This is a genomic window from Escherichia fergusonii ATCC 35469 (assembly GCF_000026225.1).
GTDB classification, from domain to species: Bacteria; Pseudomonadota; Gammaproteobacteria; order Enterobacterales; family Enterobacteriaceae; genus Escherichia; species Escherichia fergusonii.
Window position 1 is genome coordinate 4,090,492 of record NC_011740.1, and the last position, 115,343, is coordinate 4,205,834.

At 49.7% G+C, this 115,343-nt stretch carries 105 protein-coding genes, 1 tRNA gene, 3 rRNA genes and 2 pseudogenes (2 of these 111 only partly in view); 44 read left to right on the forward strand and 67 right to left on the reverse strand.

Annotation, left to right across the window (positions count from 1 at the left end; genetic code table 11):
• The 5 genes from EFER_RS19925 to dgoR all read right to left on the reverse strand — a co-directional run.
• Nucleotides 1–1,188 carry the 5' portion of an MFS transporter gene (locus tag EFER_RS19925; RefSeq protein WP_000253447.1) on the reverse strand. Its footprint begins 150 nt before the window's first position, so only the first 1,188 of its 1,338 coding nucleotides appear in the window; the start codon lies at nucleotides 1,186–1,188; its stop codon lies off the left edge, out of view.
• Between the two features lie 74 nt (nucleotides 1,189–1,262).
• Nucleotides 1,263–2,411 (reverse strand): galactonate dehydratase, encoded by a 1,149-nt coding sequence (gene dgoD, locus EFER_RS19930; RefSeq protein WP_000705010.1) that lies wholly within the window; start codon nucleotides 2,409–2,411, stop codon nucleotides 1,263–1,265.
• Nucleotides 2,408–3,025 (reverse strand): 2-dehydro-3-deoxy-6-phosphogalactonate aldolase, encoded by a 618-nt coding sequence (gene dgoA, locus EFER_RS19935; protein ID WP_001198703.1) that lies wholly within the window; start codon nucleotides 3,023–3,025, stop codon nucleotides 2,408–2,410. Before dgoA ends, dgoD begins: the two co-directional genes overlap by 4 nt.
• Nucleotides 3,009–3,887 (reverse strand): 2-dehydro-3-deoxygalactonokinase, encoded by an 879-nt coding sequence (gene dgoK / locus EFER_RS19940; RefSeq protein ID WP_000127066.1) that lies wholly within the window; start codon nucleotides 3,885–3,887, stop codon nucleotides 3,009–3,011. Before dgoK ends, dgoA begins: the two co-directional genes overlap by 17 nt.
• On the reverse strand, nucleotides 3,884–4,573 hold the full coding sequence (gene dgoR, locus EFER_RS19945) for a D-galactonate utilization transcriptional regulator DgoR (RefSeq protein ID WP_000174305.1): 690 nt from the start codon (nucleotides 4,571–4,573) through the stop codon (nucleotides 3,884–3,886). The genes dgoK and dgoR overlap by 4 nt, the downstream gene beginning before the upstream one ends.
• Nucleotides 4,574–4,850: 277 nt before the next feature.
• Here dgoR and EFER_RS19950 point away from each other — a divergent pair, with 277 nt between their 5' ends.
• Nucleotides 4,851–5,507: a YidX family protein gene (locus tag EFER_RS19950; protein WP_000772954.1), complete on the forward strand. Its 657-nt coding sequence runs from the start codon at nucleotides 4,851–4,853 to the stop codon at nucleotides 5,505–5,507.
• Between the two features lie 45 nt (nucleotides 5,508–5,552).
• On the opposite strand, the gene yidA is transcribed toward EFER_RS19950, so the two are convergent.
• The 6 genes from yidA to dnaA all read right to left on the reverse strand — a co-directional run bounded on the left by yidA (nucleotide 5,553) and on the right by dnaA (nucleotide 13,065).
• Nucleotides 5,553–6,365: a sugar-phosphatase gene (gene yidA / locus EFER_RS19955; protein WP_000985562.1), complete on the reverse strand. Its 813-nt coding sequence runs from the start codon at nucleotides 6,363–6,365 to the stop codon at nucleotides 5,553–5,555.
• Nucleotides 6,366–6,479: 114 nt separating this feature from the next.
• Nucleotides 6,480–6,878, reverse strand: a complete 399-nt coding sequence (locus tag EFER_RS19960; protein ID WP_002431834.1) for a YidB family protein — start codon at nucleotides 6,876–6,878, stop codon at nucleotides 6,480–6,482.
• A gap of 165 nt (nucleotides 6,879–7,043) precedes the next feature.
• The gene (gene gyrB / locus EFER_RS19970) at nucleotides 7,044–9,458 is read right to left on the reverse strand and encodes a DNA topoisomerase (ATP-hydrolyzing) subunit B (RefSeq protein ID WP_001353554.1); all 2,415 of its coding nucleotides are present in this window, start codon (nucleotides 9,456–9,458) and stop codon (nucleotides 7,044–7,046) included.
• A gap of 28 nt (nucleotides 9,459–9,486) precedes the next feature.
• The gene (gene recF, locus EFER_RS19975) at nucleotides 9,487–10,560 is read right to left on the reverse strand and encodes a DNA replication/repair protein RecF (protein ID WP_000060098.1); all 1,074 of its coding nucleotides are present in this window, start codon (nucleotides 10,558–10,560) and stop codon (nucleotides 9,487–9,489) included.
• Nucleotides 10,560–11,660 (reverse strand): DNA polymerase III subunit beta, encoded by a 1,101-nt coding sequence (gene dnaN, locus EFER_RS19980; protein WP_000673464.1) that lies wholly within the window; start codon nucleotides 11,658–11,660, stop codon nucleotides 10,560–10,562. The genes recF and dnaN overlap by 1 nt, the downstream gene beginning before the upstream one ends.
• A gap of 4 nt (nucleotides 11,661–11,664) precedes the next feature.
• A complete protein-coding gene (gene dnaA / locus EFER_RS19985; protein ID WP_000059097.1) occupies nucleotides 11,665–13,065 on the reverse strand; it encodes a chromosomal replication initiator protein DnaA in 1,401 nt (466 codons plus the stop codon).
• A 296-nt stretch (nucleotides 13,066–13,361) separates the two neighbouring features.
• Between dnaA and EFER_RS24325 the strand changes: the two genes are divergently transcribed.
• From EFER_RS24325 to EFER_RS20045, 13 genes are all read left to right on the forward strand, one after another.
• Entirely contained in the window at nucleotides 13,362–13,442 is an 81-nt protein-coding gene (locus tag EFER_RS24325) for a hypothetical protein (RefSeq protein WP_123057255.1), read from the forward strand.
• A 229-nt stretch (nucleotides 13,443–13,671) separates the two neighbouring features.
• On the forward strand, nucleotides 13,672–13,812 hold the full coding sequence (gene rpmH, locus EFER_RS19990; RefSeq protein ID WP_000831330.1) for a 50S ribosomal protein L34: 141 nt from the start codon (nucleotides 13,672–13,674) through the stop codon (nucleotides 13,810–13,812).
• A 16-nt stretch (nucleotides 13,813–13,828) separates the two neighbouring features.
• Nucleotides 13,829–14,188 (forward strand): ribonuclease P protein component, encoded by a 360-nt coding sequence (gene rnpA / locus EFER_RS19995; RefSeq protein ID WP_000239730.1) that lies wholly within the window; start codon nucleotides 13,829–13,831, stop codon nucleotides 14,186–14,188.
• The gene (yidD, locus tag EFER_RS20000; RefSeq protein ID WP_001307474.1) at nucleotides 14,152–14,409 is read left to right on the forward strand and encodes a membrane protein insertion efficiency factor YidD; all 258 of its coding nucleotides are present in this window, start codon (nucleotides 14,152–14,154) and stop codon (nucleotides 14,407–14,409) included. Before rnpA ends, yidD begins: the two co-directional genes overlap by 37 nt.
• Before the next feature lie 2 nt (nucleotides 14,410–14,411).
• Complete coding sequence (gene yidC, locus EFER_RS20005) at nucleotides 14,412–16,058, forward strand: membrane protein insertase YidC (protein ID WP_000378248.1); 1,647 nt, start codon at nucleotides 14,412–14,414, stop codon at nucleotides 16,056–16,058.
• Nucleotides 16,059–16,163: 105 nt separating this feature from the next.
• Complete coding sequence (mnmE, locus tag EFER_RS20010; protein ID WP_001282361.1) at nucleotides 16,164–17,528, forward strand: tRNA uridine-5-carboxymethylaminomethyl(34) synthesis GTPase MnmE; 1,365 nt, start codon at nucleotides 16,164–16,166, stop codon at nucleotides 17,526–17,528.
• A gap of 242 nt (nucleotides 17,529–17,770) precedes the next feature.
• Nucleotides 17,771–17,845: a tryptophanase leader peptide gene (gene tnaC, locus EFER_RS20015; protein ID WP_001364348.1), complete on the forward strand. Its 75-nt coding sequence runs from the start codon at nucleotides 17,771–17,773 to the stop codon at nucleotides 17,843–17,845.
• A 220-nt stretch (nucleotides 17,846–18,065) separates the two neighbouring features.
• Nucleotides 18,066–19,481 (forward strand): tryptophanase, encoded by a 1,416-nt coding sequence (tnaA, locus tag EFER_RS20020; protein WP_015953902.1) that lies wholly within the window; start codon nucleotides 18,066–18,068, stop codon nucleotides 19,479–19,481.
• 91 nt (nucleotides 19,482–19,572) lie between these two features.
• On the forward strand, nucleotides 19,573–20,820 hold the full coding sequence (gene tnaB, locus EFER_RS20025; RefSeq protein WP_000131908.1) for a low affinity tryptophan permease TnaB: 1,248 nt from the start codon (nucleotides 19,573–19,575) through the stop codon (nucleotides 20,818–20,820).
• Between the two features lie 132 nt (nucleotides 20,821–20,952).
• Entirely contained in the window at nucleotides 20,953–22,128 is a 1,176-nt protein-coding gene (gene mdtL / locus EFER_RS20030; protein ID WP_000085992.1) for a multidrug efflux MFS transporter MdtL, read from the forward strand.
• Entirely contained in the window at nucleotides 22,103–23,062 is a 960-nt protein-coding gene (yidZ, locus tag EFER_RS20035) for an HTH-type transcriptional regulator YidZ (RefSeq protein WP_024256566.1), read from the forward strand. Before mdtL ends, yidZ begins: the two co-directional genes overlap by 26 nt.
• A 147-nt stretch (nucleotides 23,063–23,209) precedes the next feature.
• Nucleotides 23,210–23,959: a 4'-phosphopantetheinyl transferase family protein gene (locus EFER_RS20040; RefSeq protein ID WP_000190671.1), complete on the forward strand. Its 750-nt coding sequence runs from the start codon at nucleotides 23,210–23,212 to the stop codon at nucleotides 23,957–23,959.
• Between the two features lie 10 nt (nucleotides 23,960–23,969).
• Nucleotides 23,970–24,536: an NADPH-dependent FMN reductase gene (locus tag EFER_RS20045; protein ID WP_000005222.1), complete on the forward strand. Its 567-nt coding sequence runs from the start codon at nucleotides 23,970–23,972 to the stop codon at nucleotides 24,534–24,536.
• A gap of 240 nt (nucleotides 24,537–24,776) precedes the next feature.
• On the opposite strand, the gene EFER_RS24670 is transcribed toward EFER_RS20045, so the two are convergent.
• Together EFER_RS24670 and adeP are read right to left on the reverse strand one after the other, a co-directional pair.
• Nucleotides 24,777–24,968, reverse strand: a complete 192-nt coding sequence (locus EFER_RS24670) for a hypothetical protein (RefSeq protein WP_000343339.1) — start codon at nucleotides 24,966–24,968, stop codon at nucleotides 24,777–24,779.
• 45 nt (nucleotides 24,969–25,013) lie between these two features.
• The gene (gene adeP / locus EFER_RS20055) at nucleotides 25,014–26,351 is read right to left on the reverse strand and encodes an adenine permease AdeP (protein WP_000019344.1); all 1,338 of its coding nucleotides are present in this window, start codon (nucleotides 26,349–26,351) and stop codon (nucleotides 25,014–25,016) included.
• A 165-nt stretch (nucleotides 26,352–26,516) separates the two neighbouring features.
• Here adeP and yieH point away from each other — a divergent pair, with 165 nt between their 5' ends.
• From yieH to cbrC, 3 genes are all read left to right on the forward strand, one after another.
• The gene (gene yieH / locus EFER_RS20060; protein WP_000086485.1) at nucleotides 26,517–27,182 is read left to right on the forward strand and encodes a 6-phosphogluconate phosphatase; all 666 of its coding nucleotides are present in this window, start codon (nucleotides 26,517–26,519) and stop codon (nucleotides 27,180–27,182) included.
• Nucleotides 27,183–27,248: 66 nt separating this feature from the next.
• On the forward strand, nucleotides 27,249–27,722 hold the full coding sequence (locus EFER_RS20065; protein WP_000116782.1) for a hypothetical protein: 474 nt from the start codon (nucleotides 27,249–27,251) through the stop codon (nucleotides 27,720–27,722).
• 48 nt (nucleotides 27,723–27,770) lie between these two features.
• Nucleotides 27,771–28,352, forward strand: coding sequence for a PF03691 family colicin E2 tolerance protein CbrC (gene cbrC, locus EFER_RS20070; protein ID WP_000193059.1), 582 nt, complete (start codon nucleotides 27,771–27,773; stop codon nucleotides 28,350–28,352).
• Between the two features lie 55 nt (nucleotides 28,353–28,407).
• Here cbrC and EFER_RS20075 read toward each other — a convergent pair whose 3' ends face one another.
• The 27 genes from EFER_RS20075 to asnC form a co-directional block, all read right to left on the reverse strand.
• A complete protein-coding gene (locus EFER_RS20075) occupies nucleotides 28,408–29,124 on the reverse strand; it encodes a glucosamine-6-phosphate deaminase (protein WP_000766880.1) in 717 nt (238 codons plus the stop codon).
• A gap of 14 nt (nucleotides 29,125–29,138) precedes the next feature.
• Complete coding sequence (locus tag EFER_RS20080; protein WP_002431838.1) at nucleotides 29,139–30,308, reverse strand: esterase; 1,170 nt, start codon at nucleotides 30,306–30,308, stop codon at nucleotides 29,139–29,141.
• A gap of 26 nt (nucleotides 30,309–30,334) precedes the next feature.
• Nucleotides 30,335–31,951 (reverse strand): carbohydrate-specific porin BglH, encoded by a 1,617-nt coding sequence (gene bglH / locus EFER_RS20085; RefSeq protein ID WP_000489857.1) that lies wholly within the window; start codon nucleotides 31,949–31,951, stop codon nucleotides 30,335–30,337.
• 84 nt (nucleotides 31,952–32,035) lie between these two features.
• Nucleotides 32,036–33,430, reverse strand: coding sequence for a 6-phospho-beta-glucosidase BglB (gene bglB / locus EFER_RS20090; protein WP_000643266.1), 1,395 nt, complete (start codon nucleotides 33,428–33,430; stop codon nucleotides 32,036–32,038).
• A gap of 18 nt (nucleotides 33,431–33,448) precedes the next feature.
• Nucleotides 33,449–35,323: a PTS beta-glucoside transporter subunit IIABC gene (gene bglF / locus EFER_RS20095; protein WP_002431839.1), complete on the reverse strand. Its 1,875-nt coding sequence runs from the start codon at nucleotides 35,321–35,323 to the stop codon at nucleotides 33,449–33,451.
• A 133-nt stretch (nucleotides 35,324–35,456) separates the two neighbouring features.
• Complete coding sequence (gene bglG, locus EFER_RS20100) at nucleotides 35,457–36,293, reverse strand: transcriptional antiterminator BglG (protein ID WP_002433015.1); 837 nt, start codon at nucleotides 36,291–36,293, stop codon at nucleotides 35,457–35,459.
• Between the two features lie 285 nt (nucleotides 36,294–36,578).
• Nucleotides 36,579–37,304, reverse strand: a complete 726-nt coding sequence (phoU, locus tag EFER_RS20105; protein WP_000377784.1) for a phosphate signaling complex protein PhoU — start codon at nucleotides 37,302–37,304, stop codon at nucleotides 36,579–36,581.
• A 14-nt stretch (nucleotides 37,305–37,318) separates the two neighbouring features.
• The gene (gene pstB / locus EFER_RS20110) at nucleotides 37,319–38,092 is read right to left on the reverse strand and encodes a phosphate ABC transporter ATP-binding protein PstB (protein ID WP_000063126.1); all 774 of its coding nucleotides are present in this window, start codon (nucleotides 38,090–38,092) and stop codon (nucleotides 37,319–37,321) included.
• Between the two features lie 91 nt (nucleotides 38,093–38,183).
• On the reverse strand, nucleotides 38,184–39,074 hold the full coding sequence (gene pstA, locus EFER_RS20115) for a phosphate ABC transporter permease PstA (RefSeq protein ID WP_001251991.1): 891 nt from the start codon (nucleotides 39,072–39,074) through the stop codon (nucleotides 38,184–38,186).
• Entirely contained in the window at nucleotides 39,074–40,033 is a 960-nt protein-coding gene (gene pstC / locus EFER_RS20120) for a phosphate ABC transporter permease PstC (protein WP_000741620.1), read from the reverse strand. The genes pstA and pstC overlap by 1 nt, the downstream gene beginning before the upstream one ends.
• Nucleotides 40,034–40,118: 85 nt before the next feature.
• A complete protein-coding gene (gene pstS / locus EFER_RS20125) occupies nucleotides 40,119–41,159 on the reverse strand; it encodes a phosphate ABC transporter substrate-binding protein PstS (RefSeq protein WP_000867120.1) in 1,041 nt (346 codons plus the stop codon).
• Between the two features lie 270 nt (nucleotides 41,160–41,429).
• Nucleotides 41,430–43,259 (reverse strand): glutamine--fructose-6-phosphate transaminase (isomerizing), encoded by a 1,830-nt coding sequence (glmS, locus tag EFER_RS20130; protein WP_000334088.1) that lies wholly within the window; start codon nucleotides 43,257–43,259, stop codon nucleotides 41,430–41,432.
• A 161-nt stretch (nucleotides 43,260–43,420) separates the two neighbouring features.
• Nucleotides 43,421–44,791, reverse strand: coding sequence for a bifunctional UDP-N-acetylglucosamine diphosphorylase/glucosamine-1-phosphate N-acetyltransferase GlmU (glmU, locus tag EFER_RS20135; RefSeq protein ID WP_000933732.1), 1,371 nt, complete (start codon nucleotides 44,789–44,791; stop codon nucleotides 43,421–43,423).
• 275 nt (nucleotides 44,792–45,066) lie between these two features.
• On the reverse strand, nucleotides 45,067–45,765 hold the full coding sequence (locus tag EFER_RS20140; protein WP_000008703.1) for a Bax inhibitor-1/YccA family protein: 699 nt from the start codon (nucleotides 45,763–45,765) through the stop codon (nucleotides 45,067–45,069).
• Nucleotides 45,766–45,961: 196 nt separating this feature from the next.
• Nucleotides 45,962–46,381, reverse strand: a complete 420-nt coding sequence (locus tag EFER_RS20145; RefSeq protein WP_001251965.1) for a F0F1 ATP synthase subunit epsilon — start codon at nucleotides 46,379–46,381, stop codon at nucleotides 45,962–45,964.
• Nucleotides 46,382–46,401: 20 nt separating this feature from the next.
• Entirely contained in the window at nucleotides 46,402–47,784 is a 1,383-nt protein-coding gene (gene atpD / locus EFER_RS20150; protein WP_000190506.1) for a F0F1 ATP synthase subunit beta, read from the reverse strand.
• 26 nt (nucleotides 47,785–47,810) lie between these two features.
• Nucleotides 47,811–48,674: a F0F1 ATP synthase subunit gamma gene (atpG, locus tag EFER_RS20155; protein ID WP_000896498.1), complete on the reverse strand. Its 864-nt coding sequence runs from the start codon at nucleotides 48,672–48,674 to the stop codon at nucleotides 47,811–47,813.
• A 50-nt stretch (nucleotides 48,675–48,724) separates the two neighbouring features.
• Entirely contained in the window at nucleotides 48,725–50,266 is a 1,542-nt protein-coding gene (atpA, locus tag EFER_RS20160; RefSeq protein ID WP_001176745.1) for a F0F1 ATP synthase subunit alpha, read from the reverse strand.
• A 12-nt stretch (nucleotides 50,267–50,278) separates the two neighbouring features.
• Nucleotides 50,279–50,812, reverse strand: a complete 534-nt coding sequence (gene atpH / locus EFER_RS20165; protein ID WP_001288587.1) for a F0F1 ATP synthase subunit delta — start codon at nucleotides 50,810–50,812, stop codon at nucleotides 50,279–50,281.
• Nucleotides 50,813–50,826: 14 nt separating this feature from the next.
• Nucleotides 50,827–51,297 (reverse strand): F0F1 ATP synthase subunit B, encoded by a 471-nt coding sequence (gene atpF, locus EFER_RS20170; RefSeq protein ID WP_001052219.1) that lies wholly within the window; start codon nucleotides 51,295–51,297, stop codon nucleotides 50,827–50,829.
• Between the two features lie 61 nt (nucleotides 51,298–51,358).
• Nucleotides 51,359–51,598, reverse strand: coding sequence for a F0F1 ATP synthase subunit C (atpE, locus tag EFER_RS20175; protein WP_000429386.1), 240 nt, complete (start codon nucleotides 51,596–51,598; stop codon nucleotides 51,359–51,361).
• 46 nt (nucleotides 51,599–51,644) lie between these two features.
• The gene (gene atpB / locus EFER_RS20180) at nucleotides 51,645–52,460 is read right to left on the reverse strand and encodes a F0F1 ATP synthase subunit A (RefSeq protein WP_000135618.1); all 816 of its coding nucleotides are present in this window, start codon (nucleotides 52,458–52,460) and stop codon (nucleotides 51,645–51,647) included.
• Nucleotides 52,461–52,468: 8 nt separating this feature from the next.
• Nucleotides 52,469–52,849, reverse strand: coding sequence for a F0F1 ATP synthase subunit I (atpI, locus tag EFER_RS20185; protein WP_000116699.1), 381 nt, complete (start codon nucleotides 52,847–52,849; stop codon nucleotides 52,469–52,471).
• Nucleotides 52,850–53,463: 614 nt separating this feature from the next.
• Nucleotides 53,464–54,087 (reverse strand): 16S rRNA (guanine(527)-N(7))-methyltransferase RsmG, encoded by a 624-nt coding sequence (rsmG, locus tag EFER_RS20190; protein ID WP_000932854.1) that lies wholly within the window; start codon nucleotides 54,085–54,087, stop codon nucleotides 53,464–53,466.
• 63 nt (nucleotides 54,088–54,150) lie between these two features.
• On the reverse strand, nucleotides 54,151–56,040 hold the full coding sequence (mnmG, locus tag EFER_RS20195) for a tRNA uridine-5-carboxymethylaminomethyl(34) synthesis enzyme MnmG (RefSeq protein WP_000499772.1): 1,890 nt from the start codon (nucleotides 56,038–56,040) through the stop codon (nucleotides 54,151–54,153).
• Between the two features lie 378 nt (nucleotides 56,041–56,418).
• Nucleotides 56,419–56,862 carry an FMN-binding protein MioC gene (gene mioC / locus EFER_RS20200; protein WP_000763745.1) on the reverse strand — a complete coding sequence of 148 codons (444 nt, stop codon included), beginning with the start codon at nucleotides 56,860–56,862 and terminating at the stop codon, nucleotides 56,419–56,421.
• An 89-nt stretch (nucleotides 56,863–56,951) separates the two neighbouring features.
• On the reverse strand, nucleotides 56,952–57,410 hold the full coding sequence (asnC, locus tag EFER_RS20205; protein WP_000432970.1) for a transcriptional regulator AsnC: 459 nt from the start codon (nucleotides 57,408–57,410) through the stop codon (nucleotides 56,952–56,954).
• Nucleotides 57,411–57,561: 151 nt separating this feature from the next.
• On the opposite strand from asnC, the gene asnA reads away from it, so the two are divergent.
• Nucleotides 57,562–58,554 carry an aspartate--ammonia ligase gene (gene asnA, locus EFER_RS20210; protein ID WP_000845109.1) on the forward strand — a complete coding sequence of 331 codons (993 nt, stop codon included), beginning with the start codon at nucleotides 57,562–57,564 and terminating at the stop codon, nucleotides 58,552–58,554.
• Between the two features lie 4 nt (nucleotides 58,555–58,558).
• Here asnA and viaA read toward each other — a convergent pair whose 3' ends face one another.
• Nucleotides 58,559–60,010 (reverse strand): ATPase RavA stimulator ViaA, encoded by a 1,452-nt coding sequence (viaA, locus tag EFER_RS20215; protein WP_000956659.1) that lies wholly within the window; start codon nucleotides 60,008–60,010, stop codon nucleotides 58,559–58,561.
• Nucleotides 60,004–61,500, reverse strand: a complete 1,497-nt coding sequence (gene ravA, locus EFER_RS20220; protein ID WP_000940971.1) for an ATPase RavA — start codon at nucleotides 61,498–61,500, stop codon at nucleotides 60,004–60,006. Before ravA ends, viaA begins: the two co-directional genes overlap by 7 nt.
• A gap of 221 nt (nucleotides 61,501–61,721) precedes the next feature.
• Here ravA and kup point away from each other — a divergent pair, with 221 nt between their 5' ends.
• The 7 genes from kup (at nucleotide 61,722) to rbsR (ending at nucleotide 69,625) form a co-directional block, all read left to right on the forward strand.
• Nucleotides 61,722–63,590 (forward strand): low affinity potassium transporter Kup, encoded by a 1,869-nt coding sequence (gene kup / locus EFER_RS20225; RefSeq protein WP_000102682.1) that lies wholly within the window; start codon nucleotides 61,722–61,724, stop codon nucleotides 63,588–63,590.
• Nucleotides 63,591–63,756: 166 nt separating this feature from the next.
• Complete coding sequence (rbsD, locus tag EFER_RS20230; protein WP_000715936.1) at nucleotides 63,757–64,176, forward strand: D-ribose pyranase; 420 nt, start codon at nucleotides 63,757–63,759, stop codon at nucleotides 64,174–64,176.
• A 7-nt stretch (nucleotides 64,177–64,183) separates the two neighbouring features.
• The gene (gene rbsA, locus EFER_RS20235; RefSeq protein ID WP_000387771.1) at nucleotides 64,184–65,689 is read left to right on the forward strand and encodes a ribose ABC transporter ATP-binding protein RbsA; all 1,506 of its coding nucleotides are present in this window, start codon (nucleotides 64,184–64,186) and stop codon (nucleotides 65,687–65,689) included.
• A gap of 4 nt (nucleotides 65,690–65,693) precedes the next feature.
• Nucleotides 65,694–66,659 carry a ribose ABC transporter permease gene (gene rbsC / locus EFER_RS20240; protein WP_000211851.1) on the forward strand — a complete coding sequence of 322 codons (966 nt, stop codon included), beginning with the start codon at nucleotides 65,694–65,696 and terminating at the stop codon, nucleotides 66,657–66,659.
• 24 nt (nucleotides 66,660–66,683) lie between these two features.
• Nucleotides 66,684–67,574 carry a ribose ABC transporter substrate-binding protein RbsB gene (gene rbsB / locus EFER_RS20245; RefSeq protein ID WP_001056273.1) on the forward strand — a complete coding sequence of 297 codons (891 nt, stop codon included), beginning with the start codon at nucleotides 66,684–66,686 and terminating at the stop codon, nucleotides 67,572–67,574.
• A gap of 125 nt (nucleotides 67,575–67,699) precedes the next feature.
• The gene (gene rbsK, locus EFER_RS20250) at nucleotides 67,700–68,629 is read left to right on the forward strand and encodes a ribokinase (protein WP_001361088.1); all 930 of its coding nucleotides are present in this window, start codon (nucleotides 67,700–67,702) and stop codon (nucleotides 68,627–68,629) included.
• Nucleotides 68,630–68,632: 3 nt separating this feature from the next.
• Nucleotides 68,633–69,625 carry a ribose operon transcriptional repressor RbsR gene (gene rbsR, locus EFER_RS20255; protein WP_015953906.1) on the forward strand — a complete coding sequence of 331 codons (993 nt, stop codon included), beginning with the start codon at nucleotides 68,633–68,635 and terminating at the stop codon, nucleotides 69,623–69,625.
• Between the two features lie 40 nt (nucleotides 69,626–69,665).
• Here the strand turns inward: rbsR and EFER_RS20260 are convergent, their stop codons facing one another.
• Nucleotides 69,666–70,370, reverse strand: a complete 705-nt coding sequence (locus EFER_RS20260; RefSeq protein ID WP_001131158.1) for a FadR/GntR family transcriptional regulator — start codon at nucleotides 70,368–70,370, stop codon at nucleotides 69,666–69,668.
• Nucleotides 70,371–70,849: 479 nt separating this feature from the next.
• Here EFER_RS20260 and EFER_RS20265 point away from each other — a divergent pair.
• The 4 genes from EFER_RS20265 (at nucleotide 70,850) to rrf (ending at nucleotide 75,866) form a co-directional block, all read left to right on the forward strand.
• Nucleotides 70,850–72,391: ribosomal RNA gene (locus EFER_RS20265) — 16S ribosomal RNA — on the forward strand.
• An 85-nt stretch (nucleotides 72,392–72,476) separates the two neighbouring features.
• Nucleotides 72,477–72,552 (forward strand) — tRNA-Glu (locus tag EFER_RS20270).
• A 194-nt stretch (nucleotides 72,553–72,746) separates the two neighbouring features.
• A 23S ribosomal RNA gene (locus EFER_RS20275) occupies nucleotides 72,747–75,650 on the forward strand.
• 100 nt (nucleotides 75,651–75,750) lie between these two features.
• Nucleotides 75,751–75,866, forward strand: a 5S ribosomal RNA gene (gene rrf, locus EFER_RS20280).
• Together the 16S, 23S and 5S rRNA genes with 1 tRNA gene alongside form the textbook arrangement of a ribosomal RNA operon.
• Before the next feature lie 119 nt (nucleotides 75,867–75,985).
• On the opposite strand, the gene EFER_RS20285 is transcribed toward rrf, so the two are convergent.
• On the reverse strand, nucleotides 75,986–76,429 hold the full coding sequence (locus EFER_RS20285) for an acetyltransferase (protein ID WP_000237010.1): 444 nt from the start codon (nucleotides 76,427–76,429) through the stop codon (nucleotides 75,986–75,988).
• Nucleotides 76,430–76,585: 156 nt separating this feature from the next.
• On the opposite strand from EFER_RS20285, the gene metA reads away from it, so the two are divergent.
• From metA to EFER_RS20310, 5 genes are all read left to right on the forward strand, one after another.
• Nucleotides 76,586–77,515 (forward strand): homoserine O-acetyltransferase MetA, encoded by a 930-nt coding sequence (gene metA / locus EFER_RS20290; RefSeq protein ID WP_001122791.1) that lies wholly within the window; start codon nucleotides 76,586–76,588, stop codon nucleotides 77,513–77,515.
• Between the two features lie 268 nt (nucleotides 77,516–77,783).
• On the forward strand, nucleotides 77,784–79,385 hold the full coding sequence (gene aceB / locus EFER_RS20295; RefSeq protein WP_001075631.1) for a malate synthase A: 1,602 nt from the start codon (nucleotides 77,784–77,786) through the stop codon (nucleotides 79,383–79,385).
• Nucleotides 79,386–79,414: 29 nt separating this feature from the next.
• A complete protein-coding gene (gene aceA / locus EFER_RS20300) occupies nucleotides 79,415–80,719 on the forward strand; it encodes an isocitrate lyase (RefSeq protein ID WP_000857847.1) in 1,305 nt (434 codons plus the stop codon).
• Between the two features lie 48 nt (nucleotides 80,720–80,767).
• Nucleotides 80,768–82,501: a bifunctional isocitrate dehydrogenase kinase/phosphatase gene (gene aceK / locus EFER_RS20305; RefSeq protein WP_001137284.1), complete on the forward strand. Its 1,734-nt coding sequence runs from the start codon at nucleotides 80,768–80,770 to the stop codon at nucleotides 82,499–82,501.
• A gap of 60 nt (nucleotides 82,502–82,561) precedes the next feature.
• On the forward strand, nucleotides 82,562–83,983 hold the full coding sequence (locus EFER_RS20310) for a DNA cytosine methyltransferase (RefSeq protein WP_000134229.1): 1,422 nt from the start codon (nucleotides 82,562–82,564) through the stop codon (nucleotides 83,981–83,983).
• 47 nt (nucleotides 83,984–84,030) lie between these two features.
• Here EFER_RS20310 and iclR read toward each other — a convergent pair whose 3' ends face one another.
• On the reverse strand, nucleotides 84,031–84,855 hold the full coding sequence (gene iclR, locus EFER_RS20315) for a glyoxylate bypass operon transcriptional repressor IclR (RefSeq protein ID WP_000226428.1): 825 nt from the start codon (nucleotides 84,853–84,855) through the stop codon (nucleotides 84,031–84,033).
• A 199-nt stretch (nucleotides 84,856–85,054) separates the two neighbouring features.
• Between iclR and metH the strand changes: the two genes are divergently transcribed.
• The 5 genes from metH (at nucleotide 85,055) to EFER_RS20340 (ending at nucleotide 92,053) form a co-directional block, all read left to right on the forward strand.
• Complete coding sequence (gene metH, locus EFER_RS20320) at nucleotides 85,055–88,738, forward strand: methionine synthase (protein WP_000096028.1); 3,684 nt, start codon at nucleotides 85,055–85,057, stop codon at nucleotides 88,736–88,738.
• Nucleotides 88,739–88,797: 59 nt separating this feature from the next.
• Nucleotides 88,798–89,118: a hypothetical protein gene (locus tag EFER_RS20325; RefSeq protein ID WP_000590029.1), complete on the forward strand. Its 321-nt coding sequence runs from the start codon at nucleotides 88,798–88,800 to the stop codon at nucleotides 89,116–89,118.
• 42 nt (nucleotides 89,119–89,160) lie between these two features.
• Nucleotides 89,161–89,610: a hypothetical protein gene (locus tag EFER_RS20330; RefSeq protein WP_001189568.1), complete on the forward strand. Its 450-nt coding sequence runs from the start codon at nucleotides 89,161–89,163 to the stop codon at nucleotides 89,608–89,610.
• A gap of 170 nt (nucleotides 89,611–89,780) precedes the next feature.
• Complete coding sequence (locus tag EFER_RS20335; RefSeq protein WP_000956838.1) at nucleotides 89,781–91,412, forward strand: Na/Pi cotransporter family protein; 1,632 nt, start codon at nucleotides 89,781–89,783, stop codon at nucleotides 91,410–91,412.
• A gap of 101 nt (nucleotides 91,413–91,513) precedes the next feature.
• On the forward strand, nucleotides 91,514–92,053 hold the full coding sequence (locus tag EFER_RS20340) for a DUF2058 domain-containing protein (RefSeq protein ID WP_000164234.1): 540 nt from the start codon (nucleotides 91,514–91,516) through the stop codon (nucleotides 92,051–92,053).
• A gap of 152 nt (nucleotides 92,054–92,205) precedes the next feature.
• Here EFER_RS20340 and sorE read toward each other — a convergent pair whose 3' ends face one another.
• The 7 genes from sorE to EFER_RS20375 all read right to left on the reverse strand — a co-directional run bounded on the left by sorE (nucleotide 92,206) and on the right by EFER_RS20375 (nucleotide 97,905).
• Nucleotides 92,206–93,426: an L-sorbose 1-phosphate reductase gene (gene sorE / locus EFER_RS20345; RefSeq protein ID WP_001195085.1), complete on the reverse strand. Its 1,221-nt coding sequence runs from the start codon at nucleotides 93,424–93,426 to the stop codon at nucleotides 92,206–92,208.
• A gap of 53 nt (nucleotides 93,427–93,479) precedes the next feature.
• Nucleotides 93,480–94,304 carry a PTS system mannose/fructose/sorbose family transporter subunit IID gene (locus EFER_RS20350; protein ID WP_000437889.1) on the reverse strand — a complete coding sequence of 275 codons (825 nt, stop codon included), beginning with the start codon at nucleotides 94,302–94,304 and terminating at the stop codon, nucleotides 93,480–93,482.
• Between the two features lie 10 nt (nucleotides 94,305–94,314).
• Nucleotides 94,315–95,112: a PTS mannose/fructose/sorbose transporter subunit IIC gene (locus EFER_RS20355; RefSeq protein WP_000406329.1), complete on the reverse strand. Its 798-nt coding sequence runs from the start codon at nucleotides 95,110–95,112 to the stop codon at nucleotides 94,315–94,317.
• Nucleotides 95,113–95,179: 67 nt separating this feature from the next.
• Nucleotides 95,180–95,671, reverse strand: coding sequence for a mannose/fructose/sorbose PTS transporter subunit IIB (locus EFER_RS20360; protein WP_001027841.1), 492 nt, complete (start codon nucleotides 95,669–95,671; stop codon nucleotides 95,180–95,182).
• Nucleotides 95,671–96,078 (reverse strand): mannose/fructose/sorbose PTS transporter subunit IIA, encoded by a 408-nt coding sequence (locus EFER_RS20365; protein ID WP_000245619.1) that lies wholly within the window; start codon nucleotides 96,076–96,078, stop codon nucleotides 95,671–95,673. The genes EFER_RS20360 and EFER_RS20365 overlap by 1 nt, the downstream gene beginning before the upstream one ends.
• Nucleotides 96,079–96,087: 9 nt before the next feature.
• Complete coding sequence (locus EFER_RS20370; protein ID WP_001192383.1) at nucleotides 96,088–96,882, reverse strand: SDR family oxidoreductase; 795 nt, start codon at nucleotides 96,880–96,882, stop codon at nucleotides 96,088–96,090.
• Nucleotides 96,883–96,951: 69 nt separating this feature from the next.
• Nucleotides 96,952–97,905 (reverse strand): sugar-binding transcriptional regulator, encoded by a 954-nt coding sequence (locus EFER_RS20375; protein ID WP_000257635.1) that lies wholly within the window; start codon nucleotides 97,903–97,905, stop codon nucleotides 96,952–96,954.
• A gap of 348 nt (nucleotides 97,906–98,253) precedes the next feature.
• Between EFER_RS20375 and rluF (EFER_RS20380) the strand changes: the two genes are divergently transcribed.
• Nucleotides 98,254–99,126 (forward strand): 23S rRNA pseudouridine(2604) synthase RluF, encoded by an 873-nt coding sequence (gene rluF, locus EFER_RS20380; protein WP_000936340.1) that lies wholly within the window; start codon nucleotides 98,254–98,256, stop codon nucleotides 99,124–99,126.
• Here rluF (EFER_RS20380) and EFER_RS20385 read toward each other — a convergent pair whose 3' ends face one another.
• Both EFER_RS20385 and EFER_RS20390 read right to left on the reverse strand, forming a co-directional pair.
• Complete coding sequence (locus tag EFER_RS20385) at nucleotides 99,127–99,351, reverse strand: YjbD family protein (RefSeq protein WP_001201929.1); 225 nt, start codon at nucleotides 99,349–99,351, stop codon at nucleotides 99,127–99,129. It abuts the gene before it with no gap.
• Nucleotides 99,352–99,401: 50 nt separating this feature from the next.
• Nucleotides 99,402–100,544, reverse strand: coding sequence for a lipopolysaccharide N-acetylglucosaminyltransferase (locus tag EFER_RS20390; protein WP_000227796.1), 1,143 nt, complete (start codon nucleotides 100,542–100,544; stop codon nucleotides 99,402–99,404).
• 525 nt (nucleotides 100,545–101,069) lie between these two features.
• On the opposite strand from EFER_RS20390, the pseudogene EFER_RS24675 reads away from it, so the two are divergent.
• Nucleotides 101,070–101,156 (forward strand): annotated as a pseudogene (locus EFER_RS24675) (IS200/IS605 family transposase); the annotation flags it as partial.
• A gap of 46 nt (nucleotides 101,157–101,202) precedes the next feature.
• Nucleotides 101,203–101,718: pseudogene (gene rluF, locus EFER_RS20395) on the forward strand (23S rRNA pseudouridine(2604) synthase RluF); the annotation flags it as partial.
• Here rluF (EFER_RS20395) and EFER_RS20400 read toward each other — a convergent pair.
• A complete protein-coding gene (locus tag EFER_RS20400; RefSeq protein WP_001207638.1) occupies nucleotides 101,719–101,991 on the reverse strand; it encodes a YjbD family protein in 273 nt (90 codons plus the stop codon).
• 529 nt (nucleotides 101,992–102,520) lie between these two features.
• Between EFER_RS20400 and EFER_RS20405 the strand changes: the two genes are divergently transcribed.
• Both EFER_RS20405 and EFER_RS20410 read left to right on the forward strand, forming a co-directional pair.
• Nucleotides 102,521–103,648: a slipin family protein gene (locus tag EFER_RS20405; protein ID WP_000592038.1), complete on the forward strand. Its 1,128-nt coding sequence runs from the start codon at nucleotides 102,521–102,523 to the stop codon at nucleotides 103,646–103,648.
• Nucleotides 103,649–103,653: 5 nt separating this feature from the next.
• Nucleotides 103,654–104,445: a nucleotidyltransferase domain-containing protein gene (locus EFER_RS20410; protein WP_001122142.1), complete on the forward strand. Its 792-nt coding sequence runs from the start codon at nucleotides 103,654–103,656 to the stop codon at nucleotides 104,443–104,445.
• A gap of 29 nt (nucleotides 104,446–104,474) precedes the next feature.
• Here the strand turns inward: EFER_RS20410 and EFER_RS20415 are convergent, their stop codons facing one another.
• From EFER_RS20415 to EFER_RS20470, 12 genes are all read right to left on the reverse strand, one after another.
• Nucleotides 104,475–105,203, reverse strand: coding sequence for a hypothetical protein (locus EFER_RS20415; protein WP_000471230.1), 729 nt, complete (start codon nucleotides 105,201–105,203; stop codon nucleotides 104,475–104,477).
• A gap of 213 nt (nucleotides 105,204–105,416) precedes the next feature.
• Complete coding sequence (locus EFER_RS20420) at nucleotides 105,417–105,872, reverse strand: hypothetical protein (protein ID WP_002431754.1); 456 nt, start codon at nucleotides 105,870–105,872, stop codon at nucleotides 105,417–105,419.
• Nucleotides 105,869–106,576 carry a DUF4376 domain-containing protein gene (locus EFER_RS20425; protein ID WP_001091606.1) on the reverse strand — a complete coding sequence of 236 codons (708 nt, stop codon included), beginning with the start codon at nucleotides 106,574–106,576 and terminating at the stop codon, nucleotides 105,869–105,871. The genes EFER_RS20420 and EFER_RS20425 overlap by 4 nt, the downstream gene beginning before the upstream one ends.
• A complete protein-coding gene (locus tag EFER_RS20430) occupies nucleotides 106,573–108,153 on the reverse strand; it encodes a phage tail protein (protein ID WP_000135571.1) in 1,581 nt (526 codons plus the stop codon). Before EFER_RS20430 ends, EFER_RS20425 begins: the two co-directional genes overlap by 4 nt.
• Nucleotides 108,153–108,872 (reverse strand): phage tail protein I, encoded by a 720-nt coding sequence (locus EFER_RS20435; RefSeq protein WP_000359521.1) that lies wholly within the window; start codon nucleotides 108,870–108,872, stop codon nucleotides 108,153–108,155. Before EFER_RS20435 ends, EFER_RS20430 begins: the two co-directional genes overlap by 1 nt.
• Nucleotides 108,865–109,980: a baseplate assembly protein gene (locus tag EFER_RS20440; protein WP_000951748.1), complete on the reverse strand. Its 1,116-nt coding sequence runs from the start codon at nucleotides 109,978–109,980 to the stop codon at nucleotides 108,865–108,867. Before EFER_RS20440 ends, EFER_RS20435 begins: the two co-directional genes overlap by 8 nt.
• On the reverse strand, nucleotides 109,971–110,330 hold the full coding sequence (locus EFER_RS20445) for a GPW/gp25 family protein (RefSeq protein WP_001093497.1): 360 nt from the start codon (nucleotides 110,328–110,330) through the stop codon (nucleotides 109,971–109,973). Before EFER_RS20445 ends, EFER_RS20440 begins: the two co-directional genes overlap by 10 nt.
• A 98-nt stretch (nucleotides 110,331–110,428) precedes the next feature.
• Complete coding sequence (locus tag EFER_RS20450) at nucleotides 110,429–111,130, reverse strand: phage baseplate assembly protein V (RefSeq protein ID WP_000679386.1); 702 nt, start codon at nucleotides 111,128–111,130, stop codon at nucleotides 110,429–110,431.
• A gap of 9 nt (nucleotides 111,131–111,139) precedes the next feature.
• Nucleotides 111,140–112,180 (reverse strand): phage late control D family protein, encoded by a 1,041-nt coding sequence (locus tag EFER_RS20455; protein ID WP_000808051.1) that lies wholly within the window; start codon nucleotides 112,178–112,180, stop codon nucleotides 111,140–111,142.
• Nucleotides 112,168–112,377 carry a tail protein X gene (locus EFER_RS20460; protein WP_001269713.1) on the reverse strand — a complete coding sequence of 70 codons (210 nt, stop codon included), beginning with the start codon at nucleotides 112,375–112,377 and terminating at the stop codon, nucleotides 112,168–112,170. The genes EFER_RS20455 and EFER_RS20460 overlap by 13 nt, the downstream gene beginning before the upstream one ends.
• Nucleotides 112,377–113,330, reverse strand: coding sequence for a phage tail protein (locus tag EFER_RS20465; RefSeq protein WP_000271437.1), 954 nt, complete (start codon nucleotides 113,328–113,330; stop codon nucleotides 112,377–112,379). The genes EFER_RS20460 and EFER_RS20465 overlap by 1 nt, the downstream gene beginning before the upstream one ends.
• Nucleotides 113,330–115,343, reverse strand: partial view of a phage tail tape measure protein gene (locus EFER_RS20470; protein WP_001262475.1) — the 3' portion only. Its footprint extends 362 nt past the window's final position; 2,014 of the gene's 2,376 nt are visible here — the last part of the coding sequence; its start codon lies beyond the right edge, outside the window; the stop codon is at nucleotides 113,330–113,332. Before EFER_RS20470 ends, EFER_RS20465 begins: the two co-directional genes overlap by 1 nt.

Consider the following 115,343-nt stretch of genomic DNA (forward strand, 5'->3'; position numbering starts at 1 on the left):
ACCGGCAAAGTTAAACACGCCGCCGGTTAAACCAATCAGCCGCATCGGTGCCAGAGAAGAGACTAACGACCAGGTAATCGAAGCAAAACCGTTGCCGAAGAATGCCAGCGCCATCAGGCACATAATCATCATCGGATCGTTGGTGTAGTTAGCGCCCATAATGCAGGTGGAGATCAGCAAACCGCAGATAATCGGCGTTTTACGCGCAAAGCCCAGTGAAAAGCCCTTACGTACCAGCAGATCCGCGACCCAGCCTGAGAGCAGGACGCCAACAAACGCCGCAAGGAATGGCACCGTGGTCATAAAGCCCGCTTTCAGCGCTGTGATTCCTTTTTCCTGGGTTAAATAGTTCGGGAACCAGGTTAAGAAGAACCACAGTGTAGAAGCCACCGCAAATTGCCCAAGATAGACGCCGATCAGTTTACGATGGAACACCAGTTTCCAGTCTTTGGCGGTTAGCGGCTGACGCGCCTCTTTTTTCACTGGCGCATCGCCATCCACCAGACCGCCGCCGTCACGAATGTAATCCAATTCAGCTTTGCTAATGCCTTTGGTCAGGCGCGGCAGCTGATAAACCTTAAACCAAATCAACGACCAGATAATGCCGATACCGCCGGTGACAATGAACACCCAGTGCCAGCTCAACATTTCCTGAATCCAGATCAGCAGCGGAGTCAGAAACGCCAGACCGACAAACTGACCAGACGTATAAAAACCCACAGCAGAAGCGCGTTCATGTTCCGGGAACCAGCTGGTCACCATTCGGTTATTGGTCGGGAACGCGGGCGCTTCGAAAATACCGGTTATCGCGCGCAGACCAATTAATGACATTAAGCCCGTGGCAAAGCCCTGGAATAACGTCGCCACTGACCAGCCAAATATCGCAATAAAATAAGTCACGCGTGAACCTACGCGATCTAAAAACCAACCGCCGGGGATCTGGCATAAGGTATATAGCCAGGCGAAGGCCGAAAATACATAGCCCATTTCCGCTTTGGTAATGCCGAACTCTTCCTGAATATGGGCGGAAGCCACGGCAAGGTTAGCGCGGTCGACATAACAAATGACCACCGTAATAAAGATCATCACCAGCGTCAGATAACGCCGACGCCCCGGTTTTGCTGCATTAACGGGAATATCCATAGCGAGCTTTCTCCAGATTTTGGGCATAGCGAAGCCGCTCACCATGCCCTGTAATTTACAGAGGGTTATATTTTTGTATTGCTGTTTTAGTGCCCGATGAGGGGCTTACGTGGCAGGAATTACCACTCTGCTACGCTGTTATCTTCATGACGCCAGAGCGGATTACGCCAGTCCGGGGCATTTTTACTGAACTCAATAACTTTGGCTTCGTCGATTTCCACGCCTAAGCCCGGTTTCATTAACGGTTTAAAGAAGCCGCCGACCATGCTGAAGTCTTCTTTGTTTTTCACAAAGTCGAGTAACTCCGCGCCTTTGTTGTAGTGAATGCCCATACTTTGTTCCTGAAGTACCGCGTTATAGGAAACAAAGTCGATATGCAGGCAAGCCGCCAGTGCAATCGGGCCGAGCGGACAGTGCGGCGCAAGGGTCACGTCATAGGCTTCCGCCATTCCGGCAATTTTGTAGCATTCGGTAATACCGCCTGCGTGGGAGAGATCCGGTTGCAGAATCGAAATACCGCCAGCTTCCAGCACACGTTTAAAATCGAAACGTGAGAACATGCGCTCACCCGCCGCCAGTGGGATGTGAGTTTGTGCCGCCAGTTTCGGGTAGTATTCGGCTTGTTCCGCCAGCACCGGTTCTTCAATAAACAGCGGGCGATACGGTTCCAGTTCTTTAATCAACACTTTCGCCATCGGCGCGCTGACGCGACCGTGGAAATCAAGACCAAACTCAATCTGATTGCCAAAAGCTTCACGAATTTGTGCCACGGTGTTGACCGCCGCATCTACCGCGCGGGAGTTATCAATCAATCCCAGTTCTTCACAACCGTTCAGTTTGAAGGTATCGAAGCCGATTTCACGTAGCGTTTTAATGCCGTCGATAACATCCGCCGGACGATCGCCGCCGACCCAACTGTAGGCTTTAATTTTGTCGCGAACCAGGCCACCCATCAATTGCCAGACCGGCGCATTCAGCACTTTACCTTTGATATCCCATAACGCCTGGTCGATCCCGGCGATGGCGCTCATCAGAATCGGACCGCCACGATAAAATCCGGCGCGATACATCACTTGCCATAAGTCATTGATGCGCGATGGATCCTGACCAATCAAATAGTCACTCAGCTCGTGAACTGCCGCTTCCACCGTACGAGCGCGGCCTTCGATCACGGGCTCGCCCCAACCGACCACGCCTTCATCAGTTTCAATTTTCAGGAACATCCAGCGGGGAGGTAAACGATACGTAGTAATTTTGGTGATTTTCATTGCACTGCCTCTCGATACGCCTTAACAAATGCTGCTGCCTGCTGCGCGGTGCGTTCTACGGACTGCCCGGCGCGATAGAGATCGCTGCCTAAGCCCGCCCCTGCACAACCTGCGTCTATCCACTGCGCCAGGTTTTCTGGCGTCACACCGCCTACGGCAAAGACCGGGATGTCCTGCGGTAATACCGCTTTTAACGCTTTGATGTATTGCGGCCCAAAAGCCGATGACGGGAATATTTTCAGCGCCTGCGCGCCCGCGTCGATCGCGCTAAAGGCTTCAGTCGCCGTCGCGCAGCCGGGGCAAACGGTCATGCCATAGCCCACCGCGCGGCGGATCACTTCACTATGGATATTGGGCGTAACGATGAGCTGACAGCCCATCCTGGCGAGCGCATCGACCTGTTCAGGTTTCAGTACCGTACCTGCGCCAATCAACGCTTTATCGCCATACGCATCAACGATGGCGGGAATGCTTTGTTCCCATAGTGGAGAGTTCAGCGGGATTTCTACCGCGTCGAACCCAGCGTCAATCACCGCGCCAACATGCGCCAGCGCCTCGTCGGGCGTAATGCCGCGCAAAATGGCGATCAGCGGGAGTTTAGTTTGCCACTGCATGAGCGATGCTCCTTATACCAGCCTGAAATGCCGTGTCGCCCGCCACCGCCGTCACGTCGCAACCCATCACCTGAAAGGCTTGCTGGTAGCGTGCAGTCAGCGATGTTCCGGCGACAAGGGTGATGGCGTGTTGATGGACCACGTAGTCGCGCATACTGGCGACCTCTGCGCCAATCAACAAACCTGAGAGAAATTCGCTGACCTGTTCACGGGGAAGTGTTCCCAGCACATGCGAGGCACGAACTTCAAAAAGCTGCGGCAATATGGCGGGCGCATTGAGACCACGCTCAAGGCCAGCCGCGAAGGCATCGGCAGAGTTTTCCTGCGGTGGTAAACCTGCGCCAATCAATGAATGATTTAACAGTAAATGATGTAATTCACCGGTCATCACGGTGCGAAAATCGTTGATTTGCTGGCTATCGGCCTGCACCCATTTGCAATGCGTACCGGGCATGACATAAAGAGAGGAAGGAGCCAAAGCACGCGCGCCGATCAATTGTGTTTCTTCGCCGCGCATCACATTGTGGTTATCATCATGAGAAACGCATAATCCGGGAATAATCCAGATATTGTCGCCAACAGACGTTAATTGTTCGCCAATAGATGAAAAACGGGCAGGAACAGATAAATACGGCGCAACTTTCCAGCCGACATTGCTGCCGACCATTCCTGCCATCACCACTGGCGTATTCTCTTCACGCCAGTCGGTCGTCACTTCCGCTAGCACCGCAGCCGGAGATTTTCCGTTCAGACGCGTGACGCCTGCTTCTGATTGCCTGCTATCCAGGCAGTGGTCGCCCTGATAAAGCCAGGCGCGCAGATTGGTCGATCCCCAGTCAATTGCGATGTAGCGAGCTGTCATGTGATTTCCTTTAACCTTCGTGTCGAGCTGGCGATCATAGTAAGCGCCGCCTGCTCTGCCGCATCGCCGTCCTGATGCCGTATCGCATCAAACAGCGCCTTATGTTCCTGGAGCGTTTGCGGCATGTTGGCCTCATCGCCCATCCAGGTTCGTTCAAAAACCGCCCGCTGTAATGAACTAATCGCAATGCTAAGTTGCTGTAACACCGGGTTATGCACTGATTGCAGTACCGCCTCGTGATAGCGAATATCCGCTTCGTTAAACGCTTCGCGGTCCTGATTGTTGGCGATCATCTCGTTCAGCGCTGATTCAATCTGCGCCAGATCGCTGGAAGTCGCGCGCTCTGCCGCCCAACGGGCAATCGCCGGTTCCACCAGATTTCGCACTTCGCTCATTGCACTGATAAGCCGTGGGTCGTAGTCGTTTTCCAGCACCCATTGCAGCACGTCAGTATCGAGGTAATTCCACTGATTACGCGGTGCCACAAACGCCCCGCGATAACGTTTCATTTCAATCAGCCGCTTCGCCATCAGCGAACGAAAAACCTCACGGATGATGTTGCGCGAGGTTGCAAACTCCTCACAAAGTTCCGCTTCGGCCGGAAGCGGCGAGCCTGGCACGTATTTGCCGTGAACGATCTGTTTACCCAGCGTAATGACGATGCGATCGGTTTTATTGAGAGTCATGGAGAGTCCTTGTGCTCTGTATGTACTTCTCTACTTTACCCCGATCGATGCATAACGCGGCAATTTTGTAGTACCAGCGTGATGACGTTCGCGTTTGCCGTGTGTGTAATGTAGTACAAAGTTATATTGTTGTACTACAATTTAGATCACAAAAAGAACAATGCATAAAAAAATGACATGCGTCGGGCAGAAATCTGAAAAGGGATATCAGGCGCTAAACAGGAGGGAAAGAAGAGTATGCTTTCAACGGCTTAGCTACTCGTTTAAAGGATTAGTCATGAAGTTGAATTTTAAGGGATTTTTTAAGGCTGCCAGTTTATTCCCACTGGCGCTGATGCTTTCAGGCTGTATCTCGTATGCTCTGGTTTCCCATACCGCAAAGGGTACTTCAGGAAAGTATCAATCGCAGTCAGACACCATCACGGGGCTATCGCAGGCAAAAGATAGTAATGGAATAAAAGGCTATGTTTTTGTAGGGGAATCGCTGGATTACCTTATCACTGATGGTGCCGATGACATCGTTAAGATGCTCAATGATCCAGCACTTAACCGGCACAATATTCAGGTTGCCGATGACGCAAGATTTGTTTTAAATGCGGGGAAAAAGAAATTTACCGGCACAATATCGCTTTACTACTACTGGAATAACGAAGAAGAAAAGGCACTGGCAACGCATTATGGTTTTGCCTGTGGTGTTCAACACTGTACCAGGTCACTGGAAAACCTAAAAGGCACAATCCATGAGAAAAATAAAAACATGGATTACTCAAAGGTGATGGCGTTCTACCATCCATTTAAAGTGCGATTTTATGAATACTATTCACCCAGAGGCATTCCGGATGGTGTTTCCGCAGCATTACTGCCAGTGACTGTTACGCTGGACATCATTACTGCACCGCTGCAATTTCTGGTTGTATATGCAGTAAACCAATAATCAGTAAGCGGGCAAACGCGTTTATGCTGTTTGCCCGTCCACTAATTAATTCAGCACATACTTCTCAATAGCAAACGCCACGCCATCTTCCAGGTTGGATTTGGTGACAAAGTTCGCCACTTCTTTCACCGAAGGAATAGCGTTATCCATTGCCACACCAACACCTGCGTATTCAATCATTGCGATGTCGTTTTCCTGATCGCCAATCGCCATGATTTCTTCCGGCTTAATGCCCAACACATCAGCCAGTGATTTCACGCCCGTACCTTTGTTAACGCGTTTATCGAGGATTTCGAGGAAGTACGGCGCACTTTTTAGCACGGTGTATTTTTCTTTCACTTCCTGCGGAATACGCGCAATGGCCTGGTCGAGGATGGTGGGTTCATCAATCATCATCACTTTCAGGAACTGAGTATTGGGGTCCATTTTCTCCGCTTCGCAGAACACCAGCGGAATAGTGGCAACGAAAGATTCATGCACCGTGTAGTAGCTGATATCACGGTTGGCGGTGTACAGCGTGGTGCGGTCCAGGGCGTGGAAATGAGAACCGACTTCGCGAGAGAGTTTTTCCAGGAAACGGTAGTCTTCATAGCTCAGAGCGGTTTGCGCCACGGTGCTACCATCGGCGGCCTTCTGTACCAGCGCGCCGTTATAAGTAATGCAGTAATCGCCCGGCTGTTCCATATGCAGCTCTTTCAGGTAGTTGTGAACACCTGCATAAGGGCGACCCGTCGTTAGCACGACATTCACGCCACGGGCGCGAGCTGCGGCAATCGCATTTTTAACGGCGGGTGAAATGGTGTGATCGGGCAGCAGAAGGGTGCCATCCATATCGATAGCAATGAGTTTGATAGCCATGAGTTCCCCAGGTAGATTGGTTCCTGACCCATGCTAACGCGATTCCGCTCAAAAATCAGTACAACACCCTGGGGAAAAGGGGGATGCAACGCGCGTTGCGTGCTCCCCATTTGCTTAGCGGAAGAGTTTCCCTTTCAGCAGTTCCATGCCTGCGGAAAGCAGATCGTTATTGGCTTGTGGTGACACTTCACCTTGTGGTGAGAGTGCATCAATAATCTTTGGCAGTTGCTCTGCCAGCAAGCTGGAAGCCGTACTGGTATCTACACCCAGTTTTTGCCCGAGATCGGACACCGCATTTGTGCCGAGCGCCGACTCCAGTTGCTCGCCACTCACCGGCTGATTGCCCTGTTGATTACTCAACCAGGTTGAGAGAATGGCACCTAAGCCGCCACTTTGCAGTTTTTCCAACAGCATCTGAATGCCGCCCTGTTCCTCAACCCAACTCAAAATAGCCTGATATTTCCCCGCATCGCCTTTCAGAAAGGCGCCGACAACATCATCAAAAAGCCCCATGATAATCACCTGTAAAGCGTTACGTGTTGACTCAAAAAGTATAGTTCTGCGGGATGATAATTGCGGATTGCAGAAATAAAAAGGGCGGAGATGATCTCCGCCCTTTCTTATAACTTCATGCCTGATAAGCGTAGCGCATCAGGCACGCTCACATTGTTAATGCCATTAAATATCAATATTCGCCGCTTTCAGGGCGTTCTCTTCGATAAACGCACGGCGCGGTTCAACAGCGTCGCCCATCAGCGTGGTGAACAACTGGTCGGCAGCAATCGCATCTTTAACGGTAACGCGCAGCATACGACGGCTTTCCGGGTCCATGGTGGTTTCCCACAGCTGTTCCGGGTTCATCTCACCCAGACCTTTATAACGCTGGATGGAGAGGCCGCGACGGGACTCTTTCACCAGCCAGTCCAGCGCCTGCTCGAAGCTGGCTACCGGCTGACGACGCTCACCACGTTCGATAAACGCATCTTCTTCCAGCAGACCACGCAATTTCTCGCCCAGCGTGCAGATACGACGATATTCGCCGCCGGTGATAAACTCGTGATCCAGCGGATAGTCAGTATCCACACCGTGGGTACGCACGCGAACAATCGGTTCAAACAGGTTTTGATCAGCATTGGTGTGGACATCAAACTTCCACTGGCTGCCGTGCTGTTCTTTGTCGTTCAGTTCGCTGACCAGGGCGTTCACCCAACGGGTAACGGTCTGCTCATCAGAGAGGTCGGCTTCCGTCAGCGTCGGCTGATAGATAAGCTCTTTCAGCATTGCTTTCGGATAACGACGCTCCATGCGGTTGATCATTTTCTGCGTCGCGTTGTACTCAGACACCAGTTTCTCTAACGCTTCGCCAGCCAATGCCGGTGCACTGGCGTTGGTGTGCAGCGTTGCGCCATCCAGCGCAATAGAGATCTGGTACTGATCCATCGCTTCGTCGTCTTTAATGTACTGTTCCTGCTTGCCTTTCTTCACTTTGTACAGCGGCGGCTGAGCGATGTAGACGTGACCGCGTTCAACGATTTCCGGCATCTGACGATAGAAGAAGGTCAACAGCAGCGTACGAATGTGCGAGCCGTCGACGTCCGCATCGGTCATGATGATGATGCTGTGGTAACGCAGTTTGTCCGGGTTGTACTCGTCACGACCGATACCACAACCAAGCGCGGTGATCAGCGTCGCCACTTCCTGGGAAGAGAGCATCTTATCGAAGCGCGCTTTCTCGACGTTGAGGATTTTACCCTTCAGCGGCAGAATCGCCTGGTTCTTGCGGTTACGCCCCTGCTTCGCAGAGCCGCCCGCGGAGTCCCCTTCCACAAGGTACAGTTCAGAGAGCGCCGGGTCGCGTTCCTGACAGTCCGCCAGTTTGCCCGGCAGGCCCGCTAAATCCAGCGCACCTTTACGACGGGTCATTTCACGAGCGCGACGCGCAGCTTCACGGGCACGAGCAGCATCGATAATTTTGCCGACTACGATTTTCGCGTCGGTTGGGTTTTCCAGCAGGTATTCTGCCAGCAGTTCGTTCATCTGCTGTTCAACCGCCGATTTCACCTCAGAAGAAACCAGTTTGTCTTTGGTCTGAGAGGAGAATTTCGGGTCCGGCACTTTTACGGAAACGACGGCAATCAGGCCTTCACGCGCATCGTCACCGGTGGCGCTGACTTTGGCTTTTTTGCTGTAGCCTTCTTTATCCATGTAGGCGTTCAGAGTACGGGTCATCGCCGCACGGAAGCCTGCCAGGTGAGTACCGCCATCACGCTGCGGAATGTTGTTGGTAAAGCAGTAGATGTTTTCCTGGAAGCCATCATTCCACTGCAATGCAACTTCAACGCCGATACCGTCTTTTTCGGTGGAGAAGTAGAAGATGTTCGGGTGGATCGGCGTTTTGTTTTTGTTCAGATATTCAACGAACGCCTTGATACCGCCTTCATAGTGGAAGTGGTCTTCTTTGCCGTCGCGCTTGTCGCGCAGACGAATGGAAACGCCAGAGTTGAGGAACGACAACTCACGCAGGCGTTTCGCCAGAATGTCATATTCGAATTCGGTCACATTGGTGAAGGTTTCGAGGCTTGGCCAGAAACGCACCATGGTGCCGGTTTTTTCAGTCTCGCCGGTAACCGCCAGCGGAGCCTGCGGTACACCGTGTTCGTAGATCTGACGGTGAATTTTACCCTCGCGCTGGATAACCAGCTCCAGTTTTTGCGACAGGGCGTTTACTACCGAAACACCAACGCCGTGCAGACCGCCGGACACTTTATAGGAGTTATCGTCAAATTTACCGCCTGCGTGCAGGACGGTCATGATCACTTCCGCCGCCGATACGCCCTCTTCCGGGTGAATACCGGTCGGAATGCCGCGCCCGTCATCCTGTACAGAGACAGAGTTATCGGCGTGAATGGTGACGATAATTTCTTTACAGTGACCCGCGAGCGCTTCGTCGATAGCGTTATCTACCACCTCGAATACCATGTGGTGCAGACCGGTGCCGTCATCCGTGTCGCCGATATACATACCCGGGCGCTTACGCACCGCATCCAGCCCTTTCAGGACTTTGATACTGGAGGAGTCATAAGAATTCGACATCAACGTTTCTCGCTCATTTATTCTTGGGTTAATCCGTTATTTTACCCTTTTCCACGGTAAACATCTTCGAATTTTCGTCCGACATGTCTATTACGTGTTCAGCACTGATCGCGCTGACAAAGACCTGTGATTGCGTCGCTTTTAAGCGGCTGGCAAGCAGCCCGCGACGCTCATCATCAAGCTCAGAGGCAAAATCATCTATCAGGTAGAGACACCGCCGCCCGCTTTCACGGGTGAGGAACTCTCCTTGCGCCAGACGTAAGGCGCACATCAACAGCTTAAGCTGCCCACGCGATAAGGTATCTTCCACCGGCGCACCGTCGGCGCGAATGCGTAAGTCCGCTTTATGCGGGCCATGCGCGGTGTAGGTTAGCTGGCGATCGCGTTCAAAATTACGTTCCAGCACCTCAGCATATTCTGTCTCTTTCTCCCAGCCGCGCTGGAAAGAGAAAGTCAGAGTAAACTCCGGGAGAAATTGCTTACAGGTATCGGCCATATCAGCGGCGATACCGGCGCTGTACTCGGCGCGCCAGGTACTGATTTGTTCTGCCAGCGGGATCAGTTCTTTGTCCCACGGGCGTAGCTGTTCATAACGAGTCACCTGGCGCAGTGCCGCATTGCGCTGCTTGAGTAATCGCTTGAGATTGCTCCAGGCGGTGAAAAATCCGGGTTCGTTGTGAAAGCATCCCCAGTCGAGGAAGGCTCTTCTGTATTTGGGGCCGCCGTTGAGTAAAGTAAACCCTTCTGGCGTTATCAGTTGCATCGGCATCAGATGCGCCAGCTCGGCGACCTTATGCCCGTCAGTACCGTCGATGCGGACTTTGCTGTCACCCTGTTTGTCTTTGGTTAGGCCAATCGCCGTCTCGCGCTCTTCGCCCTGTAAACGCCCGTGGAGAATAAACGCCTCCTGCTCGTGGCGAATAACACGACCAATCTGCAAACTGCGAAACGCCCGACCGTGGCCGAGCGTATAGATGGCTTCCAGCACGCTGGTTTTGCCACTGCCGTTGGCACCTACCAGAAAGTTAAAGCCGGGAGATAAGGCGAGATCCGCGGTTTCGATATTGCGGAAATCGCGGATCAACAAGCGGGTGAGGGACATTACAGTCTCATTGGCATGACAACATAGGCAGCCGACTGTGATGCGGCATCTTCAATCTGCACGCTGGAAACCGAATCGGTCAGCATCATGCGCACGTTTTCGCATTTCAGCGCGTTCAAAACATCCAGCACATAGCTGACGTTGAAGCCAATTTCCATCTCCGCACCGCTATAGGTAACGTCGAGAATCTCTTCCGCTTCTTCCTGTTCCGGGTTGTTGGCGGTGATCTTCAGTTGGTTTTCGCTGACATACAGACGCACGCCGCGGAATTTCTCGTTGGAGAGGATCGCTGCACGGGCAAACGCCTGCTTGAGCAGATCGCAGCCTGCTTCCAGATGTTTGTCCGGGTTCTTCGGCAGAACGCGGCGATAATCCGGGAAGCGACCATCCACCAGTTTGGAGGTGAAGATAAAGTCGCCAACGTGGGCGCGAATGTTGTTGCTGCCAATCTGCACGCGCAGCGGATTGTCGCCGCCGTCGAGCATACGCATCAGTTCAATCACGCCTTTACGCGGCACGATCACCGAATGGCTTGGTAAAGATTGACCAATTGGCATGGAGCAGACCGCCAGACGGTGACCGTCGGTCGCCACGGTACGCAGTTCTTCACCTTCGGTTTCGAACAGCATACCGTTTAAGTAATAGCGAACATCCTGATGCGCCATCGAAAACTGAGTCGCTTCAATCAGACGCTTCATCGTCGCCTGCGGCAGGGTAAATTCGACTTCGCTCTGCCAGTCATCGAGGTTCGGGAAATCTGCTGCTGGCAGGGTGGAAAGCGAAAAACGGCTACGCCCGGAACGCACCAGCATCCGCTCACCTTCCAGTTGCACGGCGATTTCCGCGCCTTCAGGCAGACCACGGCAGATATCAAAGAATTTGCGCGCCGGAACGGTCGTCGCCCCTGGTTCGTGCGGCTGAACCAGCGCAACACGTGCCACCATTTCCATCTCGAGATCAGTACCGGTCAGCGACAACGTACCGTCAGCAACCTGTAACAGCAGATTACCGAGAATCGGTAGCGTAGGACGACCACCTAACGGACCGCTCACCTGTTGTAGCGGTTTTAATAAATGCTCACGTTCTACGGTAAATTTCATAGGTTTACGATGACAATGTTCTGATTAAATTTGAAAAATCTTCTTTGATATCGTGGCTCTCTTCACGCAACTGCTCGATTTTACGGCAGGCATGAAGCACCGTTGTGTGGTCACGGCCACCAAACGCATCGCCAATCTCCGGCAGACTGTGATTAGTCAGCTCTTTCGCCAGCGCCATCGCCATCTGGCGTGGACGCGCTACCGAACGAGAACGACGCTTGGAAAGGAGATCCGCAACTTTGATCTTGTAGTACTCTGCCACCGTCTTCTGAATATTATCGATGGTGACCAGTTTTTCCTGCAAAGCCAGTAAGTCGCGCAGCGCCTCACGTACGAAGTCGATGGTGATCGCCCGTCCGGTAAAGTTAGCGTTAGCAATGACGCGGTTCAGCGCCCCTTCCAGCTCACGTACGTTAGAGCGTAGACGCTTGGCGATAAAGAACGCCACTTCGCCCGGCAAACGAATGTCGTTTTCGTCGGCCTTTTTCATCAGGATCGCCACGCGGGTTTCTAACTCTGGCGGTTCGATCGCCACAGTTAGTCCCCAACCGAAGCGGGATTTCAGACGATCTTCAACGCCATTGATCTCTTTCGGATAGCGATCCGAGGTGAGAATGATCTGCTGGTTACCTTCCAGCAGGGCGTTGAAGGTGTGGAAAAACTCTTCCTGAGATCGTTCTTTATTAGCAAAAAACTGAATATCGTCGATCAGCAGTGCATCTACGGAACGGTAGTAGCGTTTAAACTCTTCGATCGCGTTGTTTTGCAGGGCTTTAACCATGTCCTGAACAAAGCGCTCGGAGTGCATATAAACCACTTTGGCATTCGGCTTACGCGCCATAATGCCGTTACCCACCGCATGCAGCAGGTGAGTTTTACCCAGCCCCGTGCCGCCATAAAGGAACAACGGGTTATAGGCACCGCCAGGGTTATCTGCCACCTGGCGAGCCGCCGCGCGCGCCAGTTGGTTAGATTTACCTTCAACGAAGTTATCAAACGTGTGTTTGACGTTTACGTTAGAACGATAGGTCGGTTCTGCCGGAGCCGGGACGTTATCCCAACCGGAACGCGTAGAAGGCGCAGCACGTTGCGGCTGCACCTGAGCTGCCTGAGCAGGTGCAACTGTATTGCTGGCTGCAGCTTTCAGTGTTTGTGTTACGGGCTTTGTGCCCACTTCAAAACGCAGCTGTGGGGCATCCGCTCCGCAGAAACTGGTTAGCAGTCCATTGATATTATTAAGGTACTTGTCCCGTACCCAATCGAGGACAAAACGGTTTGGCGCGTACAGGGCCAGCGTGTTATCGCTCAGTTCCGCCTGCAATGGGCGTATCCACATACTGAATTCTGTGGCTGGTAACTCATCCTGCAATCGGGCAAGACACTGCTGCCAAAGCGAAAGTGACACGGCGGACTCCACTCGAACAAAAGTCGATAATGACTAAGGCTGAAACATTCATGATTGTTGACGTACGTCGAAAAGACCCTGCTTGAGGGTGACGCACGAACCGCTGTCTGCGGTTATATGCCCGATCAAGATCCTGCTAAACGATCGGGACCGCGGATCATAGCCTAAACTGCGCAAGAGATCTTCTGTTTCTCACAGATTTTCCCGATTTATCCACAGGATGATCCAGAACTCGCTAAGTGTAAACGATCCTGCCGCGAGGCGGGCACGATTTACGCCGCATATTGGAAAATTTAATGACCATAGACAAAAATTGGCTTAATCGATCTAATAAAGATCCAGTACGATCCTTGCGCTTTACCCGTCAGCCCGTATAATCCTCCACCCGGCGCGCCATGCTGGTTTTCACTGGTGTGAGGCCGTACGTTTTCCCTGCGAAAAGGTGCGGAAAAGCGCGGTAAATAAGGAAAGAGAATTGACTCCGGAGTGTACAATTATTACAATCCGGCCTCTTTAATCACCCATGGCTTCGGTGTCCATCGTTTCATTTTTCGGCGGATATCCAATAAAGCCATTGAATTTATTCAAGTTTAGGTAGAAATCGCCATGAAACGCACTTTTCAACCGTCTGTACTGAAGCGCAACCGTTCTCACGGCTTCCGTGCTCGTATGGCTACTAAAAATGGTCGTCAGGTTCTGGCACGTCGTCGTGCTAAAGGCCGCGCTCGTCTGACCGTTTCTAAGTAATAAAGCTAACCCCTGAGTGGTTAAGCTCGCATTTCCCAGGGAGTTACGCTTGTTAACTCCCAGTCAATTCACATTCGTCTTCCAGCAGCCACAACGGGCTGGCACGCCGCAAATTACTATTCTCGGCCGCCTGAATTCGCTGGGGCATCCCCGTATCGGTCTTACAGTCGCCAAGAAAAACGTTCGACGCGCCCATGAACGCAATCGGATTAAACGTCTGACGCGTGAAAGCTTCCGTCTGCGCCAACATGAACTCCCGGCTATGGATTTCGTGGTGGTGGCGAAAAAAGGGGTTGCCGACCTCGATAACCGTGCTCTCTCGGAAGCGTTGGAAAAATTATGGCGCCGCCACTGTCGCCTGGCTCGCGGGTCCTGATAGCCCTCATTCGGGTCTATCAACGCCTGATTAGTCCGCTACTCGGGCCGCATTGTCGTTTCACTCCAACCTGTTCAAGCTACGGAATTGAGGCATTGCGCAGGTTTGGAGTGATAAAAGGCAGTTGGTTGACGGTGAAACGCGTATTAAAATGCCACCCTTTACACCCTGGTGGTGACGATCCCGTCCCGCCCGGACCATTTGATACCAGAGAACACTAACGATGGATTCGCAACGCAATCTTTTAGTCATCGCTTTGCTGTTCGTGTCTTTCATGATCTGGCAAGCCTGGGAGCAGGATAAAAACCCGCAACCTCAGGCCCAACAGACCACGCAGACAACGACCACCGCAGCGGGTAGCGCCGCCGACCAGGGCGTACCGGCCAGTGGCCAGGGGAAACTGATCTCGGTTAAGACCGACGTGCTTGATCTGACCATCAACACCCGTGGTGGTGATGTTGAGCAAGCTCTGCTGCCTGCTTACCCGAAAGAGCTGAACTCTACCCAGCCGTTCCAGCTGCTGGAAACTTCACCGCAGTTTATTTATCAGGCACAGAGCGGTCTGACCGGTCGTGATGGCCCGGATAACCCGGCTAACGGCCCGCGTCCGCTGTATAACGTTGAAAAAGACGCTTATGTGCTGGCTGAAGGTCAAAACGAACTGCAGGTGCCGATGACGTATACCGACGCGGCAGGCAACACGTTTACCAAAACGTTTATCCTGAAACGTGGTGATTACGCTGTCAACGTCAACTACAACGTGCAGAACGCTGGCGAGAAACCGCTGGAGATCTCCACCTTTGGTCAGTTGAAGCAATCCATTACACTGCCACCGTATCTCGACACCGGAAGCAGCAACTTCGCACTGCACACCTTCCGTGGCGCGGCGTACTCCACGCCTGACGAGAAGTACGAGAAATATAAGTTTGATACCATTGCCGATAACGAAAACCTGAACATCTCTTCGAAAGGTGGTTGGGTGGCGATGCTGCAACAGTATTTCGCGACTGCGTGGATCCCGCATAACGACGGTACCAACAACTTCTACACCGCTAATCTGGGTAACGGCATCGCCGCTATCGGCTATAAATCTCAGCCGGTACTGGTTCAGCCTGGTCAGACTGGCGCAATGAACAGCACCCTGTGGGTTGGCCCGGAAATCCAGGACAAAATGGCAGCAGTTGCTCCGCACCTGGATCTGACCGTTGATTACGGTTGGTTGTGGTTCATCTCTCAGCCGCTGTTCAAACTGCTGAAATGGATCCATAGCTTTGTGGGTAACTGGGGCTTCTCCATTATCATCATCACCTTTATCGTTCGTGGCATCATGTACCCGCTGACCAAAGCGCAGTACACCTCCATGGCGAAGATGCGTATGCTGCAGCCGAAGATTCAGGCGATGCGTGAGCGTCTGGGCGATGACAAACAGCGTATCAGCCAGGAAATGATGGCGCTGTACAAAGCTGAGAAGGTTAACCCGCTGGGCGGCTGCTTCCCGCTGCTGATCCAGATGCCAATCTTCCTGGCGTTGTACTACATGCTGATGGGTTCTGTTGAACTGCGTCAGGCACCGTTTGCACTGTGGATCCACGACCTGTCAGCACAGGACCCGTACTACATCCTGCCGATCCTGATGGGCGTAACGATGTTCTTCATTCAGAAGATGTCGCCGACCACTGTGACCGACCCGATGCAGCAGAAGATCATGACCTTTATGCCGGTCATCTTCACCGTGTTCTTCCTGTGGTTCCCGTCAGGTCTGGTGCTGTACTATATCGTCAGCAACCTGGTTACCATTATTCAGCAGCAGCTGATTTACCGTGGTCTGGAAAAACGTGGCCTGCATAGCCGCGAGAAGAAAAAATCCTGATTCGGTGAGTTTTCGCTAAAATAAGGGCGGTCAGTTGACCGCCTTTTTTCTTTTCGTAGGGCGGATAAGCACCGCGCATCCGCCACACAAAGCAACAGGAACATCATGAGCGATAATGACACTATCGTAGCCCAGGCCACGCCTCCGGGACGTGGCGGCGTTGGCATCCTGCGCATCTCCGGCCTCAAAGCCCGTGAGGTTGCCGAAACCGTGCTGGGTAAACTGCCTAAGCCGCGCTACGCCGATTATCTTCCGTTTAAAGACGCCGATGGCAGCGTGCTCGATCAGGGGATTGCGCTATGGTTCCCTGGCCCGAACTCATTCACCGGCGAAGATGTGCTGGAACTGCAAGGTCACGGCGGTCCGGTGATCCTCGACCTGCTGTTAAAACGCATTCTGACTATTCCCGGCCTGCGGATTGCCCGTCCTGGTGAGTTTTCCGAACGCGCATTTCTGAACGATAAACTCGATTTAGCCCAGGCCGAAGCGATTGCAGACCTTATCGACGCCAGCTCGGAACAGGCGGCGCGCTCAGCGCTAAACTCGCTGCAAGGCGCGTTCTCCGCACGGGTTAACCATCTGGTGGAAGCCCTCACCCACTTGCGCATTTACGTCGAAGCGGCAATTGATTTCCCCGATGAAGAGATCGATTTCCTCTCCGACGGCAAAATTGAAGCCCAGCTCAATGACGTGATTGCCGATCTCGACGCAGTACGCGCCGAGGCTCGTCAGGGCAGCTTGTTACGCGAAGGGATGAAAGTGGTGATTGCCGGACGTCCTAACGCCGGTAAATCGAGCCTGTTAAACGCGCTGGCGGGCCGTGAAGCGGCAATCGTGACTGATATCGCCGGAACCACGCGTGACGTACTGCGTGAGCATATCCACATTGACGGAATGCCGCTGCATATCATCGATACCGCCGGATTACGCGAAGCCAGTGACGAAGTTGAACGTATTGGGATCGAGCGCGCATGGCAGGAAATTGAACAGGCCGACCGCGTGCTGTTTATGGTTGATGGCACTACGACAGACGCTGTTGATCCAGCAGAGATCTGGCCGGAGTTTATCGCCCGTCTGCCAGCGAAACTGCCGATCACCGTGGTACGCAATAAAGCCGATATCACCGGCGAAACGTTGGGGATGAGCGAAGTGAACGGTCACGCGTTAATTCGTCTCTCTGCAAGGACTGGTGAAGGTGTGGACGTGCTGCGTAACCATCTCAAACAGAGCATGGGCTTTGACACCAACATGGAAGGCGGCTTCCTGGCGCGTCGTCGTCACCTACAGGCACTGGAACAGGCGGCAGAGCACCTGCAACAGGGTAAAGCGCAACTGTTAGGAGCCTGGGCAGGCGAGCTGCTGGCGGAAGAACTGCGTCTGGCGCAGCAGAACTTAAGCGAGATCACCGGGGAATTTACTTCTGACGACCTGCTGGGGCGAATTTTCTCCAGCTTCTGTATTGGTAAGTAATCGCACTTACGAAGCCGCATTCTGACTGTCAGATGCGGCTTCGCTTCATTGTTAACACTTCTGTTATGCCTCAACCCTTTTTTTAAACATTAAAATTCTTACGTAATTTATAATCTTTAAAAAAAGCATTTAATATTGCTTCCCGAACGATTGTGATTCGATTCACATTTAAACAATTTCAGAATAGACAAAAATTCTGAGTGTAATAATGTAGCGGCGTGTCTTTCGAGGATAAGTGCATTATGAATATCTTACATATATGTGTGACCTCAAAATGGTTTAATATCGACAATAAGATTGTCGATCACCGCCCTTAATTTACCCTTCTGTAGCCATCACCAGAGCCAAACCGATTAGATTCAATGTGATCGATTCGTTTGCTATATCTTAATTTTGCCTTTTGCAAAGGCTGTCTCTCATTTATTTACTTGTTTTAGTAAATGATGGCCCTTGCATATATATCTGGCGAATTAATGGATATTGCAAATGTAATATTCACAGGGATCATTGTAATTAAAATAAATGAAGGATTATGTAATGGAAAACTTTAAACATCTCCCTGAACCGTTCCGCATTCGTGTTATTGAACCAGTAAAACGTACCACTCGCGCTTATCGTGAAGAAGCAATTATTAAATCCGGTATGAATCCGTTCCTGCTGGATAGCGAAGATGTGTTTATCGATTTACTGACTGACAGCGGCACCGGGGCGGTGACGCAGAGTATGCAGGCCGCGATGATGCGCGGCGATGAAGCTTACAGCGGCAGCCGCAGCTACTATGCGTTAGCCGAATCAGTGAAAAATATCTTTGGTTATCAATACACTATTCCGACTCACCAGGGCCGTGGCGCAGAACAAATCTATATTCCAGTTCTGATTAAAAAACGCGAGCAGGAAAAGGGCCTGGATCGCAGCAAAATGGTGGCGTTCTCTAACTATTTCTTTGATACCACGCAGGGCCATAGCCAGATCAACGGCTGTACCGTGCGTAACGTCTATATCAAAGAAGCCTTCGATACGGGCGTGCGTTACGACTTTAAAGGCAACTTTGACCTTGAGGGATTAGAACGCGGTATTGAAGAAGTTGGCCCGAATAACGTGCCATATATCGTTGCAACCATCACGAGTAACTCTGCAGGTGGTCAGCCGGTTTCACTGGCAAACTTAAAAGCGATGTACAGCATCGCGAAGAAATACGATATTCCGGTGGTCATGGACTCCGCACGCTTTGCCGAAAACGCCTATTTCATCAAGCAACGTGAAGCAGAATACAAAGACTGGACCATCGAGCAGATCACCCGCGAAACCTACAAATATGCCGATATGCTGGCGATGTCCGCCAAGAAAGATGCGATGGTGCCGATGGGCGGTCTGCTGTGCGTGAAAGACGACAGCTTGTTTGATGTGTACACCGAGTGCAGAACCCTTTGCGTGGTACAGGAAGGCTTCCCGACATATGGCGGCCTGGAAGGCGGCGCGATGGAGCGTCTGGCGGTAGGTCTGTATGACGGCATGAATCTGGACTGGCTGGCTTATCGTATTGCGCAGGTGCAGTATCTGGTCGATGGTCTGGAAGAGATTGGCGTTGTCTGCCAGCAGGCAGGCGGTCACGCGGCATTCGTTGATGCAGGTAAACTGTTGCCGCATATCCCGGCAGACCAGTTCCCGGCACAGGCACTGGCCTGCGAGCTGTATAAAGTCGCTGGCATCCGTGCGGTAGAAATTGGCTCTTTCCTGTTAGGCCGCGATCCGAAAACCGGTAAACAACTGCCGTGCCCGGCTGAACTGCTGCGTTTAACCATTCCGCGCGCAACATATACTCAAACACATATGGACTTCATTATTGAAGCCTTCAAACATGTGAAAGAGAACGCGGCGAATATTAAAGGTTTAACCTTTACCTACGAACCGAAAGTATTGCGTCACTTCACCGCAAAACTGAAAGAAGTTTAATTAAAACATTCAGAGTGGCTATAAGGATGTTAGCCACTCTAGCTCCCTACATCTTCAATAACAAAAATAGCCTTCCTCTAAAGGTGGCATCATGACTGATCAAGCTGAAAAAAAGCACTCTGCATTTTGGGGTGTTATGGTTATAGCAGGTACAGTAATCGGTGGAGGTATGTTTGCTTTACCTGTTGATCTTGCCGGCGCCTGGTTTTTCTGGGGTGCCTTTATCCTTATCATTGCCTGGTTTTCAATGCTTCATTCCGGGTTGTTGTTATTAGAAGCAAATTTAAATTATCCCGTCGGCTCCAGTTTTAACACCATCACCAAAGATTTAATCGGTAACACCTGGAACATTATCAGCGGTATTACCGTTGCCTTCGTTCTCTATATCCTCACTTATGCCTATATCTCTGCTAATGGTGCGATCATTAGTGAAACGATATCAATGAATTTGGGTTATCACGCTAATCCACGTATTGTCGGGATCTGCACAGCCATTTTCGTTGCCAGCGTATTGTGGATAAGCTCGTTAGCCGCCAGCCGTATTACCTCGTTGTTCCTCGGGCTGAAGATTATCTCCTTTGTGATCGTGTTTGGTTCTTTCTTCTTCCAGGTCGATTACTCCATTCTGCGCGATGCCACCAGCACCACTGCGGGAACGTCTTACTTCCCGTATATCTTTATGGCTTTGCCGGTGTGTCTGGCGTCATTTGGTTTCCACGGCAATATTCCCAGCCTGATTATTTGCTATGGCAAACGCAAAGATAAGTTAATCAAAAGCGTGGTTTTCGGTTCGCTGTTGGCGCTGGTGATTTATCTCTTCTGGCTCTATTGCACGATGGGGAACATTCCGCGAGAAAGCTTTAAGGCGATTATCTCTTCAGGCGGCAACGTTGATTCGCTGGTGAAATCGTTCCTCGGCACCAAACAGCACGGCATTATCGAGTTTTGCCTGCTGGTGTTCTCTAACTTAGCTGTCGCCAGCTCGTTTTTTGGTGTCACGCTGGGGTTGTTCGATTATCTGGCGGATCTGTTTAAGATTGATAACTCCCACGCCGGGCGTTTCAAAACCGTGCTGTTAACCTTCCTGCCACCCGCATTGTTGTATCTGATCTTCCCGAACGGCTTTATTTACGGGATCGGCGGTGCCGGACTATGCGCCACCATCTGGGCGGTCATTATCCCCGCGGTGCTGGCAATCAAAGCTCGCAAGAAGTTTCCCAATCAGATGTTCACGGTCTGGGGCGGCAATCTTATTCCGGCGATTGTCATTCTCTTTGGTATAACCGTAATTTTATGCTGGTTCGGTAACGTCTTTAATGTGTTACCTAAATTTGGCTAATCCGTTCAAGAAGCCAGCGAAATAGCTGGCTTCTTGCCTGTCAGGAAATCACTTATGTCCAAATCGCAACTCGCCTGATTCTGCTTCACCACGTATGCTTTGCGTCACCTTACTATCAGGACGCTTTAGCCCATGTCCCGCTTTTTGATTTGTAGTTTTGCCCTGGTTTTACTTTATCCCGCCGGGATTGATATGTACCTCGTTGGTTTACCGCGCATCGCCGCCGATCTCAATGCCAGCGAAGCGCAGTTGCATATTGCGTTCTCTGTTTATCTGGCAGGTATGGCAGCAGCGATGTTATTTGCCGGTAAAGTGGCCGATCGTTCAGGGAGAAAGCCTGTCGCCATACCCGGCGCGGCGCTATTTATTATTGCCTCGGTGTTCTGTTCACTGGCTGAAACCAGCACGTTATTTCTTGCAGGACGATTTCTACAGGGGCTGGGCGCAGGCTGTTGTTACGTGGTGGCGTTCGCCATTTTACGTGACACACTGGACGATCGACGTCGGGCAAAAGTGCTGTCGTTACTCAACGGCATTACCTGCATCATTCCGGTGTTAGCCCCGGTACTCGGACACCTGATTATGCTTAAGTTCCCGTGGCAAAGTCTGTTCTGGGCGATGGCAACGATGGGCATCGCAGTACTGATGTTGTCTTTGTTTATTTTGAAAGAAACGCGCCCCGCAGCCCCCGCCGCTTCGGACAAACCACGAGAGAATAGGGAGTCGCTGCTTAACCGGTTTTTCCTCAGCCGTGTGGTAATCACCACCCTCAGCGTTTCGGTAATCCTGACCTTCGTGAATACGTCGCCGGTATTGCTGATGGAAATCATGGGCTTTGAGCGCGGAGAATACGCCACCATAATGGCGTTGACCGCAGGTGTCAGCATGACCGTTTCATTCTCCACGCCATTTGCACTGGGGATTTTTAAGCCACGTACGTTGATGATCACCTCGCAGGTGTTATTTCTGGCGGCGGGTATCACTCTTGCCGTTTCGCCCTCCCATGCGATCTCTTTGTTTGGTATCACGCTGATTTGCGCTGGGTTCTCGATAGGTTTTGGCGTGGCGATGAGTCAGGCGTTAGGGCCGTTTTCATTACGTGCGGGTGTTGCCAGCTCGACCTTAGGTATTGCACAGGTTTGCGGATCGTCACTGTGGATTTGGCTGGCGGCGGTGGTTGGTATCGGCGCATGGAATATGCTGATCGGGATTCTGATTGCCTGTAGCATAGTGAGCCTGTTGCTGATTATGTTCGTCACGCCTGGACGCCCCGTTGCCGCTCATGAAGAAATCCATCACCACGCTTGATCTCAATTTGCTGCTCTGTCTGCAACTGCTGATGCAGGAACGCAGCGTGACTAAAGCGGCGAAGCGGATGAACGTGACCCCTTCGGCGGTGAGTAAGTCGCTGGCAAAGTTAAGAGCGTGGTTTGACGACCCGCTCTTTGTGAACTCACCGCTGGGCCTGTCACCCACACCGCTAATGGTCAGCATGGAGCAAAATCTGGCGGAGTGGATGCAAATGAGCAATTTGCTGCTGGATAAACCACACCACGAAACGCCGCGCGGTCTTAAGTTTGAACTGGCGGCGGAATCGCCGCTGATGATGATCATGTTCAATACGCTGACTAAGCAGATCTACCAGCGTTACCCCCAGGCGACGATCAAATTGCGCAACTGGGATTATGATTCACTGGAGGCGATTACCCGTGGCGAAGTAGATATCGGCTTTACCGGACGCGAAAGTCATCCTCGCTCGCGGGAACTGCTCAGCCAGTTGCCGTTATCTATTGACTATGAAGTGTTATTTACTGACTTGCCTTGTGTCTGGTTGCGAGAAGATCATCCGGCATTGCGCGAAGAGTGGGATCTGGAAACCTTTCTACGTTATCCACATATCAGCATTTGCTGGGAACAGAGTGACACCTGGGCGCTGGACGATGTCCTTCATGAATTGGGGCGCGAACGCACCATTGCGTTGAGTTTACCGGGCTTTGAAGCATCCTTATTTATGGCTGCACAACCGGAACAGCGGCTGATCGCAACTGCTCCCCGCTATTGCCAGCACTATATTGAACAGCATCAATTGCCATTAGTTGCCCTTCCGCTACCTTTCACTATTGCGCAGCTGGAAAAACTTAAAGTCCCCTTCACGTTGCTTTGGCACAAACGCAACAGCCACAACTCAAAAATTCTCTGGTTGCGCAAAACAATAAAAGCGCTCTATGCCCCTCTTTTTTGAGGAAAAACAGCCAACAGAAGATAAAGAGCAGTAGAGATCGGCGGATTAACGCTGTTTACAGTGAACTTACGTATCATTTAACCTGTCCATAAGTCAGGTAAATGTTACTCACGAATTAATAACGGACAATTAAGCACGGAGCGAATCATGGCGACACATTTTGCCAGAGGGATTCTTACGGAGGGGCATCTCATTTCTGTCCGTCTGCCTTCCCGATGTCATCTCGAAGCACAAAATCTTCCCGCCCATCGGCAAACCCGGTTTCTGGCATCTCGAGGCTTGCTCGCCGAATTAATGTTTATGCTGTATGGCATCAGCGAACTACCTGAAATAGTGACTCAGGCGAAGGGAAAACCCGCTTTTCGTGACAAAAATCTCCCCGTATTTTCCATTGCTTATGCGGGAAATATGGTGGGTGTAGCACTCACCACAGAAGGCGAGTGTGGGCTGGATATGGAATTACAGCGTGCCACCAGCGGTTTTCATAGCTCGCAATTAGCGGAAAACACAACATTTACCCGTAATGAAACGCTGTGGATCAGTAAGCAGAACGATCCCAACGAGGCCCGTGCGCAACTGATTACTTTGCGGCAAAGCATACTGAAGTTGACGGGGGATGTGCAGAATGATGATCCGCAAACGCTTCAGTTATTACCCAGTGCGGGCCGCCTGAAATGCGCTCATGTAGAGAATATTGAAGCGGTTTGTGATGCTGAAGATATTCTGGTGTGGTCGGTTGCAGTCACGCCTGCAATAGAAAAACTTAATGTTTGGCAGTTTGAAGGTAAGCACGGGTGGAGAAGTCTGCCCGATATTCCGACTCGCGCTAATGACCCATCTGGCTGTCTGATGCGGTTTAGTCAGATGACTGCAGTGAAGTCATACTCGCTTAACTGATGGAGACATTATGTCTGAAACACTGAATGTTGTTACGTTACTGGGGAGCCTGCGTAAAGGTTCGTTTAATGGCATGGTTGCTCGTACACTCCCGAAAGTCGCCCCCGCAGGTATGAATATTACGCCACTGCCATCGATTGCTGATATCCCATTGTATGATGCCGACCAACAGCAGGAAGTGGGTTTTCCGGCAACAATAGAAGCAATGGCGGAGCAAATTCGCAATGCCGATGGCGTGGTGATCGTCACACCTGAATATAACTACTCAGTACCCGGCGGATTGAAAAACGCCATCGACTGGCTTTCACGTCTGCCGGATCAACCACTGGCGGGCAAACCGGTACTGATTCAAACCAGCTCAATGGGTGTGATTGGCGGCGCGCGCTGTCAGTATCATCTGCGCCAGATTCTGGTCTTCCTTGATGCGATGGTAATGAACAAACCGGAATTTATGGGCGGCGTGATTCAAAACAAAGTCGATCCGCAGACAGGAGAAGTGGTGGATCAGGGAACGCGGGATCATCTGACGGGTCAGTTAACTGCGTTTGGTGAGTTTATTCAGCGGGTGAAAATCTGAGGATTATCAGCGTAGTAAATATGCGTGTTTTTTTAGTAAAGCACGCATATCCGATGTGATGTAAAAAGCATCTTCCAGCTCTTAATCCTCATAGTCAGTACATGACCAATACCACACTGTATAGATATGTCTGGTGATATGTGTATCCAGTAAGTCATAGATTACTGACCAGGAAGGATGCTTATAGTACTGCTCACCAAAGCTATCTATGCATTCAAGAAGTATTATCATTAACACAAATCATTCATCATCGTTACATTCACTATAAGCCGATAAAAACTCATCCAACCGCTGTTTATCCGCAACCTCGATTGGCCAATCTTGCATGGAAGGTTCATTAGGCAGGCTGAAACGCTGAGCCAGGGAATCGATAGCCTGGCCTGTTTCATAACGAATTAAATATTTGGGGAGATGAATAAATATTTCGTCCATGTTTCTATACGTTAATGGGCGATTTGACCGCCCATTTCGTTATTCTTAGTGGCCGTCAATAAATACTATTTTCAGTAAAAACAATAAAGCAACCACAATCACACATGGACTGAGATCACGCAGACGTCCGGTGCCAATCTTCATCACGCAGTAAGAGATAAAGCCCAGCGCAATACCTTCAGTAATCGAGAAGCTGAACGGCATCATCACCGCGGTAATAAACGCCGGAACGGATTCAGTAAGATCCTGCCAATTCACGCGAGCAAGACTTGAGGTCATCAACACGCCAACGTAAATCAGCGCGCCAGCTGCGGCATATCCCGGCACCATTTCCGCCAGCGGCGACAGGAAGATAACCAGCAGGAACAGAAGGCCAACAACCACTGCCGTCAGTCCGGTACGACCGCCAACCGATACACCGGAAGAGGACTCAATATACGCTGTAACCGAAGAAGTACCGATAAACGAACCGGTAACAGAAGAGATACTGTCGACATACAGTGCCTGCTTCATGCGCGGGAATTTACCTTTCTCATCCGCCAGCCCGGCTTTATCGGTCACACCAATCAGCGTACCGGAGGAGTCAAACAGGTTGACCAGCATAAAGGAGAAAATGACGCCAGCCAGCCCAAGGTTAAAAGAACCTGCCAAATCCACCTGACCGACAACACTTGTCACACTCGGCGGTGCGGAAACAATGCCACTATAGTGCACATCACCCAGCATCCAGCCAAGCAGTGTGGTAACCACAATGGAAACCAGAACCGCCGCGTGAATATTGCGTGACGCCAGAATGGCAATAATGAAGAAGCCCAGCATTCCCAGCAGCACGCTATGGGACGTCAAATTACCAATGCTGACTAATGTTTCCGGGTTAGCGACGATGACACCTGCATTTTTCAGCCCCATCATGCCGATAAACAGACCAATACCGCTGGTAATACCCACACGCAGACTTACCGGAATGTTAGCAATCATCCAGTAACGAACGCGGAAAATGGTCAAAAGAAGCAGTCCGACAGCGCCCCAGAAGATTGCGCCCATACCGATCTGCCACGGCAGCCCCATCGCCTGGACAACCACAAAAGCGAAAAAGGCGTTAAGTCCCATCGCAGGAGCCAGCGCCACCGGAAGGTTTGCAAACAATCCCATCATAATGCTACCGAAAGCGGCAATCAGACAGGTTGTTACGAAGACGGCACTGGTGTCCATGCCAGCAACGCCCAGAATTTGTGGGTTAACAAATACGATGTAGACCATCGTCAGGAAGGTGGTGAACCCGGCAATCACTTCAGTTCGTGCCGTAGTACCATGTTCGCGCAGTTTAAAAACGCGTTCCAGCATCCCCTGACCAGAAGTCTGGGTGGTATGTTGATGACTCATTATCTATTTCCGAACAAGGAGGGAAAATCCGTCGCTATCGTATACCAAAATGCGACAATAGGCGCGTTTGTGAGAAACTTTTTTTATTGAATTTACTTATACGGCAACGATTGCGTTGCGCAAATCTGCTCTACGAAAACGTTAAACTGGTTGAAAAGGAAAGGCATGTCCCGGATAGAAGCGGTATTTTTCGACTGCGACGGTACGCTGGTCGACAGTGAAGTCATTTGCTCCCGCGCATATGTGACGATGTTTCAGGAATTTGGTATTACGCTCGATCCTGAAGAGGTATTCAAACGTTTCAAAGGTGTAAAACTGTACGAAATTATCGATATTGTTTCCCTTGAACATGGTGTTACGTTAGCGAAAACAGAAGCTGAACATGTTTACCGTGCAGAAGTCGCTCGACTGTTCGATTCAGAACTGGAAGCCATCGAAGGGGCCGGAGCACTCCTGTCAGCGATCACTGCGCCAATGTGTGTGGTATCTAACGGCCCAAATAACAAAATGCAGCATTCTCTGGGCAAGCTGAATATGTTGCACTACTTCCCGGAAAAACTGTTCAGCGGCTATGACATTCAGCGCTGGAAGCCTGACCCGGCGTTAATGTTCCATGCAGCAAAAGCGATGAATGTAAATGTAGAAAACTGCATTCTGGTTGATGACTCAGTTGCCGGTGCACAATCTGGTATCGATGCAGGTATGGAAGTGTTTTACTTCTGCGCCGATCAGCACAATAAACCGATCGTTCACCCGAAAGTCACCACCTTTACCCATCTTTCGCAGTTACCGGAACTGTGGAAAGCGCGAGGTTGGGATATTACGGCATAGTTCTTCACACTCCCTTCACTTACCCCACTTAAATTGACGCGCAAAGGTAAGTAAAGGGAGTTTGAGATGTCTGTTTCACGTCGGGTAATACTTCACGGACTGTATTTTGCGGTTTTAGGACCGTTAATTGGTGTTCTGTTTCTTGTCCTCTACATATTCTTCGCAAAAGAACCGCTGATTCTTTTGGTAATAATACAGGTACTTCCATTGTTTCTCTTATTGTCGATAACTACGGGAGCTATTCCTGCGTTGTTAACCGGCGTAATGGTCGCCTGTCTACCGGAAAAGATCGGGTCACAGAAACGTTATCGTTGTCTGGCTGGTGGCATAGGTGGAGTCGTTATCACCGAGATCTATTGCGCTGTTATCGTACATATTAAGGGCATGGCTTCCTCAGCGTTGTTTGAAAACATTCTTTCTGGTGACAGTCTCGTTTTCCGCATCATCCCTGCATTGCTGGCAGGCGTAGTGATGAGCAGAATCATTACCCGTCTACCCGGATTGGATATTTCATGTCCTGAAACAGACTCTTTAAGCTAAGCAGGATGCTTTATCTTTGGGCTACTCAAAAGCAGACAGGATGCTTCTATGACTCAAAATATCAGGCCGTTACCCCTATTCAAATATCATCCCAAGCCACTGGAAACAGGCGCATTTGAGCAGGATAAAATCGTAGAGTGCGACTGCTGTGAACAGCCAACATCGGTCTATTACACGGGTCCATTTTTCAGCGTTGATGATATTGAATATCTCTGTCCGTGGTGTATTGCGGATGGTTCTGCGGCTAAAAAGTTTGCAGGTAGTTTTCAGGATAAAGCCTCCATTGAGGGCGTCGGGACAACTTATTACGACAATGATGGAACCGCCACAACGCATTCTCTCTCGAATGATGCCCTTGAAGAATTGCTGACCCGGACACCTGGCTATTGCGGGTGGCAACAGGAGCATTGGCTCACGCATTGTGGGGAACTCTGCGCTTTTGTTGGTTACGTCGGCTGGGATGAAATAAAAGATCGTCTCGATGAATTTGCACATCTTGAAGATGACTGTGATTCATTCATACGTTACGAACACCTGCAAGAATGCCTGAAAAACGGTGGTTATTGTCAGGGTTATCTCTTCCGCTGTCTCCACTGCGGCAAGCTGAGACTGTGGGGGGATTTTTCGTAGTTATTTAAATAAAAAAAACAGGCCGGAGCGTAATTCACACATCCGGCCTTATATTTTAAGCTAATTCTGCGGTAGCGGCTTTATCAGCGATAACCATCAGCGAAGGGTGCAACTGCAACACGGAAGCTGGAACATCTTCGGTAACCGGACCTTGCAGAACATTTCTCAGCGCCTGCGCTTTACCCGCGCCACTGACAATTATCAGCAAGTTTTTCGCTGCCATGATGCTTTTCGGCCCCATCGTCACGTAGCTGTCAGGCACTAACGAAAAGTCACCGCCCAACTCACCATGCGCCACAATATCCACCATCTCTCCCTGGATCGGGAACTCCACGGTTTGCTCATGGAAATGGGTCGTATTTGGCAAATTGCCACAAAAATGACCATCTGCACCTAATCCCAGCACCACCAAATCCAGGCCGCCTTCACGCGCCAGTTTCTGATCATGCTCGCTGTAGTTATCAATACTGAGTTTCTGGATATTCTCTTCTTTGATCCCCGCAGGGGTGAAAAACAGATTACGCAGATTGGTGATCGTTACGCCTTCTCCCTCTTTGCCGCGAAAGGGAATTTCATCGAAATTGTAGAAATAGCAGTTATCGTACCAGGGCTTACCTTTTACCAGAGTGGTGAGATATTCGTACATGCCTTTGGGCGTGCTCCCGGCGGTAATTGCCAGGTTAACACGATGCGTCTTCGACATATAACCAAGCAGATGGTGTGCCGCGACACGGCTCATTTCCTGGTAATCTTCAGTGATGATTAATTTCATCTTAATGCCTTATCTTATTTAAATAGTTTCTGTACGAAGGCTGCATAGGCAGGCCGCCAGACATCCATTTCATGGTTCAGGCCGGGATATTCCTGGTAATCAAACTTAATTTTTTTCTGCTCAAGCTCTGTTTTCAGCCCGGCGATATCCTTGCCGGTTACGACATCTTTATCCCCCACAACCACAGTAAAATTACGTAGTTGCTGGTTGATAGCTGCCGGATCGTTCAGCCGGGCCGCGACCCCTTCATCCGGTACGGTTGTCGTGGTAACACCACTGAAAGTCGCCAGCCAGCCAAAGCTTTCCAGATGATTCATCCCCGATACCAGCACCTGATACCCACCTTGTGAAAGCCCTGCCAGTGCACGACCCTCGGCGTCTTTACGGACATTAAAACGCTTGCTAATCAGCGGGATAATATCGTTCATCAGTTCGCGATCTGCCGCTTTGGCATTCAGCGGATAAAAGACTTTACGTCTTTCCTGAGGCACGAACTCTTCGGGAATAATGCCCTTCGCATCGGTTTCGGTATCCGGGATCACCACCAGCATCGGTTTAATTTTCCCTTCAGCCAGCAGGTTATCCATGATTTGCGGGATACGCCCCTGATCGATAGCAGAACGTCCGGTATCACCAAAGCCATGATAGAAATAGAGCACTGGCAAAGGCTCGCCCATGCCGGTATATCCTGGCGGGGTCCAGACATACATCTGACGTTCGGATTGCAATGCGCTGGAGTGGTAAGTTATGGCGATCAAATCACCATGCGCAACAGAACGCGTATCCAGATAACTGCCTGGTACCAGAATCATACTGGAGTTAACCTGACGCTGAGGTTTAGTCATTGATGTACCTGTATCAATGCTGCGTACACCATCAACATTGAAAAAATACTCGTACAGGTTGCCTTTCATGACAGACGTGCGCCACGACCAGACTCCCGCTTCGTCTTTAGTCATCGGATGAATATTATCCGGAACCGGAACACCGACCACTACGGAGACATTTTTTGCCCCTGGGGCAAAGTAGCGAAAGGTCACGCTGTTATCGGTATTGACCTGAGTAACATACTGTTTAACCGGAATAGTGGGTGCCGGGCTGGCTGGCATATCCGCTGCTATGGCCCACTGAGCAGAAATACCGCTGGCAATAGCCAGTGTTAAAGCAGCAATTTTTATATTCATTGTAATATCCCTTTCATTAAGTTCCATTACCACCAGATTTCAGCCTGAGCACCGACAGCAAACTGGTCGTCTTTATTGTCTTCAAAGGTGAAGCCATCCAGTTCGTTTTCCAGGGCTTTGATATACGTAGCGTAGAAACGAATTTCCGGGCGCGAGGTCAACATACTGGTATTGACTTTAAAGGTATGGAAGAGCGTGGTTTTATAGCCAGACTCATTATATTTATTACTATTCGCATCTTTGTTTTGCTGGGTGAAATAACCCAGTTCAACACCTGTCTGGTTATATTGGTCCCAAATATAGGCCGGGCGAACAACCGCACGAATAGATTCAAAATCAGAGTGTGCGCCTGTTTCGTAGCTATAAATATCGTTACCGAAGGAGTAAACAATCGCGTTAGCTACAATAAAATGATCGCCGATATAGGCTTCGCCCTGCGAAGTCATACGAACTGCTGTTCCGCCGGTGTGATCACCATAATAACGACCATTAAATGTAGTAAATGGACTTGCGCCAGCATAACGACCAAAGTTACTGGCGATAGAGTTATTCGCGACCAGGAAGGAGAATTCGTTGAAGCCACCTTTATCAAATTTCTGCGTTAAAGATGTGCCAAACATCCAGGTATCTTTCCAGTCATAATACCCGTTATTATCCTGATTATCTTTTTCCGATGCGCTTTCGTTTGCCGTGACATAACGACCACTCACCATTAAGGTGGCTTTATCCCATAACGGGATATCTTTATAACGTAAATCAATGGTATTGGTATTAATCTGCTGTTTGTTTTGCAGGCTGCGATCGTAATCGTCGACATCTTCGCGAACCAGCGCGATATCAATTTTACCCGGACCGACTTTCCAGTTTTCCAGACCTACACCTGCGGCAGCATCGGTACGCTGCGTTTTCCAGTCAAGCATCTGGATTTCAATTTTCGGCGCACCGTGTTTACCCACCCAGAAATCAGCCTCTGGCGCAAAGGGCAGGAAACCTTTGGTGGTAACGTACATATCAGAGAACTGCATAAAGTTCTCGCCACCGGCGTTATCGCCAAACCAGCCAGTAGAGTACTGCTGACCAACGTTACCATCCATCATCACGATGGCATCAACCCGTTTGCCGTTTTCGTTGTAGACACGTTGTTTTAACTGCAAATCAAACCAGCCGGAGTATTCGTTACCAAAACGGCCCAGAGAACCAATCGCCCATGATTTAGGTGAACCATGAGAGGCTGTACCCCAACCAGAACGATAGTAGCCGTTGTAACTAAAGCCAATTTCATCTTTCACAAACTTACTGAAATCTTTCAGAGTCATGGAAGAATAAATCGAGCCTGTCTCACTGGCATTTTTCTCTTCATTTTTGACCAGTACAGCATCAGGTTTTGTGGCACTACTGGTTGGGAACGGATTGGCGGCATACCCTTGCTCATTCGAACTTACGCTACGATTCACCGTCGCTGGCGTATACTTTTTCTTCTCTTCATCTTTATATTTTTTGAGTTCGCTTTGCGTTTCTCTTAACGCCTTTTCTAATAACTCAAGGCGTTGTTCCACCGTTAATGATTCAGCTAATGATTGTGCGGAAAAGGCTAACGGTGCCATTAATAAAATGGCAGAAGTAATAAGATTTCGTCTAAACATAATATCCCTTTATGGTGCAAGAAAGAATTAACGCATCGCATCCAGACTGTTCTGAATGCGACGATAATTAAGGTGCTTTATTGGTTATTTTTTTAATGACAGCCCCCGCGTTTTGATCACTTCTGCATACCATCCGAAGCTTTTCTTGCGCGTTCTTGTGAGGCTTCCTTCGCCATTATCATCACGATCCACATAAATAAAGCCGTAGCGCTTAGACATTTGTGAATGAGATGCACTGACTAAATCAATTGGCCCCCAACTGGTGTACCCCATAATATTCACACCATCGGCAATCGCTTCATTTACCTGTACCAGGTGATCGTTTAAATAGGCAATTCGATAATCGTCCTGTATCGAACCATCCGCTTCAACACTGTCTTTTGCGCCTAATCCGTTCTCGACAATAAATAACGGTTTTTGATAACGATCCCAAAGCGTATTTAACAGAACCCGTAATCCAACCGGATCAATTTGCCACCCCCACTCTGAACTTTTCAGATGTGGATTGGGGATCATATTCAGTATGTTGCCCTGCGCATTTTTATTAATGCTTTCGTCGTGGGAAACACAACCGGTCATGTAATAACTAAAAGAGATGAAATCTACGGTATGTTTTAAATCTTCTGCGTCACTTTCAGTCATCTCAATGGTGATATTGTGGTCGCGGAAGAAACGCTGCATATAGCCGGGATACTGACCACGCGCCTGAACATCACCAAAGAACATCCAGCGCCGGTTCTCTTCCATGGCCTGCAACATATCCTGTGGCTGGCAGGTGAGGGGGTAAACCAGCCCACCGAGAAGCATATTGCCGATTTTCGCTTCGGGGATCAGGCTATGACAGGCTTTAACTGCCCGCGCACTGGCAACCAGTTGATGGTGGATCGCCTGATAAACTTCCACCTCGCCACTCTCTTCTGCCAGCCCCACGCCCGTGAATGGCGCGTGTAACGACATGTTGATTTCATTAAACGTCAGCCATAACGCCACTTTATGTTGGTAGCGGGTAAAGACCGTGCGGGCGTAATGCTCGAAGTGATCGATGACCGCCCGATTAGCCCAACCGCCGTAGTTTTTCACCAGTCCATATGGCATTTCGTAATGGGATAACGTTACCAGCGGTTTGATCCCCGCCTGCGCCATTTCATCAAACAGCCGATCGTAAAACGCTAACCCCGCTTCATTCGGTTCGGCTTCGTCGCCCTGAGGAAAAATTCGCGCCCAGGCAATGGAAATACGCAGACAGGTGAAGCCCATCTCGGCAAATAACGCGATATCTTCCGGGTAACGGTGATAAAAATCGATGGCGACATCTTTGATATTTTCTTTCCCCAGGATGCGCGGTTCCATTTTTCCCATTACGCCATGAGGCTGTAAATCTGAGGTCGTGATCCCTTTGCCATCTTTCTGCCAGGCGCCTTCCACCTGATTAGCAGCTGTTGCGCCACCCCAAAGAAATGTTTCTGGAAATGCTTTCATAATTAACTCCTTTTATCGTTAGCGAATGATGGATAACAGCGGCTCACCAGCGCTTATCTGCGCCGTGCCGTGAGGTAATACGTCCGTAAAATCATCGCTATTACTGATTAATACCGGCGTCGTCAGATCAAATCCGGCCTCGCGAATAGCAGGGATATCAAAAGAAATCAGCCGATCGCCTGTATTGACCTTGTCACCCACGTTGACGTGAGCGGAAAAGAATTTGCCGTCCAGTTTTACGGTGTCGATACCGACATGAATCAGGATCTCCACGCCATCATCTGACTCAATGCCGATAGCGTGTAATGTGGCGAACAACGAAGCAATTCGACCCGTAACTGGAGAACGTACTTCACCAACAGAGGGCAGAATGGCAATACCTTTACCCAACAGGCCGCTGGCAAACGTGGTATCAGCGACGTGAATGAGCGGCACAATCTCTCCCGTCATCGGTGAACAGATACCGCCCTGCTCAGGTGTAATAACCTCTGGTGCTTTCTCTTCCGGGGCTACTTGCGCTGGCTGACGTTTAGCAGTGATGAAATGAAGCATCACCGTACCGACAAATGCGCAACCGATGGCAACGACACCGCCAATAACACTGGCCCAGACAGTGAAATCAATCCCCGTTGATGGGATGGTTTGCATGAAGGTGAAAATACTTGGCAAACCAAAGGAGTAGACTTTCGTTTGCGCGTAGCCAATGATGGTGGCCCCTAATGCTCCACTGATGCAGGCGATAAAGAAGGGATACTTACGTGGCAGGTTGACGCCATATACCGCTGGTTCGGTGATACCAAACAGACCCGTCAACGCCGCTGATCCCGCCACCACTTTTTTCTGCGCATCGCGTTCGCAGAGGAAGACGCCGAGCGCCGCCCCGACCTGCGCCATAATGGCAGGCATTAACAGCGGGATCATGGTGTCGTAGCCCAGCACGGTGAAGTTATTGATAATTAAAGGTATCAAACCCCAATGCAGACCGAACATCACAAAGATTTGCCAGAAGCCGCCCATTACCGCACCCGCAAATGCAGGAACCGCCTGATAAAGCCAGAGATAACCGGCGGCAATCAGTTCGCTTATCCAGGTTGATAGCGGCCCCACCAGCAGAAAGGTGACGGGCGTGATAACCATCAGACATAGCAAGGGTGTGAAGAAATTTTTGATTGCCGACGGTAACCACGCATTAAGTCGGCGTTCCAGAATGCTGCACAACCAGGCAGAAAAAATAATGGGAATAACCGATGACGAGTAATTCAACAATGTGACCGGAATACCCAGGAAATCCAGCCCCAGCGCATCCGCTTTTTGCCCATTCTCGAAGGCAGTCAGAATTAATGGATGCACTAACGCTCCACCAATCACCATGGCAGTAAATGGATTACCGCCGAAGCGTTTCCCTGCGGTGTATCCCAGGATTATCGGGAAGAACCAAAACAAGGCATCACTGGCACTGAATAAAATTAAATAAGTACCACTTTGTTCGGTCATCCACTGAAAAGTGAGCGCCAGAGCCAGCATACCTTTCAGGATCCCGGTTGCCGCCATCAAACCGATCAGAGGCGTAAAAATACCTGAAATAACATAAACAAAGCGGTTTAACAGATTACCTTTATCATCATTTTCCGGTGCCTGCTGCGCTTTTTCGCCAAGGCCTGCCACGCTGTTAACCGCCTGGAAGACATCGGCCACATGGTTACCTATGACAACCTGAAACTGGCCACCGCTTTCCACCACCATAATAATACCGGGGGTCTTTTTCAGTACCTCAGCTTGCGCTTTGCTTTCATCCTTTAACTTAAAACGTAATCGCGTTGCGCAATGCATCAGACTCACAATGTTATCTGCGCCCCCGACTCCTGCGACTATTGTTCTGGCTAACTCCGTCATAACTTGCCCTCTACCGCTTTGCGGCAAAACTCCAAAAAAAAACCTGAAAAAAACGGCCTGACGTGAATCAAGCAATTTTTTTCAGGTTTTGCCCGCTTAGTGCGGTAACAATCCTTTACTCAGTAATAATGTTTCAGTGTTCTTTGCGCACGCGCTCTATATTTATGGCTAAAAACATAATCTCTGCAGGTGAGATTTTACGTTGATACTGCAAACCAATAAAAATGGCGATCCGTTCCGCACATTGCCATGCCTGTGGATAATTTTGTTTTACTGCTTGCTGTAATGATTCATCACTATCGTTAATCGATGCATGTTCAAGAATACGCCAGGATAAAAATTTCAGATGCGTAACCAGTCGCTGATAACTCAAGCTTTCTTCCTGGTAATTAAGGCTGAACTGAAATTTTATTAATTGCAGTATTTCTCGCATTAATTGCGTGACACCTGCAACATCCTCCATATTCCCGCTCATTTGGGCACTGACCAGATGCATGGCAATAAAGCCCACTTCATCTTTCGGTAACTGCACGCCCAACCGTTTATCAATAATGGTTAATGCTTCTTCCCCTAGCTGGAACTCTTTCGGGTAAAGCCGCTGGATATCCCACAGCAGCGGGTTGGGCAGTAACACGTTTTGCTGAAAGCGTTTAATCGCAAACTGGCAATGATCAGTTAGCGAGATATAAATACTGTCCTGTAACTTTCCAAGGCGCTCCTGCGCCAGAGAGATAATACGATCACAGGTTGCCATCACCTCAATAGGCATATGACTTAAGAGTTCGCTTAATCGCCCGTTCAGTTCGTGACTGCTCAAGGCATACTCTTTTTCTATTCCACTTGAGTTAATTCTTTCGCCAGGGCGTTTTTGAAAGCCAATTCCGCGCCCCATGACGACTTTTTCCCGCTGTTGATCATCAATAACCACCACAACATTATTGTTGAGAATTTTGGTGATTTGCATGTTCATAGCAAGGACCTTTTTTATAAACAAAAAAACCCGACTTCACCAGTATTCTCTGGTTATGTCAGGTTTTGCCTGCGAATGCAGTAACAATCCAGTCATTTATTAATGGTTTTTATAACGAACATCCAGGTTCGAAAATTAATTTAGTTGCGTGCAGAGAAAATAGCAATGCTCTATTTATAAAAGTATGACCATGCTCGCAGTTATTAATTTTGTGTAATTTTAGGAATTTATAAAGTTATATATAACAAATCCCAATAATTAAATTATTGGGATTTGTTTGGTGAATTATTTATCGCTATCTTTTTCTGCAAGCAGTTTATCGAGCTCGTCACCACCGACGTGACGGAAATCCTGCCCCTTCACGTAGTAGAAGATAAACTCACAAATATTCTGGCAACGGTCGCCGATACGTTCGATTGAACGCGCACAGAACAGCGCGGTAAGGACGCTCGGAATGGTGCGCGAATCTTCCATCATGTAGGTCATCAGTTGACGAACAATACCTTCGTACTCCTGATCGACTTTTTTATCTTCCCGATAAATTCGCACCGCTTCGTCAATATCCATCCGCGCGAACGCGTCCAGCACGTCGTGCAGCATCTGGATGGTATGACGGCCCAGCGACTCCAGACTTACCAGCAACGGCTGATGCTGCTGGGAGAATTTCTCCAGCGCAGTACGGCAGATTTTGTCCGCCACGTCGCCAATACGCTCCAGCTCGGCAATGGTTTTACTGATCACCATCACCAGACGCAGGTCGCTCGCCGTCGGCTGACGTTTGGCGATAATGCGCACGCAGGCTTCATCGATCGCCACTTCCATCATGTTGACGTTCTTGTCGCCTTCGATGACGCGCTTCGCCAGATCGCTGTCCTGGTTATGCATCGCGGTGATTGCATCAGAAAGCTGCTGCTCCACCATGCCGCCCATGGTCATCACCTGCGTGCGGATGCTTTCCAGTTCGGCGTTGAACTGGCCGGAAATATGTTTATTAAGATTGAGACTGTCCATAACGCACTCCTGAATCAACCGTAACGACCGGTGATGTAGTCTTCTGTTTGTTTCTTCGCTGGCTTGGTGAACAGATCGTCCGTGTTGCTGAACTCAATCAATTCGCCCAGGTACATAAACGCCGTGTGGTCGGAACAACGCGCAGCCTGCTGCATGTTGTGGGTGACGATCACTACGGTGTAATCCTGCTTCAGTTCGGTGATCAGCTCTTCAATACGTCCGGTAGAGATAGGGTCGAGCGCCGAACACGGTTCGTCGAGCAGCAGCACTTCCGGGCGAATGGCGATACCACGCGCAATGCACAGACGCTGTTGCTGACCACCAGAGAGAGAGTAACCGCTCTGGTGCAATTTATCTTTGGTTTCGTTCCACAATGCGGCTTTGGTCAATGCCCACTGCACGCGCTCGTCCATATCCGCACGGGAGAGCTTCTCAAACAGACGAACACCAAAGGCGATGTTGTCGTAAATGGACATCGGGAACGGCGTCGGTTTCTGGAACACCATACCCACTTTCGCACGCAGCAGGGCGATATCCTGAGTGTTAGTCAGGATGTTGTCGCCATCGAGCAGAATCTCACCTTCCGCACGCTGCTCCGGATACAGTTCAAACATTTTGTTGAAAGTACGCAGCAGCGTCGATTTACCGCAGCCAGACGGCCCGATAAACGCCGTAACCTGGTTTTTGGCGATATCCAGGTTGATGTTTTTCAGGGCATGGAATTTGCCGTAGTAGAAGTTCAAATTACGAACCTGAATTTTACTCGGGGCAGTTTCAACCATACTCATTGCAATCTTTTCCTCATCGTGCCTGATGCACTTCGCTAATCAGGCTTACCGTAGGCCGGATAAGGCGTTTCACACCGCATCCGGCAAAGTGTTAACCGTGTTTATTCTTCGCAAAAACAACGCGCGCCAGAATGTTCAGCAGCAGGACGCACAGGGTTATAATCAACACCCCGGCCCAGGCCAGTTGCTGCCATTCTGCAAATGGGCTCATCGCAAACTTAAAGATCGTTACCGGCAGGTTGGCGATCGGCTGCATCATGTCCGTGCTCCAGAACTGGTTGGAGAGCGCGGTAAACAGCAGTGGCGCGGTTTCACCAGCAATACGGGCAATCGCCAGCAGGATACCGGTCATAATCCCGGACACCGACGCTTTCAGCGTAATCGCGGAGATCATCTTCCACTTCGGCGTACCCAGCGCATAAGCCGCTTCACGCAGGCTGTCCGGCACCAGTTTCAGCATGTTCTCAGTGGTGCGGATAACAATCGGTACCTGCAACAACGCCAGGGCAATCACGCCCGCCCAGCCGGAGAAGTGCTCCATTTGCGCCACCACGATGGTGTAAACAAACAGACCAACCACAATCGACGGCGCGGAGAGCAGAATGTCGTTAATGAAGCGAATAACTTCTGCCAGCCAGGATTTACGTCCATATTCCGCCAGGTAAATCCCCGCCATAATGCCCAGTGGCGTACCGAATACCGTGGCCCACAAAATTAACAGGCCGCTACCCGCCAGGGCGTTCGCCAGACCACCGCCTTCCGTATTTGGCGGCGGCGTCATTTCGGTGAACAGCGCCAGCGACATACCATCGATACCGCGAGTAATGGTGGACATTAAAATCCAGATCAGCCAAAACAAACCGAAAGCCATCGTCGCCATTGAGAGCGTCAGTGCAATACGGTTTTTGAGGCGGCGACGCGCCTGCATTTTGCGGCGGGATTCTGCCAGTGCCGCAGTGGTTTGCATTTCAACCATAGCCATTAGCGTGCCCCCTCATTCTTAGCCAGGCGCATAATCATAAATTTCGATGCAGCGAGGACGATGAAGGTAATCACAAACAGGATCAGGCCCAGTTCCATCAGTGCAGCCACGTGCAGGCCGGATTCCGCTTCCGCAAATTCGTTGGCCAGCGCAGAGGTGATGCTGTTGCCCGGCATGTACAGCGAGGCGCTGTCGAGCTGGTAGGTGTTACCGATGATAAAGGTCACTGCCATGGTTTCACCGAGCGCGCGCCCCAGACCCAGCATAATGCCGCCGATTACCCCATTTTTGGTGAACGGAAGAACGATACGCCAGATAACTTCCCAGGTGGTGCAGCCGATACCGTAGGCTGACTCTTTCATCATCACCGGGGTTTGTTCGAATACATCGCGCATTACCGCTGCAATGTACGGAATAATCATGATGGCGAGGATCACGCCTGCCGCGAGGATACCGATACCAAAGGCCGGGCCGGAGAACAGCGCGCCAACAATCGGGATATTCGACATGATATTGCCGACCGGCTCCTGGAAGTAAACGGCGAACAGCGGCGCAAAGATAAACAGGCCCCACATGCCGTAAACGATACTTGGAATGGCTGCCAGCAGCTCAATGGCGATACCCAGTGGGCGCTTCAGCCAGCCAGGCGCAAGCTCGGTCAGGAACAGGGCGATACCGAAACTCACCGGGACAGCGATCAGCAGCGCGATAAACGAGGTCACCAGCGTACCGTAGATCGGCACCAGCGCCCCGTAGATATCGTTCGGCGCATCCCACTCTTTGGTCCACAGAAAAGCCAGACCAAATTTCTGAATGCTCGGCCAGGAGGAGATGATCAGAGAGACAATAATGCCACCCAACATCAATAGCACAATCAGCGCCGCCAGTTTTACCAGCACGCTGAAAATTATGTCGCCCTTTTTACCCGGTGGGTTAAAAGCAGGCTTGGTTGCAGCCATAAGTTACTCTTCAGTTAAACGCGTTTACAAAGTCATTTTGTAATGCCGGATAAGCCGTTAATGCCTTATCCGGCCTGGAGTTTTATTAGTACAGCGGCTTGCCGCTACTGTCTTTAATATTGGTCTTCCACGCAGCGCGAACCTGTTCAACTACGCTATCCGGCAGGCTGGCGTAATCCAGGTCGTTCGCCTGTTTAGCCCCGGTTTTATACGCCCAGTCGAAGAATTTCAGCACTTCTGTGCCCTGCTCTGGTTTCTTCTGATCTTTGTGGACAAGAATGAACGTGGTAGAGGTAATAGGCCACGCATCTTCGCCTTTCTGGTTGGTCAGATCCTGAGCGAATGTTTTGCTCCAGTCTGCGCCTTTTGCCGCATTGGCAAAGTTTTCTTCGGTCGGCGAAACAGGTTTACCATCAGCGGAGATCAGTTTGGTGTACGCCAGGTTGTTCTGCTTAGCGTAAGCATATTCAACATAACCAATTGCACCCGGCAGACGCTGAACGAACGCGGCGATACCGTCGTTTCCTTTACCACCCAGACCAATCGGCCATTTTACGGTAGAGCCAGTACCGACGTTGTTTTTCCACTCTTCGTTCACTTTCGCCAGATAGCTGGTGAAGACAAAGGATGTCCCGGAGCCATCTGCACGGCGCACTACAGCAATGTTCTGTGAAGGCAGTTTCAGACCCGGATTCAGTTTGGCGATGGCTTCATCATCCCACTTTTTGATTTTGCCCAGGTAGATGTCGCCAAGGGTTTTACCATCCAGCACCAGTTCGCCAGATTTTAGCCCCGGAATGTTAACCGCCAGCACCACGCCGCCAATTACGGTCGGGAACTGGAACAGACCTTCCTGAGCCAGTTTTTCGTCAGACAGCGGCGCGTCAGAGGCACCAAAATCAACGGTATTGGCGATAATCTGTTTTACGCCGCCGGAAGAACCGATACCCTGGTAGTTAACTTTATTACCGGTTTCTTTCTGGTAAGTGTCAGCCCATTTGGCATACACCGGCGCAGGGAAGGTTGCACCTGCACCTGTCAGGCTTGCTTCTGCAAACACAGAGAAAGCGCTCATCGATAAGGTCGCGGCGACAAAAGTTGCGACGGTGGTACGCATAACTTTCATAATGTCTCCTGGGAGGATTCATAAAGCATTGTTTGTTGGCTACGAGAAGCAAAATAGGACAAACAGGTGACAGTTATATGTAAGGTTTATGACAGTTTTATGACAGAGAAGAAAAGTCTTTTTATATAGCTAAAAATCAATAAGTTAGCAGCGAGAGTGACAGCAATTTGGCAGAAAAATTTTCTTTCTGTGACAGTTAAAAAATAGCTAAAGATGAGACGATAAGTGAGGGAATAGAAAAATGCCCTGCGAAAGCAGGGCATCTGTGTATTACTCAACCGTAACCGATTTTGCCAGGTTACGTGGCTGGTCAACGTCAGTGCCTTTGATCAGCGCGACGTGGTACGCCAGTAACTGCAACGGAACGGTGTAGAAGATCGGTGCAATCACCTCTTCCACATGCGGCATCTCGATGATGTGCATATTATCGCTACCGACAAAACCAGCATCCTGATCGGCAAAGACATACAACTGACCGCCACGCGCACGAACTTCTTCAATGTTGGATTTCAGTTTTTCCAGCAATTCGTTGTTCGGTGCAACGACGATAACTGGCATATCGGCATCAATCAGCGCCAGCGGACCGTGTTTCAGTTCGCCTGCAGCGTAGGCTTCAGCGTGAATGTAAGAGATCTCTTTCAGCTTCAATGCGCCTTCCAGCGCGATTGGGTACTGATCGCCACGGCCCAGGAACAGCGCGTGATGTTTGTCAGAGAAATCTTCTGCCAGTGCTTCAATGCGTTTGTCCTGAGACAGCATCTGCTCAATACGGCTCGGCAGCGCCTGCAGACCATGCACGATGTCATGCTCAATGGAGGCATCCAGACCTTTCAGGCGAGACAGCTTCGCCACCAGCATCAACAGCACAGTTAACTGGGTGGTGAATGCTTTAGTAGACGCCACGCCGATTTCCGTACCGGCGTTGGTCATCAGCGCCAGATCGGATTCGCGTACCAGAGAAGAACCCGGAACGTTACAGATAGCCAGCGAACCAAGGTAACCCAGATCTTTCGACAGACGCAGGCCCGCCAGGGTATCCGCGGTTTCGCCAGACTGCGACAGAGTGATCATCAAGCTATTGCGACGCACAGCAGATTTGCGATAGCGGAATTCAGAGGCGATTTCAACGTCGCACGGAATGCCTGCCAGCGATTCAAACCAGTAACGGGAAACCATACCGGAGTTGTAAGAAGTACCGCAGGCGAGGATCTGAATATGCTCAACCTTCGACAGCAGTTCGTCAGCGTTCGGCCCCAGCTCGCTTAGGTCCACCTGGCCGTGGCTGATACGCCCGGTAAGGGTGTTTTTGATCGCGTTCGGCTGTTCATAAATCTCTTTCTGCATGTAGTGGCGGTAAATACCTTTATCGCCCGCGTCATATTGCAGATTGGATTCGATATCCTGACGTTTTACTTCCGCACCAGTTTTATCGAAGATGGTTACCGAACGGCGAGTCACTTCGGCAATATCGCCCTCTTCGAGGAAGATAAAGCGACGGGTCACTGGCAACAGCGCCAACTGGTCAGAAGCGATAAAGTTTTCGCCCATACCCAGGCCAATCACCAGCGGGCTACCAGAACGTGCCGCCAGCAGAGTATCCGGGTGACGGGTATCCATAATTACCGTGCCATAAGCGCCACGCAGCTGCGGAATAGCGCGCAGAACAGCCTCACGCAGAGTACCGCCTTGTTTCAGCTCCCAGTTCACCAGATGTGCAATCACTTCGGTGTCGGTTTCAGAAACGAAGGTATAGCCACGCGCTTTTAACTCTTCACGCAGCGGTTCATGGTTTTCGATGATGCCGTTATGCACCACCACAATGTGTTCAGAAACATGCGGATGCGCGTTAGCTTCTGAAGGTTCACCGTGGGTCGCCCAGCGAGTGTGAGCAATACCGGTGCCGCCATGCAGAGGATGTTCTTCCGCTGCCTGAGCCAGCATCTGGACTTTACCGAGGCGACGCAGACGGGTCATATGACCTTCTGCATCTACAACCGCCAGACCGGCAGAGTCATATCCGCGGTATTCCAGACGACGTAAACCTTCAAGAAGGATTTCTGCTACATCACGTTGCGCGATCGCGCCAACAATTCCACACATAGTTTTTGATTCCGATTTATATCGTTGTCGGTCAACCTGTATGCCCGTTTTTCGGGCGCCCCGAGCCTTTGTAGAGAGTGGGGTTATTTTTATAGTTACTGCTTGTGGGCGGGAGATTATGTTATCTCCTCACCCCATATGGCCGGATTACCCGGCCAGAATTACTTTTTCTTTACCGGACGACGCCAGCCTTCTTTTTGAGTCTGCGGCACACGGCTGATCGCCAGGGCATTTTCACCGACATTACGCGTCACAGTTGTACCCGCAGCAATGGTCGCGCCTTTGCCTACTGTTACCGGGGCCACCAGCTGAGTGTCGGAACCGACAAACACATCGTCGCCTATAATGGTCTTAAATTTATTCGCACCGTCGTAGTTGCAGGTAATGGTTCCTGCACCAATGTTAACGTTATCGCCAATTTCCGCATCGCCCAGGTAAGTCAGATGACCAGCTTTCGAGCCTTTACCCAGACGCGCTTTTTTCATCTCAACGAAGTTACCGACGTGTGCACCTTCCAGCAACTCAGCACCAGGACGCAGACGGGCAAACGGGCCAATGGTACAGGCCGCTGCCAGATGCGCATCTTCCACAACGGTATACGGGCTAATTTCGCAATCATCGCCAATCACGCTGTTTTTAATCACGCAACCGGTGCCGATTTTCACGCGATGACCGAGAGTTACGTTGCCCTCGATGATAACGTTAGTATCAATTTCAACATCGCGCCCGTGAGTTAGCGTACCGCGTAGATCAAAACGCGCCGGATCGCGCAGCATAACGCCTGCTAAAAGCAGTTTTTCAGCCTGTTCGGACTGGTAAACGCGCTCCAGACGAGAGAGTTGCAGGCGGTTATTCACGCCTTCTACTTCGCTTAAACGTTGCGGATGAACGGCAACGATTTCACGCCCTTCCTGATACGCCAGCGCAATAATGTCGGTGATGTAGTATTCGCCCTGCGCATTATTGTTGGTCAGTTTAGCCAGCCAGCGTTTCATATCTGCGCCGTTGGCGATCAGAATGCCGGTGTTGATCTCCTGAATCTGACGCTGCTCGTCGGTGGCATCTTTATGCTCAACAATGCCAGTAACTTTGCCGTTTTCGCGGGTAATACGACCATAACCGGTGGGATCATCCAGTTTCACTGTCAGCAGGCCAATGCCGCCCTGCGGTTTAGCATCACGCAGGCGCTGGAGTGTTTCGACAGAGATCAGCGGCACGTCGCCGTAGAGCATTAAAATGTCTTCATCATCGGCAAAGAAAGGTGCGGCCTGCTGCATTGCATGACCCGTACCCAGCTGTTCTGCCTGAAGCACCCAGTTCAGGTTGTCGTCTTTCAGCGCCTGTTTAAGCAGATCACCGCCGTGACCGTAAACCAGGTGAACGTGCGCTGCGCCTAATTCATTCGCAGCATCAATGACATGCTGAACCATCGCTTTCCCGGCAAGGGTATGCAGCACTTTCGGAAGATCGGAATACATGCGCGTGCCTTTACCTGCGGCAAGGATCACTACGCTCATAGCATTATTCAACATACGCGTCCTGACTGTAATTTGAGAACGAATTTAAACCGCTTCACCTTGAAAAAACTACATTTTTTTCATCGTGAAATGGACAGAGGATAAATTGTTCAATAACGGATTATCCCCGCTGACGAAAGTGCCATTTTCGACCATCGTCACGCCTTTTGTCTGCAGAAAATTAAGGCAGTACCTTCATTTAAGCGTCAGGTGGATGTTTTTGCTCTTATTTCGATCAATGAATAAACGGGAAAACCAGCGAATAATTTCGCTGGTTTATACAAGCAGGGTTAATCGCGGGACATGAAAATGCGCAGAACATACCAGAACATGGTAGCGATAGAGGCGAAGAGATGTAGCGCCGCGCCTGCCGGACGATCGGTAGGATAATGATGAATAATATTAGACGTGTCGTACAGCACGAAGCCAGCACACAACAGCACCATTGCCGCCGAGAACCAGACGCCCAGTGAGAATCCCATAAAAATGCTCGCGATAATGGCACCGAAAGCGATAAAGCCCGCCATGGTTAAAAACGAACGCATGAAAGAGAAATCTTTTTTGGTCGTGAAGGCCGTGAATGTCAGACCACCCACCAGCAATGCTGTGGTGATGCCCGCCGCGCCAATAATTGCTGGATTAATATACGCTGCCAGTGTCAGTAAAGGCGCAAAAATTAACGCTTCTGCCAGTACATATATCCCCAGTCCAATCAGTTGGGTCTGATTAGATTCCACGTTATCTGCCAGACGAGTCGCCAGCATGCTGACCAGAATAAAAGCACCCAGCACCACCAGCCAACCAAATTGACCACTGTTCATCAGCACCCTAAGCATCATTTTGCCAAGCCCACTAAAGATAAACAGCGCGCTGAGAATGATGAACCCGACAACTGCCCCAGCCAGATGCATATAAGCACGGCGGATAAAGGTGGCGCGATCAGTCATCACAACCGGTTGGACACCTTCAAAAGACGGTTTAAAAGACATAGATATGATCCCTCATATAATTACAGAAATAATAATAACAACAGGGACGATATCACTATGGAGAAACGGAGACAATTAACGACTTAGCAAGATACTAACTTTTTGATGAGTAATAAAATTTATGTATATATCAGCGAAATACATATAAAAAAGCCAGCCTGTTTCCAGACTGGCTTTTGTGCTTTTCAAGCCGGTGTTACATCGCTTTTTTGGTCAACTCGATAACGCGCAGCTGCGCGATCGCTTTGGCCAGTTCCGCAGACGCCTGAGCGTAATCTACGTCGCCGTGAGAGCTGCTAATGTGCTCTTCAGCCTTACGTTTCGCTTCCATGGCTCGCGCTTCGTCGAGATCCTGGCCGCGAATTGCGGTGTCGGCCAGAACGGTCACGTTGCCAGGCTGCACTTCAAGAATGCCGCCAGACAGATAGATAAACTCTTCGTGACCGTGCTGTTTCACGATGCGAATCATACCAGGCTTAATGGCGGTGAGCAGCGGTGCGTGGCCAGGGTAGATCCCCAGTTCACCTTCGCTACCCGTTACCTGGATTTTCTCGACCAGACCAGAGAACATTTGTTGCTCTGCGCTGACGACGTCCAGGTGGTAAGTCATTGCCATATCACCCTCCGATTAAGGCGTTAAAGTTTTTTGGCTTTTTCCACTGCTTCTTCGATGGAACCGACCATGTAGAACGCCTGCTCCGGCAGGTGATCGTATTCGCCTTCCATGATGCCTTTAAAGCCACGGATGGTGTCTTTCAGGGAGACGTATTTACCCGGAGAACCGGTGAATACTTCTGCCACGAAGAACGGCTGGGACAGGAAGCGCTGGATCTTACGAGCGCGCGCTACCACCAGTTTGTCTTCTTCAGACAGTTCATCCATACCCAGGATGGCGATGATGTCTTTCAGTTCCTGATAACGTTGCAGGATGGACTGAACGCCACGCGCGGTGTCGTAGTGTTCCTGACCAACCACCAGCGGGTCCAACTGACGGCTGGTAGAGTCCAGCGGGTCAACGGCCGGGTAGATACCCAGAGACGCGATCTGACGGCTCAGTACCACGGTTGCGTCAAGGTGCGCAAAGGTGGTTGCCGGAGACGGGTCAGTCAAGTCATCCGCAGGTACGTATACCGCCTGTACGGAGGTGATAGAACCAGTTTTGGTGGAGGTGATACGTTCCTGAAGAACGCCCATCTCTTCCGCCAGAGTCGGCTGATAACCTACCGCTGAAGGCATACGGCCCAGCAGTGCGGATACTTCCGTACCGGCCAGGGTGTAACGATAGATGTTGTCAACGAACAGCAGAACGTCACGACCTTCGTCACGGAATTTCTCAGCCATGGTCAGGCCGGTCAGTGCAACGCGCAGACGGTTTCCCGGCGGCTCGTTCATCTGGCCATATACCAGGGATACTTTGTCGATAACGTTGGAGTCAGTCATTTCGTGGTAGAAGTCGTTACCCTCACGAGTACGTTCACCTACGCCCGCAAACACAGAGTAACCGGAGTGCTCGATCGCGATGTTACGAATAAGCTCCATCATGTTTACAGTTTTACCTACACCCGCACCACCGAACAGACCGACTTTACCGCCCTTAGCGAACGGACACATCAGGTCGATAACTTTGATACCGGTTTCCAGCAGTTCCTGAGAGTTTGACAGCTCTTCGTAGGAAGGTGCTGCGCGGTGAATCGCCCAACGCTCTTCTTCACCGATCTCGCCTTTCATGTCGACCGGTTCACCCAGTACGTTCATGATACGGCCCAGAGTCGCTTTACCTACCGGGACTTCGATCGGGTGTTCGAGGTCTTTTACATCCAGACCGCGACGCAGACCGTCGGAGGACCCCATTGCGATGGTACGCACGATACCACCGCCGAGCTGCTGCTGAACTTCCAGCACCAGACGCTCATTACCATTTTGCACCTCAAGAGCATCGTACACGCGCGGTACGGCATCCTGAGGGAATTCGACGTCAACTACGGCGCCGATTACCTGGACAATCTTTCCAGTAGCCATCTTAAATCCTCTACGAAATAACCTGTTTAAACCGCGGCGGCCCCCGAGACGATCTCGGTGAGTTCCTGAGTAATGCTGGCCTGACGAGCTTTGTTGTATACCAACTGCAGCTCTTTAATCAGGCTGCCGCCATTGTCGGTCGCGGCTTTCATCGCCACCATACGGGCGGCCTGCTCGCTGGCCAGGTTTTCAACCACGCCCTGATAAACCTGAGATTCGACATAACGACGCAGCAGGGTATCCAGCAACGCCTTCGGATCGGGTTCGTACAGGTAATCCCAGGATTTATGTTTCAGATCATCATCATCTGATGCCGGTAACGGCAGCAGCTGGCTGATGGTCGGAACCTGAGACATGGTGTTAATAAATTTGTTGCTGACAATGTAAAGCTTGTCCAGACGGCCTTCGTCGTAGGCCTGCAACATCACTTTTACCGGACCGATCAGTTCGGACAGGGAAGGGTTGTCCCCCATGCCGGTGACCTGGGCAACAACATTGCCGCCCACGGAGTTGAAGAACGACACACCTTTTGAGCCGATCATTGCGAGGTCGCATTGAACGCCTTTGTCGGTCCAGGTCTTCATTTCCGCCAGCAGTTTTTTGAACAGGTTAATGTTCAAACCACCGCACAAACCACGGTCGGTCGACACCACCAGGTAGCCTACGCGTTTAACGTCGCGGTCTTCCAGGTATGGGTGCTTATATTCCAGATTACCGTGTGCAAGGTGACCAATCACTTTGCGCATGGTTTCTGCATAAGGACGGCTGGCCGCCATGCGATCCTGCGATTTACGCATTTTGGAAGCGGCGACCATCTCCATCGCTTTAGTGATCTTTTGCGTGTTCTGGACGCTTGCGATCTTACTACGTATCTCTTTTGCGCCGGCCATGAGCTTCTCCTCAATGCCTTGCGGCCTGCCCTAAGGCAAGCCGCCAGACGTTACCAGGATTGGGTTGCTTTGAAGGAATCGAGGATGCCTTTCAGCTTGCCTTCGATTTCGTCGTTGTAGCCACCGGTCTGGTTGATCTCTTGCATCAACGGAGCGTGATCACGGTCGACGTAAGCCAGCAGAGCGGCTTCGAAGCTGCCGATTTTCGACAGTTCAACATCCGCCAGGTAACCACGTTCTGCTGCGAACAGAACCAGAGACTGCTGCGCAACGGACATCGGCGCATACTGTTTCTGTTTCAGCAGTTCGGTCACTTTCTGACCGTGGTCAAGCTGCTTACGAGTTGCATCGTCAAGGTCGGATGCAAACTGAGAGAACGCTGCCAGTTCACGATACTGTGCCAGAGCGGTACGGATACCACCGGACAGTTTTTTCATGATCTTGGTCTGTGCTGCACCACCAACACGGGATACGGAGATACCCGGGTTAACCGCAGGACGAATACCGGCGTTGAACAGGTTGGTTTCCAGGAAGATCTGACCATCGGTAATGGAGATTACGTTGGTCGGAACGAACGCAGAAACGTCACCAGCCTGAGTTTCGATAATCGGCAGCGCAGTCAGAGAACCGGTTTTCCCTTTCACTTCACCTTTGGTGAAGGCTTCAACGTATTCGGCGTTAACACGCGCAGCACGCTCCAGCAGACGAGAGTGGAGGTAGAATACGTCACCCGGGAATGCTTCACGTCCTGGCGGACGACGGAGCAGCAGGGAGATCTGACGGTAAGCAACAGCCTGTTTAGACAGGTCATCGTAAATGATCAGCGCATCTTCACCGCGGTCACGGAAGTATTCGCCCATTGCGCAACCGGCATACGGCGCCAGGTATTGCAGTGCAGCGGATTCAGACGCGGTTGCTACCACGACGATGGTGTTAGCCAGTGCGCCGTGCTCTTCCAGTTTACGTACCACGTTAGAAATAGTGGACGCTTTCTGGCCGATAGCGACATAGATACATTTGATACCGGAATCGCGCTGGTTAATGATGGCATCGATTGCCAGTGCGGTTTTACCGGTCTGACGGTCACCGATGATCAATTCACGCTGACCACGACCGATTGGGATCATGGAGTCAACGGCTTTATAACCGGTCTGTACCGGCTGATCTACGGACTGACGTTCGATAACGCCCGGGGCGATAGCTTCTACAGCAGAGAAGCCGTCGTGATCCAGCGGACCTTTACCGTCGATTGGTGCACCCAGAGTGTTAACCACACGGCCCAGCAGGCCACGGCCAACCGGAACTTCCAGGATACGGCCAGTACACTTAACTTTCATGCCTTCGGCAAGGTCAGCGTACGGACCCATAACAACCGCACCTACAGAGTCACGCTCGAGGTTCAGTGCGATAGCGTAACGGTTACCCGGCAGGGAGATCATTTCACCCTGCATACAATCGGCCAGGCCGTGGATGCGGATAACACCGTCACTTACAGAAACAATAGTACCTTCGTTGTGAGCTTCACTCACAACATTGAACTGAGCAATGCGCTGCTTGATCAGTTCGCTGATTTCGGTGGAATTCAGTTGCATGCTCCAGTCCCCTTAAGACTGCAAGACGTCTGCAAGGCGCTCAAGACGACCGCGTACGCTGCCATCAATGACCATATCACCCGCTCGGATGATAACGCCTGCCATTACAGACTTATCGATTTTGCAATTCAGCTTAACTTTGCGTGACAGACGTTTTTCCATCGCAGCAGAAATTTTCGCGAGCTGTTGTTCACTCAACGCGGCAGCGGAAATGACGTCTACCTCAGCGGTAGCCTCACTCACAGCACGCAGGTGAATAAACTGCTCCAGAACATCCGGGAGCGCGTTAAGACGACCATTTTCAGCCATAACCCGAATCAGGTTCTGACCGTTTTCGTCCAGTTGCTCACCACAAACTGCGATAAACGACTCGGCGAGCGTTTCTGGCGCAAGCGCGCCAGAGAGAAGCTCTGCCATTTGTTCGTTTTTGGTTACCTCGGCGGCAAACGCCAGCATGTCCTGCCAGCGTTCTACACTTTGGTGTTCGACGGCAAAGTCAAAAGCTGCTTTGGCGTAGGGGCGAGCTACCGTAATAAATTCAGACATCAGCCCCTCCCTCCTTACAGTTCAGCGACAAGTTTATCCACGATGTCGCTGTTAGCAGCTTCATCCACGGAACGTTCGATGATCTTCTCGGCGCCAGCAACAGCCAGGATAGCAACTTGCTTACGCAGCTCTTCACGGGCACGTTTACGCTCGGCTTCAATTTCCGCCTGCGCCTGGGCCACGATTTTAGTACGTTCCTGCTCTGCTTCAGCTTTAGCTTCGTCCAGAATCTGCGAGCGGCGTTTGTTCGCCTGCTCGATGATTACCTGGGCTTCCGCTTTCGCTTTTTTCAGCTGGTCGGTCGCGCTGGCCTTTGCAAGGTCAAGGTCCTTATGTGCTCGTTCTGCGGAAGCAAGGCCGTCAGCAATTTCTTTTTGACGTTTTTCGATGGCTGCCATTAATGGCGGCCATACGTACTTCATGCAGAACAGAACGAACAGGACAAACGCGATGGCCTGGCCGAGGATTGTTGCGTTAAGATTCACAGCACAATGCCTCTATTTAGTTAACGTTCTGATATTGCTCTTTAAATAAAAGCAACGCTTACTACGCGACAGCGAACATCACGTACAGACCCAGACCTACAGCGATCATCGGGATAGCATCCACCAGACCCATAACGATAAAGAACTGAGTACGCAGCAGAGGAATCAGATCAGGTTGACGCGCTGCGCCTTCCAGGAATTTACCCCCGAGGATGCCGATACCGATCGCAGCACCGATTGCCGCCAGACCCATCATCACAGCGGCAGCCATGTACAGCAGATCCATATTCAGGTTTTCCATGACAGTCTCCAGTTTGTTTCAGTTAAAACGTAGTAGTGTTGGTAAATTAATGTTCTTCAGACGCCATCGACAGATAGACGATCGTCAGAACCATGAAGATGAAGGCTTGCAGCGTAATGATCAGGATGTGGAAAATGGCCCACGGCACATTCAGAATCCACTGTGACCACCACGGCAACAGACCAGCAATCAGAATGAAAATCAGCTCACCGGCGTACATGTTACCGAACAGTCGCAAACCGAGTGAAACTGGTTTGGACAGCAGGCTTACCCCTTCAAGGATTAAGTTGACAGGAATGAACGCCCAGTGATTGAACGGCTGCAGCGTCAACTCTTTCGTGAAGCCGCCGATGCCTTTCATTTTGATGCTGTAGAACAGAATCAGGATAAATACGCCCAGTGCCATAGACAGCGTTACGTTCACGTCCGCAGACGGAACCACACGCAGTGCCGGCAGACCCAGTACATGTTCAGCGATGTACGGCAGCAGGTCGATAGGCAGTAAGTCCATCAAGTTCATCAGGAATACCCAGACGAAAATCGTCAGGGCCAGCGGAGCAATCAGCTTGCTCTTGCCATGGTACATGTCTTTCACGCTACCATTAACAAAGCCGATCACCAGCTCAATCGCGGTCTGAAACTTACCTGGCACGCCGCTGGTCGCCTTTTTGGCTACACTACGGAATAAAACCAGGAACAACAGACCCAGCACCACCGAGAAGAACATGGAGTCAATATTGATTGTCCAGAAGGTGGCTGGGGGGTTATGCGGATCCACCAGCGAGAATGTACGCAGGTCCAGCTGAAGGTTATTCAGGTGGTGTCCTATGTAATCCTGCGGCGTCATATTTTCTGAAGCCATGATGCCTTTTACCCTTTGTTGTTAATTACAGCCGGTGCCAGTATCTGAACCACCAGCACCAAAACCCACGTAACGATCAGCGGCAAGAATACCGCCTTTAAAACCGCCAACGCCACCACCAGTAACACCAACATCGCCAGAACTTTGAAAGCTTCGCCAAATGCGAATGTCCAGGCCACCCGGCCTTTCGCTGGTGTATGTGCCTGGTGACGCCAGGCAAATATCATAAACAAAACGTTAGGCAGAAAGACTGCCAGGCCTCCACTTAATGCAGAGACGCCCCAGAAGGGGTCTTTGAGGCTGAACAGCAATCCACTTGCTATCACCACCAGTAACTGAACGAGCAGAAGCTTCCGAGCAACGTTTCGACTCACGAGCGACACAGACATCACGTTTTTCACTCCTGCTCCCTTCGAGGTATGCCGCGTGTCGTATAAAACTTTCTTTAAGGCTTAGAGTCAAGCATCAAAAAGCGGTCAAATTATACGGTGCGTCCCCGTGATTTCAAACAATAAGTAGCCAAAACGTGAATAAATGTTTAAATATTTTTCACCAGCCCACATTTCTTAGTTTTTAAGAAACTGTGAGCGATCATGCAAATCTGCAAAAGGTGCGTAAACACTGGTGATAAAGCGTGCTTCAGATCACAATTTACGCATCTTCGTCTTTGTCCTGATTATTTACTTAGCTAATGATGCCTTTTCAACTTTTTGATATTTAACCTTAAAAAAGCATTCAGTTTTAAAAACGACTATTACAACCCAAAAACTAAATATTGACTTTTATAATTAATTTTTAACAAAAAAACTGGTTTTCTTAAATGATTTTTAGCCGTCTGATATTTTCGTTACTGACAGAATAAATCTTTGGCAAAAAAAGCCACGTTGTGTTGTTGCAAACAAACAGTGAACATGGCGTTAAGTGTAACGACTTATATCGTCCTGGTATGGGTGTTTTTTTAACAGTTTTGAAACCTGTTTTTCGTCCATATTTTTGATAAAAATTAAATTCTGTTTGGCTTAATCACCACCAGATGACGTTCTCCCTCCAGCCCAGGAACATGTAATTTAACTACCGATTCGACCTGAAATTCTTTTGGTAATGAAGCAATTTCATCTTCTGGTAATTGCCCTTTCAATGCGTAATAACGACCGGATGGCCCAGGAAGGTGGTGACACCAGTTCAGCATATCATCGAGCGAAGCAAATGCACGGCTGATCACGCCATCAAAAGGAGGTTCAGCTGGAAACACCTCTACCCTACTTTGCACTGGAGTGATGTTATCCAGTTTCAGCTCATGCTGAACCTGACGCAGAAAGCGCACGCGCTTACCGAGGCTATCCAGCAGCGTGAAGTGGGCTTCAGGACGCACGATAGAAAGCGGTATTCCCGGCAGTCCCGGTCCGGTGCCAACATCGATAAAGCGCTCACCTTGCAGATAAGGAGCTACCACGATGCTATCAAGAATATGACGAACCAGCATTTCGTTGGGATCACGAACTGAAGTCAGGTTATAGGCCTTATTCCATTTATGCAGCATATTAACGTAGGCAATAAGCTGATTTTTCTGGTGATCGGTAAGCGAAATTCCTGCATCTTTCAGCAGAGAGGAGAGTTTGTTGAGCACGGTGATTACCTGTTCTGAATGCAGTGGCGGGTAAACAGGTGCTTACCCGCCATTTTTAATGCGTTATGCGCTACGACGGAGCATACCTTGTTTTTTCAACCACACCAGCAGAATGGAGATTGCCGCAGGTGTGACACCAGAAATACGCGAAGCCTGGCCGATAGATGCCGGTTTGTGATCGTTGAGTTTGGCGATCACCTCGTTAGAAAGACCGGATACCTGGCGGTAATCCAGCGTCGCTGGTAGCAGGGTATTCTCGTTACGCTGCTGCTTTTCGATCTCATCTTGCTGACGCGCGATATAACCTTCGTACTTAACCTGAATCTCAACCTGCTCTGCGGCTTGTTCATCAGTCAGCGCTGGTGCGAAAGGTGCCAACGAGGTTAATGTTTCGTAGGTCATTTCCGGGCGACGCAACAGATCCTCACCACTGGCTTCGCGAGAGAGCGGCGAAGTCAGGTGAGCATTCACTTCGGCTACACCTTCTGTCGATGGTGTCACCCATGTTGATTTCAGGCGTTGACGCTCACGTTCGATGTTTTCTAACTTCTCGTTAAAGCGCGCCCAACGTTCGTCATCCACCAGACCCAGCTCACGGCCCATTTCGGTCAAACGCAGGTCAGCGTTATCTTCGCGCAGCATCAGACGATATTCCGCGCGCGAGGTAAACATACGGTACGGTTCTTTGGTACCCAGTGTGCACAGATCGTCGACCAGCACACCGAGATATGCCTGGGAACGCGCCGGTGCCCAGCCTTCTTTGTCGGCGGACAGACGAGCGGCATTCAGGCCTGCCAGCAAACCTTGTGCAGCGGCTTCTTCATAACCGGTAGTGCCGTTAATCTGACCAGCAAAGAACAGCCCCTGAATAAATTTGCTTTCCAGCGTCGGTTTCAGATCGCGCGGATCGAAGAAGTCATACTCAATGGCATAACCCGGACGCACAATTTTCGCGTTTTCCATTCCCTTCATGGAACGGACAATTTGCATCTGTACATCGAACGGTAGGCTGGTGGAGATACCGTTCGGATAAATTTCGTTGGAAGTCAATCCTTCCGGCTCAAGGAAGATCTGATGCTGATTTCTGTCGGCGAAGCGCATGACTTTATCTTCGATCGACGGGCAGTAGCGTGGACCGACACCTTCGATCACACCAGCATACATCGGACTACGATCGAGGTTACTGCGGATCACGTCATGGGTTTTTTCATTGGTATAAGTGAGATAACACGGTACTTGTTGCGGGTGTTGTGCCGCATTGCCCATAAACGAGAATACCGGCATCGGATTATCACCATGCTGTTGCGCCAGCACGCTGAAGTCGATGGTTCGAGCATCAATACGCGGCGGAGTCCCGGTTTTCAAACGACCAACTCGCAGCGGCAGTTCACGCAAACGGCGAGAAAGCGGAATAGACGGCGGATCACCAGCACGACCACCGCTGTAGTTATCCAGACCGATATGAATTTTACCGTCAAGGAAAGTCCCGACTGTGAGCACGACAGCTTTAGCACGGAACTTAAGCCCCATCTGGGTGACAGCGCCGACTACGCGATCGTTTTCGACAATAAGATCCTCAACCGCCTGCTGGAAGATCATTAGATTAGGTTGATTCTCCAGCGCCGTGCGTACCGCCTGCCGATAGAGCACGCGATCCGCCTGAGCTCGGGTAGCACGAACCGCAGGTCCCTTGCTTGCGTTTAGTATCCTAAACTGGATACCCGCCTGATCGATCGCTTTCGCCATCAGACCGCCGAGTGCATCCACTTCTTTAACCAGATGTCCCTTCCCAATACCGCCGATCGCCGGGTTGCAGCTCATCTGCCCCAGCGTGTCGATATTGTGTGTCAAAAGCAGAGTCTGTTGACCCATACGCGCCGCAGCCATCGCGGCCTCGGTGCCTGCATGACCCCCGCCAATGATGATGACGTCAAAAGGATCCGGATAAAACATGGTGATTGCCTCGCATAACGCGGTATGAAAATGGATTGAAGCCCGGGCCGTGGATTCTACTCAACTTTGTCGGCTTGAGAAAGACCTGGGATCCTGGGTATTAAAAAGAAGATCTATTTATTTAGAGATCTGTTCTATTGTGATCTCTTATTAGGATCGCACTGCCCTGTGGATAACAAGGATCCGGCTTTTAAGATCAACAACCTGGAAAGGATCATTAACTGTGAATGATCGGTGATCCTGGACCGTATAAGCTGGGATCAGAATGAGGGGTTATACACAACTCAAAAACTGAACAACGGTTGTTCTTTGGATAACTACCGGTTGATCCAAGCTTCCTGACAGAGTTATCCACAGTAGATCGCACGATCTGTATACTTATTTGAGTAAATTAATCCACGATCCCAGCCATTCTTCTGCCGGATCTTCCGGAATGTCGTGATCAAGAATGTTGATCTTCAGTGTTTCGCCTGTCTGTTTTGCACCGGAATTTTTGAGTTCAGCCTCGAGTTTATCGATAGCCCCACAAAAGGTGTCATATTCACGACTACCAATACCGATTGCGCCAAAGCGGACCGCAGAAAGATCGGGCTTCTGTTTCTGCAATGCTTCATAGAAAGGAGAAAGGTTGTCCGGAATATCTCCGGCACCGTGGGTTGAGCTGATAACCAGCCAGATCCCAGAGGCTGATAAATCTTCCAACAGCGGACCGTGCAGCGTTTCGGTGGTAAAACCCGCCTCTTCCAGTTTTTCAGCCAGGTGTTCTGCTACATATTCGGCACCGCCGAGGGTGCTGCCGCTGATAAGAGTGATATCTGCCATAAACCGCCACCTTTATTAAGAGTGGCGTATTGTACGCTGTGAACGCGTTGGGATCTACCTGTGGAAAAGTATGGGATTAAAAAAGCCGATCAGGGCTTGATGGTACGCATGATCGGGTTCTGCAGGACGATCAGTGTCTCGGTGGACTGAATTTCATCAATTGTTTGGATCTTGTTGATAAGTACATGCTGGAGGGCGTCGATCGAACGGCACATCACTTTTATAAAGATGCTGTAGTGGCCGGTGGTGTAGTACGCCTCGGTCACTTCATCGAGGCTTTCCAGCTTTGCCAGCGCGGAAGGATAGTCTTTGGCGCTCTTTAATATAATGCCGATAAAGCAGCCTACGTCATAACCAAGCTGCTTCGGGCTGACATCAATACGCGCCCCGGTAATGATCCCCGCCTGCTTCATTTTCTCTACTCGAACGTGAATCGTCCCCGGACTGACGCCAAATTGTTTCGCCAGTTCGGCGTAAGCGGTACGCGCATTACCCATTAATGCTTCCAGGATGCCGCGGTCCAGATTGTCGATCAGATAATTTTCCATAGGTTTTTCTTATGAGAATTAATGATTAACTCTATTTTAGCCTTCTTTTTTAATGAATCAAAAGTGAGTATGGCTTTTTATTGAATGAATATTGCATGTGAGCCAATTTTTGTTCCTTAATCTTAATCAACAGGACGCAGGAGTATAAAAAATGAAAACCGCTTACATTGCCAAACAACGTCAAATTAGCTTCGTGAAATCTCACTTTTCTCGTCAACTGGAAGAACGTCTGGGGCTGATCGAAGTCCAGGCGCCGATTCTTAGCCGTGTGGGGGATGGCACGCAGGATAACTTGTCGGGCTGTGAAAAAGCGGTGCAGGTAAAAGTGAAAGCTCTGCCTGATGCCCAGTTCGAAGTGGTTCATTCACTGGCGAAGTGGAAACGTCAGACCTTAGGGCAACACGACTTCAGCGCGGGCGAAGGGCTGTACACGCACATGAAAGCCCTTCGCCCCGATGAAGACCGTCTTTCCCCGTTGCACTCGGTCTATGTTGACCAGTGGGACTGGGAACGCGTAATGGGCGATGGCGAGCGTCAATTCTCGACTCTGAAAAGCACGGTAGAGGCGATCTGGGCGGGAATTAAAGCAACCGAAGCTGCGGTTAGCGAAGAGTTTGGCCTGGCACCGTTCCTGCCGGATCAGATCCACTTCGTTCACAGCCAGGAGTTACTGTCTCGTTATCCGGATCTCGATGCCAAAGGGCGTGAGCGGGCGATTGCTAAAGATCTTGGCGCGGTTTTCCTCGTTGGGATTGGCGGTAAGTTGAGTGATGGTCATCGCCACGACGTGCGCGCACCGGATTATGATGACTGGAGTACCCCGTCAGAGCTGGGCCATGCGGGTTTGAACGGCGATATTCTGGTGTGGAACCCGGTACTGGAAGATGCGTTTGAGCTTTCTTCCATGGGGATTCGCGTGGATGCCGAAACGCTGAAGCATCAGCTGGCGCTGACCGGTGACGAAGATCGCCTGCAGCTGGATTGGCATCAGGCGCTGCTGCGTGGTGAAATGCCGCAGACCATCGGCGGCGGTATCGGCCAGTCTCGTTTGACCATGCTGCTGCTGCAACTGCCGCATATCGGTCAGGTTCAGTGTGGTGTATGGCCAGCTGCTGTTCGCGAGAGTGTCCCTTCTCTGCTGTAATAATTTATCGCCGCCAGCGTCTGAGCAGGCGGCTTCGCATCCCGGTATCAAAGCGCCAGATATGATCGAAAATGCGCATGATGCCGGGTTTGCCATGTGCCGACATCGCCACGGCATGAAAGCGATGCTGATGTTCCTTCTGCAACGTTTTAACCTTATTTACCACATCATCGGGTAATCGTTGGGCGATAAAATCTGAAATCACTACCGCATCAGCATCAAACCATTCCCGCCCCTGCATACGTTCGATAATGGTGCGAAAACAGCTAGCAAGATCAGTACCACCACGAAAACGCTGGCTTAAAAAACGGATCGCCTGTTCGATCCCTTGTGGACAGGAGAGTTCGTAGCTCACTATTTCGGTGGAAAACAGCATAATGAAACAACGGCGATTATCAGCTAACGCAATACGCATTAGTGCCAGGCAGAATGCTTTCGCACACTGTTCATTAAAACCGCCCATCGAACCCGAAGTATCTACGCAGACGATAAATGGTCCGCGTGGCTGCTCCTCAAAATCTTGATGAGTGACCGGACGTTCGGTGATTTTTTCACGCCAGGCTTCACCCTGTAAGCGGTAGGTTAGTAACTGTTTTTCCACCAAACGACGATAAAACTCATACTCCAGTTCGGAAATGCCCAGAGTTGCCAGTTCGGGGGGAAGAAGGCGAAGTATGTCGTCGCTTTGGTGTAGCCCCTCGACTTGTTCTGGCACGGTGGCTGGTTCCCGAACCAGCGTACGAAAGGCTTCCATTGGTGCATCTTTTCGTGGAACAGATTTCGCTTCTCTGGAACGCCCTAATTGCTCAGCCAGTTGCCGCAGTTCTGGTTGTTGTGCCAGAAAATCGCCATATTTTACGATCAGTTGATAATCGCCGCGTTTGAGCTGCCCTGCACTCATATCCCATAAATGACCTGCTGCGTTATCATTGTCGACCAGTACTGGCTCCAGTTGCCCACTCAGGGTCATACGCTCCTGGACTTCACTTAGCAATTGCTCCCGCTCTTCTTCCAGTAATTGTTGGTTAAACGTTGTTGCCTGTACAACCAGGCTTAGTCGCCAACGCTGGAGAAACAAGGTATGTAATGCCGGAGTAAAACGACTATTGCCATCAACCAGTTGCTGAGCCTGGTCTGCATAAGGAGAGTGCAGGCGATAAAGTAATGCCAGGATTTGGGGGAGTTGAACAATAAACTGTGGCGTGGAAAGCAGTTGGCTCTGCTGATAACACATCACCTCTTCGGTTAATTCTGGCGGAACATGAACATCTTTTAAGCGTGTACGTAAAGCTTCTCGCCAGCGTGGCAGATCATTGGTAATCGCTTTTTTTAAACGAGGCGATTTTTCGAATATCACGGCCAACACCGGTGAAGAGAGCAAAGCGAGGATCATCTCCTCGATCATTCCCTCTTCACTTACCGCGAGCATGACATTCAATGTATCCAGCGTCAGCATTGGTGCGCCTGGCGGATTTGTGTGGCGACGCCCTGTAGGCTGGCTTCAATGCGACCTAACCAGTCGCTGTTAATAAACAAACATTTCTGTTGTTCGCTAAATAGGGTGTGCTGTTCTCGCCATTGTGTTTCCAGAGCTTCCAGTTGCTGCTTAATTTCGCCTGGCATACTTTCTGCTGAAGAACCGGGTAATGCCAGCGTAGATCCCTGTAAACTGACATCGCGAACAACCAGGTGTTGGACGCTATCCACTTCCATATTGAGCGGTTGCGCATAGCCAATCCCGTTTAGCTTGCCACGAATTTCCCCACCTTTAGCAAGCCACTGCTCAAGGACCGTTCGTTCAAAGGTAATGTGGATCACTTCCATATCATGGAGTTTTAACGGTTTTTGCAGGATCAACGTCAGTGTGTTTGTGGTGATCTCTGGCGGCAACTGATATTGCTGTCGACGGCTGAACATCCCTCCCTGGCGTATCACTGTCAGCGCGGTTTTATCACTTTGTAGCTGCTGTAACTGAATACGCCGTTGCACAATACTTCCCAGACGGGTAAGCATAGATTGTTGCTGCCATGCGTGTCCGGTCATCAATATTTCAAGTTGTTGTTGCATCAAATTGAGGCTTTGGGCGTCATACCAAAGGCAATCTTTAAGCAAAATAAGATCAATAGGTGCCACGGCATCACGACCGCTGAAGAAGGCACTGGCTTGTAACAGGCGAATCGCCTTTTTCCAGCGACGGTCAGAAACATAAGGTGCATTTGGTAGATTATCCAGCTGTTGGCGCAGGGTAAAAATAAGTTCAAATACATGATCCGGCAGAACAACATTACCGATATCGCGTTGCCACTGCTGATATTCATCATCGCTGACCTGCAGTGCCGCCGGAACCGGATTTTCGTTTTCATCCTGCTGGCTGGTAAGCATTGAGCGAAAATTTGCTTTATCCTGCACTTTATCTAACCACAGACGAATCAGCATGCGGTCATATAATGCTTCCAGGCTGCTATCTTCTTCTGGTAATTCGTTAGATGCAGCCACCAGCAGGCGCATGGGAATTTTTTCTTCGTGGGCACCATTACGGAAATGACGTTCGTTAATGGCGGTGAGCAGTGTGTTTAGAATAGCCGGTCCCGCTTTCCAGATCTCATCAAGAAAGACGATTTCTGCTTCCGGCAGGTAGCCGCTGGTTAAACGCTCATAGCGCCCTTCATCTTTTAGCGCCTGAATAGAAAGAGGACCAAATACTTCTTCCGGTGTGGAAAAGCGAGTCATCAGATATTCAAAAGCGCGGGCATTCTGAAAGGCGAATTTTAAACGACGCGCGATCAGACTTTTAGCAATACCGGGCGGACCGAGCAAAAATACACTTTCGCCACTTAATGCGGCCAGCAGACACAACCGAATGGCGTGACTACGTTCAAAAAGCCCCTTTTCCAGCGCATTGCTCAGACGCGAAATTCTTTCCGCTAATAAATGTGGGTGAGCCATAATGAAGTGGCGTCCTTTCGCCAAACGTAATGTATTAACAGCGAGTATAGACGTTTCGTAAGGCTGACTGTAAGAGTCTTAAGGTGCGGTAATTGTTCTTTGAGCCAGGTTAATATGGATTCATTTAGGGGTACGATTTTGCGATTAATCGTGCATACTGTGCGCTTTTTGTGGGCCAAGGGACTACGCACACATTTCTTATATCGACGAAAAATTTGTCTATGAGCACTGAGAATAAACAATCATTACCTGCGATTACCCTCGCAGCAATTGGGGTTGTCTACGGTGATATTGGTACCAGCCCGCTATATACACTTCGTGAATGTTTGTCCGGTCAGTTTGGTTTTGGCGTTGAACGCGATGCTGTGTTTGGCTTTTTATCACTGATCTTCTGGCTGCTAATCTTTGTGGTTTCCATTAAATATCTCACCTTCGTAATGCGGGCAGATAACGCCGGTGAAGGGGGAATCCTGACGTTGATGTCGCTTGCCGGGCGTAATACGTCGGCGCGAACGACATCAATGCTGGTGATTATGGGGCTAATCGGCGGCAGCTTTTTCTATGGTGAAGTCGTCATAACACCCGCTATTTCGGTGATGTCTGCTATTGAAGGTCTGGAAATCGTCGCCCCGCAGCTGGATACCTGGATAGTTCCCCTCTCAATCATCGTTCTGACTTTACTGTTTATGATTCAAAAACATGGCACTGCTATGGTCGGTAAGCTGTTTGCGCCTATCATGCTGACCTGGTTTTTGATTCTGGCGGGGCTGGGGTTGCGTAGCATTATTGCTAACCCAGAAGTGCTGCATGCGCTGAATCCGATGTGGGCGGTGCATTTCTTCCTTGAATACAAAACGGTTTCTTTTATTGCATTAGGGGCAGTGGTGCTGTCGATAACGGGGGTCGAGGCGCTGTACGCTGATATGGGGCACTTTGGTAAGTTCCCGATTCGTCTGGCGTGGTTCACCGTCGTATTGCCTTCCTTAACCCTTAATTACTTCGGCCAGGGAGCGCTGTTGTTAAAGAACCCGGAAGCAATTAAGAACCCGTTCTTCCTGTTGGCACCGGACTGGGCGCTGATCCCGCTTCTGATCATCGCCGCGCTGGCGACGGTAATTGCCTCGCAGGCGGTTATCTCTGGCGTCTTCTCATTGACGCGTCAGGCGGTACGTTTGGGATATTTGTCGCCGATGCGCATTATTCACACCTCCGAAATGGAGTCAGGGCAAATCTACATTCCGTTTGTGAACTGGATGCTTTATGTCGCGGTCGTGATTGTGATTGTCAGCTTTGAGCACTCCAGCAACCTGGCGGCGGCGTACGGGATTGCGGTGACCGGAACCATGGTGCTGACGTCTATTCTCTCGACTACCGTGGCACGTCAGAACTGGCACTGGAATAAGTATTTTGTTGCGCTGATCCTGATTGCTTTCCTTTGTGTCGATATTCCATTGTTCACCGCTAACCTCGATAAACTGCTCTCCGGCGGCTGGTTGCCATTGAGCCTCGGTACGGTGATGTTTATCGTGATGACCACCTGGAAGAGCGAACGTTTCCGCTTGCTGCGGCGGATGCATGAACATGGTAACTCTCTGGAAGCGATGATTGCTTCGCTGGAGAAATCTCCGCCCGTTCGCGTGCCCGGGACCGCGGTGTATATGTCGCGTGCAATCAACGTTATTCCCTTTGCGTTGATGCATAACCTTAAACATAACAAGGTATTGCATGAGAGGGTGATTCTGTTAACTCTGCGCACCGAAGACGCGCCATATGTCCATAACGTCCGTCGCGTACAGATTGAACAATTGTCGCCTACTTTCTGGCGCGTGGTGGCAAGTTATGGTTGGCGGGAAACGCCAAATGTGGAAGAAGTTTTCCACCGCTGCGGTCTGGAAGGATTAAGTTGCCGGATGATGGAAACCTCTTTCTTTATGTCGCATGAATCACTGATCCTCGGCAAACGCCCGTGGTATTTGCGTCTGCGTGGCAAGCTGTACTTGCTGTTGCAACGTAATGCTCTGCGAGCACCGGATCAATTTGAAATCCCGCCAAACAGGGTTATCGAACTGGGTACTCAGGTCGAAATCTAACGCCAGACGCCTCCTTTCTCCATAAGGGGGCGTTATTGTTTTCATTTTTAATCATTATGTAAAACGTTTCGAGGTTGATCACATTTCCGTAACGTCACGATGGTTTTCCCAACTCAGTCAGGATTAAACTGCGGGTCAGCGAAACGTTTCGCTGATGGAGAAAAAAATGAAAAAAGGCACCGTTCTTAATTCTGATATTTCTTCGGTGATCTCCCGTCTGGGACATACCGATACGCTGGTGGTGTGTGATGCTGGTTTACCCATCCCCAAAAGTACAACGCGCATCGATATGGCATTAACCCAGGGTGTACCTTCTTTTATGCAGGTGCTGGGCGTCGTCACAAATGAAATGCAGGTCGAGGCTGCCATTATCGCGGAAGAGATAAAACAACATAATCCGCAACTCCACGAAACGTTGCTCACTCACCTTGAGCAGCTGCAAAAACACCAGGGAAATACCATTGAAATTCGTTACACCACACATGAACAATTCAAACAACAAACCGCAGAAAGTCAGGCGGTAATTCGTAGCGGAGAATGTTCTCCGTATGCGAATATCATTCTCTGTGCTGGCGTGACGTTCTGAGGCCGTCATGGAAGCATTACTTCAGCTTAAAGGCATCGATAAAGCCTTCCCGGGCGTAAAAGCTCTCTCGGGCGCCGCGTTAAATGTCTATCCGGGGCGTGTAATGGCGCTGGTGGGTGAAAACGGCGCGGGTAAATCCACCATGATGAAAGTGCTTACTGGTATCTATACGCGTGATGCAGGTACGCTTTTATGGCTGGGGAAAGAAACAACGTTTACCGGGCCGAAATCTTCCCAGGAAGCCGGCATTGGGATTATCCATCAGGAACTGAACCTGATCCCACAGTTGACCATTGCCGAAAATATTTTCCTCGGCCGTGAGTTTGTTAATCGCTTTGGCAAAATTGACTGGAAAACCATGTATGCCGAAGCGGATAAATTGCTGGCTAAACTTAACCTGCGTTTTAAAAGTGACAAGCTGGTGGGCGATCTTTCCATCGGTGACCAGCAAATGGTTGAAATAGCCAAAGTGCTGAGCTTTGAGTCGAAAGTCATCATTATGGATGAACCGACCGATGCGCTGACCGATACCGAAACCGAATCCCTGTTCCGCGTCATCCGCGAGCTGAAATCGCAAGGTCGCGGTATTGTCTATATCTCCCACCGCATGAAAGAAATCTTCGAAATTTGCGATGACGTTACTGTTTTTCGTGACGGGCAATTTATTGCTGAGCGCGAAGTGGCATCACTGACCGAAGATTCGCTGATTGAGATGATGGTGGGCCGCAAGCTGGAAGATCAATATCCACACCTGGACAAAGCGCCGGGCGATATCCGCCTGAAAGTCGATAATCTCTGCGGACCTGGCGTTAATGATGTTTCATTTACCTTACGCAAAGGTGAAATTCTTGGCGTCTCTGGTTTGATGGGCGCGGGGCGTACCGAACTGATGAAAGTGCTCTACGGCGCACTGCCGCGTACCAGCGGTTACGTCACTCTGGATGGGCATGAAGTCGTTACCCGTTCACCGCAGGATGGCCTGGCAAACGGCATTGTGTATATCTCCGAAGACCGTAAACGTGACGGTTTAGTGCTGGGCATGTCAGTCAAAGAGAATATGTCGCTGACTGCGCTGCGTTACTTTAGCCGTACTGGCGGCAGTTTGAAGCATGCCGATGAACAGCAGGCAGTGAGTGATTTTATTCGTCTGTTTAATGTGAAAACGCCGTCGATGGAACAGGCAATTGGTTTGCTCTCCGGTGGCAATCAGCAAAAAGTGGCGATTGCCCGTGGACTGATGACACGCCCCAAAGTGTTGATTCTTGATGAACCTACCCGTGGCGTAGATGTTGGTGCGAAAAAAGAGATCTATCAACTGATTAACCAGTTCAAAGCCGATGGCTTGAGCATCATTCTGGTGTCATCGGAGATGCCAGAAGTATTAGGCATGAGCGATCGCATCATCGTCATGCATGAAGGGCATCTCAGCGGGGAATTTACTCGTGAGCAGGCCACCCAGGAAGTGTTAATGGCTGCCGCTGTGGGCAAGCTTAATCGCGTGAATCAGGAGTAAAAAAATGACAACCCAGACTGTCTCTGGTCGCCGTTATTTCACGAAAGCGTGGCTGATGGAGCAGAAATCGCTTATCGCTCTGCTGGTGCTGATCGCGATTGTCTCGACGTTAAGCCCGAACTTTTTCACCATCAATAACTTATTCAATATTCTCCAGCAAACCTCGGTGAACGCCATTATGGCGGTCGGGATGACGCTGGTGATCCTGACGTCGGGTATCGACTTGTCGGTAGGTTCTCTGTTGGCGCTGACTGGCGCAGTGGCTGCATCTATCGTCGGCATTGAAGTCAATGCGCTGGTGGCTGTCGCTGCCGCTCTCGCGTTAGGTGCCGCTATTGGTGCGGTAACCGGGGTGATTGTAGCGAAAGGTCGTGTCCAGGCGTTTATCGCTACGCTGGTTATGATGCTTTTACTGCGCGGCGTGACCATGGTTTATACCAACGGGAGCCCAGTGAATACCGGCTTTACTGACAATGCCGATCTGTTCGGCTGGTTTGGTATTGGTCGTCCGCTGGGCGTACCAACGCCAGTCTGGATCATGGGAATTGTGTTCCTCGCGGCCTGGTACATGCTGCATCACACACGTTTGGGGCGTTACATCTACGCGCTGGGCGGCAACGAATCGGCTACACGTCTTTCTGGTATCAACGTCAATAAAATCAAAATCATCGTCTATTCTCTTTGTGGTCTGCTGGCATCGCTGGCCGGGATCATTGAAGTGGCGCGTCTCTCCTCCGCACAACCCACGGCGGGGACTGGCTATGAGCTGGATGCCATTGCTGCGGTGGTTCTGGGCGGTACGAGTCTGGCGGGCGGAAAAGGTCGCATTGTTGGGACGTTGATCGGCGCATTAATTCTTGGCTTCCTTAATAATGGATTGAATTTGTTAGGTGTTTCCTCCTATTACCAGATGATCGTCAAAGCGGTGGTGATTTTGCTGGCGGTGCTGGTAGACAACAAAAAACAGTAATAACGACTACAGGACATCTTGAATATGAACATGAAAAAACTGGCTACCCTGGTTTCCGCTGTTGCGCTAAGCGCCACCGTCAGTGCGAATGCGATGGCAAAAGACACCATCGCGCTGGTGGTTTCCACGCTTAACAACCCGTTCTTTGTATCGCTGAAAGATGGCGCGCAGAAAGAGGCGGATAAACTCGGCTATAACCTGGTGGTGCTGGACTCCCAGAATAACCCGGCGAAAGAGCTGGCGAACGTGCAGGACTTAACCGTTCGCGGCACCAAAATTCTGCTAATTAACCCGACCGACTCCGACGCAGTGGGTAATGCTGTGAAGATGGCTAACCAGGCGAACATCCCGGTTATCACTCTTGACCGCCAGGCAACGAAAGGTGAAGTAGTGAGCCATATTGCTTCTGATAACGTACTGGGCGGCAAAATCGCGGGTGATTATATCGCGAAGAAAGCGGGTGAAGGTGCCAAAGTTATCGAGCTGCAAGGCATTGCCGGTACCTCCGCAGCTCGTGAGCGTGGCGAAGGTTTCCAGCAGGCCGTTGCTGCTCACAAGTTTAATGTTCTTGCCAGCCAGCCAGCGGACTTTGACCGCACCAAAGGTTTGAACGTAATGCAGAACCTGTTGACCGCTCATCCGGATGTTCAGGCTGTGTTCGCGCAGAATGATGAAATGGCGCTGGGCGCGCTGCGCGCACTGCAAACTGCTGGTAAATCGGATGTGATGGTCGTCGGATTTGACGGTACACCGGATGGCGAAAAAGCGGTGAATGATGGCAAACTAGCAGCGACTATCGCTCAGCTACCCGATCAGATTGGCGCGAAAGGCGTCGAAACCGCCGATAAAGTGCTGAAAGGCGAGAAAGTTCAGGCTAAGTATCCGGTTGATCTGAAACTGGTTGTTAAGCAGTAGTTTTAATCAGGTTGTATGACCTGATGGTGACATAAATACGTCATCGACAGATGAACGTGTAAAATAAAGAAAAGCAGGGCACGCGCCACCCTAACACGGTGGCGCATTTTATGGACATCCCAAATATGCAAAACGCAGGCAGCCTCGTTGTTCTCGGCAGCATTAATGCTGACCACATTCTTAATCTTCAATCTTTTCCTACTCCAGGCGAAACCGTAACCGGTAACCACTATCAGGTTGCATTTGGCGGCAAAGGCGCGAATCAGGCTGTGGCTGCTGGGCGTAGCGGTGCGAATATCGCGTTTATTGCCTGTACGGGTGATGACAGCATTGGTGAGAGCGTTCGCCAGCAGCTCGCCACTGATAACATCGATATTTCTCCGGTGAGCGTGATCAAAGGCGAATCAACAGGTGTGGCGCTGATTTTTGTTAATGGCGAAGGTGAGAATGTCATTGGTATTCATGCCGGCGCTAACGCAGCCCTTTCCCCTGCGCTGGTGGAGGCGCAACGTGAGCGTATTGCTAACGCATCGGCATTATTAATGCAGCTGGAATCACCACTCGAAAGTGTGATGGCAGCGGCGAAAATCGCCCATCAAAATAAGACTATCGTTGCGCTTAACCCGGCTCCGGCTCGCGAACTTCCTGACGAACTGCTGGCGCTGGTGGACATTATTACGCCAAACGAAACGGAAGCAGAAAAGCTCACCGGTATCCGTGTTGAAAATGATGAAGATGCAGCGAAGGCGGCGCAGGTACTGCATGAAAAAGGTATCCGTACCGTACTGATCACCTTAGGAAGTCGTGGTGTGTGGGCTAGCGTGAATGGTGAAGGTCAGCGCGTTCCTGGATTCCGGGTTCAGGCTGTCGATACCATTGCTGCCGGAGATACCTTTAACGGCGCGTTAATCACGGCGTTGCTGGAAGAAAAACCGTTGCCGGAGGCGATTCGTTTTGCTCATGCCGCCGCAGCGATTGCTGTAACGCGCAAAGGCGCACAACCTTCCGTTCCATGGCGTGAAGAGATCGACGCATTTTTAGACAGGCAGAGGTGACGCTTGGCTACAATGAAAGATGTTGCCCGCCTGGCGGGCGTTTCTACCTCAACAGTTTCTCACGTCATCAATAAAGATCGCTTCGTCAGTGAAGCGATTACTGCCAAAGTTGAAGCGGCAATTAAAGAACTCAATTACGCGCCATCAGCTCTGGCGCGTAGCCTCAAGCTCAATCAGACTCGAACCATTGGCATGTTGATCACTGCCAGTACCAATCCTTTTTATTCTGAACTGGTGCGTGGCGTTGAACGCAGCTGCTTCGAACGCGGCTATAGTCTTGTTCTTTGCAATACCGAAGGCGATGAGCAGCGGATGAATCGTAATCTGGAAACGCTGATGCAAAAGCGCGTTGATGGCTTGCTGTTACTGTGCACAGAAACACATCAGCCTTCGCGTGAAATCATGCAACGTTATCCGACAGTGCCTACCGTGATGATGGACTGGGCACCGTTCGATGGCGACAGCGATCTCATTCAGGATAATTCGTTGCTGGGCGGAGATTTAGCGACGCAACATCTTATTGATAATGGTTTTACGCGAATCGCCTGTATAACGGGGCCGCTGGATAAAACACCAGCTCGATTGCGTCTGGAAGGGTATCGTACGGCAATGCAGCGTGCAGGCTTAACTATTCCTGCAGGCTATGAAATTACGGGGAATTTTGAGTTTGGTGGTGGTTTTGAAGCGATGCAAACGCTGCTTATGCATAAAGAAAGACCACAGGCGGTATTTGCCGGAAACGATGCGATGGCTGTCGGCGCTTATCAGGCACTCTATCAGGCAGGGCTACAAATTCCTCGGGATATCGCCGTCGTCGGTTACGATGATATTGAACTTGCGCGTTATATGACTCCACCATTGACCACAATTCATCAACCAAAAGATGAACTGGGTGAACTGGCGATTGATGTGCTAATACATCGAATGGCGAAACCTGAAATGCAACAGCAGCGTCTACAACTGACACCCGTTTTAATGGCCCGTGGTTCGGTTTAAATCAAACGGTATGGACAGATCCATATCCATACCGCTCTGTTTATTTATCCGGACGCTCGTTAGGAGCCGCAAGTAAATCCTGACACGCTTTAAATGCGCGTGCACCGTCACTCTGAGCAATGGCATCAACAATAGCCTGATGCAAATCCAGTTTTACCACACCATTATAGGTAATCGATGTAAAGTAAGTTTGATATACCGAATGAAATAATGATGCAAAGGAGGTCAGAAATGGATTCGCACTCATTTCATAGATATGTTCGTGCCAGGCCATATCGACTTCAATCCAACGTTCGCGCTTAAAGTTCTTTTTCAGCGCTACCATTTCTGCCATTAACGTATTCAGATGAGCTTTTTGTTCTGCTGTACCAATTGTTGCCGCAAGGGAACATGCTTGTGGCTCAAGACAAATACGCATTACCAGAAAATGCTCGATAACATGTTGGAAATTATCTTCCGTCATCCACCATGAGAGTAATTCTTGATCGAGAAAATTCCAGTTCGTTTGTGGCATTACACGCGTACCAATACGTGGACGTGGTAATACCATCCCTTTTGCAGTTAACGTTTTAACGGCTTCTCTTACTGCTGTACGACTAACGCCGAATTGCTCACCCAGTTCAATTTCACCAGGCAGAATAGTACCAGGGGCATATTCGCCTTTTAAAATTCGCTGCGCCAGCTTCTCTGCCAGAACATAAGATAAGTTTTTCTGTGCGGCTAACTGTTGTGCACTTAAAGGCATTCTTCGTCTTCCTTCCTTCCTTTCTTAATGATTAGTATGCCACCTTGACGTGTAATTGCGGTTGTAAAAACAGCAAATTGTCTGTTTTATAGCAAGTTATGACCAGTTTTGATGGAAAAATGCGCGGTCAGAAAATTATTTTAAATTTCCTCTTGTCAGGCCGGAATAACTCCCTATAATGCGCCACCACTGACACGGAACAACGGCAAACACGCCGCCGGGTCAGCGAGGTTCTCCTGAGAATCTCGGCAGAGAAAAGCAAAAAAATGCTTGACTTTGTAGCGGGAAAGCGTATTATGCACACCCCGCGCCGCTGAGAAAAAGCGAAGCGGCACTGCTCTTTAACAATTTATCAGACAATCTGTGTGGGCACTCGAAGATACGGATTCTTAACGTCGCAAGACGAAAAATGAATACCAAGTCTCAAGAGTGAACACGTAATTCATTACGAAGTTTAATTCTTTGAGCATCAAACTTTTAAATTGAAGAGTTTGATCATGGCTCAGATTGAACGCTGGCGGCAGGCCTAACACATGCAAGTCGAACGGTAACAGGGATCAGCTTGCTGATTCGCTGACGAGTGGCGGACGGGTGAGTAATGTCTGGGAAACTGCCTGATGGAGGGGGATAACTACTGGAAACGGTAGCTAATACCGCATAACGTCGCAAGACCAAAGAGGGGGACCTTCGGGCCTCTTGCCATCGGATGTGCCCAGATGGGATTAGCTAGTAGGTGGGGTAACGGCTCACCTAGGCGACGATCCCTAGCTGGTCTGAGAGGATGACCAGCCACACTGGAACTGAGACACGGTCCAGACTCCTACGGGAGGCAGCAGTGGGGAATATTGCACAATGGGCGCAAGCCTGATGCAGCCATGCCGCGTGTATGAAGAAGGCCTTCGGGTTGTAAAGTACTTTCAGCGGGGAGGAAGGGAGTAAAGTTAATACCTTTGCTCATTGACGTTACCCGCAGAAGAAGCACCGGCTAACTCCGTGCCAGCAGCCGCGGTAATACGGAGGGTGCAAGCGTTAATCGGAATTACTGGGCGTAAAGCGCACGCAGGCGGTTTGTTAAGTCAGATGTGAAATCCCCGGGCTCAACCTGGGAACTGCATCTGATACTGGCAAGCTTGAGTCTCGTAGAGGGGGGTAGAATTCCAGGTGTAGCGGTGAAATGCGTAGAGATCTGGAGGAATACCGGTGGCGAAGGCGGCCCCCTGGACGAAGACTGACGCTCAGGTGCGAAAGCGTGGGGAGCAAACAGGATTAGATACCCTGGTAGTCCACGCCGTAAACGATGTCGACTTGGAGGTTGTGCCCTTGAGGCGTGGCTTCCGGAGCTAACGCGTTAAGTCGACCGCCTGGGGAGTACGGCCGCAAGGTTAAAACTCAAATGAATTGACGGGGGCCCGCACAAGCGGTGGAGCATGTGGTTTAATTCGATGCAACGCGAAGAACCTTACCTGGTCTTGACATCCACGGAAGTTTTCAGAGATGAGAATGTGCCTTCGGGAACCGTGAGACAGGTGCTGCATGGCTGTCGTCAGCTCGTGTTGTGAAATGTTGGGTTAAGTCCCGCAACGAGCGCAACCCTTATCCTTTGTTGCCAGCGGTCCGGCCGGGAACTCAAAGGAGACTGCCAGTGATAAACTGGAGGAAGGTGGGGATGACGTCAAGTCATCATGGCCCTTACGACCAGGGCTACACACGTGCTACAATGGCGCATACAAAGAGAAGCGACCTCGCGAGAGCAAGCGGACCTCATAAAGTGCGTCGTAGTCCGGATTGGAGTCTGCAACTCGACTCCATGAAGTCGGAATCGCTAGTAATCGTGGATCAGAATGCCACGGTGAATACGTTCCCGGGCCTTGTACACACCGCCCGTCACACCATGGGAGTGGGTTGCAAAAGAAGTAGGTAGCTTAACCTTCGGGAGGGCGCTTACCACTTTGTGATTCATGACTGGGGTGAAGTCGTAACAAGGTAACCGTAGGGGAACCTGCGGTTGGATCACCTCCTTACCTTAAAGAACTGTGCTTTGCAGTGCTCACACAGATTGTCTGATAGAAAGTGAAAAGCAAGGCGTCTTGCGAAGCAGACTGATACGTCCCCTTCGTCTAGAGGCCCAGGACACCGCCCTTTCACGGCGGTAACAGGGGTTCGAATCCCCTAGGGGACGCCACTTGCTGGTTTGTGAGTGAAAGTCGCCGACCTTAATATCGTTAAAGATGACTTACGAGTCATGTTTAAGATATTTGCTCTTTAAAAATCTGGATCAAGCTGAAAATTGAAACACTGAACAACGAAAGTTGTTCGTGAGTCTCTCAAATTTTCGCAACACGATGATGAATCGAAAGAAACATCTTCGGGTTGTGAGGTTAAGCGACTAAGCGTACACGGTGGATGCCCTGGCAGTCAGAGGCGATGAAGGACGTGCTAATCTGCGATAAGCGTCGGTAAGGTGATATGAACCGTTATAACCGGCGATTTCCGAATGGGGAAACCCAGTGTGATTCGTCACACTATCATTAACTGAATCCATAGGTTAATGAGGCGAACCGGGGGAACTGAAACATCTAAGTACCCCGAGGAAAAGAAATCAACCGAGATTCCCCCAGTAGCGGCGAGCGAACGGGGAGGAGCCCAGAGCCTGAATCAGTGTGTGTGTTAGTGGAAGCGTCTGGAAAGGCGCGCGATACAGGGTGACAGCCCCGTACACAAAAATGCACATACTGTGAGCTCGATGAGTAGGGCGGGACACGTGGTATCCTGTCTGAATATGGGGGGACCATCCTCCAAGGCTAAATACTCCTGACTGACCGATAGTGAACCAGTACCGTGAGGGAAAGGCGAAAAGAACCCCGGCGAGGGGAGTGAAAAAGAACCTGAAACCGTGTACGTACAAGCAGTGGGAGCCTCTTTATGGGGTGACTGCGTACCTTTTGTATAATGGGTCAGCGACTTATATTCTGTAGCAAGGTTAACCGAATAGGGGAGCCGAAGGGAAACCGAGTCTTAACTGGGCGTTAAGTTGCAGGGTATAGACCCGAAACCCGGTGATCTAGCCATGGGCAGGTTGAAGGTTGGGTAACACTAACTGGAGGACCGAACCGACTAATGTTGAAAAATTAGCGGATGACTTGTGGCTGGGGGTGAAAGGCCAATCAAACCGGGAGATAGCTGGTTCTCCCCGAAAGCTATTTAGGTAGCGCCTCGTGAATTCATCTCCGGGGGTAGAGCACTGTTTCGGCAAGGGGGTCATCCCGACTTACCAACCCGATGCAAACTGCGAATACCGGAGAATGTTATCACGGGAGACACACGGCGGGTGCTAACGTCCGTCGTGAAGAGGGAAACAACCCAGACCGCCAGCTAAGGTCCCAAAGTCATGGTTAAGTGGGAAACGATGTGGGAAGGCCCAGACAGCCAGGATGTTGGCTTAGAAGCAGCCATCATTTAAAGAAAGCGTAATAGCTCACTGGTCGAGTCGGCCTGCGCGGAAGATGTAACGGGGCTAAACCATGCACCGAAGCTGCGGCAGCGACACTAAGTGTTGTTGGGTAGGGGAGCGTTCTGTAAGCCTGTGAAGGTGTGCTGTGAGGCATGCTGGAGGTATCAGAAGTGCGAATGCTGACATAAGTAACGATAAAGCGGGTGAAAAGCCCGCTCGCCGGAAGACCAAGGGTTCCTGTCCAACGTTAATCGGGGCAGGGTGAGTCGACCCCTAAGGCGAGGCCGAAAGGCGTAGTCGATGGGAAACAGGTTAATATTCCTGTACTTGGTGTTACTGCGAAGGGGGGACGGAGAAGGCTATGTTGGCCGGGCGACGGTTGTCCCGGTTTAAGCGTGTAGGCTGGTTTTCCAGGCAAATCCGGAAAATCAAGGCTGAGGCGTGATGACGAGGCACTACGGTGCTGAAGCGACAAATGCCCTGCTTCCAGGAAAAGCCTCTAAGCATCAGGTAACATCAAATCGTACCCCAAACCGACACAGGTGGTCAGGTAGAGAATACCAAGGCGCTTGAGAGAACTCGGGTGAAGGAACTAGGCAAAATGGTGCCGTAACTTCGGGAGAAGGCACGCTGATATGTAGGTGAAGCGACTTGCTCGTGGAGCTGAAATCAGTCGAAGATACCAGCTGGCTGCAACTGTTTATTAAAAACACAGCACTGTGCAAACACGAAAGTGGACGTATACGGTGTGACGCCTGCCCGGTGCCGGAAGGTTAATTGATGGGGTTAGCGGTAACGCGAAGCTCTTGATCGAAGCCCCGGTAAACGGCGGCCGTAACTATAACGGTCCTAAGGTAGCGAAATTCCTTGTCGGGTAAGTTCCGACCTGCACGAATGGCGTAATGATGGCCAGGCTGTCTCCACCCGAGACTCAGTGAAATTGAACTCGCTGTGAAGATGCAGTGTACCCGCGGCAAGACGGAAAGACCCCGTGAACCTTTACTATAGCTTGACACTGAACATTGAGCCTTGATGTGTAGGATAGGTGGGAGGCTTTGAAGTGTGGACGCCAGTCTGCATGGAGCCGACCTTGAAATACCACCCTTTAATGTTTGATGTTCTAACGTTGGCCCCTTATCGGGGTTGCGGACAGTGTCTGGTGGGTAGTTTGACTGGGGCGGTCTCCTCCTAAAGAGTAACGGAGGAGCACGAAGGTTGGCTAATCCTGGTCGGACATCAGGAGGTTAGTGCAATGGCATAAGCCAGCTTGACTGCGAGCGTGACGGCGCGAGCAGGTGCGAAAGCAGGTCATAGTGATCCGGTGGTTCTGAATGGAAGGGCCATCGCTCAACGGATAAAAGGTACTCCGGGGATAACAGGCTGATACCGCCCAAGAGTTCATATCGACGGCGGTGTTTGGCACCTCGATGTCGGCTCATCACATCCTGGGGCTGAAGTAGGTCCCAAGGGTATGGCTGTTCGCCATTTAAAGTGGTACGCGAGCTGGGTTTAGAACGTCGTGAGACAGTTCGGTCCCTATCTGCCGTGGGCGCTGGAGAACTGAGGGGGGCTGCTCCTAGTACGAGAGGACCGGAGTGGACGCATCACTGGTGTTCGGGTTGTCATGCCAATGGCACTGCCCGGTAGCTAAATGCGGAAGAGATAAGTGCTGAAAGCATCTAAGCACGAAACTTGCCCCGAGATGAGTTCTCCCTGACCCTTTAAGGGTCCTGAAGGAACGTTGAAGACGACGACGTTGATAGGCCGGGTGTGTAAGCGCAGCGATGCGTTGAGCTAACCGGTACTAATGAACCGTGAGGCTTAACCTTACAACGCCGAAGGTGTTTTGGCGGAAGAGACATCGACAAGTAAGCTTGATACAGATTAAATCGACAGGTCAGAACGGGACGTGTTGATAAACAGAATTTGCCTGGCGGCCTTAGCGCGGTGGTCCCACCTGACCCCATGCCGAACTCAGAAGTGAAACGCCGTAGCGCCGATGGTAGTGTGGGGTCTCCCCATGCGAGAGTAGGGAACTGCCAGGCATCAAATTTAGCAGAAGGCCATCCTGACGGATGGCCTTTTTGCATTGGTGCAGAAAATAATGCCGGGTGCGACGCTGGCTGCGTCTTATCCAACCTACGCAGATACGGTAGGGGGCAGCTTATTCCTCCACATACGCCAGATTCAGCAACGGATACGGTTTCCCCAAATCGTCCACCTCAGAGCGCCCTGTAAACTTAAAGCCCATCTTCTTATAGAACCCAACCGCCTGCTCATTTTGCTCATTAACATTGGTTGTCAGTTCCGGTGCCATTGAGAGTGCATGCTCCACCAGCATCCGGCCCACGCCGCAGCCGCGCACATCAGGATCGATAAACAGCGCATCCATATGCTGCCCACTTAACAACATAAACCCAACCGGTTGATCCCGCTCATTAACCGCGACCCACAACGGTGCTTTCGGCAGAAAGGAACGCACCAGCTCTTCCAGCTCGGCCCGATACTCTGCTGATAAAAAATCGTGAGTGGCGTCGACAGAACGACACCAAATCGCAATGAGCTTTTCCCCTTCCTCATGCCGTGAGCGGCGAATACTAATAACCATTTTCTCTCCTTTTAGTCATTCTTATATTCTAACGTAGCCTTTTCCTTGAAACTTTCTCACCTTCAACATGCAGGCTCGACATTGGCAAATTTTCTGGTTATCTTCAGCTATCTGGATGTCTAAACGTATAAGCGTATGTAGTGAGGTAATCAGGTTATGCCGATTCGTGTGCCGGACGAGCTACCCGCCGTCAATTTCTTGCGTGAAGAAAACGTCTTTGTGATGACAACTTCTCGCGCGTCTGGTCAGGAAATTCGTCCGCTAAAGGTGCTTATCCTTAACCTGATGCCGAAGAAGATTGAAACTGAAAATCAGTTTTTGCGCCTGCTTTCAAACTCACCTTTGCAGGTCGATATTCAGCTGTTGCGCATCGATTCCCGTGAATCGCGCAACACGCCCGCAGAGCATCTGAACAACTTCTATTGCAACTTTGAAGATATTCAGGAGCAGAACTTTGATGGCCTGATCGTCACCGGCGCGCCGCTGGGACTGGTGGAGTTTAATGACGTCGCTTACTGGCCGCAAATCAAACAGGTGCTGGAGTGGTCGAAAGATCACGTCACCTCAACGCTGTTTGTCTGTTGGGCGGTACAGGCTGCGCTCAATATCCTCTATGGCATTCCTAAGCAAACCCGCACTGACAAACTCTCTGGCGTTTACGAACATCACATTCTCCATCCTCATGCACTTCTGACGCGTGGCTTTGATGATTCATTCCTGGCACCACATTCGCGCTATGCTGACTTTCCGGCAGCGTTGATTCGTGATTACACCGATCTGGAAATTCTGGCGGAGACAGAAGAAGGGGATGCCTATCTGTTTGCCAGCAAAGATAAGCGCATTGCCTTTGTGACAGGCCATCCCGAATATGATGCGCAAACGCTGGCGCAGGAATATTTCCGCGATGTGGAAGCCGGGCTGAATCCAGATGTACCGTATAACTATTTCCCGCATAATGATCCGCAAAATACACCGCGAGCGAGCTGGCGTAGTCACGGTAATTTGCTGTTTACCAACTGGCTCAACTATTACGTCTACCAGATCACGCCATACGATCTACGGCACATGAATCCAACGCTGGATTAATCTTCTGTAGCAGTCGATCGTTAAGCGTTTCAGCATGTTGAATCAGGCACCTTCGGGTGCCTTTTTTATTTCCGAAAACTTCTTCATTAAGTAAATAATTTTTAATTTTACTGTTATCAATAAGTTAACCATTAATTAAATTAAAAATGGAAATTGTTTTTGATTTTACAATTTAATTGAGTAGTCTTAGTCGTGCTGAACGAAAAGCGCACAACGATCCTTCGTTCACATTTGGGATGCAGCAGGATCAAAGACGAGGGCTTACTCAATGAATCAACAGGCAACAACAACCGAAGAATTAACCTTTACCATGCCATTCGGTGAGCAGGAGAAGCATATTCTTACTTCTGATGCTGTAGCATTTCTCACTGAACTGGTGACACGTTTTACACCTCAGCGGAATAAATTACTGGCGGCGCGCATTCAGCAGCAGCAAGATATTGATAACGGAACGTTGCCTGATTTTATTTCGGAAACAGCTTCCATTCGTGATACAGACTGGAAAATTCGTGGTATTCCTGCGGACTTAGAAGATCGTCGGGTAGAGATTACCGGACCCGTAGAGCGCAAGATGGTGATCAACGCACTGAACGCCAATGTGAAAGTCTTTATGGCCGATTTCGAAGATTCACTGGCCCCGGACTGGAACAAAGTGATCGACGGGCAAATTAACCTGCGCGATGCGGTTAATGGCACCATCAGTTACACCAATGAAGCAGGTAAAATTTACCAGCTCAAGCCCAATCCAGCGGTTTTGATTTGTCGGGTACGCGGTCTGCACTTGCCGGAAAAACATGTCACCTGGCGTGGTGAGGCAATCCCCGGTAGCTTGTTTGATTTTGCGCTCTATTTCTTCCACAACTATCAGGCTCTGTTGGCAAAGGGCAGCGGTCCCTATTTCTATTTGCCGAAAACCCAGTCCTGGCAGGAGGCTGCCTGGTGGCGCGAAGTCTTCAGCTATGCAGAAGATCGCTTTAATCTGCCGCGCGGTACCATCAAGGCGACGTTGCTGATTGAAACGCTGCCCGCCGTGTTCCAGATGGACGAAATCCTTCACGCGCTGCGTGACCATATTGTTGGTCTGAACTGCGGTCGTTGGGATTACATCTTCAGCTATATCAAAACGTTGAAAAACTATCCCGATCGCGTCCTGCCAGACAGACAGGCAGTGACGATGGATAAACCATTCCTGAATGCTTACTCACGCCTGTTGATTAAAACCTGCCATAAACGTGGTGCTTTTGCGATGGGCGGCATGGCGGCGTTTATTCCGAGCAAAGATGAAGAGCGCAATAACCAGGTGCTCAACAAAGTAAAAGCGGATAAAGCGCTGGAAGCCAATAACGGTCACGATGGCACATGGATCGCTCACCCAGGCCTTGCGGATACGGCAATGGCGGTATTCAACGACATTCTCGGCTCCCGTAAAAATCAGCTTGAAGTGATGCGCGAACAAGACGCGCCGATTACTGCCGATCAGCTGCTGGCACCTTGTGATGGTGAACGCACCGAAGAAGGTATGCGCGCCAACATTCGCGTGGCTGTGCAGTACATCGAAGCATGGATCTCCGGCAACGGCTGCGTGCCGATTTATGGCCTGATGGAAGATGCGGCGACGGCTGAAATTTCCCGTACCTCCATCTGGCAGTGGATCCATCACCAAAAAACGTTGAGTAATGGCAAACCGGTGACCAAAGCCTTGTTCCGCCAGATGCTGGGCGAAGAGATGAAAGTCATTGCCAGCGAACTGGGCGAAGAACGTTTCTCCCAGGGGCGTTTTGACGATGCCGCACGCTTGATGGAACAGATCACCACTTCCGATGAGTTAATTGATTTCCTGACCCTGCCAGGCTACCGCCTGTTAGCGTAAACCACCACATAACTATGGAGCATCTGCACATGAAAACCCGTACACAACAAATTGAAGAATTACAGAAAGAGTGGACTCAACCGCGTTGGGAAGGCATTACTCGCCCGTACAGTGCGGAAGATGTGGTGAAATTACGTGGTTCAGTCAATCCGGAATGCACGCTGGCACAACTGGGTGCGGCGAAAATGTGGCGACTGCTGCACGGTGAGTCGAAAAAAGGCTACATCAACAGCCTCGGCGCACTGACTGGCGGTCAGGCGCTGCAACAGGCGAAAGCGGGTATTGAAGCAGTCTATCTGTCGGGATGGCAGGTAGCCGCGGACGCTAACCTGGCGGCCAGCATGTATCCGGATCAGTCGCTCTATCCGGCAAACTCGGTGCCAGCCGTGGTGGAGCGGATCAACAACACCTTCCGTCGTGCCGATCAGATCCAATGGTCCGCGGGCATTGAGCCGGGCGATCCGCGCTATGTCGATTACTTCCTGCCGATCGTTGCCGATGCGGAAGCCGGTTTTGGCGGTGTCCTGAATGCCTTTGAACTGATGAAAGCGATGATTGAAGCCGGTGCAGCGGCAGTTCACTTCGAAGATCAGCTGGCGTCCGTGAAAAAATGCGGTCATATGGGCGGTAAAGTACTGGTGCCAACTCAGGAAGCAATCCAGAAACTGGTTGCGGCGCGTCTGGCTGCCGACGTTACGGGCGTTCCAACCCTGCTGGTTGCACGTACCGATGCTGATGCGGCGGATTTGATCACCTCCGATTGCGACCCGTATGACAGCGAATTTATTACCGGCGAGCGCACCAACGAAGGCTTCTTCCGTACTCATGCAGGCATTGAGCAAGCAATCAGCCGTGGCCTGGCGTATGCGCCGTATGCTGACCTGGTTTGGTGTGAAACCTCTACGCCGGATCTGGAACTGGCGCGTCGCTTTGCGGAAGCTATCCACGCGAAATATCCAGGCAAACTGCTGGCTTATAACTGCTCGCCGTCGTTCAACTGGCAGAAAAATCTCGACGACAAAACTATTGCCAGCTTCCAGCAGCAGCTGTCGGATATGGGCTACAAGTTCCAGTTCATCACCCTGGCAGGCATCCACAGCATGTGGTTTAACATGTTCGACCTGGCAAACGCCTATGCCCAGGGCGAAGGTATGAAGCACTATGTTGAAAAAGTGCAGCAACCGGAATTTGCCGCCGCGAAAGATGGCTACACCTTCGTTTCTCATCAACAGGAAGTGGGTACAGGTTACTTCGATAAAGTGACGACCATTATTCAGGGCGGCACGTCGTCGGTTACCGCGCTGACCGGCTCCACCGAAGAATCGCAGTTCTAATAACCAACGCCCCTTTCCGTAAGGCGAGGGGCGAATTAAGGAGAGGCGATGCCGCGTGGCCTGGAATTACTGATTGCACAAACTATTTTGCAAGGTTTCGACGCTCAGTATGGTCGATTTCTTGAAGTGACTTCCGGGGCGCAGCAGCGTTTCGAACAAGCCGACTGGCATGCTGTCCAGCAGGCGATGAAAAGCCGTATCCATCTTTACGATCATCACGTCGGTCTGGTAGTGGAGCAACTGCGCTGCATTACCAACGGCCAAAGCACGGACGCGGCATTTTTACTGCGCGTCAAAGAGCATTACACCCGGCTGTTGCCGGACTACCCGCGCTTCGAGATTGCGGAGAGCTTTTTTAACTCCGTGTACTGTCGGTTATTTGATCACCGTTCGCTTACTCCCGAGCGGCTTTTTATCTTTAGTTCCCAGCCAGAGCGCCGCTTTCGTACTATTCCGCGCCCGCTGGCAAAAGACTTTTATCCCGATCACGGCTGGGAATCTCTGCTAATGCGCGTTATCAGCGATCTGCCGCTGCGTCTGCGCTGGCAAAATAAAAGCCGTGACATTCATTACATCATTCGCCATCTGACAGAAATGTTGGGGACAGACAACCTCGCGGAAAGCCATTTACAGGTGGCGAACGAACTGTTTTATCGCAATAAAGCCGCCTGGCTGGTGGGCAAACTGAACACGCCTTTCGGCACATTGCCATTTTTGCTGCCGATCCATCAGACGGACGACGGCGAGTTATTTATTGATACCTGCCTGACGACGACCGCCGAAGCGAGCATTGTTTTTGGCTTTGCGCGTTCTTATTTTATGGTTTATGCGCCGCTGCCCGCAGCGCTGGTCGAGTGGCTACGGGAAATTCTGCCGGGCAAAACGACCGCAGAATTGTATATGGCTATCGGTTGCCAGAAACACGCCAAAACCGAAAGCTACCGCGAATATCTCGTTTATCTACAGGGCTGTAATGAGCAGTTCATTGAAGCGCCGGGTATTCGTGGCATGGTGATGTTGGTGTTTACGCTGCCGGGTTTTGATCGGGTATTCAAAGTCATCAAAGACAAGTTCGCGCCGCAGAAAGAGATGTCTGCCGCTCACGTTCGTGCCTGCTATCAACTGGTTAAAGAGCACGATCGCGTGGGTCGAATGGCGGACACCCAGGAGTTTGAAAACTTTGTGCTGGAGAAGCGGCATATTTCCCCGACATTAATGGAATTACTGCTTCAGGAAGCAGCAGAAAAAATCACCGATCTCGGCGAACAGATAGTGATTCGTCATCTTTATATTGAGCGACGGATGGTGCCGCTCAATATCTGGCTGGAACAAGTGGAAGGTCAGCAGTTGCGCGACGCCATTGAAGAATACGGTAACGCTATTCGCCAGCTTGCCGCTGCTAACATTTTCCCTGGCGACATGCTGTTTAAAAACTTCGGTGTCACCCGTCACGGGCGTGTGGTGTTTTATGATTACGATGAAATTTGCTACATGACGGAAGTGAACTTCCGCGACATCCCGCCGTCGCGCTACCCGGAGGACGAACTTGCCAGCGAACCGTGGTACAGCGTCTCGCCGGGCGATGTTTTCCCGGAAGAGTTTCGCCACTGGCTATGTGCCGACCCGCGTATTGGTCCGCTGTTTGAAGAGATGCACGCCGACCTGTTCCGCGCTGATTACTGGCGCGCACTACAAAACCGCATACGTGAAGGGCATGTGGAAGATGTTTATGCGTATCGGCGCAGGCAGCGATTTAGCGTGCGTTACCGGCCACAGGTGTAGTCACATTTTATCTGGGTCAAATGAGTGATATATTTTCACCCACTAATTCCGGGAGAAAATATGACTGAATTCGATCTGTTAGCTCAGGAGCTGCTGGAGAAAGCAGCCAATGATGAAAAAAACCAACAGGAGCGCGATAAACAACTTATCGATCGGGTTCTGGAAATCTACGATCAGAAATACGTTGCTGAATTACTTAGAAAAATTGGTAAAAATGAGTGGAGTCGGGAAACACTTAACCGCTGGGTAAATGGCAAAAGTAAACCAAAAACACTCACTCAGGCGGAAGTTGAGCTATTAAGAAAAATGCTTCCAGAGCCACCAGCCCACCATCCAAATTATGCGTTTCGGTTTATTGATCTATTTGCCGGAATTGGTGGTATCCGTAAGGGGTTTGAGGCAATTGGAGGTCAATGTGTATTTACCAGTGAGTGGAATAAGGAGGCTGTTCGCACTTATAAGGCAAACTGGTATAACGACGAAAGTAGCCATACATTTAATCATGATATACGCGAGGTCACGTTAAGCGCCGATGATACGGTAAGTGAAAAACAAGCGTATGCACATATTCAGCGTCATATTCCTGATCACGACGTATTACTGGCGGGATTTCCTTGCCAGCCATTCAGTCTGGCAGGGGTCAGTAAGAAAAATTCTCTCGGGCGTGCGCACGGTTTTGAATGCGAAACACAAGGCACTCTATTTTTTGATGTTGCACGGATTATTAAAGCAAAGCGCCCGGCGATATTTGTACTGGAAAATGTCAAAAACTTAAAAAGCCATGATAAAGGTAAGACCTTTAAGGTCATTATGAATACCCTTGATGAGCTGGGCTATGAAGTGGCCAACGCTCATGAAACCGGGAAGGATGATCCTAAAATCATTGATGGCAAACATTTCCTCCCGCAGCATCGTGAGCGGATTGTGCTGGTGGGTTTCCGTCGTGATCTCAATATTCATCAAGGTTTTACTTTACGGGATATTGATCGTTTCTATCCGCAGCAAAGACCGCTCTTTGGTCAACTACTGGAATCCTCTGTTGATAGCAAATACATCCTCAGCCCAAAGCTCTGGCAATATCTGTATAACTATGCCAAAAAACATGCGGCGAAAGGCAATGGTTTTGGATTTGGGTTGGTTGATCCAAATAATGCAAATAGCGTCGCCAGGACATTATCTGCCCGTTACCATAAAGATGGCTCAGAAATATTGATCGACCGGGGCTGGGACAAGGCGCTTGGGGAGATAGATTTTAACAATGCTGAAAATCAGGCGAACAGACCACGCAGATTAACGCCTCGCGAGTGTGCTCGTCTGATGGGATTTGAATCCCCTGGCGGGAAACCGTTCCGTATACCGGTTTCAGATACACAGGCTTACCGTCAATTTGGTAACTCAGTCGTCGTACCGGTATTTGCAGCAGTTGCGAAACTGCTTAAGCCCTATATTTTGCAGGCCACCAGTAAATCGATAAAAAAATAAATTGATCGTTATACCCGGCACGCTCCGGGTATAACGCATCACTTTTCTTACCGCATTCCACCGTATGCCAGCGTCACTTCCTTCGCGGCTTTAATGACCATTGCGCCAAACTCAGTCACGCGGTCATCGGTGATCCGCGATACTGGCCCGGAAATTGAAATAGCGGCAAATGGTTCGCGATGTTCATCAAAAATACATGATGCCAGGCAGCGCAGACCCAATGCATGTTCTTCATCATCAAATGAATAACCCCGTTTGCGTGTCTGGGCGAGATCTTCTTTCAGGTGGACTGGCGACACCAGAGTAGCGTGGGTATAGGCATGTAACCCTTTGCGATGCAGCAGTTTCGTGACCTGCTCTTCACTGAGTTGCGATAAAAACGCTTTACCCGCACCGGAAGCATGCATTGGCAGTTTGCCACCAATGGGCGCGGACATACGCATCAGTTGTGTACATTGCACCTGGTCGATGATGACGGCTTCATGGTCGCTTTGATCGAGTACCGCCAGGTTGACTGTCTCACCAGAATCTTCCATTAATTTCCGCAGAATAGGGTGAACAATGGCAAGCAGGTTGCGGCTTTGCAAAAAGCTGCTGCCAACCACAAAGGCATGTGCGCCCACCGCCCAGTGACCCAGTTCGCCAACCTGACGGACAAAGCCCTGTTGCTGCATGGTTGTGAGCAATCGATGGGTGGTAGAGTTGGGTAATCCCGCTTGCTGTGCCAGTTCCGTGAGTGCCACACTGCCATTGGATTCGGCTATCCATTCCAGTAATTTCAGGCCACGCGTTAAAGACTGTACTTGCCCGGTAGCGGGGGCGGTGGCAGCGGCGGGTTTTCTGCCGCGTTTTGCGGGAACAGGTGCGACCATGACAGCCTCCTTTTTCTGTATCGTGGAAATCATTTTCATTTTTATTGCTATCTAATGCAATAGTTGCCACACTGATCCGATGAGTTAATGTTGAACAAATCTCATGTTGCGTGGTGCTCGCTTTTACCACAGATGCGTTTATGCCAGTATGGTTTGTTGAATTTTTATTAAATCTGGGTTGAGCGTGTCGGGAGCAAGTGTGAGCAGCAAAGTGGAACAACTGCGTGCGCAGTTAAATGAACGTATTCTGGTGCTGGATGGCGGTATGGGCACTATGATCCAGAGCTATCGACTGAACGAAGCCGATTTTCGTGGTGAACGCTTTGCCGACTGGCCATGCGATCTCAAAGGCAACAACGACCTACTGGTGCTCAGCAAACCGGAAGTGATCGCCGCTATCCACAACGCCTACTTTGAAGCGGGTGCGGATATCATCGAAACCAACACCTTCAACTCCACGACTATTGCGATGGCGGATTACCAGATGGAATCCCTGTCGGCGGAAATCAACTTTGCGGCGGCGAAGCTGGCGCGTGCCTGTGCTGACGAGTGGACCGCCCGTACGCCAGAGAAACCGCGCTACGTTGCCGGTGTTCTCGGCCCGACCAACCGCACGGCGTCTATTTCTCCGGACGTGAACGATCCAGCATTCCGCAACATCACTTTTGACCAGCTGGTGGCGGCTTATCGAGAATCCACTAAAGCGCTGGTGGAAGGCGGTGCGGATCTGATCCTGATTGAAACCGTTTTCGACACCCTTAACGCCAAAGCGGCGGTCTTTGCGGTGAAAACGGAGTTCGAAGCGCTGGGCGTTGAACTGCCGATAATGATCTCCGGCACCATCACTGACGCCTCCGGGCGCACGCTCTCCGGGCAGACCACCGAAGCATTTTACAACTCATTGCGCCACGCCGAAGCGCTAACCTTTGGCCTGAACTGTGCGCTGGGGCCCGATGAACTGCGCCAGTACGTGCAGGAGCTGTCACGGATTGCGGAGTGCTACGTCACCGCGCACCCGAACGCTGGGCTGCCCAACGCCTTTGGTGAATACGATCTCGACGCCGACACGATGGCAAAACAAATACGTGAATGGGCAGAAGCGGGATTCCTGAATATTGTTGGCGGCTGCTGCGGCACCACGCCACAACATATTGCAGCGATGAGCCGTGCTGTAGAAGGATTAGCGCCGCGCAAACTGCCGGAAATTCCTGTAGCCTGCCGTTTGTCTGGCCTGGAGCCGCTGAACATTGGCGACGATAGCCTGTTTGTGAACGTGGGTGAACGCACCAACGTCACAGGTTCCGCTAAGTTCAAGCGCCTGATCAAAGAAGAGAAATACAGCGAGGCGTTGGATGTGGCGCGTCAGCAGGTGGAAAACGGCGCGCAGATTATCGATATCAACATGGATGAAGGGATGCTCGACGCCGAAGCGGCGATGGTGCGTTTTCTCAATCTGATTGCCGGTGAACCGGATATCGCTCGCGTGCCGATTATGATCGACTCCTCAAAATGGGACGTCATTGAAAAAGGTCTGAAGTGTATCCAGGGCAAAGGCATTGTTAACTCTATCTCGATGAAAGAGGGCGTCGACGCCTTTATCCATCACGCGAAACTGTTGCGTCGCTACGGTGCGGCAGTCGTGGTAATGGCCTTTGACGAACAGGGCCAGGCCGATACCCGCGCACGGAAAATCGAGATTTGCCGTCGGGCGTACAAAATCCTCACCGAAGAGGTTGGCTTCCCGCCAGAAGATATCATCTTTGACCCGAACATCTTCGCGGTCGCAACTGGCATTGAAGAGCACAACAACTACGCACAGGACTTTATCGGCGCGTGTGAAGACATCAAACGTGAACTGCCGCACGCGCTGATCTCCGGCGGTGTTTCTAACGTTTCTTTCTCATTCCGTGGCAACGATCCGGTGCGCGAAGCCATTCACGCGGTGTTCCTCTACTATGCCATCCGTAACGGTATGGATATGGGGATAGTCAACGCCGGGCAACTGGCGATTTACGACGACCTACCCGCTGAACTGCGCGACGCGGTGGAAGATGTGATTCTTAATCGTCGCGACGATGGCACCGAGCGTTTACTGGAGCTTGCCGAGAAATATCGCGGCAGCAAAACCGACGACACCGCCAACGCCCAGCAGGCGGAGTGGCGCTCGTGGGAAGTGAATAAACGCCTGGAGTACTCGCTGGTCAAAGGTATTACCGAATTTATTGAACAGGACACCGAAGAAGCCCGTCAGCAGGCTACGCGCCCGATTGAAGTGATTGAAGGCCCGTTGATGGACGGCATGAACGTGGTCGGCGATCTGTTTGGCGAAGGCAAAATGTTCCTGCCGCAGGTGGTCAAATCGGCGCGTGTGATGAAGCAGGCGGTGGCTTACCTCGAACCATTCATAGAAGCCAGCAAAGAGCAGGGCAAAACTAATGGCAAGATGGTGATCGCTACAGTGAAGGGTGACGTCCACGACATCGGTAAAAATATCGTTGGCGTGGTGCTGCAATGTAACAACTACGAAATTGTTGATCTCGGCGTTATGGTGCCGGCGGAAAAAATTCTCCGCACCGCCAAAGAAGTGAATGCTGATTTGATTGGCCTTTCGGGGCTTATCACGCCGTCGCTGGATGAAATGGTTAACGTGGCGAAAGAGATGGAGCGTCAGGGTTTCACCATTCCGTTACTGATCGGCGGCGCGACCACCTCTAAAGCGCACACGGCGGTGAAAATCGAGCAAAACTACAGTGGCCCGACGGTGTATGTGCAGAACGCCTCACGCACCGTTGGTGTGGTGGCGGCGCTGCTTTCTGACACTCAGCGTGATGATTTTGTCGCTCGTACCCGTAAAGAGTACGAAACCGTACGTATTCAACATGGGCGCAAGAAACCGCGCACACCGCCAGTCACGCTGGAAGCGGCGCGCGATAACGACTTCGCTTTTGACTGGCAGGCTTATACGCCGCCGGTGGCGCACCGTCTCGGCGTGCAGGAAGTGGAAGCCAGCATCGAAACGCTGCGTAATTACATCGACTGGACGCCGTTCTTTATGACCTGGTCACTGGCTGGGAAGTATCCGCGCATTCTGGAAGATGAAGTGGTGGGTGAAGAGGCGAAGCGCCTGTTTAAAGACGCCAATGACATGCTGGATAAATTAAGCGCCGAAAAAACGCTGAATCCACGTGGCGTGGTGGGCCTGTTCCCGGCAAACCGTGTGGGCGATGACATTGAAATCTACCGTGACGAAACGCGTACACATGTAATCAACGTCAGCCACCATCTGCGTCAACAGACCGAAAAAACGGGCTTCGCTAACTACTGTCTCGCTGACTTCGTTGCGCCGAAGCTTTCTGGTAAAGCAGATTACATTGGCGCATTTGCTGTGACCGGCGGGCTGGAAGAGGACGCACTGGCTGATGCCTTCGAAGCACAGCACGATGATTACAACAAAATAATGGTGAAAGCGCTTGCCGACCGTTTAGCCGAAGCGTTTGCGGAGTATCTCCATGAGCGTGTGCGTAAAGTCTACTGGGGCTATGCGCCGAACGAGAACCTCAGCAACGAAGAGCTGATCCGCGAAAACTATCAGGGAATCCGCCCGGCACCAGGCTACCCGGCCTGCCCTGAACATACGGAAAAAGCCACCATCTGGGAGCTGCTGGAAGTGGAAAAACACACCGGCATGAAACTCACGGAATCTTTCGCGATGTGGCCGGGAGCTTCGGTTTCGGGTTGGTACTTCAGCCACCCGGACAGCAAGTATTACGCGGTAGCGCAAATTCAGCGCGATCAGGTCGAAGACTATGCCCGCCGTAAAGGTATGAGCGTCTCAGATGTTGAACGCTGGCTGGCACCGAATCTGGGGTATGACGCCGAGTAAATGATAATACCGGGGTATTTGCCCCGGTATTTAATGTCATAAATAATGGATTATTGAAAATGATAAAAATTGATGAAATAGATTTTTTCGCTTTCGAAGGACGTTCAGAAGCCGAAGTTACTGAACTATTAGGGAAAAAACCAACAGGTTATAATGATTGGATAATTAATATAAAAACAGGTGTGGAGTGGGTATTTTCTGATGGTTGCTTTTGGTTGGATTTTCGTAAATCCAAAGAGGGGATAAGGTGTATCTCATGCAGTATTCTGTATCACGATAAAAGTAAAGGGCGTATCGACGTCTTCTTTAGCGAAGGTATGGCTGACAGAGGTTTAAAAAATACGGGTGGAGTGTTAATCCAAAAACGCCCGCAATTATAATAATCCCTGGTAATATTTGTTTTCGTAAAAAGGATTTACTTTATGCAACGTCAATACAAAAAATACATTCTTCTTTTTTGGGGTGTCATGGATGTTATCGCCATAGCCACATATCTATTCTACTCGGTTGGTAATGGTCGTATCCCTTTTTATTCCGATATCGTTCATTCAATTTCCTTACTTAAAGCTATCGGCATTGAAGGTGGTTTTTACGCGTATGCAGTCGCCACTGTTACGCTACAAATAGTATTATTGTTCTCTTTATTCTTTTCTGCGCAATCTTTTTTAAAACAAAAATTGTTTAGTTTCTCTTTTTTTGCGATTCAGGAATTTATACGTTTTGCTACCGTAAGCTGTTCAATCTCCGTAATACCGTTGATACTTAATTATTTTGATTCACAGAATCTGGTCTTAAATATTTCGTTGTTTATCTTCTCAGAGGTCACAAAAGTGACAACGTTTATCTGGTGTAAACGGCAAGAAAAAATGTGACAAAAATAACAACAGGTATAGGTGGATTTTTATATAGATGCCTTTTTAAATGCTTTCTTGTATAAATCTCTTATACTGAAAGTACATACAAGTGAAATGCTTGGATAAAAACAACGTGATTAGAAAAATCTTAACAGGAAAATGCATAACAAAAAGGAGAACCTGATTCCGTGCTAACTTTGCTTCACCTGCTTTCCGCTGTCGCCCTACTGGTTTGGGGGACGCATATTGTGCGCACTGGCGTTATGCGCGTCTTTGGTGCTCGTCTGCGTACCGTTCTTAGCCGTAGCGTAGAAAAAAAACCGCTTGCCTTTTGTGCGGGGATTGGCGTTACCGCGTTGGTTCAAAGCAGTAATGCCACCACCATGCTGGTGACATCTTTTGTCGCTCAGGATCTTGTCGCTCTCGCGCCGGCCCTGGTCATTGTACTGGGTGCTGATGTTGGAACGGCGCTAATGGCGCGAATCCTCACCTTCGACTTATCCTGGTTGTCACCGCTACTCATTTTTATTGGGGTTATCTTTTTCCTCGGACGCAAACAGTCGCGTGCCGGGCAGTTGGGGCGTGTAGGTATTGGTCTTGGGTTGATTTTGTTGGCACTGGAGTTGATTGTTCAGGCCGTCACACCGATTACTCAGGCCAGCGGCGTTCAGGTGATCTTTGCCTCATTGACGGGCGATATTTTACTGGATGCGTTGATAGGCGCGATGTTCGCCATTATCAGTTATTCCAGTCTTGCCGCTGTACTGTTGACCGCTACCCTGACTACTGCTGGTATTATTTCTTTTCCGGTAGCGCTGTGCCTGGTCATTGGCGCAAACCTTGGTTCTGGTTTGCTGGCTATGCTCAACAACAGTGCCGCAAATGCTGCTGCACGACGTGTCGCTTTGGGTAGCCTGCTGTTTAAGCTGGTGGGTAGCCTGATTATCCTGCCATTTGTCCATCTGCTGGCGAACACGATGGGTAAGTTGCCGCTACCAAAAGCGGAACTGGTTATCTATTTCCACGTCTTCTATAACCTGGTGCGTTGTCTGCTGATGTTGCCATTTGTAGATCCGATGGCGCGGTTTTGTAAGCGTATTATCCGCGATGACCCTGAACTTGACGGGCATCTTAAACCCAAACATCTTGATGTCAGCGCGCTCGATACTCCTACGCTTGCCCTGGCAAATGCCGCCCGTGAAACGCTGCGTATTGGCGACGTGATGGAGCAAATGATGGAAGGACTATATAAAGTGATGCACGGTGCGCCTCGTGAGGAGAAAGAGCTGCGCAAGCTGGCGGACGATATCAATGTGTTATACACCGCCATTAAACTTTATCTGGCGCGGATGCCAAAAGAGGAACTGGCAGAAGAGGAGTCGCGGCGCTGGGCAGAAATTATTGAGATGTCACTTAACCTTGAACAGGCATCAGATATCGTCGAGCGCATGGGTAGTGAAATTGCTGATAAATCGCTGGCAGCACGACGGGCGTTTTCGATTGATGGTCTGAAGGAACTGGATGCGCTCTATAGCCAACTGCTCAGTAACTTAAAATTGGCGATGTCAGTCTTTTTCTCCGGCGATGTTACCAGTGCTCGCCGTTTACGCCGTAGCAAGCATCGCTTTCGTATTTTGAATCGCCGTTATTCCCATGCCCACGTTGATCGTCTGCATCAGCAAAACGTGCAGAGCATTGAGACCAGTTCACTTCACTTAGGCTTGTTAGGTGATATGCAGCGTCTGAATTCGTTATTTTGTTCCGTGGCTTATAGCGTTCTGGAACAACCGGAGGAAGACGACGAACGGGACGAGTATTAAGAAAGCGTTCTGGATAGCAATAAAATTGATATCCAGATCGTCAGTTTATGAGGTTTGGCGAGTATAATCCCAGCAAATTTCCAACAGGTTTAACGACGAAGATGACAAAACTCACCCTACAAGAACAGTTGCTAAAAGCGGGATTAGTGACCAGCAAAAAAGCAGCTAAAGTCCAGAGAACGGCTAAAAAATCTCGTGTTCAGGCTCGTGAAGCCCGAGAGGCGGTGGAAGAAAACAAGAAAGCTCAACTCGAGCGTGATAAACAACTTAGCGAGCAGCAAAAACAAGCTGCGTTAGTGAAAGAATATAAAGCACAAATTAAACAGCTTATTGAAATGAATCGTATCACTGTTTCTCGTGGTGATATTGGTTTTAATTTCACTGATAATAATCTTATCAAGAAAATTGAAGTTGATAAAACAACTCAAACCCAATTAATAAATGGGCGCCTTGCTATTGCTCGTTTGATCATTGATAGCAATGGGGAAAGCGAATACGCCATTATCCCGGCGAGCGTAGCAGATAAAATTGCCCAACGTGATGCGACTTTTATTGTATTAAATAGCGCACTCAGCCAGGAAGAGCAGGACGAAGATGATCCCTATGCTGACTTTAAGATCCCCGATGATTTAATGTGGTGATTTTTATTATGAGCGCCTGATTGGGCGCTCATAGTATTAACCACCAATATTTATTGTGGATGCGACGTAAACGTCTTATTCAGGTTGCAAACTCTCGCAAATTCAATATATGGCACGCCCCATCCAGGCCTGGCTACCTATATTTTCCTGCCTCAAATATGTGCGGTATTCGCCAGTAAATACTGTTCAGCTTCCCGACACCAGATGCCCTGATGGCGGTCGAGGATCTCACGTAGTTGTGGATCGTTAATTTGATCAAGAGCGATTAATGGCAGTGATTTATGGGTATAGACCAGTTTCTTTCCTCCGCCAATCTCTGGCAGAGCCAGCGTCGTTTCTCCAGCCGTATTCAGTCCCAGAATATGCGTAACGACTTTCGCTGCCTGAACTTTTTTCTCTTCAATCAATTTAACGGCCGCTCGCATATCATCAGTGTTGCCACCAGATGTGCCAACGTAATGCGTAAAGGCGTAATGCAGATCATAAAAATTAATGGGAGCACTGAAGTTTTTATCCTGCGGACCAGCAAAGAAATTCAGACAACCATCTGTCGCCAGCAAGGAAGAGGCAAGTTTCACAAGACCTTCGTTGGGAACAAAGACAAAAACATCATCGAAACCATGACCGCCACTCAATGCCATTAATGTATCAAATGATGCATCAGCGGCATTGAGATAATGAATCAGTGTTTGTGGTTCTGAAGGATAGTGCTTACGTGCATAGCTCAATTTATCGTTGTTGGTATCGGTAACGACAAGCAGCGATGGATTTATCGGGCCATGCAACGCATAGTCTATCGCCAGAAGACCCATTGGTCCGGTGCCGCCGAGGATCAGTGTGCGTCCTTGCGGACGAATTCCCATCGTGTGGTTATAACTTCCTTCCTGAAGATGATAGTTTGCATTGAAAGCGCCAATTACACAGGAGAGCGGCTCAACCAGCGATCCTTCAAAATAGGTTTCGCCTTCATAAGCCAGCAGGCAGTCCTGTGCCATGACTTCATTTGGAATAACCACATGCGTTGCTTCGCCGCCTACCCACGGAAAGGAGTAGCCGGGGCAATCAGGGCTGTCGGGGAGTTGCAGGTTAGCCTGAATCACATAACGCTGACCCGGTTGAAATTTGTGCTGCCATTTTTTACCTACAGCAACAATATCGCCACAGAACTCGTGACCGATGATGATTGGATGAGTCGCCACATCATCAGGCACTTTTTTGTGATCTTCTCCCAGGCAAGCCTCTTTCCATGATGAGAGGCAAAGGCTGTCGGTTACTACCGTGGCGAGAATTTCATCCTCCTGCATTTCAGGAAGATCAAAGGATTCCAGGCGTAAATCACATTTGCCATAAAGACGCAGAGCCGTTGTTTGCATATAACCACCTCTTGTGTGAGCGATGGCCCCGGTAGTTAAACCGGGGCGAAGAATCAGGACAGGAAGCCCAGTGCGTTACCGACAATCCCTAAGCCAAACAGAGCAAAGATGAGCCACACCGGATTAATTTTTTTGTTAAGCAGACGCACCATCAGCAGAGTCAGGCCAAGCGCCAGCAAACCCGGGCACAACTGATCGAGAATGTTTTGCACGGTCATGGTGACGGTGGAGCTATCGGGGCCTGGTGTTTGAGAAACAACCAACGGTACATTGATCGACGTCCATTTGGTGACCAGTACACCCATCACAAACAGACCGAGAATTGACGCACCTTCGGTGAGCTTTTGCAGCAAATTCCCCCCCATATCGCTGACGATATTCACCCCTTTACGAAAGCCCAGTTGCAGCCCATACCATTTCATTGCCAGGCGCACTGCGTTGAAAATAAAGAAGAACAGCAATGGGCCAAGAATGTTGCCCGAAAGTGCTAACGATGCGCCGAGGGCAGCAGTTATTGGACGCAATGTGCCCCATACCAGCGGATCGCCGACACCGGCCAGTGGCCCCATCAGACCGACTTTGATACCGTTTATGGTGCCATCATCAATCTCTGCGCCGTTGGCGCGTGCCTCTTCCATGGCAGCGGTGACGCCAATGACCGGGCCACACACCGCAGGCGTAGTATTGAAGAACACCAGATGGCGCTTTAGCGCGGCGACCTGGTCCTCTTTCAGTGGGTAAAGGCGCTTAATGGCGGGGATCATGTCGTAGCAAAAACCCAGCCCATGAATGCGTTCGAAGTTAAATGATGCCTGTTGCAGATTGGAGCGCAGAAACATGCTCACCAGATCGCTGCGTGTGATTTTTCTCTGTTCCATGATGGCTCCGTTAATCGTCAAGTTGGTCAAGAGCGGTGGAGGGGGGGACTTGCGTTTGTGGTTCGGCTTTTCGCCATTGTGGATTTAGCTGGATATAAACCAGTGCCATGATCACGCCGACACCGCCGAATGCCAGAAGACTGAGATTAAGGTAGCCACCCGCGAGGAAGCCCAGGAAGAAGAAAGGCATCAGGTATTTCACGCCCATCATGCGCAGCACCATGGCATAACCGACCACGACGATAAAGCCGCCAGCAATCTGTAATCCTCGGGTCACAAATTCGGGGATAGCATTCAACATATTGCTCACCATATCGGCGCTGACGAACAATGAGACTATGAGCGCCGGGATGGCGACGCGTAATGCCTGCACTCCAAGCGCGGAGACATGCAGAATATCGATAGTGCGAAAGCGTGCCTCTTCTGCTGCTTTATCTGCCGCATGTTGAAACACCACGGTGATGGTGCGGGCAAATACGGTTAGTACCTGGCCCGCGGCTGCCACAGGAAGTGCGATAGCAATACCGGTAGCGATGCTTTGTTGACCAACGATTACCAGAATGGCAGAGATAATACTGGCAAGTGCTGAATCCGGAGATTGCGCCGCACCGACGTTCATCCAGCCAAGCGCTATCAATTCCAGAGTGCCACCGAGCATAATTCCGGTTTTTAAATCACCGAGAATTAAACCAATAACTGTGCAGGCGATAAGTGGGCGGTGAGTCTGAAACTCGTCCAGTACGCTGCCCATTCCGGCAATACAGGAAAATAAAAATATGGCGATAATTTGTAGGGTACTAATTTCCATAATTTGTCACCTTATAAGTGTACTCGTCCCTGCCTGTTAAAGCATAAATACACAGGCCTGATATTTATTAAGCCGTTACGTGTTCTTTTATTTTTTCGATAATATTGATTGAAGGATCTGTCGCAACTACGCGTAAATCTAGCTTTACGCCTAATTTATCCAGTTCATAGAATGCGTTAATATCATTCTCATCTAATGATACCGCTTTAGTTAACTGTTTTTTACCAGGGCGCCATGCCATTCCGCCAATATTTAATACATTAATATTGACGCCTTGTTTAACCATCGCCAGGGCATCTTGCGGATTGGTAAAAAGATAAAAAACGGTTTCCTCTTTATATTGCGGATTGTGATAAACGGCGACGGCTTTTTCGATATTTACCACATTAACTTTCATTCCAGGTGGTGCCGCCTGCCGTAATAATGTCCGACGCACATCATCATTAAATACATCGTCATTACAAATAATAATCCGCTGAGCATTGGCCACTTTTGACCAGACAGTTGTTACCTGACCGTGGATCAGGCGGTCATCAATGCGGGCAAGAGTAATGTTCATCAGAACTCCTCGTCAGTCGTATCCGGTTGTTGCCAGATAACACAAGTTTGTGAGGCGACTTGCGTCAGGTGTACACACAGTTCATCGACATTCATACTGCTCTGGTTGTCCACCAGTTCCAGCGCCAGAGGGAGCGATAACCCGCTCATGACACGCAGATGTGGGTTTTGCATTGCCAGTGTGGCAGCGGCATTCCATGGACTACCGCACTGTAAGTCCACGGCAATCAGCCATTCATCATGAGCGTGAATGCTTACTAACTTTTCCAGCTTATTTATGATGTCGCTGGCATTTTCTCCAGGTACAAATTCTACGGCTACAACATTGGCGTCGCCGTACACCATCTGTACCGACTCCAGCATGGCGCAAGCTAATTTGCCATGGGCACAGAAGATTGCATTAACCATATCACCTCCTTAACCGCGCGTTTTACCGCCCGCAATGTTAGTGGTTACTCCGGTGATGTAGCTGGCGCGTTCAGACAGCAGGTAGCACACAAAATCAGCGACTTCCGTGAGCCGTCCGGAGCGTCCAATGGGAATCGCGTTCTTGCTGTAGCCTTCACGCAGTTGTGCAACAGTTATGTTTCGCGTCCATGCCAGGGCTTCTTCATACTCTGGTGTGCGCAATCCCGTTTTTTCCAGAATCCCTGGCGCAATACCAACTACACGGTTGCCATGCTTACCCAGTTCTTTTGCCCAGGAACGGGTAAAACTGTTCAGTGCAGCTTTGGTGGCAGCGTAGCAACTCTGGCCTTCCGAACCTTCCAGCCCGCTTTCAGAAGAGACGTTCACAATGACGCCGTCACGCTGTTTCACCATCTGCCGCGCCACCGATTGCGACATCAAAAAAACACCTTTTTGATTGATATTAACCATCTTTTCAAAAGCGGCTTCGTTAAGTTCGTACTTTCCTGCCGGGGCTTTTTCATCTACCAACAGACGCGGATAGTTAACGCCAGCGTTATTGACCAGACCATCAATCCGACCAAAACGCTGAATTATTTCCGCAATGGTATCTGTCACTTGTTGGGCTTTGGAAATATCTGTTGGCCAGAATTGATAGCCAGCATTATTTTCACCAGTATTGATATCCACCATCTGGACGTTTGCGCCATGAGTTATTAACTCCTCGACGATAGCACTACCTATTCCCGATGCACCTCCTGTCACAATAATTATTTTGCCAGATAAGTTTAACCATGATTGCATAATTTTCTCTCCATACAGATAAATTGATTCCCCATAAAATAAATTATGTCGAATCAAAGTAAATAGTGTTTATTGCAATAGTAATTCGGCGGTTTGGTAATTGGTGACTAAACAGTTAATATATTTGCCACGTAACGCACCAAGAATCCCACTTAGTTTCTCTTCTCCCATGGCAATACCAATAGAATAACGTGCATTTTTTAATTTATGGATTTCGATAGACAACGTTTTTTCGTTTATCTGCGTCTCGACGGTTGCGCCGTTAATATCATAAAAGCGAGAGCAGATATCACCGGCAATTTGCCCTGCATATAAATCATCACTCTCTTCCCGACCATAAAATGCGTGCCAGATTGCACCATCACGTATTGCAGGGGAACCTATCCCCACCAGAGCAATATCGATGTTATTCCAGTAATCTGCAATGGTGCGAAAATGTTGGGACTGCATGATACCGTTACGAATCAATGCATTATCCAGTAGTGCCGGAAAGTCTGCGAGATGAGATTCACCTTTCAGTTTTGCAGCAGCACCGTAGGTAAGGGTGTTCACATGGTAACGGCTTTCCAGTTTTCCCGAAGGTCCCCCGATAACAGGTACACAAATATGCTGATGTGACTGGCTGGCTGTCGATAGCCCCTCAACCATCGCCCGTACCGCACGTCCCCAGGAAAACCCGATGATATCGCCTGGCTCCAGTAGTCGTTCCAGTAGCTGTGCGCCATGTACACCCATTATTGCCAGTTGCTCTTCTTCCTGTTCTTGTTGGCAGGGCACTACCACAGCTTCTTTAAGAGCAAATTTTTGTTTTAGCTGCTGCTCCAGCCACAAGTTATCGTTGTAGTTGTAATTGATTGCGATGGTCACTAAACCCAGTTCACGACCACGTTTAAGCAGACGACTGATGGTCGTTCGGTAGATACCTAGCTCGCGGGCGATTTGTGCCTGAGTCATTTCTTGATCGTAATAAAGCTGCGCTATTTTCACGATCAGGCGAATATCGTCACCGTTTTCTACCGCCATACTGGCCTCCTGCACGTGCACATTTGTGCAAATCTCATTTTTTACCGCTTGATCTGATATAACCTCATCAACAGAGTGTTTCAAAAGGATTTTTCACTATTTATCCGCAAAAAATACAAGGTTAATTGTGCACATTTGTTTTTGTGTATCGTTAAGGCAAGCACATCTGTGCGTTATTATTTAACTGATTGATATTTATATGTATTTGTTGGTCTTGTTACTGACTTCGATGCCGCTGATTTTTGTGCAGAAAATTGTGGTGGATCACAATTAATTTCACTGTTGCGAAGAAACGCTGTTTTTCCTGCATCAGAGTCAGGGTATATTCCGCGTTTTACAGGAGAATTTATGCTGCCCGACTCATCTATCCGATTAAACAAATACATTAGCGAAAGTGGAATTTGCTCACGACGCGAAGCGGATCGCTTTATTGAACAAGGCAATGTGTTCATCAATGGCAAACGTGCCACCATTGGCGACCAGGTTAAACCAGGCGACGTCGTGAAGGTAAATGGTCGGTTGATTGAGCCGCGTGAAGCAGAAGACTTAGTGCTTATTGCTCTGAACAAACCTGTAGGGATCGTTAGTACTACGGAAGATGGCGAGCGCGACAACATCGTTGATTTCGTCAACCACAGTAAACGCGTGTTCCCGATAGGTCGTCTGGATAAAGACTCTCAGGGGCTGATTTTTCTCACTAACCATGGCGATCTGGTCAATAAGATCCTGCGTGCTGGCAATGATCATGAAAAAGAGTATCTGGTGACGGTCGATAAACCGATCACCGATGAATTTATTCGTGGTATGGGGGCGGGAGTACCGATCCTCGGAACGGTGACGAAAAAGTGCAAAGTCAAAAAAGAAGCACCATTTGTCTTTCGCATTACCCTTGTGCAGGGGCTGAACCGTCAGATCCGGCGCATGTGCGAGCACTTTGGTTACGAAGTGAAAAAGCTGGAACGTACGCGCATTATGAACGTCAGCTTAAGCGGCATTCCGTTGGGTGAGTGGCGCGATTTAACCGACGATGAGCTAATTGATCTCTTTAAATTAATTGAGAATTCTACTTCCGAGGTGAAACCTAAAGCGAAGGCCAAACCGAAAACGGCGGGCATCAAACGCCCGGTGGTGAAGATGGAAAAAACATCAGAAAAAGGTGGCCGCCCGGCGTCAAATGGTAAACGTTTCACCTCGCCGGGGCGTAAGAAAAAAGGGCGCTAATCAGCGCCTGCCGCGCGTCGACGTATTTGCCGACCAGCTAAATGACGCTTCGGGATCGGGTTTATAAGCCTGCTTTTTCTTCAACTGGCGGGCTTTTTTCGCTTCAGCCTCACGTTCAACCATTAATTTATCGATGTACTCTTTCTTGATGCTGTTGGTTTCGGAGTTTGTCAGTACGCGACCATGCGCAATACGCGCGCGAACCAGCAGCGTTTTAGCTCGCATTGCTTGTTAATATTACTTTTAGCAAATAAAATAGAACGTTTTCCATATTTTTAGCTAAACCAGTTACTCAATGTTTTTTCAAATTTATGAGTAACTTGCCACCACAAATAATTTTCCAGAACAAATTTTTTTCCGCACTGTGCAGTATTAAGTAGATCAGAATTAGCAAGTACTGTTTCAATATCTGCTGCAATCGTTTCGGGTGTCATTGGTTCTTGTAAATGATATCCAGTTTCTTTATCTTTTACGAATTCAACCATTCCTCCACGAGTGCTCACCAATACCGGTTTTCCTGAGCCCATAGCTTCTATTGCTACCATACAAAATGGTTCCTGAAATTGAGAAGGAATAACAACTAAATCAGCTAAAGAATAATATTGATGCATTTCTTCAGGAGCAACTCCTCCTAACATATGACAGTGTGAACCGAGTTGTTTAGCTAATTTTTGAATTTGCTGTTGGTAAGCTCCTTTTTCTCCCTTACTTTTGTTTGTATAATCACCTATAACAACCAATTCTATATTATCATGAGATCTAACAATTTTTTCAAATGCTTGCATAAGTAAAATAACTCCTTTTTCAGGAGATATCCTTCCTGCATAAAATATAATTTTTTTATCAGGGGGTATATTTAGATCTGCTTTTTTGATTTTCTTATGCTGTTTATCCATATTATATAAAGTTGTTCCATTTGGAACTATAGCGATTTCAGCATCAGGAAGAAATCCTTTATAGTAGTTTTTTAAATAATTACTGGGAACAATCATTTTCACATTCTTATCCATCCCTCTTGGTTCATAAGCGTTATGCATATGCATTACTATTTTGGCATGAGGTGAGCGCTCGCGAATCTGACGATATAACTTCATGCTATTATGTACAATAATTACACTATCATCTGTAATGTTGAAATTTTTAGCAATATTCAAAATTCTTTGGGAATAAGGAAGTGGATCTATACGTGTCCATTTCTGAAATACACGTTTATAAATTCGACTAAATCCAATGCGATGAATTGAGCATCGTTCATTGACAGTAGTAACGTCAGAATACCCATCTTCTTTTATACAAATAATTCTGTTCGGTATTCTTGTCATTTTAGCAACCTGATAAATCCAGGTTTCTACTGCAGCGGCGCCACGTGGAGGAATGGAAAAAATTGGTGTAACAGTGAAAATTATTTTATCAACCATGAATTATTATCCTTTTCAATCGTTATTTTGCGGTGTTGAATTTTAATAAAAATGAGAGTTGATTGTATGTATGAATGTTGATTTATTTAAGCACCAGCCTTTGTGTTGTGCTAACAGCAACGTGTTATCTGACCCATTTTTATTAGTGATAATCTTACTTTCCCGGAGGAATGAGACACTAAACATGCTGTTTCCTTGCATCGTCAGTTAGGAGACTAAAGGACAAACTATATTTGAAGTGATTTATAACGCAATATCTTTGTGCTTAAAAAAATGATTTTATTTGTTGTGCAAATACATTATGCAAATTAATTTGTTTTGTAAATGTGTTATTATCTGACTCTGCGTCGTAACTCAGTTTATTACTATAAAAAAGGACATTGTGCTCGGCGTTATTGTTTTTAAAAAATCACTAGCTGGTGGACTGGTGGCTCAATAAATCTTTCAGTTTCGGAACAGTTATAAAAAACCTTGCAGTTTGGCTACTGAAAAAGTTAAGCAAGAAATCAAAGGGGTCGCAATGGTTTACGAATCCTGCTAGCTGAAAGCTGTGCCGACCATATCTACATACTCGTAGACATCCCTCTGAAGATGAGTGTGTAGAGTTTCATGTGATATTTGAAGGGGAAAAGCAAGTCTGATGCTTCATGAGCAGTTTGGCGATCTGGTCAATAAGATCCTGCGTGTTGGCAATGATCATGAAAAAGAGTATCTGGTGACGGTCGATAAACCGATCACCGATGAATTTATTCGTGGTATGGGGGCGGGAGTACCGATCCTCGGAACGGTGACGAAAAAGTGCAAAGTCAAAAAAGAAGCACCATTTGTCTTTCGCATTACCCTTGTGCAGGGGCTGAACCGTCAGATCCGGCGCATGTGCGAGCACTTTGGTTACGAAGTGAAAAAGCTGGAACGTACGCGCATTATGAACGTCAGCTTAAGCGGCATTCCGTTGGGTGAGTGGCGCGATTTAACCGACGATGAGCTAATTGATCTCTTTAAATTAATTGAGAATTCTACTTCCGAGGTGAAACCTAAAGCGAAGGCCAAACCGAAAACGGCGGGCATCAAACGCCCGGTGGTGAAGATGGAAAAAACATCAGAAAAAGGTGGCCGCCCGGCGTCAAATGGTAAACGTTTCACCTCGCCGGGGCGTAAGAAAAAAGGGCGCTAATCAGCGCCTGCCGCGCGTCGACGTATTTGCCGACCAGCTAAATGACGCTTCGGGATCGGGTTTATAAGCCTGCTTTTTCTTCAACTGGCGGGCTTTTTTCGCTTCAGCCTCACGTTCAACCATTAATTTATCGATGTACTCTTTCTTGATGCTGTTGGTTTCGGAGTTTGTCAGTACGCGACCATGCGCAATACGCGCCCGATCCAGCAGTGTTTTAAGTTCACGTTGCTCGCGCTCAGTCATCTCTTTTTGGGTAATACGCGGGAGTGCCATAGATGTTGCCCTCAGTTAGCCGATGGATTCAGTGTACGGGAATTCATTTGCAAGCAGAACTGATAATATTCCTTTGTTCTCTTCTTAAATATTTATCTTTCTTGATAATTGACGATAAATACAGATACAAATTTGGTGAAAAAATTTCCCGCTACAAACAACAGTAATTTATTAACTCTTTATTTTTCATTTGGTTAAAAATATTTCTCAATTCTGGCACGCTTTTCGCAATAACAATTTTGCGTTGATACTGAATTTCAAAGGGGGTTAAACCCCGTCGGCACACCAGGAACGGCCAGGCTGTTTTCCGGGCGTGTTCCGTCAGCCTTTGACGCTAATTACGGGTTCGATTCCCGAATTCATTCCTGAAATGAATACTGGTTGTAACTTATTAAATAAAAAATGGGGGATTGCGCAGTCAGCGATCCCCGATAACGTCGCCGATAAAGACGCCGGGATACAGGCAAAAGGGAATTCCCCTGTCTCTTCGTGTCTGCTTCCGCGACAGCTATTAAGCAAGGAATAGATAATGATTAAAAAAATAAGCGTAAGAAAAGATCAGCTGGCATTACTCTCCAGAAATGGCGATTACTACAAAGTGCTGCATGCAGGCGAGCATCTTTTACCCTGGTTAAATACGCCAGAAGTCTTGCTGATTACGCTCGATGGCAGCGAAGTTCCCGACGTGCTGGCGGATTATTTGCGCCGCTTTCAGCCTGATTGGGTGGAAAGATATTGCGTGGTGGCCGACTTGTCGGAGACTGAAGCCGGGGCGTTGTATATGGACGGTATTTTGCTGGAGATCCTGCCGCCATCAACGCGTCGTTTGTACTGGCGTGTAGAGGATGATTTGACGCTTGTGCGGATGAATACGCAGCAAGTCCAGGTTCAAACGGAGGTGATGAATGCGGTATTGCAGCCACGGCGCAAAGGGGCAGTTAAAGGCCGCGATGCGATACTGACGGTGCAGGTTCCGGCCTGGCACGTAGGCGTGCTGAAAATCGATGGTGAAACGCAGGCGCTGTTACCGCCGGGGCTGACCGCATACTGGAAAATAAATCATCTGGTTGAAGCTGAAGTTGTCGACACCCGCTTACAGGTTCTGGAAGTCAGCGGGCAAGAAATCTTAACGAAAGATAAGGTCAATCTGCGGATTAACCTCGCAGCTAACTGGCGCTACAGCGACGTGTTATTGGCATTTAGTCAGTTAACGAAGCCGGTTGATCATTTGTATCGGGAATTGCAATTTGCACTGCGTGAAGCTGTAGGTACGCGTACGCTGGATGAATTACTGGAAGATAAACAGGTCATTGATGACGTTGTCAGCGAACAGGTGAAATCGCGCATGTTGCCATTTGGTATGGAGATTGCCTCATTAGGGGTGAAAGATATCGTCCTGCCTGGTGATATGAAAAATATCCTTGCGCAGCTGGTTGAGGCAGAGAAATCTGCGCAGGCCAATGTGATTCGCCGACGTGAAGAAACGGCAGCGACGCGCTCGTTGCTGAACACCGCGAAGGTCATGGAAAACAACCCGGTAGCGCTGCGTTTAAAAGAGCTGGAAACGCTGGAGAGAGTGGCTGAGCGGATCGATAACATCTCTGTATTTGGCGGTCTGGACCAGGTTCTGCACGGGTTAGTTAATATCAAAGGATGAGTCAAATGCCAATAAATGGAGTCAGTGCTGCGATGCGCGAACGGGTATCGCAGCAATTAAAAGAAATAGAACGTCGCTATGGCGTGAAAGTGCTGTACGCCTGCGAATCGGGGAGTCGCGGTTGGGGATTTGCCTCTCCCGACAGCGACTACGATGTACGATTTTTGTATGTTCACCCGCTGGAATGGTATCTGCGGGTGGAGGCGCCGCGCGATGTTATTGAGTTGCCTATTGACGACGAGTTAGATGTTTCAGGCTGGGAGTGGCGCAAGGCGCTGGGATTACTGAAAGGAGCGAATCCGACGCTGATAGAATGGCTGGATTCTCCGGTGGTCTATCAACAAGATGAAGAAACGATAACGCCGCTTAAGGCAATGGTGCCGAAGTGGTTTTCTCCGCTGCGTGCGCGTTGGCATTATTATTCGATGGCGCGGAAAAACTTTCGCGGTTATTTGCAGGGCGACGTAGTTCGGCTGAAAAAATACTTTTACGTGCTGCGACCACTACTGGCTGTGCGTTGGGTTGAAGCGGGAAAAGGCGTACCGCCAATGCGCTTTGCCGAGTTACTGGCGGGAAGCGAGCTTGATGCACCGTTACGTGCAGAAATAGACGAACTGCTGGAACGTAAACAGCGCGCGGGAGAAGCGGAATATGGTCCGCGCCGTCCTTTGTTACATGCGTTTATTCGTGTGGAACTGGCGCGTGGGGAAATTCCACCAGTGTTACCGGACAGCAGGGACGGAGATGCCAGGGAACTGGATGGGTTGTTGTATCAAACAGTGATACGCCGGGCGTGATGCCCGGCGCCTTCCAATAAAAAAGTTTTTTACCGAAGAGAATATTTGAGCTGTTTAAATTTGCTGCAGAGTGTGTTTTTTATGCTGAAACCTGGAACCCAGTGGAGAGCTGTGTTCCAGGGACGAGGTGAACCGTGAAAACATACAATTTTTGCATCCGATGGCAATTCTCCGTTTGCTTTACCATCGTGTAAGTCAGGATTAAAGCCTATCATTTTAGGCGTCGCTATATTCGCTTTGTAACTGATAATTTGTCCTGGAAAAATATCCTGCCATCTTTCAGCGTCATGACATACTCTGCCGATAAATCCCTGATCCCCATGATATGGCGGCTTTCTGGTTGAATTTATTTCAGTTTCAGGCGATCTCATAAACTCTTCCCAGACAAGTTTTTTGGCGTCCGCAGGAATGAACATTATTCCAGTCGCAGGAGCAGCATTGGAACCATGCTGCGAGAAGTCGTTCAGTAATGTTACTTTTTTCATTTTAGTAAACTGTGTAATATCACCGACGATTACAGTATCAATATCAATATAAAGTATATCTTCATTCCCGATAACAGGATGTTCGGGATTAAATAGCTCTAATTTTGCCCACCATCCTGGCCAATTATACAGTAATGGAGTGGTTTGAACCCCTTTGATTTCTGAAGCATCCGTCATGCAAATGGAATTATACCCATCCAGCTGCTGGTGAAGCCATTGTGCATGTTTAATAGTGAAATCCTTACTTTGTCTGAGAACTGAGACAATAAACATGTAATTTCCCTGTAGCGATTAGCAAAATATATAAGTAGTGAACTATATTTGATGTAATTTACAATGCAATAGTTATTGTATTTAAATTCTTCTATATTCACTCAGTGGATGGTTAATATGGAAATATAATTACTGTGAATATTTATAAGCATGTGCTTTGTTTGTGATGGAATATACAGCCTGATTAAAGCCGGGCTTGAAGCCCGGCGTAGTTTATGGTTGATATTGCCAACTGTTAACTAAAGCGTACAAGTGGTTTGGGGAATAGCGCCAACTTTCTTTTAATTGCAGAAATTCGGCACAAAATTCGCTACAAAACAGGCGATCGCGCTGTTCTTTATTGCCGGTGATAATTCCTAAGGCTCCACGCCAGTCGTATTTTTTGCCATCATGTTTACGGAAAAAAGCTTCTACATCCTGAAGGCTGACCTGGAGCGGCAGCATATCCCACTTGTCTGGCGGTAAAGGCATTATCTTTCCACGAACGCCGCGATCGCGCAGAGAGGCGGAGTAACAAAGGTAACTCTTTTCTCCATGTGCTACGGCTAATTCACAGTGGGAATAACTGCCGCGAGTGATTTTGCGTGTAAGCCAGTCAGCCAGTCTCGCAATAACCCGGTGCTCTGTTCGCCCTTTATAGCAAGCGAGCCAGACTGTAGTTTTACTCATGGTTGCCAGCCTGTTGAATAATCGTAGTCGAGTACCGACTGAATATCGTCCAGAGCTTCCACCGCCGCGATATGGCGTTGGGCGTTGGCAAACAAGCGTATATCGTGATCCATTGTGACGGATTCAAACTGGGCAGCGATTTCGTTGGTTAACTCAGTCAGACCATTATTTTTAGTTTTCCACATTAAACCTGGCGGAATTTTTTTCTCCGCTCCCATTTTTGTGAGTGAGAGTTGTTGGATGCGGCTGCTTGTATCACTGTGGAAGTAATTGTCGTTGATGATGATGTAGTCGGTAGTGATGGAGTCGCGCAATGTTTTGATTTCGGCACATTTCGCCTGTTTAGCATCATCAATTGATGGCTGCCATTTTTCGCCATCCCAACGCTCAAAAGTACTGGTAGGGGAAATGATGGTGACAGTTTCAGGCAATTGACCCAATTTATTAATAATAATCTGGCTGCCATCAACTTTGTTATAAACAGTTTGGCCTCGATGATCTTCAATAAGTTCCCATTTATTAATTGACCATATAGAAGTAAAACCTGCAATTTTTTGTGGTGGTGGTGTTAATGTGCAGTAATTCGGTAGTCCAGTGTTTGGTGCTATATATACATTGGACTCACCAATAAATTCTTGTGTGTCTGGTGAAAAATTAAAAACAGATAAAATTTGTGCGTTATCGGAAAAAGTAAAAGTATTCATGCAAGCCTCACAATATAATTGAATGCAATGTTTTTAACAGTATTTTCTGTATTGCCAGTGTTATTGATGATAATTGAGTGATTATGTGTACCTAACACAATATTATGTGTATGACTTCCCAGTGCGATTGTATGTGCATGGGCGCCAATCGTAATACTATGATAATGACTACCAGCAGACTCAGTAGGTTCTCTGTAGTTCTCATCTGAATTGGGGCTGTTCCATAAAGACGGTCCATCTTTACCTTCTGCACCATCAGTTGGTATTCGGTGTGTATGTTCTCCAGATGTGCTTGTATTTCTACTTCCATGATTAAATGAAGCTGTAGTTTTTGTTCCTAAGTCCGTAGAGGTAGATGTTATTGTCCCTAAATTGGTACTAGAAATACTGCCCGTATGGTTATGTGATTTAACTCCATCCAGTTCAGTAGATAATATAGCGCGCCCACTGGATGGTTTTCCTTTAATTATCCATCCGCGCATATCAGGAATAACGCCAGATGGATATGCAATTGCCAGTTTGGGATAGGAGGTTTTATTAAATGTCTGACCAGTCATCAGAGCGTAGCCTGAAGGTACAGAATCAGATGGCCAGGGTATAGGCATCCCTACAGGACAGCTTTCCGCAGCAATAGCCTTATCCATCGCTGCCTTAACCGCGTTCGGCGTTGCAGCTTCCGTCGTACTGGTGCTGTTGGTCGCATTATTAAGTTTCACGACCCCTTTTTGTGTCAGCGTACCGTCGGGGATACCTGTTATTTGCCCCCAGGCATGGGTATGGCTGGACGGTGCCGCAGCAATAGCCTTGTCCATCGCTGCTTTAACAGCACTTGGCGTTGCAGCTTCCGTTGTACTGGTGCTATTTGTTGTGTTGTTAAGTTTAACGACTCCTTTCTGCGTCAGTGTACCATCAGGGATACCAGTAATCTGACTCCAGGCATGATTATGACTGGTGGCAGCTTTGCTATTTGCCAGGTCATATGCCGTTTTTACCGCTTTTGGCGTGGCCGCTTTGGTTTCATCATCGCTATTAGTCGCATTACTCAGCTGCGTAAAACCTTTTTGTGTCAGCGTCGCATCAGGATGATTTCGTGATTGCTGATGTGTTTTCAACGCGTCATCGACATATTCCCTGGTTGCCACAACGACTGAAGGGTCGATCAAAAGCGTCACCGCATCTGCATTGGTGACTTCCATGACCGCGCGTATAACGATTTGCTTACTGGCCCCCGCAGGTAATCGTGGCTTATAGGTTTCAGGGATTTTTCCGATAGCGACCAGCGTGCCGTCGGTATCCAGTAACCCAACTTCGCGTACATACCAGCCTCCGACTTGTTCGGGAATAATCGCTTCCGCGATAACCCAGGCCGGATTATCTGGCGCAATTTTTAACGTATTGAGCTGACCACGCCAGACCTCATGGACTACTTTAGTCTGACTTTCTGTCGGTTCGATATATTTACCATTACCGTCGCCAACTACCATAGTTTGCAGACGGATCTGTTTTTGCTCCGTCAATGCAGAGGCAATTTTGGCTTTGCCTGCAGTAGTTAATATTGTAAAAAATTCACTTGCCATTATTCCTCCGGATATACAGACATAATTTCGGTGCTCCAGTATCCTGTGCCGACCTTCATCGGTTGGGATTGTGTAAGGCGATCGGGTTGATAAGGTAGTAGTTGGATATATTCCTCCACACAATAACCCGTCGCTAAAAATATTCCTGATGACTGGCTGAGGCTTTCTGCAACAGGAGGCAATACTGTAATGACTTCCCCTCCTTGCATGGCGCTGCCAATAACTGGTATTGGGCTTCGATTAATAAGCCAAATAACAATGCTTTCCAGCTTTGAACGAACATTTTTATATTCATGAATTAATGTGATAAGTGCATTGAATTCATCTTCATTTAATCCTTTTTCCTCTAGTGTAATATTTACCTTAAAAAAATAAGCCCTTCCCCCATATTCAAACCATTCTGAAATAGTTCCGGGTAAGGAAAGTATTTCCAGCACCCGCCGTACCGCCCAAATTGTTCCTTTATATTTATGCAGTTCAATGGCTTGTTTAATTAACTCGCGCTTCTCCCGCTCATCGGTGGTAAATAACCAACCTTCCAGCCCCTGAACGTGAAATTGTTCTGCAAGGGCTGGTAATGCCGAAGCATCAACCAGGTCGACCAGATAAACCATCAACGCCGTCAGATCGAGTTGGGCAAAACGCTCGGCGGCGATGTTTGCCAGAATCGAAAAACGCTCATCGCTGGCAAGCGGCGGCGGTGGCAGCAATTTATCCATCGCTGACTCCGGCAATCGTGACGTCTATTGCAGTGCATTCCGCCCATTCATGCGCCTGCAAAATACGTTTTGTAGGCATATTCAGCGCAACGTCATAGACGCCATCGACCTGTAACACTTTGATTATCTGGTTTGGCACAATGTCCTGCCCCAGATGTTTCTGCCGCTGTTGCGTCCAGAGGCTAATCGCTTTACGCGCCGCAGCCAGCGTTGTCTCCTGATCGGCGGTGGTAAACAGCGTTAGCTGAGCACGGATCTCATACGGCACTCGAAGAGCGCATTTCGCACTCACTTTGTCGGTCAGCGGACGTTTTTTCTCCTTGCTAACCTCCTGTTCGATTTGCGCGAGCAGTTCTGTTCCCGGCAGTCCGTTCAGGGTTAGCGGGTAGATCTCCACGCAGCCTTCTGGCAATCCCTCGTCCGGCCCCAGTACTGCAACGTCAATAATCGACTGGCTAACAGAAAGCGTATGAAAGCGGTATGCGCCATAGCTGCCCGCATTACTAAAGCTTTCTGGTGCCAGTTGGATACGCTGGCGCAATGCGTCATCGCTCTCCTCACCGCAGCCGCCCGTTGACGCAGTCAGGTTAGTTACGTTGATGTCATAATGACCCATCCTGTCGACCAGTGCGCTAATTTGTGCAGGCTGCCAGCCGTTGCCCTGTTCACCTGCTGCGAGGCTGGTGGCAGGAACGGCGATATGCAAACTCCTGGCCGGAAGCAGAACATCTTCATCGGTGGCGAACATCACGCTATCAGAGGCACTGGCCCGCGTCCCCTGGGGAATCAGGATATTGCTGGTATACGCACTGACGACCGAAAACTGCAACGTCGTTTTTGCAGGCTGCGCAGGCAAACGGTGAACGCCCACCAACTCCCCTAAATAATCCAGCATTGGCGCGCGGGAATACGCGACCAGGTTTTGTTTCGCCGCTTCCTGAATGGCGATGCGTACAAGGTTTTCACGATAGGCAAACAGGTCGATGAGCAACCGCTCAGCCTGTGCCGGATAGAGTTTTTTACCACTGGCATCTTCGTATTGCGCAATCATCTCACTGGTAATTTGCGCAGGATCGCGGTCAATAAAATTGGGTTCGGCTATCGCCATAACACCTCCGTTGAGTTGATAACGCCGTCAGCGGCGCGCCATTGCACACGTAACGTCAGATGTTCGCCGTCGATTACTGGTGTCAGCTTCAGCAACCGACAGCGCGGTTCCCACTGGCGGATGGCTTCCACCGACTCCCGTACCACATGCGGGATTGCCCGCTCGATGGGGTAATCGATGTAGTGCCACAAGTTGCTGCCAAACAGCGGTCTGTGGGGATCACTGCCGCGCGGTGTACGCAGAATGATGTGTATTGCCTGGTGAATATCATCCAGCCCGCAGACGTATTCTTCAGGCCGCTGCAAGGCCGGTTGCCAGTGCAGCGTTGAGGGTCGTGTTTTTGTGTTCATGAGGGTATTTTCGCCCTGAACGGGCTGTGGCGATATTAAAGCGATTTAGAAAACTGATTGATTAAAAAGAGAAAACCCGCCATCAGGCGGGTTAAACGTCAGTGTGTATGGTGGTTGGAGTTGCCACCGCTGTCCTGCAATGCGCCGCTGGCCTGAACGTTGCCGATCACGTTGACATTGCCAGTTATCGTGGCGGCGTTACCGATGCCTCCACTTCCTGCCATCCCGCCAAGCCAGGTGAGTTTTTTCATTACCGTGACGTTGCCAGTAAAGGTGCTCATGGGCGCATCTACCGTCACTGCTGCCGCTTTAACATCGACCTTAGTGGCGTCGATGCTGACATCGGTCGCTTTAACATCGACAGTATCGGAAGTCACGATGACCTGTTGGGCTTTAATCTCAACGTTGGGTGATGTCAGGCGGGTACTGTCGATAACCTCAATCACGATTTTCTCGATACCGCCGTTAATCGTCAGCTGGTGCGTGCTGCGGTCATATTCAAACGCTGCGCCATCAGAAAACTGGACGTAACGTTTATCGCGCGAGGCCACAGGCGCGGTGTCAACCGTAGAATAAACTGCGCCCAGCACCACGCCATCTTCACCGTTATTGTCCAGCAGAACTTCCACTTGCTCGCCCATATCCGGTAGCCAGTAGTCTTTATTGTCCTGGGAATTGCGTTGAAGTACCGCAAGCCAGTTGCTCTTCAGATTGTCACACTCCGGGAGCGTGACCCGCACCCGAACGCTGGTTTCGTCAATATCGATGATAATCCCCGTTTGCCGGGTTACTCCTTTCATATTTCCTCCTTACTGGCTGGTCGCTGGCCCGCGCGACACGTCGATTTCAGTGGTATAGCCGCTGCGCACAAAACTGTGAGTAGATTTATCAATTAGCCATTGACCGGAAAGCACGCCAAAATCGGTTAGCTCGATTTTATTGCCCGCCGTCAGTTCCGGGCAGCCCATCATTGTGAGCGTTCCGGTTTGCTGATATTCGTTGTGGCTGTCGAGTGCAGCGTTGGCTTTTGCCTGTGCTGCGCCAACGTCCGTCGCCCGACTGTTCAGTTTTAGCGTGTCGGCACTGGTGCCGACTCCACGGGCAGACGGTTTTTGCTGGCTGTCGTGGGTGTAGATAACCAGTTCTTTTTTCTTACTATTTTGATGCTGTACGGTGGCGTTTTTGTAGATACGGTTAATGGTATCTTTGAAGGTGAAATGCGAAACGTCTTTGCGGTCGATCGTTTTTACCGGTGCCAGGCAGCGCAGCGTGGGTAAATGTGAAAAAATCAGCTCTTTTGTCGTCACTTTTACGGCATAACCATATTCACTGGCCAGACGTTTGAGAAATCCGACATCGGTTTCACCATACTGCGTTACCCGGTCGATGGTGAGCGGCTCGATTTTGCCCACCAGTTTCAGACCGTGCGTTTGGGCGATACGGCTGGCGATAGCCGAAAGCGTCGTTTCTTCAAAGCCCTGGCTGTTACGGGTGCGCAGCGCCTGATTGACGGAAGTGGCGATGCCATCAATATTTACCGTGGAAGGTGGCGCTGAAATATCAATTTTATCAATAATATATTGACCACAATCGAGCAGTTTTTCCCCCTGATAACCCATATGCAGCGCCAGCGTATCGCCTTTGCCGGGATACCACTCTTTTATCCAGCGTCCATCGGTGTCATCCAGTGTAATCGCGATGGTATCCGACTCGTTTTTAATACTGTCCTGGTAACTGATGCTGGTGACATAAGGCGTGATGTCATAAGTGATATCTTTATGCCCATACCAGAGGGTAAAAATGGGCGCGAGCGTGGCAAAGACGCCGCCAGTTACGCTTATCTCAGCCATGGTGGGAGCTCCGATACGGTTTTGTTGACGGAAATGACCGGAATGATGAGCTGAATACCGGAAGGTAGTACCGGGTAAATGGCGACATGTGGATTGGCGGCGATAATGCGTTCATAAGCCAGCGCATCGCCATAGTAATGCCATGCCAGATTATCCCAGCGTTCGCCGTCGGTGGTGATATGTTCAAGGTATCGCATCACCAGCTCCTCGTAATGGTTGCGGCAGCAAACTGACTCACTGCTGGAGTGGTTCGTTGTACCGTTGTTCGTGCCTGATCAACCAACGTTGCTGCTTTATCAAACGTCGTTTCGGCGATGTCGCTGGTAATGTCATCGAAAAGCGCCTGAGCATGGTCAACCAGCGTACTGGCGTCATTGGCGCAGTCCCGGATACCTGGCATGTTACCCAGTAAAGCTTTAATCTGCGCCGACAACGCTTTTGGGAGTCCTGCCAGCGTTTGCAGATCCATCGGCTGTATAAACAGGGTTTCGATGGCGTCGATTGTCTTTTTCAACGACGTAATTATCTTTTCACACTTTTCTTTTAACGCTTTGGCCTCTTTAATCAGTGCTTTCACTTTTGCCACTGTTTTTTTAATATCTTCAATGGATTGCGCCAGTTCATCGAGCATCTCTTTGGCTTTGCGCATACCTTCTTCAATGGCGTTCAATATCTGATCTAACCAGGACTCCTCCTTATTCGGAAAATCGCTCGCCTTTTCCTCGATATTAGGCTCCTGGGTGGTAATTGCCGGGGGCAGCAGTGGGTTTTTCGGATCGCCGGTATACTCCTGGAGCGACATTGTTCCACTTTGGGCAATCACATTGCCCCAGGGATCGGTGTGCTGGTGAGTGGCGGTTAACTCTGTAATTACAAACCAGCCGCGATAATCTCCGTTGCCAAACACCAGCGCCATTGCTTTGTGGGCGAGCATGGCTTCACGCAGTCGATTCAGCTCTGTTGTGGGTTGGCAAAACTGGCTGTGCAGGGAAAATTCCAGCGCCAGCATATCCAGCTTATCGCCAATAAACTGTACGCCAGGTTTGCCTTCAATACGGGCATGTGTGGCGTAATCCACGCCCATTGTGCTCTTAAAGCCATCCCAGAACGTGACAACTTTAAATTCAATCTCTCCTAAAACGGCATACATCAGGCATACCCCCGGCGCTGCTGCTGCGCCATTACATCGTTAATCATTCTTTCCAGTTCGCGTTTACTCATCGTCAACACGTTCTGAATCTCTTTAGTGGTGTTTTGTCCGTTACCCTGCACGGTAATTTGTGGCGAAAAATTCACCTGAACTTTTCCTGAGGAACGGGAAGGTAGCGTCGCCGCTTTGGTTACGGATTTACCAGGTAAAGAGGCCGATGCTTGTTTGGCGGCTGTATTTTTTGCCGCTGATGCCGATGGTAGCGTTGTCGTTTTACTGGATGGCGCGAGTTGTTTCCCCACTGGAGGCGTTAAAATCGCACCGGCAACGCCTGGAACAACGGTCGTGGAGGAGACGGATGCGGTATTACTCGTGCTTGTAACAGCCGTAGCCGATCCTTCTGTACTAATACCCATCGTGGTTTTTAGCCAGTCCGGTAAGGCGTTTTTGATCTGGTCAATAATGCCTTTCAGAGCGGGGAAGGCATTTATTATGCCGTCAACCAGACTGCCCAGAAGATTGCTGCCGAACTCGCTAAAACTTGCAGGCATCTCGACACCAAACCAATTCATCACACTGGAAAAGGCGCTATAGAACAAAGCCAGCGGCGACCAGTCGAGAATCAACCGGCAAATCCCTGCAATACCGCCGTCAAAGGCCGTGGTGATACGTTGCCAGATGGTCGAAAAGAACCTGGAGATAGGCTCCCAGTTGCGATAAATCAGATAAGCAGCACCCGCAATTGCGGTGATGACCAGGCCAATGGGATTCATCAATAAAACCCTACCCAACCAGAAGACGGTCTGACCTACCTGTTTCAGTGCGCCAATCAGGCCACGACCAAGCAGTTGCATTAGCCATTTTGCGCCGCCACCCAATGACTTAACCGCTGATAGCATCTTACTTGCCCCGCCTGTGAGCGCCAGACTTGCCTTGACTTTCAGGAAGATATCGACCAGACGAATAAACGGCGAGGTGATGAGGTTCGCGCCCAGCTTTAAAACATTCAGCGCACCGTTAAACAGCCAAATCGCCCCGACGATTTTCGCGATGTTTTGCACCAGTGTCGGGTGCTCACGTAGCCAGGTGCTGAACTGACGAATAACCGGCGTAAGGCTTTGTGCCAGCTCGCCAATCAGCGGCATTAATTGCAAGCCAATGCTGAGCCATAAATCATTTAACGCCAGCTGTAACGCTTTAGTCTGTTCAATGGGCGAGGCCATTTGCGCAGAAAAGTCGGCATCAATCAGATTCTTGCTGGTGGCTTGCATGGCAGAGGTTTTTAACTGGCGATATTCCTCCATATTCGCCAGCATAGGTGCCAGGAATTCCACCGTTTGCGCATCGCCGAACATTTCGCCCAGATTAAATTGCGTCACCATCGATTGCAGCGCATTGCTGCGAGCAGATAAATCTTCAATCTGCATAGTTCGTTTGAAGGTGTCGAGGATCGCCGGATTCATCTTCTCAAGCTGCATTTGTACGATATGAGTCATGGCTTCGCTAACACCCATACCGTTTTGCTGATGTTCAAGCAGAGAGCCTTGCAGATCGACGCCCTGGCTGGCGAACCAGTTATCGGTCTTTTTCGAAAAGGTGGTTTGCAGAAAGTGGTCGAAATTCTCCGCCGCCGCACTGGCGCTGGCTCCGTTTTTCATGGCGATCTGCATGGCGGCAGTCAGTTCAGCCATACCTTCCAGACCCTGAGCGCCGGTTTTACCTGCAAATTTGTCTATCCACAGCGTTTGCTCGGCAACGGCAGGCCCACCGCTTTTGCTAATGCCGTACATCATGTTTTGCGCGACGTGGAAATTTTCTGGCGCAATATTCAGTCGATCATGGGTTGCGAGCGCGGCATTCGCCCATGTTTCAGCACTTTCGCGCGTGGCGGTGGCAGCTTTGGCGATCTCCGGCATATAACGGTTGAGATCCTGTATCGACGACAAATTGCCTTCGATCAGCGTTTGGGCTGCGTTCTGTAAGGTGGTCTGATGCTGGTTAAAATCCATGCTC

Bases quoted from the DNA above. Each gene is read 5' to 3' on its own strand.
- dgoD (WP_000705010.1), bottom strand. From the start codon at position 2,411: ATGAAAATCACCAAAATTACTACGTATCGTTTACCTCCCCGCTGGATG.
- dgoA (WP_001198703.1), bottom strand. From the start codon at position 3,025: ATGCAGTGGCAAACTAAACTCCCGCTGATCGCCATTTTGCGCGGCATT.
- dgoK (WP_000127066.1), bottom strand. From the start codon at position 3,887: ATGACAGCTCGCTACATCGCAATTGACTGGGGATCGACCAATCTGCGC.
- dgoR (WP_000174305.1), bottom strand. From the start codon at position 4,573: ATGACTCTCAATAAAACCGATCGCATCGTCATTACGCTGGGTAAACAG.
- EFER_RS19950 (WP_000772954.1), top strand. From the start codon at position 4,851: ATGAAGTTGAATTTTAAGGGATTTTTTAAGGCTGCCAGTTTATTCCCA.
- yidA (WP_000985562.1), bottom strand. From the start codon at position 6,365: ATGGCTATCAAACTCATTGCTATCGATATGGATGGCACCCTTCTGCTG.
- EFER_RS19960 (WP_002431834.1), bottom strand. From the start codon at position 6,878: ATGGGGCTTTTTGATGATGTTGTCGGCGCCTTTCTGAAAGGCGATGCG.
- gyrB (WP_001353554.1), bottom strand. From the start codon at position 9,458: ATGTCGAATTCTTATGACTCCTCCAGTATCAAAGTCCTGAAAGGGCTG.
- recF (WP_000060098.1), bottom strand. From the start codon at position 10,560: ATGTCCCTCACCCGCTTGTTGATCCGCGATTTCCGCAATATCGAAACC.
- dnaN (WP_000673464.1), bottom strand. From the start codon at position 11,660: ATGAAATTTACCGTAGAACGTGAGCATTTATTAAAACCGCTACAACAG.
- EFER_RS24325 (WP_123057255.1), top strand. From the start codon at position 13,362: ATGACCATAGACAAAAATTGGCTTAATCGATCTAATAAAGATCCAGTA.
- rpmH (WP_000831330.1), top strand. From the start codon at position 13,672: ATGAAACGCACTTTTCAACCGTCTGTACTGAAGCGCAACCGTTCTCAC.
- yidD (WP_001307474.1), top strand. From the start codon at position 14,152: ATGGCGCCGCCACTGTCGCCTGGCTCGCGGGTCCTGATAGCCCTCATT.
- yidC (WP_000378248.1), top strand. From the start codon at position 14,412: ATGGATTCGCAACGCAATCTTTTAGTCATCGCTTTGCTGTTCGTGTCT.
- mnmE (WP_001282361.1), top strand. From the start codon at position 16,164: ATGAGCGATAATGACACTATCGTAGCCCAGGCCACGCCTCCGGGACGT.
- tnaA (WP_015953902.1), top strand. From the start codon at position 18,066: ATGGAAAACTTTAAACATCTCCCTGAACCGTTCCGCATTCGTGTTATT.
- tnaB (WP_000131908.1), top strand. From the start codon at position 19,573: ATGACTGATCAAGCTGAAAAAAAGCACTCTGCATTTTGGGGTGTTATG.
- mdtL (WP_000085992.1), top strand. From the start codon at position 20,953: ATGTCCCGCTTTTTGATTTGTAGTTTTGCCCTGGTTTTACTTTATCCC.
- yidZ (WP_024256566.1), top strand. From the start codon at position 22,103: ATGAAGAAATCCATCACCACGCTTGATCTCAATTTGCTGCTCTGTCTG.
- EFER_RS20040 (WP_000190671.1), top strand. From the start codon at position 23,210: ATGGCGACACATTTTGCCAGAGGGATTCTTACGGAGGGGCATCTCATT.
- EFER_RS20045 (WP_000005222.1), top strand. From the start codon at position 23,970: ATGTCTGAAACACTGAATGTTGTTACGTTACTGGGGAGCCTGCGTAAA.
- EFER_RS24670 (WP_000343339.1), bottom strand. From the start codon at position 24,968: ATGGACGAAATATTTATTCATCTCCCCAAATATTTAATTCGTTATGAA.
- adeP (WP_000019344.1), bottom strand. From the start codon at position 26,351: ATGAGTCATCAACATACCACCCAGACTTCTGGTCAGGGGATGCTGGAA.
- yieH (WP_000086485.1), top strand. From the start codon at position 26,517: ATGTCCCGGATAGAAGCGGTATTTTTCGACTGCGACGGTACGCTGGTC.
- EFER_RS20065 (WP_000116782.1), top strand. From the start codon at position 27,249: ATGTCTGTTTCACGTCGGGTAATACTTCACGGACTGTATTTTGCGGTT.
- cbrC (WP_000193059.1), top strand. From the start codon at position 27,771: ATGACTCAAAATATCAGGCCGTTACCCCTATTCAAATATCATCCCAAG.
- EFER_RS20075 (WP_000766880.1), bottom strand. From the start codon at position 29,124: ATGAAATTAATCATCACTGAAGATTACCAGGAAATGAGCCGTGTCGCG.
- EFER_RS20080 (WP_002431838.1), bottom strand. From the start codon at position 30,308: ATGAATATAAAAATTGCTGCTTTAACACTGGCTATTGCCAGCGGTATT.
- bglH (WP_000489857.1), bottom strand. From the start codon at position 31,951: ATGTTTAGACGAAATCTTATTACTTCTGCCATTTTATTAATGGCACCG.
- bglB (WP_000643266.1), bottom strand. From the start codon at position 33,430: ATGAAAGCATTTCCAGAAACATTTCTTTGGGGTGGCGCAACAGCTGCT.
- bglF (WP_002431839.1), bottom strand. From the start codon at position 35,323: ATGACGGAGTTAGCCAGAACAATAGTCGCAGGAGTCGGGGGCGCAGAT.
- bglG (WP_002433015.1), bottom strand. From the start codon at position 36,293: ATGAACATGCAAATCACCAAAATTCTCAACAATAATGTTGTGGTGGTT.
- phoU (WP_000377784.1), bottom strand. From the start codon at position 37,304: ATGGACAGTCTCAATCTTAATAAACATATTTCCGGCCAGTTCAACGCC.
- pstB (WP_000063126.1), bottom strand. From the start codon at position 38,092: ATGAGTATGGTTGAAACTGCCCCGAGTAAAATTCAGGTTCGTAATTTG.
- pstA (WP_001251991.1), bottom strand. From the start codon at position 39,074: ATGGCTATGGTTGAAATGCAAACCACTGCGGCACTGGCAGAATCCCGC.
- pstC (WP_000741620.1), bottom strand. From the start codon at position 40,033: ATGGCTGCAACCAAGCCTGCTTTTAACCCACCGGGTAAAAAGGGCGAC.
- pstS (WP_000867120.1), bottom strand. From the start codon at position 41,159: ATGAAAGTTATGCGTACCACCGTCGCAACTTTTGTCGCCGCGACCTTA.
- glmS (WP_000334088.1), bottom strand. From the start codon at position 43,259: ATGTGTGGAATTGTTGGCGCGATCGCGCAACGTGATGTAGCAGAAATC.
- glmU (WP_000933732.1), bottom strand. From the start codon at position 44,791: ATGTTGAATAATGCTATGAGCGTAGTGATCCTTGCCGCAGGTAAAGGC.
- EFER_RS20140 (WP_000008703.1), bottom strand. From the start codon at position 45,765: ATGTCTTTTAAACCGTCTTTTGAAGGTGTCCAACCGGTTGTGATGACT.
- EFER_RS20145 (WP_001251965.1), bottom strand. From the start codon at position 46,381: ATGGCAATGACTTACCACCTGGACGTCGTCAGCGCAGAGCAACAAATG.
- atpD (WP_000190506.1), bottom strand. From the start codon at position 47,784: ATGGCTACTGGAAAGATTGTCCAGGTAATCGGCGCCGTAGTTGACGTC.
- atpG (WP_000896498.1), bottom strand. From the start codon at position 48,674: ATGGCCGGCGCAAAAGAGATACGTAGTAAGATCGCAAGCGTCCAGAAC.
- atpA (WP_001176745.1), bottom strand. From the start codon at position 50,266: ATGCAACTGAATTCCACCGAAATCAGCGAACTGATCAAGCAGCGCATT.
- atpH (WP_001288587.1), bottom strand. From the start codon at position 50,812: ATGTCTGAATTTATTACGGTAGCTCGCCCCTACGCCAAAGCAGCTTTT.
- atpE (WP_000429386.1), bottom strand. From the start codon at position 51,598: ATGGAAAACCTGAATATGGATCTGCTGTACATGGCTGCCGCTGTGATG.
- atpB (WP_000135618.1), bottom strand. From the start codon at position 52,460: ATGGCTTCAGAAAATATGACGCCGCAGGATTACATAGGACACCACCTG.
- atpI (WP_000116699.1), bottom strand. From the start codon at position 52,849: ATGTCTGTGTCGCTCGTGAGTCGAAACGTTGCTCGGAAGCTTCTGCTC.
- mnmG (WP_000499772.1), bottom strand. From the start codon at position 56,040: ATGTTTTATCCGGATCCTTTTGACGTCATCATCATTGGCGGGGGTCAT.
- mioC (WP_000763745.1), bottom strand. From the start codon at position 56,862: ATGGCAGATATCACTCTTATCAGCGGCAGCACCCTCGGCGGTGCCGAA.
- asnC (WP_000432970.1), bottom strand. From the start codon at position 57,410: ATGGAAAATTATCTGATCGACAATCTGGACCGCGGCATCCTGGAAGCA.
- asnA (WP_000845109.1), top strand. From the start codon at position 57,562: ATGAAAACCGCTTACATTGCCAAACAACGTCAAATTAGCTTCGTGAAA.
- viaA (WP_000956659.1), bottom strand. From the start codon at position 60,010: ATGCTGACGCTGGATACATTGAATGTCATGCTCGCGGTAAGTGAAGAG.
- ravA (WP_000940971.1), bottom strand. From the start codon at position 61,500: ATGGCTCACCCACATTTATTAGCGGAAAGAATTTCGCGTCTGAGCAAT.
- kup (WP_000102682.1), top strand. From the start codon at position 61,722: ATGAGCACTGAGAATAAACAATCATTACCTGCGATTACCCTCGCAGCA.
- rbsD (WP_000715936.1), top strand. From the start codon at position 63,757: ATGAAAAAAGGCACCGTTCTTAATTCTGATATTTCTTCGGTGATCTCC.
- rbsA (WP_000387771.1), top strand. From the start codon at position 64,184: ATGGAAGCATTACTTCAGCTTAAAGGCATCGATAAAGCCTTCCCGGGC.
- rbsC (WP_000211851.1), top strand. From the start codon at position 65,694: ATGACAACCCAGACTGTCTCTGGTCGCCGTTATTTCACGAAAGCGTGG.
- rbsB (WP_001056273.1), top strand. From the start codon at position 66,684: ATGAACATGAAAAAACTGGCTACCCTGGTTTCCGCTGTTGCGCTAAGC.
- rbsK (WP_001361088.1), top strand. From the start codon at position 67,700: ATGCAAAACGCAGGCAGCCTCGTTGTTCTCGGCAGCATTAATGCTGAC.
- EFER_RS20260 (WP_001131158.1), bottom strand. From the start codon at position 70,370: ATGCCTTTAAGTGCACAACAGTTAGCCGCACAGAAAAACTTATCTTAT.
- EFER_RS20285 (WP_000237010.1), bottom strand. From the start codon at position 76,429: ATGGTTATTAGTATTCGCCGCTCACGGCATGAGGAAGGGGAAAAGCTC.
- metA (WP_001122791.1), top strand. From the start codon at position 76,586: ATGCCGATTCGTGTGCCGGACGAGCTACCCGCCGTCAATTTCTTGCGT.
- aceB (WP_001075631.1), top strand. From the start codon at position 77,784: ATGAATCAACAGGCAACAACAACCGAAGAATTAACCTTTACCATGCCA.
- aceA (WP_000857847.1), top strand. From the start codon at position 79,415: ATGAAAACCCGTACACAACAAATTGAAGAATTACAGAAAGAGTGGACT.
- aceK (WP_001137284.1), top strand. From the start codon at position 80,768: ATGCCGCGTGGCCTGGAATTACTGATTGCACAAACTATTTTGCAAGGT.
- EFER_RS20310 (WP_000134229.1), top strand. From the start codon at position 82,562: ATGACTGAATTCGATCTGTTAGCTCAGGAGCTGCTGGAGAAAGCAGCC.
- iclR (WP_000226428.1), bottom strand. From the start codon at position 84,855: ATGGTCGCACCTGTTCCCGCAAAACGCGGCAGAAAACCCGCCGCTGCC.
- EFER_RS20325 (WP_000590029.1), top strand. From the start codon at position 88,798: ATGATAAAAATTGATGAAATAGATTTTTTCGCTTTCGAAGGACGTTCA.
- EFER_RS20330 (WP_001189568.1), top strand. From the start codon at position 89,161: ATGCAACGTCAATACAAAAAATACATTCTTCTTTTTTGGGGTGTCATG.
- EFER_RS20340 (WP_000164234.1), top strand. From the start codon at position 91,514: ATGACAAAACTCACCCTACAAGAACAGTTGCTAAAAGCGGGATTAGTG.
- sorE (WP_001195085.1), bottom strand. From the start codon at position 93,426: ATGCAAACAACGGCTCTGCGTCTTTATGGCAAATGTGATTTACGCCTG.
- EFER_RS20350 (WP_000437889.1), bottom strand. From the start codon at position 94,304: ATGGAACAGAGAAAAATCACACGCAGCGATCTGGTGAGCATGTTTCTG.
- EFER_RS20355 (WP_000406329.1), bottom strand. From the start codon at position 95,112: ATGGAAATTAGTACCCTACAAATTATCGCCATATTTTTATTTTCCTGT.
- EFER_RS20360 (WP_001027841.1), bottom strand. From the start codon at position 95,671: ATGAACATTACTCTTGCCCGCATTGATGACCGCCTGATCCACGGTCAG.
- EFER_RS20365 (WP_000245619.1), bottom strand. From the start codon at position 96,078: ATGGTTAATGCAATCTTCTGTGCCCATGGCAAATTAGCTTGCGCCATG.
- EFER_RS20370 (WP_001192383.1), bottom strand. From the start codon at position 96,882: ATGCAATCATGGTTAAACTTATCTGGCAAAATAATTATTGTGACAGGA.
- EFER_RS20375 (WP_000257635.1), bottom strand. From the start codon at position 97,905: ATGGCGGTAGAAAACGGTGACGATATTCGCCTGATCGTGAAAATAGCG.
- rluF (WP_000936340.1), top strand. From the start codon at position 98,254: ATGCTGCCCGACTCATCTATCCGATTAAACAAATACATTAGCGAAAGT.
- EFER_RS20385 (WP_001201929.1), bottom strand. From the start codon at position 99,351: ATGCGAGCTAAAACGCTGCTGGTTCGCGCGCGTATTGCGCATGGTCGC.
- EFER_RS20390 (WP_000227796.1), bottom strand. From the start codon at position 100,544: ATGGTTGATAAAATAATTTTCACTGTTACACCAATTTTTTCCATTCCT.
- EFER_RS20400 (WP_001207638.1), bottom strand. From the start codon at position 101,991: ATGGCACTCCCGCGTATTACCCAAAAAGAGATGACTGAGCGCGAGCAA.
- EFER_RS20405 (WP_000592038.1), top strand. From the start codon at position 102,521: ATGATTAAAAAAATAAGCGTAAGAAAAGATCAGCTGGCATTACTCTCC.
- EFER_RS20410 (WP_001122142.1), top strand. From the start codon at position 103,654: ATGCCAATAAATGGAGTCAGTGCTGCGATGCGCGAACGGGTATCGCAG.
- EFER_RS20415 (WP_000471230.1), bottom strand. From the start codon at position 105,203: ATGTTTATTGTCTCAGTTCTCAGACAAAGTAAGGATTTCACTATTAAA.
- EFER_RS20420 (WP_002431754.1), bottom strand. From the start codon at position 105,872: ATGAGTAAAACTACAGTCTGGCTCGCTTGCTATAAAGGGCGAACAGAG.
- EFER_RS20425 (WP_001091606.1), bottom strand. From the start codon at position 106,576: ATGAATACTTTTACTTTTTCCGATAACGCACAAATTTTATCTGTTTTT.
- EFER_RS20430 (WP_000135571.1), bottom strand. From the start codon at position 108,153: ATGGCAAGTGAATTTTTTACAATATTAACTACTGCAGGCAAAGCCAAA.
- EFER_RS20435 (WP_000359521.1), bottom strand. From the start codon at position 108,872: ATGGATAAATTGCTGCCACCGCCGCCGCTTGCCAGCGATGAGCGTTTT.
- EFER_RS20440 (WP_000951748.1), bottom strand. From the start codon at position 109,980: ATGGCGATAGCCGAACCCAATTTTATTGACCGCGATCCTGCGCAAATT.
- EFER_RS20445 (WP_001093497.1), bottom strand. From the start codon at position 110,330: ATGAACACAAAAACACGACCCTCAACGCTGCACTGGCAACCGGCCTTG.
- EFER_RS20450 (WP_000679386.1), bottom strand. From the start codon at position 111,130: ATGAAAGGAGTAACCCGGCAAACGGGGATTATCATCGATATTGACGAA.
- EFER_RS20455 (WP_000808051.1), bottom strand. From the start codon at position 112,180: ATGGCTGAGATAAGCGTAACTGGCGGCGTCTTTGCCACGCTCGCGCCC.
- EFER_RS20460 (WP_001269713.1), bottom strand. From the start codon at position 112,377: ATGCGATACCTTGAACATATCACCACCGACGGCGAACGCTGGGATAAT.
- EFER_RS20465 (WP_000271437.1), bottom strand. From the start codon at position 113,330: ATGTATGCCGTTTTAGGAGAGATTGAATTTAAAGTTGTCACGTTCTGG.